The organism is Erwinia sp. 1181_3 (assembly GCF_052824965.1).
Window position 1 is genome coordinate 575,266 of the sequence record NZ_VTDE01000001.1, and the last position, 115,343, is coordinate 690,608.

Annotated in this window: 99 protein-coding genes, 1 riboswitch and 1 other annotated feature (2 of these 101 only partly in view); of the genes, 49 read left to right on the forward strand and 50 right to left on the reverse strand. The window is 53.0% G+C overall.

Going from position 1 to position 115,343, the window contains the following annotated elements; all coding sequences use genetic code 11:
• Positions 1-877 carry the 3' portion of an NADH:flavin oxidoreductase/NADH oxidase gene (locus tag FY046_RS02680; RefSeq protein ID WP_171149144.1) on the forward strand. 224 nt of this gene lie to the left of the window's left edge, so 877 of the gene's 1,101 nt are visible here — the last part of the coding sequence; its start codon lies off the left edge, out of view; its stop codon occupies positions 875-877.
• A gap of 64 nt (positions 878-941) precedes the next feature.
• Here FY046_RS02680 and FY046_RS02685 read toward each other — a convergent pair whose 3' ends face one another.
• The 5 genes from FY046_RS02685 to FY046_RS02705 form a co-directional block, all read right to left on the reverse strand.
• A complete protein-coding gene (locus FY046_RS02685; RefSeq protein ID WP_446185726.1) occupies positions 942-3,293 on the reverse strand; it encodes a TonB-dependent receptor domain-containing protein in 2,352 nt (783 codons plus the stop codon).
• Between the two features lie 272 nt (positions 3,294-3,565).
• Positions 3,566-4,093 carry a PadR family transcriptional regulator gene (locus FY046_RS02690; protein WP_446185727.1) on the reverse strand — a complete coding sequence of 176 codons (528 nt, stop codon included), beginning with the start codon at positions 4,091-4,093 and terminating at the stop codon, positions 3,566-3,568.
• Between the two features lies 1 nt (position 4,094).
• Positions 4,095-4,898, reverse strand: a complete 804-nt coding sequence (locus FY046_RS02695; RefSeq protein WP_171149142.1) for a siderophore-interacting protein — start codon at positions 4,896-4,898, stop codon at positions 4,095-4,097.
• Between the two features lie 112 nt (positions 4,899-5,010).
• Complete coding sequence (locus tag FY046_RS02700; RefSeq protein ID WP_133841573.1) at positions 5,011-6,441, reverse strand: EmmdR/YeeO family multidrug/toxin efflux MATE transporter; 1,431 nt, start codon at positions 6,439-6,441, stop codon at positions 5,011-5,013.
• Between the two features lie 135 nt (positions 6,442-6,576).
• Positions 6,577-7,473 carry a Kdo hydroxylase family protein gene (locus tag FY046_RS02705; protein ID WP_133841572.1) on the reverse strand — a complete coding sequence of 299 codons (897 nt, stop codon included), beginning with the start codon at positions 7,471-7,473 and terminating at the stop codon, positions 6,577-6,579.
• 175 nt (positions 7,474-7,648) lie between these two features.
• Here FY046_RS02705 and FY046_RS02710 point away from each other — a divergent pair, with 175 nt between their 5' ends.
• The gene (locus tag FY046_RS02710; RefSeq protein ID WP_446185728.1) at positions 7,649-8,722 is read left to right on the forward strand and encodes a LacI family DNA-binding transcriptional regulator; all 1,074 of its coding nucleotides are present in this window, start codon (positions 7,649-7,651) and stop codon (positions 8,720-8,722) included.
• Between the two features lie 56 nt (positions 8,723-8,778).
• Here the strand turns inward: FY046_RS02710 and FY046_RS02715 are convergent, their stop codons facing one another.
• From FY046_RS02715 to dacD, 4 genes are all read right to left on the reverse strand, one after another.
• Positions 8,779-9,096, reverse strand: coding sequence for a DUF496 family protein (locus tag FY046_RS02715; protein ID WP_133841570.1), 318 nt, complete (start codon positions 9,094-9,096; stop codon positions 8,779-8,781).
• 161 nt (positions 9,097-9,257) lie between these two features.
• Positions 9,258-10,316 carry an FUSC family protein gene (locus FY046_RS02720; protein WP_159336346.1) on the reverse strand — a complete coding sequence of 353 codons (1,059 nt, stop codon included), beginning with the start codon at positions 10,314-10,316 and terminating at the stop codon, positions 9,258-9,260.
• Between the two features lie 213 nt (positions 10,317-10,529).
• Positions 10,530-11,000: a DNA gyrase inhibitor SbmC gene (sbmC, locus tag FY046_RS02725; protein WP_133841568.1), complete on the reverse strand. Its 471-nt coding sequence runs from the start codon at positions 10,998-11,000 to the stop codon at positions 10,530-10,532.
• Between the two features lie 155 nt (positions 11,001-11,155).
• On the reverse strand, positions 11,156-12,301 hold the full coding sequence (gene dacD / locus FY046_RS02730) for a serine-type D-Ala-D-Ala carboxypeptidase DacD (RefSeq protein ID WP_159336695.1): 1,146 nt from the start codon (positions 12,299-12,301) through the stop codon (positions 11,156-11,158).
• Between the two features lie 315 nt (positions 12,302-12,616).
• Here dacD and sbcB point away from each other — a divergent pair, with 315 nt between their 5' ends.
• The gene (gene sbcB, locus FY046_RS02735) at positions 12,617-14,044 is read left to right on the forward strand and encodes an exodeoxyribonuclease I (RefSeq protein WP_171149155.1); all 1,428 of its coding nucleotides are present in this window, start codon (positions 12,617-12,619) and stop codon (positions 14,042-14,044) included.
• Positions 14,045-14,105: 61 nt separating this feature from the next.
• On the opposite strand, the gene FY046_RS02740 is transcribed toward sbcB, so the two are convergent.
• Positions 14,106-15,473, reverse strand: a complete 1,368-nt coding sequence (locus FY046_RS02740; RefSeq protein ID WP_133841564.1) for an APC family permease — start codon at positions 15,471-15,473, stop codon at positions 14,106-14,108.
• A gap of 470 nt (positions 15,474-15,943) precedes the next feature.
• Positions 15,944-17,359, reverse strand: coding sequence for a glutamine synthetase family protein (locus FY046_RS02745; RefSeq protein ID WP_167863655.1), 1,416 nt, complete (start codon positions 17,357-17,359; stop codon positions 15,944-15,946).
• Positions 17,360-17,580: 221 nt separating this feature from the next.
• Here FY046_RS02745 and puuD point away from each other — a divergent pair, with 221 nt between their 5' ends.
• From puuD to FY046_RS02760, 3 genes are read left to right on the forward strand one after another with little or no spacing between them, the layout of a single operon-like run.
• Positions 17,581-18,345: a gamma-glutamyl-gamma-aminobutyrate hydrolase gene (gene puuD / locus FY046_RS02750; protein WP_446185729.1), complete on the forward strand. Its 765-nt coding sequence runs from the start codon at positions 17,581-17,583 to the stop codon at positions 18,343-18,345.
• Positions 18,342-18,899: an HTH-type transcriptional regulator PuuR gene (gene puuR / locus FY046_RS02755; protein WP_133841560.1), complete on the forward strand. Its 558-nt coding sequence runs from the start codon at positions 18,342-18,344 to the stop codon at positions 18,897-18,899. Before puuD ends, puuR begins: the two co-directional genes overlap by 4 nt.
• 57 nt (positions 18,900-18,956) lie before the next feature.
• Positions 18,957-20,234 carry an NAD(P)/FAD-dependent oxidoreductase gene (locus FY046_RS02760; RefSeq protein WP_133841559.1) on the forward strand — a complete coding sequence of 426 codons (1,278 nt, stop codon included), beginning with the start codon at positions 18,957-18,959 and terminating at the stop codon, positions 20,232-20,234.
• A 65-nt stretch (positions 20,235-20,299) separates the two neighbouring features.
• Here FY046_RS02760 and FY046_RS02765 read toward each other — a convergent pair whose 3' ends face one another.
• Positions 20,300-21,127 (reverse strand): SDR family oxidoreductase, encoded by an 828-nt coding sequence (locus tag FY046_RS02765; RefSeq protein ID WP_133841558.1) that lies wholly within the window; start codon positions 21,125-21,127, stop codon positions 20,300-20,302.
• A gap of 190 nt (positions 21,128-21,317) precedes the next feature.
• Here FY046_RS02765 and hisL point away from each other — a divergent pair, with 190 nt between their 5' ends.
• The 9 genes from hisL (at position 21,318) to hisIE (ending at position 28,578) form a co-directional block, all read left to right on the forward strand.
• Positions 21,318-21,365 carry a his operon leader peptide gene (hisL, locus tag FY046_RS02770; protein ID WP_100396937.1) on the forward strand — a complete coding sequence of 16 codons (48 nt, stop codon included), beginning with the start codon at positions 21,318-21,320 and terminating at the stop codon, positions 21,363-21,365.
• Positions 21,341-21,463: a sequence feature (His leader region), on the forward strand. Its footprint overlaps the gene before it by 25 nt.
• Before the next feature lie 58 nt (positions 21,464-21,521).
• Positions 21,522-22,421, forward strand: a complete 900-nt coding sequence (gene hisG / locus FY046_RS02775) for an ATP phosphoribosyltransferase (RefSeq protein ID WP_133841557.1) — start codon at positions 21,522-21,524, stop codon at positions 22,419-22,421.
• Positions 22,422-22,425: 4 nt separating this feature from the next.
• Positions 22,426-23,733, forward strand: a complete 1,308-nt coding sequence (gene hisD, locus FY046_RS02780) for a histidinol dehydrogenase (RefSeq protein ID WP_133841556.1) — start codon at positions 22,426-22,428, stop codon at positions 23,731-23,733.
• Positions 23,730-24,821: a histidinol-phosphate transaminase gene (hisC, locus tag FY046_RS02785; protein ID WP_133841555.1), complete on the forward strand. Its 1,092-nt coding sequence runs from the start codon at positions 23,730-23,732 to the stop codon at positions 24,819-24,821. The genes hisD and hisC overlap by 4 nt, the downstream gene beginning before the upstream one ends.
• Positions 24,818-25,882: a bifunctional histidinol-phosphatase/imidazoleglycerol-phosphate dehydratase HisB gene (gene hisB, locus FY046_RS02790; protein ID WP_133841554.1), complete on the forward strand. Its 1,065-nt coding sequence runs from the start codon at positions 24,818-24,820 to the stop codon at positions 25,880-25,882. Before hisC ends, hisB begins: the two co-directional genes overlap by 4 nt.
• The gene (gene hisH / locus FY046_RS02795) at positions 25,882-26,472 is read left to right on the forward strand and encodes an imidazole glycerol phosphate synthase subunit HisH (RefSeq protein ID WP_133841553.1); all 591 of its coding nucleotides are present in this window, start codon (positions 25,882-25,884) and stop codon (positions 26,470-26,472) included. The genes hisB and hisH overlap by 1 nt, the downstream gene beginning before the upstream one ends.
• A 5-nt stretch (positions 26,473-26,477) precedes the next feature.
• Positions 26,478-27,215, forward strand: a complete 738-nt coding sequence (gene hisA / locus FY046_RS02800) for a 1-(5-phosphoribosyl)-5-[(5-phosphoribosylamino)methylideneamino]imidazole-4-carboxamide isomerase (RefSeq protein ID WP_159336341.1) — start codon at positions 26,478-26,480, stop codon at positions 27,213-27,215.
• Positions 27,197-27,973 (forward strand): imidazole glycerol phosphate synthase subunit HisF, encoded by a 777-nt coding sequence (gene hisF / locus FY046_RS02805; protein WP_133841551.1) that lies wholly within the window; start codon positions 27,197-27,199, stop codon positions 27,971-27,973. The genes hisA and hisF overlap by 19 nt, the downstream gene beginning before the upstream one ends.
• Positions 27,967-28,578 carry a bifunctional phosphoribosyl-AMP cyclohydrolase/phosphoribosyl-ATP diphosphatase HisIE gene (gene hisIE / locus FY046_RS02810; RefSeq protein ID WP_159336340.1) on the forward strand — a complete coding sequence of 204 codons (612 nt, stop codon included), beginning with the start codon at positions 27,967-27,969 and terminating at the stop codon, positions 28,576-28,578. Before hisF ends, hisIE begins: the two co-directional genes overlap by 7 nt.
• A gap of 41 nt (positions 28,579-28,619) precedes the next feature.
• Here hisIE and FY046_RS02815 read toward each other — a convergent pair whose 3' ends face one another.
• The 3 genes from FY046_RS02815 to FY046_RS02825 all read right to left on the reverse strand — a co-directional run bounded on the left by FY046_RS02815 (position 28,620) and on the right by FY046_RS02825 (position 32,456).
• On the reverse strand, positions 28,620-29,630 hold the full coding sequence (locus FY046_RS02815) for a Wzz/FepE/Etk N-terminal domain-containing protein (protein WP_446185730.1): 1,011 nt from the start codon (positions 29,628-29,630) through the stop codon (positions 28,620-28,622).
• 145 nt (positions 29,631-29,775) lie between these two features.
• Positions 29,776-31,182 (reverse strand): NADP-dependent phosphogluconate dehydrogenase, encoded by a 1,407-nt coding sequence (gene gndA, locus FY046_RS02820; protein WP_159336338.1) that lies wholly within the window; start codon positions 31,180-31,182, stop codon positions 29,776-29,778.
• Positions 31,183-31,367: 185 nt separating this feature from the next.
• The gene (locus FY046_RS02825; protein WP_133841547.1) at positions 31,368-32,456 is read right to left on the reverse strand and encodes an EpsG family protein; all 1,089 of its coding nucleotides are present in this window, start codon (positions 32,454-32,456) and stop codon (positions 31,368-31,370) included.
• A gap of 601 nt (positions 32,457-33,057) precedes the next feature.
• Here FY046_RS02825 and FY046_RS02830 point away from each other — a divergent pair.
• The gene (locus FY046_RS02830) at positions 33,058-34,290 is read left to right on the forward strand and encodes an oligosaccharide flippase family protein (protein WP_446185731.1); all 1,233 of its coding nucleotides are present in this window, start codon (positions 33,058-33,060) and stop codon (positions 34,288-34,290) included.
• A complete protein-coding gene (locus tag FY046_RS02835) occupies positions 34,290-35,273 on the forward strand; it encodes a glycosyltransferase family 2 protein (RefSeq protein WP_133841545.1) in 984 nt (327 codons plus the stop codon). The genes FY046_RS02830 and FY046_RS02835 overlap by 1 nt, the downstream gene beginning before the upstream one ends.
• Before the next feature lie 386 nt (positions 35,274-35,659).
• Here the strand turns inward: FY046_RS02835 and FY046_RS02840 are convergent, their stop codons facing one another.
• The 21 genes from FY046_RS02840 to wbaP all read right to left on the reverse strand — a co-directional run bounded on the left by FY046_RS02840 (position 35,660) and on the right by wbaP (position 60,414).
• A complete protein-coding gene (locus FY046_RS02840; RefSeq protein WP_227534783.1) occupies positions 35,660-36,451 on the reverse strand; it encodes a glycosyltransferase domain-containing protein in 792 nt (263 codons plus the stop codon).
• Entirely contained in the window at positions 36,448-37,269 is an 822-nt protein-coding gene (locus FY046_RS02845; protein ID WP_159336337.1) for a glycosyltransferase, read from the reverse strand. Before FY046_RS02845 ends, FY046_RS02840 begins: the two co-directional genes overlap by 4 nt.
• 162 nt (positions 37,270-37,431) lie before the next feature.
• On the reverse strand, positions 37,432-38,316 hold the full coding sequence (locus tag FY046_RS02850; RefSeq protein ID WP_446185732.1) for a glycosyltransferase family 2 protein: 885 nt from the start codon (positions 38,314-38,316) through the stop codon (positions 37,432-37,434).
• Positions 38,317-38,443: 127 nt separating this feature from the next.
• Positions 38,444-38,983 (reverse strand): dTDP-4-dehydrorhamnose 3,5-epimerase, encoded by a 540-nt coding sequence (gene rfbC, locus FY046_RS02855; RefSeq protein WP_133841541.1) that lies wholly within the window; start codon positions 38,981-38,983, stop codon positions 38,444-38,446.
• 4 nt (positions 38,984-38,987) lie between these two features.
• Positions 38,988-39,860, reverse strand: a complete 873-nt coding sequence (gene rfbA / locus FY046_RS02860) for a glucose-1-phosphate thymidylyltransferase RfbA (RefSeq protein WP_133841540.1) — start codon at positions 39,858-39,860, stop codon at positions 38,988-38,990.
• A gap of 33 nt (positions 39,861-39,893) precedes the next feature.
• A complete protein-coding gene (gene rfbD, locus FY046_RS02865) occupies positions 39,894-40,793 on the reverse strand; it encodes a dTDP-4-dehydrorhamnose reductase (RefSeq protein ID WP_446185733.1) in 900 nt (299 codons plus the stop codon).
• On the reverse strand, positions 40,790-41,881 hold the full coding sequence (gene rfbB / locus FY046_RS02870; RefSeq protein ID WP_212813032.1) for a dTDP-glucose 4,6-dehydratase: 1,092 nt from the start codon (positions 41,879-41,881) through the stop codon (positions 40,790-40,792). Before rfbB ends, rfbD begins: the two co-directional genes overlap by 4 nt.
• Positions 41,882-42,473: 592 nt before the next feature.
• The gene (gene galE / locus FY046_RS02875; protein ID WP_133841537.1) at positions 42,474-43,487 is read right to left on the reverse strand and encodes a UDP-glucose 4-epimerase GalE; all 1,014 of its coding nucleotides are present in this window, start codon (positions 43,485-43,487) and stop codon (positions 42,474-42,476) included.
• Positions 43,488-43,533: 46 nt separating this feature from the next.
• Positions 43,534-44,430, reverse strand: a complete 897-nt coding sequence (galF, locus tag FY046_RS02880; protein WP_133841536.1) for a UTP--glucose-1-phosphate uridylyltransferase GalF — start codon at positions 44,428-44,430, stop codon at positions 43,534-43,536.
• 148 nt (positions 44,431-44,578) lie between these two features.
• A complete protein-coding gene (locus tag FY046_RS02885; RefSeq protein ID WP_171149128.1) occupies positions 44,579-45,919 on the reverse strand; it encodes an oligosaccharide flippase family protein in 1,341 nt (446 codons plus the stop codon).
• Entirely contained in the window at positions 45,916-47,139 is a 1,224-nt protein-coding gene (locus tag FY046_RS02890) for a glycosyltransferase (RefSeq protein ID WP_446185734.1), read from the reverse strand. The genes FY046_RS02885 and FY046_RS02890 overlap by 4 nt, the downstream gene beginning before the upstream one ends.
• Positions 47,140-47,143: 4 nt before the next feature.
• Entirely contained in the window at positions 47,144-48,394 is a 1,251-nt protein-coding gene (gene wcaK, locus FY046_RS02895) for a colanic acid biosynthesis pyruvyl transferase WcaK (protein WP_133841533.1), read from the reverse strand.
• Between the two features lie 144 nt (positions 48,395-48,538).
• Positions 48,539-50,755 carry a phage tailspike protein gene (locus tag FY046_RS02900; RefSeq protein WP_339506712.1) on the reverse strand — a complete coding sequence of 739 codons (2,217 nt, stop codon included), beginning with the start codon at positions 50,753-50,755 and terminating at the stop codon, positions 48,539-48,541.
• An 89-nt stretch (positions 50,756-50,844) separates the two neighbouring features.
• A complete protein-coding gene (locus FY046_RS02905) occupies positions 50,845-51,879 on the reverse strand; it encodes a glycosyltransferase family 4 protein (RefSeq protein WP_133841531.1) in 1,035 nt (344 codons plus the stop codon).
• A gap of 18 nt (positions 51,880-51,897) precedes the next feature.
• On the reverse strand, positions 51,898-52,650 hold the full coding sequence (locus FY046_RS02910) for a glycosyltransferase family 2 protein (protein WP_259151500.1): 753 nt from the start codon (positions 52,648-52,650) through the stop codon (positions 51,898-51,900).
• 283 nt (positions 52,651-52,933) lie between these two features.
• Positions 52,934-54,058: an EpsG family protein gene (locus FY046_RS02915; RefSeq protein WP_133841529.1), complete on the reverse strand. Its 1,125-nt coding sequence runs from the start codon at positions 54,056-54,058 to the stop codon at positions 52,934-52,936.
• Between the two features lie 36 nt (positions 54,059-54,094).
• Positions 54,095-55,000 (reverse strand): glycosyltransferase family 2 protein, encoded by a 906-nt coding sequence (locus tag FY046_RS02920; RefSeq protein WP_446185735.1) that lies wholly within the window; start codon positions 54,998-55,000, stop codon positions 54,095-54,097.
• A gap of 89 nt (positions 55,001-55,089) precedes the next feature.
• Positions 55,090-57,270, reverse strand: coding sequence for a tyrosine-protein kinase Wzc (gene wzc, locus FY046_RS02925; RefSeq protein WP_133841527.1), 2,181 nt, complete (start codon positions 57,268-57,270; stop codon positions 55,090-55,092).
• A gap of 11 nt (positions 57,271-57,281) precedes the next feature.
• A complete protein-coding gene (locus FY046_RS02930) occupies positions 57,282-57,716 on the reverse strand; it encodes an arsenate reductase/protein-tyrosine-phosphatase family protein (RefSeq protein WP_133841526.1) in 435 nt (144 codons plus the stop codon).
• Between the two features lie 15 nt (positions 57,717-57,731).
• On the reverse strand, positions 57,732-58,865 hold the full coding sequence (locus FY046_RS02935; protein ID WP_133841525.1) for a polysaccharide export protein: 1,134 nt from the start codon (positions 58,863-58,865) through the stop codon (positions 57,732-57,734).
• Positions 58,866-58,980: 115 nt separating this feature from the next.
• The gene (wbaP, locus tag FY046_RS02940) at positions 58,981-60,414 is read right to left on the reverse strand and encodes an undecaprenyl-phosphate galactose phosphotransferase WbaP (protein WP_133841524.1); all 1,434 of its coding nucleotides are present in this window, start codon (positions 60,412-60,414) and stop codon (positions 58,981-58,983) included.
• A gap of 813 nt (positions 60,415-61,227) precedes the next feature.
• On the opposite strand from wbaP, the gene FY046_RS02945 reads away from it, so the two are divergent.
• Positions 61,228-62,793 (forward strand): TerC family protein, encoded by a 1,566-nt coding sequence (locus tag FY046_RS02945; protein ID WP_133841523.1) that lies wholly within the window; start codon positions 61,228-61,230, stop codon positions 62,791-62,793.
• Positions 62,794-62,841: 48 nt separating this feature from the next.
• Here the strand turns inward: FY046_RS02945 and asmA are convergent, their stop codons facing one another.
• From asmA to udk, 3 genes are all read right to left on the reverse strand, one after another.
• A complete protein-coding gene (gene asmA, locus FY046_RS02950) occupies positions 62,842-64,689 on the reverse strand; it encodes an outer membrane assembly protein AsmA (RefSeq protein WP_446185736.1) in 1,848 nt (615 codons plus the stop codon).
• Between the two features lie 229 nt (positions 64,690-64,918).
• Positions 64,919-65,500, reverse strand: a complete 582-nt coding sequence (gene dcd, locus FY046_RS02955; RefSeq protein WP_133841521.1) for a dCTP deaminase — start codon at positions 65,498-65,500, stop codon at positions 64,919-64,921.
• Between the two features lie 24 nt (positions 65,501-65,524).
• Positions 65,525-66,166 (reverse strand): uridine kinase, encoded by a 642-nt coding sequence (gene udk, locus FY046_RS02960; protein ID WP_339458102.1) that lies wholly within the window; start codon positions 66,164-66,166, stop codon positions 65,525-65,527.
• Positions 66,167-66,437: 271 nt separating this feature from the next.
• Between udk and FY046_RS02965 the strand changes: the two genes are divergently transcribed.
• Both FY046_RS02965 and FY046_RS02970 read left to right on the forward strand, forming a co-directional pair.
• Positions 66,438-67,067 (forward strand): phosphatase PAP2 family protein, encoded by a 630-nt coding sequence (locus FY046_RS02965; RefSeq protein WP_446185737.1) that lies wholly within the window; start codon positions 66,438-66,440, stop codon positions 67,065-67,067.
• A 159-nt stretch (positions 67,068-67,226) separates the two neighbouring features.
• Positions 67,227-70,565, forward strand: a complete 3,339-nt coding sequence (locus tag FY046_RS02970) for a diguanylate cyclase (protein WP_446185738.1) — start codon at positions 67,227-67,229, stop codon at positions 70,563-70,565.
• Positions 70,566-70,587: 22 nt separating this feature from the next.
• On the opposite strand, the gene FY046_RS02975 is transcribed toward FY046_RS02970, so the two are convergent.
• Entirely contained in the window at positions 70,588-72,003 is a 1,416-nt protein-coding gene (locus tag FY046_RS02975; protein ID WP_159336327.1) for a hypothetical protein, read from the reverse strand.
• Positions 72,004-72,191: 188 nt separating this feature from the next.
• Between FY046_RS02975 and yegD the strand changes: the two genes are divergently transcribed.
• Positions 72,192-73,544: a molecular chaperone gene (yegD, locus tag FY046_RS02980; protein ID WP_133841517.1), complete on the forward strand. Its 1,353-nt coding sequence runs from the start codon at positions 72,192-72,194 to the stop codon at positions 73,542-73,544.
• An 89-nt stretch (positions 73,545-73,633) separates the two neighbouring features.
• On the opposite strand, the gene FY046_RS02985 is transcribed toward yegD, so the two are convergent.
• The gene (locus FY046_RS02985) at positions 73,634-74,596 is read right to left on the reverse strand and encodes an aldo/keto reductase (protein ID WP_167863841.1); all 963 of its coding nucleotides are present in this window, start codon (positions 74,594-74,596) and stop codon (positions 73,634-73,636) included.
• Between the two features lie 255 nt (positions 74,597-74,851).
• On the opposite strand from FY046_RS02985, the gene FY046_RS02990 reads away from it, so the two are divergent.
• The 15 genes from FY046_RS02990 to FY046_RS03060 all read left to right on the forward strand — a co-directional run bounded on the left by FY046_RS02990 (position 74,852) and on the right by FY046_RS03060 (position 95,372).
• On the forward strand, positions 74,852-76,099 hold the full coding sequence (locus FY046_RS02990; protein ID WP_133841516.1) for an MdtA/MuxA family multidrug efflux RND transporter periplasmic adaptor subunit: 1,248 nt from the start codon (positions 74,852-74,854) through the stop codon (positions 76,097-76,099).
• Positions 76,099-79,215 (forward strand): MdtB/MuxB family multidrug efflux RND transporter permease subunit, encoded by a 3,117-nt coding sequence (locus tag FY046_RS02995; protein WP_133841515.1) that lies wholly within the window; start codon positions 76,099-76,101, stop codon positions 79,213-79,215. Before FY046_RS02990 ends, FY046_RS02995 begins: the two co-directional genes overlap by 1 nt.
• Positions 79,212-82,286 carry a multidrug efflux RND transporter permease subunit MdtC gene (gene mdtC / locus FY046_RS03000; RefSeq protein WP_133841514.1) on the forward strand — a complete coding sequence of 1,025 codons (3,075 nt, stop codon included), beginning with the start codon at positions 79,212-79,214 and terminating at the stop codon, positions 82,284-82,286. Before FY046_RS02995 ends, mdtC begins: the two co-directional genes overlap by 4 nt.
• A gap of 4 nt (positions 82,287-82,290) precedes the next feature.
• The gene (mdtD, locus tag FY046_RS03005) at positions 82,291-83,697 is read left to right on the forward strand and encodes a multidrug transporter subunit MdtD (RefSeq protein ID WP_133841513.1); all 1,407 of its coding nucleotides are present in this window, start codon (positions 82,291-82,293) and stop codon (positions 83,695-83,697) included.
• The gene (gene baeS / locus FY046_RS03010; protein WP_133841512.1) at positions 83,697-85,082 is read left to right on the forward strand and encodes an envelope stress sensor histidine kinase BaeS; all 1,386 of its coding nucleotides are present in this window, start codon (positions 83,697-83,699) and stop codon (positions 85,080-85,082) included. The genes mdtD and baeS overlap by 1 nt, the downstream gene beginning before the upstream one ends.
• Positions 85,083-85,098: 16 nt before the next feature.
• Positions 85,099-85,806: an envelope stress response regulator BaeR gene (gene baeR, locus FY046_RS03015; protein ID WP_159336325.1), complete on the forward strand. Its 708-nt coding sequence runs from the start codon at positions 85,099-85,101 to the stop codon at positions 85,804-85,806.
• Between the two features lie 190 nt (positions 85,807-85,996).
• Positions 85,997-87,379 (forward strand): prephenate-dependent tRNA uridine(34) hydroxylase TrhP, encoded by a 1,383-nt coding sequence (gene trhP / locus FY046_RS03020; RefSeq protein ID WP_159336324.1) that lies wholly within the window; start codon positions 85,997-85,999, stop codon positions 87,377-87,379.
• A gap of 274 nt (positions 87,380-87,653) precedes the next feature.
• Positions 87,654-88,553: a lipid kinase YegS gene (gene yegS / locus FY046_RS03025; protein ID WP_133841509.1), complete on the forward strand. Its 900-nt coding sequence runs from the start codon at positions 87,654-87,656 to the stop codon at positions 88,551-88,553.
• Between the two features lie 184 nt (positions 88,554-88,737).
• Positions 88,738-89,193, forward strand: a complete 456-nt coding sequence (locus tag FY046_RS03030; RefSeq protein WP_167863631.1) for a hypothetical protein — start codon at positions 88,738-88,740, stop codon at positions 89,191-89,193.
• Positions 89,162-89,335, forward strand: a complete 174-nt coding sequence (locus tag FY046_RS03035; protein ID WP_159336322.1) for a hypothetical protein — start codon at positions 89,162-89,164, stop codon at positions 89,333-89,335. Before FY046_RS03030 ends, FY046_RS03035 begins: the two co-directional genes overlap by 32 nt.
• A gap of 156 nt (positions 89,336-89,491) precedes the next feature.
• Positions 89,492-90,706 carry a D-mannonate dehydratase ManD gene (manD, locus tag FY046_RS03040; RefSeq protein WP_133841507.1) on the forward strand — a complete coding sequence of 405 codons (1,215 nt, stop codon included), beginning with the start codon at positions 89,492-89,494 and terminating at the stop codon, positions 90,704-90,706.
• 10 nt (positions 90,707-90,716) lie between these two features.
• On the forward strand, positions 90,717-91,727 hold the full coding sequence (locus FY046_RS03045) for a Zn-dependent oxidoreductase (protein ID WP_133841506.1): 1,011 nt from the start codon (positions 90,717-90,719) through the stop codon (positions 91,725-91,727).
• Positions 91,728-91,798: 71 nt separating this feature from the next.
• Complete coding sequence (locus FY046_RS03050) at positions 91,799-93,082, forward strand: MFS transporter (RefSeq protein ID WP_133841505.1); 1,284 nt, start codon at positions 91,799-91,801, stop codon at positions 93,080-93,082.
• A 47-nt stretch (positions 93,083-93,129) separates the two neighbouring features.
• Positions 93,130-94,593, forward strand: coding sequence for a mannitol dehydrogenase family protein (locus FY046_RS03055; RefSeq protein WP_446185739.1), 1,464 nt, complete (start codon positions 93,130-93,132; stop codon positions 94,591-94,593).
• A gap of 92 nt (positions 94,594-94,685) precedes the next feature.
• On the forward strand, positions 94,686-95,372 hold the full coding sequence (locus FY046_RS03060) for a GntR family transcriptional regulator (RefSeq protein ID WP_133841503.1): 687 nt from the start codon (positions 94,686-94,688) through the stop codon (positions 95,370-95,372).
• Between the two features lie 59 nt (positions 95,373-95,431).
• Here the strand turns inward: FY046_RS03060 and fbaB are convergent, their stop codons facing one another.
• The 5 genes from fbaB to FY046_RS03085 all read right to left on the reverse strand — a co-directional run bounded on the left by fbaB (position 95,432) and on the right by FY046_RS03085 (position 100,076).
• Entirely contained in the window at positions 95,432-96,484 is a 1,053-nt protein-coding gene (gene fbaB, locus FY046_RS03065) for a class I fructose-bisphosphate aldolase (RefSeq protein ID WP_133841502.1), read from the reverse strand.
• A gap of 152 nt (positions 96,485-96,636) precedes the next feature.
• Positions 96,637-97,437 (reverse strand): bifunctional hydroxymethylpyrimidine kinase/phosphomethylpyrimidine kinase, encoded by an 801-nt coding sequence (thiD, locus tag FY046_RS03070; protein WP_339506737.1) that lies wholly within the window; start codon positions 97,435-97,437, stop codon positions 96,637-96,639.
• A complete protein-coding gene (gene thiM, locus FY046_RS03075; protein WP_133841500.1) occupies positions 97,434-98,225 on the reverse strand; it encodes a hydroxyethylthiazole kinase in 792 nt (263 codons plus the stop codon). Before thiM ends, thiD begins: the two co-directional genes overlap by 4 nt.
• 34 nt (positions 98,226-98,259) lie before the next feature.
• Positions 98,260-98,356: riboswitch (TPP riboswitch) on the reverse strand.
• Positions 98,357-98,467: 111 nt separating this feature from the next.
• Complete coding sequence (locus FY046_RS03080) at positions 98,468-99,250, reverse strand: hypothetical protein (RefSeq protein WP_446185740.1); 783 nt, start codon at positions 99,248-99,250, stop codon at positions 98,468-98,470.
• A 277-nt stretch (positions 99,251-99,527) separates the two neighbouring features.
• Positions 99,528-100,076: a helix-turn-helix domain-containing protein gene (locus FY046_RS03085; RefSeq protein ID WP_133841498.1), complete on the reverse strand. Its 549-nt coding sequence runs from the start codon at positions 100,074-100,076 to the stop codon at positions 99,528-99,530.
• A gap of 103 nt (positions 100,077-100,179) precedes the next feature.
• Here FY046_RS03085 and FY046_RS03090 point away from each other — a divergent pair, with 103 nt between their 5' ends.
• Positions 100,180-100,842 carry an AzlC family ABC transporter permease gene (locus FY046_RS03090; RefSeq protein WP_133841497.1) on the forward strand — a complete coding sequence of 221 codons (663 nt, stop codon included), beginning with the start codon at positions 100,180-100,182 and terminating at the stop codon, positions 100,840-100,842.
• Entirely contained in the window at positions 100,842-101,165 is a 324-nt protein-coding gene (locus tag FY046_RS03095) for an AzlD domain-containing protein (RefSeq protein ID WP_133841496.1), read from the forward strand. The genes FY046_RS03090 and FY046_RS03095 overlap by 1 nt, the downstream gene beginning before the upstream one ends.
• A 19-nt stretch (positions 101,166-101,184) precedes the next feature.
• Here the strand turns inward: FY046_RS03095 and FY046_RS03100 are convergent, their stop codons facing one another.
• The gene (locus tag FY046_RS03100) at positions 101,185-102,126 is read right to left on the reverse strand and encodes a LysR family transcriptional regulator (protein WP_431021894.1); all 942 of its coding nucleotides are present in this window, start codon (positions 102,124-102,126) and stop codon (positions 101,185-101,187) included.
• A gap of 106 nt (positions 102,127-102,232) precedes the next feature.
• Between FY046_RS03100 and FY046_RS03105 the strand changes: the two genes are divergently transcribed.
• The 5 genes from FY046_RS03105 to FY046_RS03125 all read left to right on the forward strand — a co-directional run bounded on the left by FY046_RS03105 (position 102,233) and on the right by FY046_RS03125 (position 105,423).
• Positions 102,233-103,117, forward strand: a complete 885-nt coding sequence (locus FY046_RS03105; protein WP_197931259.1) for a pirin family protein — start codon at positions 102,233-102,235, stop codon at positions 103,115-103,117.
• Between the two features lie 114 nt (positions 103,118-103,231).
• The gene (gene wrbA / locus FY046_RS03110) at positions 103,232-103,828 is read left to right on the forward strand and encodes an NAD(P)H:quinone oxidoreductase (protein WP_133841494.1); all 597 of its coding nucleotides are present in this window, start codon (positions 103,232-103,234) and stop codon (positions 103,826-103,828) included.
• Between the two features lie 162 nt (positions 103,829-103,990).
• Complete coding sequence (locus FY046_RS03115; RefSeq protein WP_133841493.1) at positions 103,991-104,413, forward strand: GNAT family N-acetyltransferase; 423 nt, start codon at positions 103,991-103,993, stop codon at positions 104,411-104,413.
• Between the two features lie 111 nt (positions 104,414-104,524).
• A complete protein-coding gene (locus FY046_RS03120) occupies positions 104,525-105,142 on the forward strand; it encodes a trimeric intracellular cation channel family protein (RefSeq protein ID WP_133841492.1) in 618 nt (205 codons plus the stop codon).
• 32 nt (positions 105,143-105,174) lie between these two features.
• Positions 105,175-105,423, forward strand: a complete 249-nt coding sequence (locus FY046_RS03125) for a hypothetical protein (protein ID WP_446185741.1) — start codon at positions 105,175-105,177, stop codon at positions 105,421-105,423.
• A 43-nt stretch (positions 105,424-105,466) separates the two neighbouring features.
• Here the strand turns inward: FY046_RS03125 and apbC are convergent, their stop codons facing one another.
• Positions 105,467-106,579 (reverse strand): iron-sulfur cluster carrier protein ApbC, encoded by a 1,113-nt coding sequence (apbC, locus tag FY046_RS03130; RefSeq protein WP_446185742.1) that lies wholly within the window; start codon positions 106,577-106,579, stop codon positions 105,467-105,469.
• Between the two features lie 133 nt (positions 106,580-106,712).
• Here apbC and metG point away from each other — a divergent pair, with 133 nt between their 5' ends.
• The 6 genes from metG to sanA all read left to right on the forward strand — a co-directional run bounded on the left by metG (position 106,713) and on the right by sanA (position 113,654).
• Entirely contained in the window at positions 106,713-108,794 is a 2,082-nt protein-coding gene (gene metG, locus FY046_RS03135) for a methionine--tRNA ligase (protein WP_259151745.1), read from the forward strand.
• 71 nt (positions 108,795-108,865) lie between these two features.
• Positions 108,866-109,261, forward strand: coding sequence for a CidA/LrgA family protein (locus FY046_RS03140; RefSeq protein ID WP_133841488.1), 396 nt, complete (start codon positions 108,866-108,868; stop codon positions 109,259-109,261).
• Positions 109,254-109,946 (forward strand): CidB/LrgB family autolysis modulator, encoded by a 693-nt coding sequence (locus FY046_RS03145; RefSeq protein ID WP_133841487.1) that lies wholly within the window; start codon positions 109,254-109,256, stop codon positions 109,944-109,946. The genes FY046_RS03140 and FY046_RS03145 overlap by 8 nt, the downstream gene beginning before the upstream one ends.
• A gap of 126 nt (positions 109,947-110,072) precedes the next feature.
• Positions 110,073-110,963 (forward strand): cytidine deaminase, encoded by an 891-nt coding sequence (gene cdd / locus FY046_RS03150; RefSeq protein ID WP_133841486.1) that lies wholly within the window; start codon positions 110,073-110,075, stop codon positions 110,961-110,963.
• A gap of 126 nt (positions 110,964-111,089) precedes the next feature.
• Positions 111,090-112,787 carry an NAD-dependent malic enzyme gene (locus FY046_RS03155; protein ID WP_133841485.1) on the forward strand — a complete coding sequence of 566 codons (1,698 nt, stop codon included), beginning with the start codon at positions 111,090-111,092 and terminating at the stop codon, positions 112,785-112,787.
• 153 nt (positions 112,788-112,940) lie between these two features.
• Entirely contained in the window at positions 112,941-113,654 is a 714-nt protein-coding gene (gene sanA / locus FY046_RS03160) for an outer membrane permeability protein SanA (protein ID WP_133841484.1), read from the forward strand.
• Positions 113,655-113,782: 128 nt separating this feature from the next.
• Here sanA and mglC read toward each other — a convergent pair whose 3' ends face one another.
• Both mglC and mglA read right to left on the reverse strand, forming a co-directional pair.
• Positions 113,783-114,793, reverse strand: a complete 1,011-nt coding sequence (gene mglC, locus FY046_RS03165; protein WP_133841483.1) for a galactose/methyl galactoside ABC transporter permease MglC — start codon at positions 114,791-114,793, stop codon at positions 113,783-113,785.
• Positions 114,794-114,812: 19 nt separating this feature from the next.
• Positions 114,813-115,343 carry the end of a galactose/methyl galactoside ABC transporter ATP-binding protein MglA gene (gene mglA, locus FY046_RS03170; protein WP_133841482.1) on the reverse strand. It continues 990 nt past the right edge of the window, so 531 of the gene's 1,521 nt are visible here — the last part of the coding sequence; the start codon falls outside the window, past its right edge; it ends in the stop codon at positions 114,813-114,815.

Below are 115,343 nucleotides of genomic sequence, written 5' to 3' on the forward strand. Positions count from 1 at the left end.
TGATCAGCAGGCTGAAGGAATGGCAAAAATTGCCGCATCGATTAAAGCCGCCGGGGCCGTGCCGGGTATTCAGATCGGCCATGCCGGACGTAAAGCCAGCGCCAACCGTCCGTGGGAAGGTGATGATCATATCGCCGCCGGGGACAGTCGTGGCTGGGCAACCCTCGCTCCATCTGCGGTAGCCTTTGGGCACCATCTCCCACAGGTGCCGAAGGCCATGACGCTGGATGATATTACCCGGGTGAAAAGCGATTTTGTCGCGGCCGCACGTCGTGCACGGGATGCCGGTTTTGAATGGCTGGAGCTGCACTTCGCGCACGGCTATCTGGCCCAGAGCTTCTTCTCAGTCCACGCTAACCAGCGTAACGACCAGTACGGCGGAGACTTCGCCGGGCGCAGCCGCTTCCTGCTGGAAACCCTGGCCGCTGTTCGCGAAGTATGGCCAGAAAATCTGCCGCTGACGGCACGTTTTGGCGTGATCGAATATGACGGACGTGATGAGCAGACGCTGGCGGAATCGATTGAACTGACGCGACTGATGCGTGATGGCGGTCTGGATCTGCTGAATGTCAGCGTGGGCTTCACGATTGCTGAAACCGAGATCCCGTGGGGATCGGCCTTCCTGGCGCCGGTGGCCGAACGCGTGCGTCGTGAAGCCGCTTTACCGGTGGCATCGTCCTGGGGCATTGAAGCGCCGGACGTGGCTGAGCGGGTGATTGCCGAACAGCAGATGGATCTGGTGATGATTGGTCGTGCGCACCTCGCCAACCCGCATTATCCGTACTATCTGGCGAAGAAACTGAACGTTGAGCGCCCATCCTGGGTACTGCCTGCGCCTTACGCGCACTGGCTGGAACGCTATCGTTTAGGCGAGTAACCGCTCAATAAAAACGGCGCAGCCTGATGAGGCTGCGCCGTTTTTTTATGCCTCAATCGCTTTATCAGAAATCAACATTGACACCCAACTGGAAGGTACGGCCCGGCATGACGGCCAGCGCCTGCTCATACGCATCCTGTGTGCTGGTGCTTGTCAGCTGACGGCTGCTGAGGTAATCCCAGTATTTGCGGTCAGTCAGGTTATAGATGCCCCCGCTTAACTTCATGTTTTTCGCCACACGCCAGTACGCCGTCATATCCACCATGCCGTAACCCGGGATGCGGGTGTAGTCATCGCTGCCACTGGCCAGCGCGGTCCCGGTGTTGCTATAGCTTTCACGGCTGGTGGACTCGGCTTTTTTGCCTTTCACAAAGGTCGCGGTGACCGCCGCACCATAACGCTGTGCAGGATCATCCCAGGCCATACCCACTACCGCTTTCATCGGTGCCACGCTGTCGAGATCAACATAGCTGTCGCCGCTGTAGCTGGACTTCGATTTCCCTTCGCTGTAGCCCACAGCCAGAGTTGTACTCAGGCCATTGAGCGCGTTAAACCAGGTGCCGACGTTCACTTTGGTACTCATCTCACCGCCCCAGATATAGGCTTTATCACGGTTCTCAGCCTGATAAACGGTGTAAATATTTGACGGTACGTTGGTGAATTTTTCCGGATTACCCGATCGGGTGTAGCGGGTATTGGCGATAAAGTTCTTATAAGAGTTATAGAACATCGCCGCGCTGAAGTTGACGCCTTCAGTCACGTTGCCCTTCAGGCCCCACTCGACGTTGTTACTGGTTTCGGTTTCCAGATCGGTATTGCCGATCAGCGCATACTGCGCCGTACCGGCATAGGACGATCCGAGGTTCCACGAACCATAAAGCTGACTGGCGTTCGGGAACTGCGCGCCGCGCTTGTACTGCACGTAAGTCAGCAGTGACGGCGTTAACTCATACTGTAAGGTCAGCGAGGGCAGAACCTGGCTATCGCTGTTGGCTTTGCCGTACAGCGTTTCCAGCTCTGACTCCGTCAGCACCGTACTGCCCGTGGTCAGGCTACTGAGGTTCTGCGGCCTGGTGTTTTGATAAGCCAGACGCACCGCCGGGATCACGGCGAACTTGCTGCCCTCCACGTCGAAATTGATTTTGTCCTGGAGATATCCGCCGAGAATATAGGTACGGCTGTCGGCCTGCGGCTGCATGATCACGCTGTAGACACTGGGGGCCGGAGACTGACGGAACGGACGTTCGCTGTCAGTCATACGTGCATTCAGCCCGGCGCTGAGATCATGACGGCCCAGCGTTTTCGTGACGCGGGTATCCAGCCCCCATGTTTCAACGTTGTAGTCGGAATAGACAATGCTCTGGCTGCTGGTTGACGGTATCAGGCTGGTGTCATGCGCTTCCGTATGCTGATAATCCAGGCGCGTGGTCAGGCTGTCGACCCACCCATTATCCGGCGTGTACTCGTCACCCAGAGCAATCCCCCAGCGGCGCGTATCGCTCTGCTGTTGGGTGTCGCCAATGATGCTGTCGTTTGACCAGGTATCGTAATGGGTATGGTTGGTTTTATGATAGTCATCCAGCGTGGCGGTGAACTTGTGTTCATCGTTTGGCTGCCAGATCCCCGACATCATCACCGCCGTCGAATGCCAGTTTGCCGGGTAAGCATCGACTGTCCCGCTGTTATTGCGGGTTTCCTGCCCATCACGGCGGCTGATCACCACCACACCGCGCAGGGTACTGTCTCCTGCCGCAGCGGTGATGCCATTGTGCCAGCCACGGTTAGAGGAGTCGTAATCACTCTGGTAACCAAAGTAGCTCTCTTTATCCGGACGCAGATAATCATCCGCACTTTTATTACGGAAAGAAACCGTACCGCCAATACTGGTATTTGACTGCTCAACGGCAGAGGCACCTGCCTGAATATCAACACGGCCATACATATAAGGATCAATATAGTCGCGACCAATACCGAAGGTATTTAATCCGGCACGGCTGACGTAACTGCGACCTGTGGCATCTGGCAACGGACTACCGTCAACATCAAGACCGACACGGTTACTTTCCAGCCCGCGAATATTGAAACCGGTATAACCGCTGCGGTCAAAACCGCTTTTACCGGCGCTGGACCCTCCACTGACGCCGGTGGCGCTGATCAATGGCTGATAGCGCATCACCGAACCAAAATCGGTGGTCCCATTTCTCTGCATCTGCTCAACCGTAACGCTGGTTTTACTGCCCGCCTGCAATGGCACCCGTGGTGAAATGACGGTCATTTCACCCTGAGTATCCGTGCTATTGTCTGAAGGTGCCGTGGTGGTCTGTGCGAAACCACAGGCACAATGGATGGCCGTAGCCAGCACCGCACATTTCATCGCGGGCGCGGTGATCCCCTGGAATGTTGAATATGTGAGCATTAGATAACCCTTACTATGTTATTAGTATTTGCTCACGGGTTGCTTCAATAGAAAAAATGCAGGCCTTGTTCACCAGGCTCCGCTAATTGTTATTATTTTAAAAGCGAGAGATAGTAGGTTGGATAAAATATTTAATCAAGAAGTTATCGGGGTGAATAAGACGTTTATATTCTGCGTTAAATATTAACGCAGAATAGTGTTAAGACAGGAAATTAAATAAAGAAGTCTTTGCGCAATACTTTCACTCTCTACACAATTCACTCACAATTATTCTAACTACGTTCAATCTTTTTCGCTGCATCATCCAGCGCATCAATAATCGCGAACAGCGACTGCTGCGAGATCCCGTCCTGCGACAGGCGAACATTGAGCGCCGTTTTCATATTATGGATGGCACGTTCCACATCCGGCAGACTGCGGTTGTTCACCAGCACTGCCAGCGTGGACAGTCGCTGAATGATGCTGACCAGTACCGCAGCGTGCTGCTGCAACTGCTCGGTCCCTTTCTCTTCCAGACGATAGGCTTTACGTGTCGCCTGACCATCCACTACCGCGATGCACTCCATCTCCTCCAGCAGCTGGAGATTGGGGTAAATAATGCCCGGACTGGGGCTGTACTCCCCTTTCGACAGCTCCTCAACGGCTTTGATTAACTCATAACCATGCGCGGCGTTGTGGCTGAGGAAATGCAGCAGAAGCAGCCGGATATCGCTGGCATCGAGTATTTTTTCCCGACGTTTTCTGCGGTGGCCGGCACGTGCTGCGCCATCGGGATGCCACACGGGCGGCTCCGTTTTCACGTTACTTCTGATGCCAGTAAGCAACGGCGCGCACGAAGGTCGCGTCACAGCCACGCTGTTCGATAAAGTAATCACTCAGCTTTTTCACAAACTCCGCTTCGCCGGTCAGCCAGATAAAGTAATCCTCTGTCGGAAGCTGAATGCCGTTGAATGTCTCAATCAGTGCAGCCAGATTCTCTGTTTTCATGGCACCGCTGCCGACCCAGGTTGCATCCACGCCGTTCAGACCGTCCAGATAGGTCTGCCCGACGACCTCATCCACATAGGCGAACAGACTGAGCCGCTGACCGCGAAGGGTTTCCTTACGGCGTTTAAATGCTGGCAACCCGCTTTCATCGCAGACATACAGCTGGAAGGCATAGTCTTCCGGCACCACCAGAGAACCACGCGGCCCGCCAATCGCTAAGGCATCACCGGGCTGTGCCTGGGCGGCCCAGTCACTGGCCACGCCGCCGTCATGAATATAGAAATCGAGGGTCAGCGTTTTGGCTACGCCATCAAAGAACAGCGGTGTGTAGTCGCGGGAAACGGGCCGTGCGCCCTCTTTCCACACCACGCCGTCTTCGGTCACTTCCGGTAGATGTAGCGTACCGCTGCTGGCATCGGGGAAAAAAACTTTGATGTGGTCATCGAAGCCCGGAGAGATAAAGCCCGCGAGATCTTCACCGCTAAATTCGATACGCCAGAAACTGTCGGCCACGTTGGTTTTCGCGGTGACCGTCAGCTGGCGGAAACGCAGTTCATTACGTACGCGCTGTGGCGCACGGTTTGCTTTAGGAGAGTCAGTCAACGTGCTTGTCCTCATTAGGATATGAAATCAGGAATCATTCTCATTCGAGGTAAAATATATCTATGATATATCTTAAGCGCAACATAGACTGACCTCATAATGCGTAAAAAAAGAGGCAATTTGTGCGCTATTGTTGCTCTGGCTGTGGGCGATACTTCCACAACCAGCGGCCGCTGTTCATTCGATGGTAGAAGAACCCCCCACGGATCATCCAGTCCAGCACCATGCCCAGCCAGATCCCCACGACGCCGAAGCCCAGCACAATGCCCAGCAGGTATCCAGCCACGATACGTCCGCCCCACATGCTCAACAGAGACACCCACATGGTGTAACGCGCATCGCGTGCCCCTTTCAATCCCGCGGGCAGCACCCATGATGCCGCCCAGAACGGCATAAACGCCGCATTGAGCCAGACCAGCATTTTCACCACATGGATAACTTCCGGGTCCTGGGTGTAAAACTGTGCCAGCAGCCCGGCAAAAGGCACCGTCAGCAGCGCCAGCAGGCACAGACCAATACTCGACAGCCCGAAAATAAAGCGCAGCAGGCGCTCCGGCTGGCCCAGTTGACCGCGCCCCAGACGGGTACCGACAATGATGGTCGACGCGGAGCCAAGCGCATTACCTGGCAGGTTAATCAGTGACACAATGGAGAAGGCGATAAAGTTACCGGCGATGACATCGGTCCCCATTCCGGCGACAAAAATCTGGGTTAACAGCTTGCCGCCGTTAAACAGAACCGATTCAATGCTGGCCGGAACGCCAATGCCGAGCACTTCGCGCAGAATACTCATATTCAGACGGGTGAAATAGCTTCTTAGCGAAATTTTCAACGCCGGAACAAAACCTATCACCAGCACGTAAATCACCGCTGCCGCACCGATATAGCGCGAGATCGTCAGTCCCAGACCGGCCCCGACAAACCCCAGCCCATGCCAGGAGAAACAGCCGTAGATCAGTACACTACTGATGATGATATTGAGTATGTTCATCCCGCCGTTGATCAACATCGGGATTTTGGTGTTTCCGGCACCACGTAACGCCCCGCAGCCAATCAGGGCGATGGCTGCCGCCGGGTAACTCCAGGCGGTGACTTGCAGGTAGGAGAGCGCCAACGCTTTGACTTCCGGCTCTGCTTTACCCGCAATCAGATCGATGATCTGCGGGCCAACAAACTCGATCGCCAGCGCCAGCAGAACGGCAAAAATCGTCATGATGATCAGCGACTGACGCGCGGCGGCCACCGCTCGTTCCCGGTTCAGCTTACCGAGGCTGAACGCCACCACCACCGTTGTGCCGAGGTCGATAGCGGCGAAAAAGGAGATCACGACAATATTAAAACTATCGGCCAGCCCGACCCCGGCCATCGCCTCTTTGCCCAGCCAGCTGACCAGGAAAGTACTCAGCACCCCCATCAGCAAGACGCATAAATTCTCAAAAAAGATCGGCACCGCTAACGGGGTGATTTCACGCCAGAAGAGTACGCGGAAGGAACGTCTTTTAGGATACCAGTCCGTACGTTGTATCGCTTGCTGCAATGAAACACGAAGGTTTTGCAAGATTGTTCCCGCTTTTCTCTGGGAAAGAAATATACGCTAACCAGATGATGGTAAAAGACATGACATTATGCAAAGTCTTTTTATGTTTCAAATTGCAGAAACAAAGAGATACCTGCATGAGGCATCTCTTTAACGTTACAACAGCGGTTGCTGCAACAGTTTTTCCAGTACCGACAGCGGCGCATTTTGCGGATTTTTCATCCCGGAAATCGGCAGTAAAAAGGTCTGCTCCAGCATAAACTGGCCACTCATTGCCGCGTGGGGCGTCTGGTCAGCAAAACAGACCCAACTGCTGCCCGGCGGCAGCGTCAGCGCCACCTGTGGCCCCTGTTCCTGATAATGCCTGTCCGCTTTCATCGCATCATGCAGTCTGAGCATCATATGGTCGTATCCGGTGCGTCGGGATTTGGTCATGCCCAGGCGATGCTGTAGCCAGCTTCCCAGCGGGGAATACCCTTTCAAATGTGACATAAATCGCTGTGCCAGCACCGGAAAAGGTTCGCCAACACGCCACTCACGGCTTTCACCGTGCGGATTAATATTGGTGAAAATACGCAGAATACGCTCGCCCTGGATGGGACGTGAAGGGAACGCATCCACATGCAGGCGACTGTCATCCTTACGCCAGGAACTGGCATCACGCCAGGCGGTGACCGGATGCAGGCGCAGAGTATTTGACGGGGAGTGCACCGCGTGGCGGTACTCCGGTAGCAGCGCGTCGAGCAGTTGCAGGCAATGCTGATAATAGCGCGACAGTAACGCGGTCACCTCAGGAGCTTTATCCTGCTGCGCAATGCCCCGCACCTGACTTTTTTGCGGATTAAAGCTGATATTTTTACGTTTGGGGTCCACCAGCGCTGGCGTCAATAAAGCCAGCTCTTCCGGCAGCAGCGTAAAGGTCAGGTGAGGCATAAACAGGACATTGCCCTGCTCAAGTGACTCGAGAGCATTGCTATCGTGCTGTGGTTGATTCCAGCCGGTCAGCGGAAGTGTGTGGATCACCCGATCCCGGGATAACGTGTGTTCAGACATGTTATATCCTTATTGTCTGTCAAAAATGAGGTCAGTTCGGCGACCATTATATTCTGCGACATCAATTTTAATTAAACACGGGCTAAACCATAAGGCAGTGTGAAAGGAGGGTGCAGAGCGAAAGATGCGGCTGCGTTTTATTGCTACACTGCGCATTCAAAAACAGGAGTGAACTATGAGAGCCCGTTCCGTAACGCTGGAAGACGTCGCCAGTGCTGCCGGTGTGTCTTATCAGACCGTCTCCCGGGTGCTGAATCATTCGAGCCAGGTGGCAGAGCAGACCCGTATGCGGGTGGAAGCGGCGATGCAGGCGCTGAATTATGTGCCTAACCGGGTGGCGCAGCAGCTGGCGGGGAAAAATACCCGTACACTCGGCCTTGCCACCAGCGATCTCGCGCTGCTGGCACCGGCACAGATTGCCTCGGCGATCCAGCAGCGTACCAGCCAGCTGGGTTATCATCTGGTGATCGCGATGGCGGGCAGCGGCGGCGCGCAGCAGGCGGTCAGCGATCTGTTATCCCAGCGAGTCGATGCGCTGCTTATCAATGTGCCGCTTGAGGCGCAGGCCGCGCAACAGATTGAACGCATGGCAGCCTCCCTGCCCTGCCTGTTCTTAGATGTGGCGGAAGATGCCGATGTTGCCGCCTGCACCTTCAGCGCGCATACCGGTGCACGTCAGGGTGCAGAACATCTGCTGCAACTGGGGCACCGCCATATTGCCCTGCTTAACGGCCCGGCAGATTCGGTCGCGGCACGCGCACGCCGCGCGGTCTGGACTGAGGTATTGCAAGAGCATCAGCTGGCACCCTGCAACCAGTTAGAGGGCGACTGGAGTGCTCAATCAGGATTTAAGGCTGTGATGCAACTGGCCGGGCAGGAGATGCCCTCTGCCCTGTTGGTCGCTAACGATCAGATGGCACTGGGCGCAATGCAGGCACTGCATCAGATGGGCGTAGCCGTGCCCGCAGAGATGTCGGTGGTCGGTTATGATGATACGGCAGACAGTGCCTGGTATCAGCCACCGTTAACCACGGTGCGTCAGGATTTGCGTCAGTTGGGCGAACACAGCGTACAGTGGCTGACCCGCCAACTGGAGCAGCCCGGCAGTGAAACAGGATTACCCCCGTTTGCAACGTCCCTCGTGGTGCGAGCCAGCACTGCTGCCCCCCGTTACGCGCAGCGTACGCCTCATCCGGTGGCAGAGGAGTTACGCCGTCTGGCACAACAGTTGGATAATGACGTACCATAAAAAAAGCCGGGCATCTCTGCCCGGCTCACTCTATTCACTGATGTCACCACAGGCTATTACGCTTTTGGTTCGCCCAGTGATTTCAATTTTTTCGACAGATCGCGACGTTCTTTCGACAGGTCGGCATTTTTGATGATGTAGTCATCAACGCGATCTTCGTAGTCGCTACGCATGCTGGCGATAATTTCCTGAATGGCTTCGACGCTCATCCCTGGCTTGATGTACTCACCGAGGTTATCGAGCAACAGCACACGCTTCTGGTTATCACGGATTTTCTTTTCATTATCGTGAATTTCACGTTGCAGCTTGTTCTTACGACGGAACATACGCACGAACTCCAGTACGTCCTGAAATGATTGCTTTGCATTTTCCATGAAGACACCTTTCATTTGGGCCTGTGCAAACAGGCATCATTGTCGTGGCTATCAGCTTAACGGCGGGCCGCTGCCGATGGCAATTTTAAACTTACAGAACTGCGCTGTCCCCATCTTACCCTGAACCGAGTCAGCTCGCAGTAAGTTGTTGCTGAATCATTCTATTTTCGCAACGCGAGTCGGATAAGTTCGGTCAGTCTTTCCAACTGACTGGCCATTTCCAGACTGAGCCAGACATAACCGTGAATAGGCGTTTCCACCAGTTCGTCGCTGTCTGACTCGGCAATCAGCTGCCGCAGTTCCCGGGTGATTTCCGCCAGCTCTTCGCTGTTGGCGGCAATTTTCCCGGTATCCCCTTCGACAATCACCTTTGACAGTGCGCGCAGGGTATTTTCGGTCATTTGCTGGGTACGCCGCAGCGCCGGCGCGTTGAGCATAATCAGATGACTCTGACGGGAAGCCCACCAGGCATTGAGCTGGAGTTCCAGCGTGCAAACCAGATTACGGTTCAGCGTCTGGATACCTTCAAACACCGAACGCGGCGTACGTGTTTCCTTGCTGGAGGGTTCGATCAACGCACGCATTTTAATCACGTTAGTTAACAGACGCTGTAACGGGCGTGACAGACGCGGCTTCTCGACGAGGTTGGAGGAAAAGCCAGCGTGATACACCCGCGCGGTCTCCAGCAGCAAATCGGAAAGCTGAATGCGCCAGTGAGTATAGGCTTTCTGCGGATAGATACTGGTAAACAGTAGCGCCAGCAGCGAACCGAGGATCACATCGCCCCCACGCCACAGCGCGGTGGTCATATCGCCCGGAATGCCGCCACAGATCACGGCCAGAGTGATGCCGATCAGCAACGCCATATAAGGGTGCTTACCCAGCGTCAGAAAACCACTGATAAACATCACCGCCGCACACCACACCAGCATGACCGGCATAGAGATCAGTTCCAGTTTGAGCGCAATCAACCCGGAGATTGAACCAAAGATGGTACCGCCAATACGCTGAACCGCACGGGGGAAGACGTTGCCCCACGAGGAGATCGGCCCCATCACCACCACCAGCGTGATAAGCGGCCAGCTGCCTTCCGGGATCTCCATTATGCGCACCAGCAGGAACGTCAGGATAAATGCCAGAGCGATACGCACACCGTGGACGATGCGGTAATTACGGTACAGGCTGAACTCAAAGGCCGACAGCGGCTTGTCCGGTCGCAAAGGTAGCTCCGAAAGAAGAAAGAATCAGCGGGACATCATACCTGAAGCAGGCTCAGGTAACAGGCGAACGAGGGATGTTTTCCCCCGTTTTCTCGCTCATTTCACTGCATTAAGCAGCAGAAAACACTGAGATTACCGCACTGATACAACCCGTTAATCGGCCATTTTCTTCTTGCGGATGTCATTCACATTTCGACAACAAAACAGAGTGTGCTAAAGGCTGCGTTTAACCAGCGGAACGCAGATCAGGAACTCCCAAATACCGCTTTGCGATCCGTCATTCAGATAGTGATCAAAACAGGGCCCTTCTGCACGCTGATAGCCACTGTTCGGCAACCACTCGTCGTAAAAGGCCAGCCAGGGGGTTGAAAAATCGCCGTCGTTGACGGTGACTTTCGCCACGCCATAGGTGCCACCGGGAAGAGAACGCAGTTCAACCCCTTCACTGCCCAGCGGCAAAACGTAGCCATCAGGCACACTGATACCGGTATCAATACGCAACTGTTCGGGGGGGACGATCTCGGGGTTATCGTAATAGATCGCCAGCCAGTCTCCTGCCAACTGATGACGTTCCACCCATTCGCTCAAACGGGCAAAGCCTTGCGGCGCGGTGTCCTGCCAGGGACCGACCAGACGAAAGGCGGCTACATTTTTCGCCTCAAGATGCTTAATCTCGACCTGCATGGTTCTCTCCTCAATGAATTAACCACTGTATAAATAACCATTAAAATCGATTTTTACCAGGCATCTTTCGTTGAAGAGAAATGATTTGTGAGGCGCTGCACAGAGTGGAGGGATGGCCGGGTCATGTTTTTATGCCCGGCCCGCGCAGAGTGAGATTATAACTTCTGTTTGATGTAGTCGCTGATGCGGGTGATAAGCCCCGCCTGCTCAATCGGTTGCAACGCCACCAGCGGGTAGCTGGCCAGCGTTTTGTCCCCTTCGACCAGTTGGATAGTGCCCACCTGTTCATGCAGTTTAATCGGGGCTTCCAGGTCTTTGCGGTCAATCACATACCGGGCTTTCACTTTCTGCACTTGATCACGCGGCAGTGCCAGGAATACATCTTTCTCGCTGCCCAGAGAAACGCGGTGCGGGTTACCGTACCAGACGTTTTCATGGCCAATCTCTTTGCCGGCGTGGAACAGCTGGATGGTATCGAACTGGCTCTGGCCCCAGGTCAGCAGTTTACGCGCCTGCTCTTCCCGCCCTTTAGAACTTTTTCCGCCCATGATCACGGCAATCAGGCGGCGCTGCCCGTCAACACTGGAGGCGATAATATTGAAGCCCGCGCTTTCGGTATGACCGGTTTTCAGCCCATCAACATGCAGTGTTTTATCCCACAGCAGGCCGTTGCGGTTCTGCTGAGTAATGCCATTCCAGGTGAGCGATTTCTCACTGTACATCTGGTAGAAGTCCTGCTCACCGCTAATGATGGCGCGCGATAGCGTGGCCAGATCGCGTGCCGTGGTGAACTGCCCTGGTGCATCCAGTCCATGCACAGTTTCAAAGTGGGTATTGCTCAGCCCCAGTTTATCCACGTACTGATTCATCATGGTGACGAAATTCGCCTGACTGCCGGCCACATAGTCAGCCAGTGCAACACAGGCATCGTTACCGGAATCAATAATCACCCCCCGGCTGAGGTCGCGTACTGAGATTTTCTCCCCCGGTTTAATGAACATCAGTGACGATCCTTTAAATACCGGGTTACCGGCTCCCCAGGCATCGTTACCCACGGTCACCATGTCGTCACGGGTGATGCGCTTTTTATCAATGGCGCGATCCACCACATAGCCGGTCATCAGCTTGGTGAGGCTGGCCGGGTTGCGGCGTTCGTCCGGATTCCCGGAAGTGAGGATTTGTCCGGTGGTGGCATCCATCAGCACCCAGGAGGCGGCATCAATCGCCGGAGCGGTCATCGGGAATGCCAGTGCATCCCCGGCAGGCTGGCCTTCGGCACAGACGGCGGTACTCAGGGCCATAACCACACAGAAACTTGCAAGCTGATGCTTTTTCAACGCTCAATCCTCAACATAGACACAATAAAAAACTGCGCATGTTGTACGGGATCCGTGATGTCTTTGCGTGACTAAATTGCAAGAAAATATGAATAAATCAGGGAATTAAAAATATACTCTGTGAAAAGCCGATTTGCACAGCGGCAATGGACGCCCTGCCACTTCATGCCTGTCTGGATATGGTTTACTATGGGACATAAGCCAATGCGGGAAGGTTCACATCAAGGATCAGGCACTGCGTTTTTAGAAAGTTAACAAACAGAAGTGGACAGCGAAACAGTGAAAGACAAAGCCAACCAACCCACCTTCCTTTTCCACGATTACGAGACCTTCGGTAAAAGCCCCTCGCTGGACCGCCCTGCGCAGTTTGCGGGCATCCGTACCGATATGGATTTCAACATCCTGGGCGAGCCCGAGGTATTTTACTGTCAGCCTGCGGATGACTATCTGCCACAGCCGGAAGCCGTGATGATCACCGGCATCACGCCGCAAATTGCGCGTGCTCGCGGTGTCAGTGAAGCGGAATTTACCCGCCGTATTCATCAGTTGTTCAGCGAACCTAACACCTGTGTGGTGGGCTATAACAATGTGCGCTTTGACGATGAGGTCAGCCGCAATCTGTTCTATCGTAACTTTTACGATCCCTACGCCTGGAGCTGGCAGTACGGCAACAGCCGCTGGGACCTGCTGGATGTGATGCGTGCCTGCTATGCCTTGCGCCCGGAAGGCATCGAATGGCCTGAAAACGAGGACGGCTTCCCCAGCTTCCGCCTTGAACACCTGACCAAAGCCAACGGTGTTGCCCATGAAAACGCCCACGATGCGATGTCGGATGTTTATGCCACCATTGCGATGGCAAAACGGGTCAAGGAGAAGCAGCCACGCCTGTATGACTTCCTGTTCAGCCACCGTAATAAGCAAAAAATCAGCGCGCTGGTTGATATTCCGCAGATGAAACCCCTGGTGCATATTTCCGGCATGTTTGGCGCGGCTCGCGGTAACACCAGCTGGATTGCCCCGCTGGCCTGGCATCCCGATAATCGCAATGCCCTGATCACCTGCGATCTGGGCGGTGATATGACCCCCCTACTCACCCTGAGCGCCGATGAACTGCGTGAGCGGTTGTATACCCCGCGCAGTGAGCTGGGTGATGCCGCCCCGGTACCGCTGAAGCTGGTTCATATTAACAAGTGCCCGGTAGTTGCCCCGGCGAATACCCTTCGTCCGGAAGATGCGGAACGCATTGGGATTGACCGTCAGCGCTGCCTGGATAATCTCACCCTGCTGCGTCAACACCCTGAGGTACGCGAGAAAGTAGTAGCGCTGTATGCCGATGCCGAACCGTTCAAAGCCTCCAAAGATGTGGATGCCCAGATTTATAACGGCTTCTTTAGCGATGCCGACCGCAATGCGATGAATATTATTCGTCAGACCGTGCCGGAGAATCTTCCGGCGCTGGATTTAGCATTCAATGATGCACGCATTGAGAAGTTACTGTTCCGCTATCGCGCACGTAACTTCCCCGGCACGCTGGATGATGCCGAGCAGAAACGCTGGCTGCAGCATCGTCGCGAAGTGCTGCATCCTGAGCGGGTGCAGAATTATATTCAGGAACTGGAAATGTTGTTTAATCAGTACGAAGGGGAACAGGCGAAGCTGGATCAGCTGAAAGCGCTGTTTGAGTACGCGCGGGAGCTGGTGTCCTGATATGAAAAGGGCGGACCCAACAGCGGCCCGCCCTCACAGAGAATGATGCACCCACGAGGGTTTACATCAAATCTTCACTGCACTGTGGCACCGGATTACGGAAGCTGCGGGTGACAAAGGCCAGATACAGCAGACCAATCGCGGCCCAGACCAGGCCCAGCACCATGGAGCTCTCTTCCAGATTCACCCACAGTGCACCCACTGTCAGTGCACCCATCAGCGGCAGCACAAGGAACTTGAAGTTATCTTTCAAGGTCTTGTTACGCTTCTCACGGATCCAGAACTGAGAAATCACCGACAGGTTAACGAAGGTAAACGCCACCAGCGCACCAAAGTTAATCAGCGCCGTTGCCGTCACCAGATCGAAGGTGATTGAGGAGAGTGCGATCACCCCGACCAGCAGCACGTTCAGTGCTGGCGTACGCCATTTCGGATGGATATAACCGAAGAAACGTACCGGGAATACCCCATCACGGCCCATCACATACATCAGACGTGACACGCCCGCATGCGCCGCCATACCAGAAGCCAGTACCGTCACGCAGGAGAAGATCAGGATACCGAACTGGAAGGCTTTACCTGCCACATACAGCATAATTTCCGGCTGTGATGCGTCCGGATCTTTAAAGCGCGAGATATCCGGGAAATACAACTGCAGGAAATAGGACACCACAATAAAGATGACGCCGCCAATCAGTGCGGTGAGGAAGATCGCTTTCGGGATAACGCGCTCTGCATCTTTGGTCTCTTCCGACAGTGAACTGATACCGTCAAAGCCAAGGAAGGAGAAACAGAGTATCGTCGCGCCAGTGATCATCGGCACCACATTGGCATTTTCTGACCAGAACGGTTTGCTGCTGACCAGCGTGCCTGCGCCTTCACCGTGCGCCACACCCCAGACAACCATCGCCATGATCGCCACCATCACCACTACCTGCAGCACAACAATTACACTGTTAAAGTTGGCAACGGTTTTAATACCTTTGAGGTTGGAGAGGGTCATAAAGCCCACCAGCAAGATCACAAAGATCCACGATGGAATGCCAGGGACCAGTGCTTCCCAGTATATTTTCGCCAGCAGGATATTGATCATCGGCATAAACAGATAATCAAGTAGCGAAGACCAGCCGACCATAAAGCCGACGTGCGGGCTGATCGCTTTCTGCGCATAGGTATAGGCCGATCCCGCAGACGGGAAACGACGAACCAACTGGCCGTAGCTCAGTGCGGTAAACAGAATAGCAATCAGCGCAAAGGCGTACGCGGTCGCGACGTGGCCATCTGTCAGGCCAGAAACAATGCCAAACGTATCAAATAAAGTCATTGGCTGCATATAAGCCAGACCCATCATCACAACAGGCAGTAACGTCAGCGTTTTTTTCAGTTTTGCACGCGGCTGGGCGGCTGAATTGAGCGTATCAAACGACATGATTTAGCCTCCCCACAGCATCAACCGTTCTGGGTTGAACCACAGGGGAGCTATGCATCGTGCGATAGCTTTTCGAAAGAGGATACTGGGAAGAACAGGCAGGCGTGAAGGTATCACCTGCTGTGGCGCCGTAGTCATCGCGCTGACGGATCCCAGCAGACGCTGGAGTAAGATGGTGAAGCCCCATGTTTGTTTCCTCAATAAAACACGTCAAAGTGTATTTAAAAGCGAATATCTATCCGGTTCTGGACCGGCCTCTTTAAAATGCGAAAGTTGTGTTGCCTGCTGACCGACAGATAAAAAAATACCGCCGCCAGGAAATTAAGCGTCGGTTTACAGGTATCATTTTGCAGGGCGCACATTCTGCACCAAAGTAAGGCGCAATGACAAGCCCCTAAGAGTTTCAGTTACAATTTATTGAAACAAAGAGAGTAAGCCGGGCGTGACAGTCACACCCGGTACAGGGATTTTCAGGCATTTTTCAGCATCCAGTCAATCTCCGTGGTGGTGATCAACCGTTCAAACTGCATCAGTTCATGGTGCTTACACTGATGCCAGACAAAACCAAAACGCGTGCCCAATAATGCCTGTATCTGATGGCTTTGCTCAAAGGCATTCAGCGCATCGCTTTGGCGGATCGGCAGCGGGTTCCCTTCCGCTTCGTGTCCGTTACCTTTGACCGCAGGAGGTAAAGGTAATTGATTGTCCAGCCCATGTAATATGCCTGCCAGAATGGCCGCCATCACCAGATAAGGATTAGCGTCCGCCCCGGCGACACGATATTCCACGCGATGGTTTTGCTGATCGCCACAGGGGATGCGCAGGGCCACGGTGCGGTTGTTATGGCCCCACGATGCCTGAAGCGGAACGAACGCCTCCGGCAGAAAACGGCGATAAGCGTTCACATTTGGGGCCAGCAGCGCCATTGATGCAGGCATCAGGTCAATCATGCCCGCCAGCGCGCGCTTCAGCAGCGGCGAATCGCTGCCATCGTCATTGGCAAAAGCATTATGATCGGCCGCATCCAGCATGCTGATATGCACGTGCATGCCACTGCCCGCATAGGCCTCGTAAGGTTTTGCCATAAAGGTGGCATTCATCCCGTGCTGCTCGGCAACCTGGCGCACCAGGCGTTTTAGCTGTACAGCATGATCGCAGGCATTGAGCACATGGCGGGTGTGATGCAAGTTGATTTCAAACTGCCCCGGTGACGCTTCCGCCAGCGCACCGTCAGCCGGTATCCCTTGTAAATGCGCCAGGGAATCGATATCACCCAGTACCGCTGAGAAATGGTCAAGATTATCGACAGAATAGACCTGGCTCTGCATGCTGCGTTCGTCGCTGCCCGGCGCACACGGTGGCTGAATATCGCCTTCCGCATCACGCTGCTTGTCGACCAGATAGAACTCCAGCTCTACCGCTACCACCGGAAACAAACCTCGATTGCGCAGTCGCTGCCAGAGGTGATTGAGTACGTTTCGGGGTTCAACGTCAAAGGGAGTGCCATCTTGATTACACATAGTCAGCAGAACCTGTGCCAGATGGTGCGGGTCCGCCGCAGAGGGGGTTAAGGTGCCTTCAACCGGCATGCAAAGGTTATCGGGTTCGCCCAGCGCCTGGCCGAGTCCAGCCTCTTCAACGGTATTGCCCAGAATATCCATGGCGAAGACCGATGCCGGGAAGTAGCAACCCTTATCAAGTTTTGTCAGACTGGCGATGGGGATACGTTTACCGCGAAACACCCCATTTAAATCATTAAGAAGAATATCGGCATACTGCGTTTCAGGATGGCGTTCCAGATAAGCTTTCACTTCATTCTGGAACGCGCTGGTTCGTTTTTCTTCACTGTGCCGCGTGAAGTCTTCAACTTCGACAATATTGGTCATCGCATCACCTTTTCAGGTTGTTGAATACTGCTCAAAATAACAGCCACCCTCTTAACATAGCGCCAACACAAAAAGTGTGCAAATGTAACTATCCGCTTTATATTTGCGCTTATTGCGTTTGAATATTAAGCACCTGATTGCTAGATTGAAAATATATTGCACAGTTTTCGGCCATTTCTGGCTCGAATGGTTGATATATTGACCAGCATGAGGAGGGATTGATGGGCATTATTTTTGACAAGCCGTTGATTGGCGTGGTGATGTGCCAAACCGATATTGGCGGCCACCCGACGCAGATGGTGCATAACAAATACCTCGATGCCATCTTCTCTCAAGGCGGTATCCCGCTCGCCCTGCCCCACGGACTGATGGCCGCTCCTCAGCGGTTAGAGAATGCAATGGCCGTTCTGGATGGCATTCTGCTGACCGGCAGCCCCAGCAATATTGAACCCCACCACTACGGCGAGAGCGGCAAAGAAGTTCTCGCCGATCCCGGCCGCGATACGCTCTCCTTTGCCCTGATCCGCTATGCGCTGGACCACCAGATGCCGTTGCTGGCGATTTGTCGCGGCTTACAGGAGCTGGTGGTGGCCACCGGCGGTACGCTGCACCGTCGGTTACATCAGGTTGAGGGCCTTCAGGAGCATCGTGAGGACGAGGAACTGTCACTGGACCAGCAATATGCCCCGGCGCATGAAGTCTGGGTGGAACCGGGAGGCTTGCTGGCACCGCTGGTGAATCATTGTGAAAAATTTTGGGTCAACTCCCTGCACCAGCAGGGTATTCGTTCGCCGGGTGATGCCTTGCGCATTGAGGCGCGTGCCGGAGACGGGCTGATCGAGGCTGTCAGCCATCGCCAGCACCCGTTTGCCCTGGCGGTCCAGTGGCATCCTGAATGGCACAGCGACAGCTCGGCGCTTTCACGTCAGCTGTTTGAGGGCTTCCTCACCGCCTGCGTGGCATCAAAAAAGGACGCACAGCAATGAGTGAAACCACGCTGGCGCCCGGACGGCGTTTATCCGAAATCCGGCAACAGATGGGATTGTCCCAGCGTCGCGTGGCGGAGCTTTCCGGGCTGACGCACAGCGCCATCAGTACGATTGAACAGGATAAAGTCAGCCCGGCCGTCAGCACGCTGCAAAAACTTCTCAAGGTATACGGCCTGTCGCTGTCCGAGTTTTTTGCCGAAAAAGTGCAGGATGAACCGCCAAAGGTGGTGATCGATGCCCATGAGCTGATCGATATCGGCAGTCAGGGCGTATCGCTGCGTCTGATCCACAACGGCAATCCTCAGCGTACGCTGGCAATGCTGCTGGAAACCTACGAACCCGGTGCCACCACCGGCGAAAAAATCCGCCATCAGGGAGAAGAGACCGGCACGCTGCTGGAAGGCGAAATCATCCTGACGATCAGCGGCCAGCACTACGCACTTCACGCCGGGCAGAGCTATGTGATCGATACCGGCAAACCGCACAGCTTTACCAATTCATCCACGCGGCCCTGCCGTATTATCAGTGCACATACTCCGGCCACATTCTGACGGCCAGAGGCGATGCTGTTTCCGGTCGCCTCTGAGCCAGTGATTAAGGGAGAAGGTATGGAACATATCAACAGCTATTATGCCGCCACCACAAACCCACACGATCCCTGGCCAGTGCTGGAAGGGGATATCCAGTGCGATGTCTGCATCATTGGCGGGGGCTTTACCGGGCTGTCGTCTGCTCTGTTCCTTACCGAGGCGGGCTACGATGTCGTACTGCTGGAGGCGGCCCGGGTGGGCTTCGGTGCCAGCGGGCGCAATGGCGGCCAGGTGGTTAACTCTTACAGCCGTGATGTTGATGTTATTGAACAACGTTACGGCAAAGAGACGGCACGTCTGCTCGGCAGCATGATGTTTGAAGGAGCAACGATCATTCGCGATCGCATCGATCGCTATGCGATTCGCTGTGATTATCGTCCGGGCAGTATTTTCGCCGCGTTGAATAACCGCCAGATGCAGCATCTGACATCGCAACACCAGCTATGGCAGCGCTATGGCAATCACGACGTCGAACTGCTGGACCAGAGTGGCATCCGACGAGAAGTGGGCACTGAACGCTATGTCGGCGGGCTGCTGGATAAACGTGGCGGCCATATTCACCCGCTGAATCTGGCGTTGGGTGAGGCCGAGGCCATCCGCCGCCACGGCGGGCGTATTTATGAAAACTCTGCCGTGACCGCCGTACAATATGGCACCCCGCATCGGGTGCGTACCGGGCGCGGTGAGGTCAGCGCACGTTTTGTCATCTTTGCCGGTAATGCCTATCTCGCGCCGCATCTTGAACCGCGGCTGGCGAAAAAAAGCCTGCCCTGTGGTTCGCAAATTATTGCCACCGAACCCCTGTCCGCGGATCAGGCCCTGTCGCTGCTGCCCAACCATCGCTGCGTGGAGGACTGTAACTATCTGCTGGATTACTTCCGCCTGACAGCGGATAACCGCCTGTTGTACGGGGGCGGCGTGATCTACGGGGCGCGCGATCCAGGTGATATCGATGCTCTTATCCGCCCGAAACTACTGAAGACCTTCCCGCAGCTGGCTGGCGTGAAGTTTGACTATGCGTGGAGCGGTAATTTCCTGCTGACCCTGTCACGGATGCCACAGTTTGGGCGCCTGGAGAACGGCGTTTACTACATGCAGGGTGACAGCGGACACGGGGTGACCTGCACCCATCTGGCTGGAAAGTTAATTGCTGAGGCAATGCGCGGAGATGCCGAGCGCTTCGATGCGTTTGCCCGACTACCGCACCTGCCCTTCCCTGGCGGTCGTCGCCTTCGCGTGCCGTTAACCGCCATTGGTGCGGCGTGGTATGCATTACGAGACCGACTGGGCGTGTAACCGGGCCGGGCATCAGCACGGGGCGACCGGAAAAAGGGTCCCCCACTGCGACAACCCCTTGTTGATTATGACAATGGCATCCTGGCAGGATCGGGATAACGGTACTCGAACCCCAGCTCGCGACAGATTTTACTGCCATCGATCAGCTTGCCACTGTTTTTATCATGGTCCGCCAGGAAGGTTGGCGGCGTCAGCCCTAACTGCCGCGCAACCTGCGGGTAAAACTGATTACGCGCCGGGTGCTGCGGGGCACTGAGATTATAGATATGCCCGCCTTTCGGCGTCTGCAACAGCAGGCTAATCGCCGCAATCACATCGTCCAGGTGCACAAGGTTGACCCCCTGGTTACCATTGGCGATATCGGTTTTTCCGGCGAGAAAACGTCCGGGATGGCGATGTGGGCCAACCAGTCCGGCAAGACGTAAGATATCCACTGAGGTGTTCGGCAGATTATGCAGCCAGTTCTCCAGCGTCTGTAGCGTCTGTCCGGCCACGCTGACCGGGTCCAGCTCGCTGCTCTCTTTAGTGATACCGCTATGATCGCCGTAAACCGAGGTTGAACTGGTAAAGATAATCCGTGGCACGTTAAACGCCAGCGCACTGTCTACCAGTTGCTGTACAGACAGCAGATAATTTTCGCCCCCGGCCGCCGTCCGGCTGGCCGGTAGTGTCACCACCAGCGCATCCACGCTGAGTAACGCCTCAAGATCGTCTGCATCGCAGTTCAGTTCCGGTGTCAATTCAAGAAGATAACAGTCAATGCCGCTTCCTCGCGCAGCATTAACGCCATCAGGCGTGGTTTTGGTGCCGGTGACCTGCCAGCCCGCGCCCGCCAGCGACATGGCCAGTGGCATACCTAACCATCCCAGGCCGACAATTGCGACTCGTTTCATCCCTCAACTCCTGTTGTTAATGCCGATCGTGCAGACCGCTATCTTATCAGGCTACGCCAGCGCTCAGTCAGTGACAACCGACAGTTGATAAGAGAATTTTTCAACATTTACAAAAAAGTGTTGCGCCACGCGTCCATTCTCGTTAGGTTATTTGTCACGTAATGAATATCCATTCATCCAAGAGAATTTTATGACACGCGTTCAGTTCAATCACCATCATCACCATCACCCTGACTAGTCTTTCAGGCGATGTGTGCTGGAAGACGATCAGGATCTTCCAGTGGTGCAGAACGCAAACTCAGCCCCCGGAAGATCGCCTTCCGGGGGCTTTTTTTATGCCCTGAGATCAGAAGAACGCGGATACACCATACAGACAGGAAAAGGATAAGAACCCATGTTAGATAACACCCGTTTACGCATAGCTATGCAGAAATCTGGCCGTTTAAGCGATGAATCACGCGAATTGCTCGCGCGCTGCGGTATTAAAATCAACCTCCAGCAGCAGCGCCTGATCGCCTTCGCCGAAAACATGCCGATTGATATTCTGCGGGTGCGCGATGACGATATTCCGGGCCTGGTGATGGATGGCGTGGTCGATCTGGGGATTATCGGTGAGAACGTGCTGGAGGAAGAGCTGCTGACCCGCCGTGCTCAGGGCGAAGATCCCCGTTACTTCACGCTGCGCCGCCTCGACTTCGGTGGCTGTCGCCTGTCACTGGCGATGTCCGTTGATGACGAATATACCGGTCCACAGTGTTTACAAAACACCCGCATTGCCACCTCTTATCCGCACTTGCTGAAAAAGTACCTGGACAAGCAGGGCGTCAACTTCAAATCCTGCCTGCTGAACGGTTCCGTCGAAGTCGCCCCGCGCGCCGGCCTGGCCGATGCGATCTGCGACCTGGTCTCGACCGGCGCCACGCTGGAAGCCAACGGTCTGCGTGAAGTGGAAGTGATCTACCGCTCTAAAGCCTGCCTGATCCAGCGCGATGGCGAGATGCCTGCCGCCAAACAGGAGCTGATCGACAAACTGATGACCCGTATCCAGGGTGTGATTCAGGCGCGTGAATCCAAATACATCATGCTGCACGCACCGAGCGAACGCCTGGACGATATCATCGCCCTGCTACCGGGTGCTGAGCGCCCAACCCTGCTGCCGCTGGCCGGTGATAAGAGCCGCGTAGCGATGCACATGGTCAGCACTGAAACCCTGTTCTGGGAAACGATGGAAAAACTGAAAGCCCTGGGTGCCAGTTCCATTCTGGTACTGCCCATTGAGAAGATGATGGAGTAATTCGATGGCGACCCTGATGACCCCCATTGCCTGGCAGGATTGCAGTGCCGAACAGCAGCAGGCCCTGCTGCTTCGCCCGGCGCTTGGCGCCTCTGACAGCATCAGTGCCACCGTGCGCGGCATTCTCGACAAGGTTTCGAGTGAAGGTGACGATGCGTTGCGTTATTACAGCGCCACCTTCGATAAAACTCAGGTTGATGCACTGCGCGTCAGCGAACAGCAGATCACCGATGCCTGTGCGCGATTGGGTGATGAGATCAAGCAGGCGATGGCTGTTGCGGTCGCCAATATTGATACCTTCCATCAGGCACAGCAACTGCCGCCGGTGGATATCGAAACACAACCCGGCGTGCGCTGCCAGCAGGTCACGCGCCCGATAGCGTCAGTCGGCCTCTATATTCCGGGTGGCACGGCTCCGCTGTTCTCCACGGTACTGATGCTGGCTACCCCGGCGCGTATCGCAGGCTGTGGCCGAGTGGTGCTCTGCTCTCCACCACCGATTGCCGATGAAATCCTTTATGCTGCACGGCTGTGTGGCGTGCAGGAAGTGTTCCAGGTTGGCGGGGCGCAGGCGATTGCCGCCCTCGCCTTCGGGACAGAATCCGTGCCTAAGGTGGATAAAATTTTTGGTCCAGGCAATGCGTATGTCACCGAGGCCAAACGTCAGGTGAGCCAGCGCATGGACGGCGCGGCGATTGATATGCCTGCTGGCCCGTCTGAAGTGCTGGTGATTGCCGATGAAGGGGCCACGCCGGACTTCGTGGCCTCTGATCTGCTGTCACAGGCGGAACACGGCCCGGATTCGCAGGTGATCCTGCTGACGCCTTCGCAAACCATGGCCGTGGCGGTCGCCGAAGCCGTTGAACGCCAGCTCGCTGAACTGCCTCGTGCGGCCACGGCCGCAAAAGCCCTGGAAAGCAGTCGCCTGATTGTGATGCGCGATCTGCAACAGTGCGTTGAAGTCAGCAACCGTTACGGGCCTGAGCACCTGATCATTCAGACACGCCAGGCACGCGACCTGGTCGACAGCATCACCAGTGCCGGCTCCGTGTTTCTCGGTGACTGGTCACCGGAATCCGCCGGTGACTATGCCTCGGGAACCAACCACGTCCTGCCAACCTACGGTTATACCGCTACCTGCTCCAGCCTGGGGCTGGCGGATTTCCAGAAGCGTATGACCGTGCAGGAACTGACAAAGCAGGGCTTTATGGGGCTGGCGGCCACCATTGAAACTCTCGCCGCTGCCGAGCAACTGACTGCCCACAAAAATGCCGTGACCCTGCGCGTAGCCGCACTGAAGGAGAAGCCATGAGCAGCAAGATTGAAGATCTGGCCCGTGCTAATGTGCGTGCCCTGACGCCCTACCAGTCGGCACGCCGTCTGGGGGGCAACGGTGATGTCTGGCTGAACGCCAATGAATACCCGCTGGCGGTGCCGTTTGAGCTCAGCCAGCAGACCCTGAATCGCTACCCGGAATGTCAGCCTAAGTTAGTAATTGAGCGTTACGCGGCCTATGCGGGACTGACGCCGGAGCAGGTGCTGGTAAGCCGCGGTGCCGATGAAGGCATCGAACTGTTAATGCGCGCCTTCTGTGAACCGGGCAAAGATGCCGTGTTGTTCTGCCCGCCGACCTACGGTATGTACAGCGTCAGCGCTGAAACCATCGGTATTGAATACCGTACGGTAGAAGCACGCGAAGACTGGCAACTGAACTTGCCCGCCATTGCTGGCCAGTTAGACAATGTAAAGCTGGTGTATGTGTGCAGCCCGAACAACCCGACCGGAAATCTGATCAACCCGGACGATATTCGCCAGCTGCTGGAGATGACGCGTGGCAAAGCGCTGGTCGTCGCCGACGAAGCCTATATTGAGTTCTGCCCTTCAGCCTCACTCGCTGGCTGGCTGAAGGATTACCCGCACCTGGTGGTGCTGCGTACGCTGTCTAAAGCGTTTGCGCTGGCAGGGCTGCGCTGTGGTTTCACTCTCGCCAACGCCGATGTCATTGCGCTGCTGATGAAAGTGATCGCCCCTTACCCGCTCTCTACGCCTGTGGCGGATATTGCGGGTCAGGCACTGAGCGAGCAGGGCATTGCACTGATGCGCCAGCATGTGAGCGAGCTGGTCGCCACCCGGGAAAAGCTGATTGCCGATCTGCGTACGTTAGACTGCGTTGAGCAGGTGTTTGAGAGCGATACCAACTATATTCTGGCGCGCTTCTCCGCCTCAAGTCAGGTATTTAAGACCTTGTGGGATCAGGGCATTATTTTGCGCGATCAGAACAAACAGCCTGGTCTGGCGGGCTGTCTGCGCATCTCTATTGGCACCCGCGAAGAGTGTGAACGCGCAGTGGCCGCACTAACATTATTACCCGGTTCATCCGTATCTCAGGAGCAAGCATGAGTCAGAAAGTCCTTTTTATCGATCGCGATGGCACCCTCATTTCTGAGCCGCCAGAAGATTTTCAGGTAGACCGCATGGATAAACTGGCCTTCGAGCCTGACGTCATCCCTGCCCTGCTGTCGTTACAGAAAGCGGGCTATCAGCTGGTGATGATCACCAATCAGGATGGCCTGGGGACCAGCAGCTTCCCGCAGGACGATTTCGACGGTCCGCATAATCTGATGATGCAAATCCTCCGTTCGCAGGGCGTGAACTTTAGCGACATTCTGATTTGCCCACATAAGCCGGAAGATCACTGCGACTGCCGTAAGCCAAAAACAAAAATGGTGGAAGCCTGGCTGGCGGAAGGCGCACTGGATATCGCCAACAGCTATGTGATTGGTGACCGCGCAACTGACGTGCAGCTGGCGCAGAACATGGGCATCACCGGTCTGCTGTACAGCAAAGACCTGAACTGGAACGCGATTGAACAGCAGCTGACGAAGCGTGACCGTTATGCGCTGGTGCAACGCAACACCAAAGAGACGCAGATTAAAGTCGAAGTGTGGCTGGATCGCGAAGGCGACAGCAAAATTAATACCGGCGTGGGTTTCTTTGACCATATGCTCGATCAAATCTCTACCCACGGCGGCTTCCGCATGAACATCGACGTGAAAGGCGATCTCTATATTGACGATCACCACACCGTGGAAGATACCGGGCTGGCGCTGGGTGAAGCCCTGCTGAAAGCGCTGGGTGACAAACGTGGCATCGGTCGTTTCGGTTTCGTGCTGCCAATGGACGAATGCCTGGCACGCTGCGCACTGGATATCTCCGGTCGTCCGCACCTCGAATATAAAGCGGAGTTCAGCTATCAGCGCGTTGGCGATCTGAGCACCGAGATGGTGGAACACTTCTTCAGCTCACTCTCTTACACCATGGCCAGCACCCTGCACCTGCGCACCAAAGGCAAAAATGACCATCACCGCGTTGAAAGCTTGTTTAAAGCCTTCGGCCGCACGCTGCGTCAGGCGATCCGCGTGGAGGGAAATACCCTGCCAAGTTCGAAAGGAGTGCTCTGATGGATGTGGTGATCCTCGATACCGGCTGCGCCAACCTGTCCTCCGTTAAGTGGGCGGTACAGCGTCTTGGCTATGATCCGGTAGTCAGTAAAGAAGCGGATATCGTGCTGAACGCCGACAAACTGTTTCTGCCCGGCGTGGGCACCGCCCAGGCCGCGATGGATCAGCTGCGTGAACGCGAACTGATCGCGCTGATTAAAGCCTGTACCCAACCGGTACTGGGTATCTGCCTCGGTATGCAACTGCTGGGCAGCGGTAGCGACGAGAGCGGCGGCGTACCCACGCTGAATATCATCGACCAGCCTGTGCAGCGCATGAAAGATCACGGCCTGCCGCTGCCACATATGGGATGGAATCAGATCACCTCGCAAGCGGGTAACCACCTGTTTCGCGGTATTGAAGACGGTGCCTATTTCTACTTCGTGCACGGCTACGCCATGCCGGTCAATGAATACACCATTGCCCAGTGCAATTATGGCGAAGCCTTTACCGCCGCCGTGCAGAAAGATAATTTCTTTGGCGTGCAGTTCCACCCGGAGCGTTCCGGTGCCGCTGGCGCGCAGCTGCTGAAAAACTTCCTGGAGATGTAACCGGCATGATTATCCCGGCATTAGATTTAATTGATGGCAAGGTGGTGCGTCTGCATCAGGGCGATTACGGCCAGCAACGCGACTACGGCAGCGACCCGCTGCCGCGCTTACAGGATTATGAAGCACAGGGTGCGCAGGTGCTGCATCTGGTCGATCTGACCGGGGCAAAAGATCCGGCCGCACGTCAGATCCCCCTGCTGACCAAACTGCTGGCAGGCGTCACCGTTCCGGTCCAGGTGGGCGGTGGTATCCGCACTAAAGAGGATGTGGACGCACTGTTAAAGGCGGGTGCCACACGCGTAGTGGTGGGGTCTACGGCGGTGAAACAGCCGGAAGAAGTGCAGCAGTGGTTTAAACAATACGGCGCGGAAGCGATTGTGCTGGCGCTGGACGTACGCATTGATGCCAGTAACCGTAAAGAAGTGGCGATCAGCGGCTGGCAGGAAGCCAGCGGCATCACGCTGGAAGAAGTGATTGAGCAGTTTTTGCCCTTCGGCCTGAAACACGTGCTGTGCACGGATATTTCACGCGATGGCACACTCAGTGGCTCTAACGTTGAACTGTATCGCGAAGTGTCTGCCCGCTACCCGAGCATTGCTTTCCAGTCCTCCGGCGGCATCGGCTCTCTGGACGATATTGCCGCCCTGCGCGGCTGTGGCGCTCGGGGCGTGATCGTGGGTCGCGCTCTGCTGGAAGATAAATTCACCGCATCGGAGGCTATTTCATGCTGGCAAAACGGATAATCCCTTGCCTGGACGTACGTGACGGCCAGGTCGTGAAAGGCGTGCAGTTCCGCAACCACGAAATCATCGGCGATATCGTGCCGCTGGCGCAGCGCTATGCGCAGGAAGGGGCCGACGAACTGGTGTTTTATGATATCACCGCATCCAGTGATGGCCGTGTGGTGGATAAAAGCTGGATCTCACGCGTGGCAGAAGTGATTGATATTCCTTTCTGCGTGGCTGGGGGCATTAAGTCGGTTGAAGATGCCGCCCTGCTGCTCTCGTTCGGCGCGGATAAGATTTCGATTAATTCCCCGGCGCTTGCCGATCCTTCCCTTATCACCCGCCTGGCCGATCGCTTTGGCGTGCAGTGCATTGTGGTGGGCATCGATACCTGGTTTGACAGCGAAAGCGGCAAGTACCATGTGAATCAGTACACCGGCGATGAAAGCCGGACCAAAGTCACCACGTGGGAAACCCTCGACTGGGTGGAAGAAGTGCAGAAGCGTGGTGCGGGTGAGATTGTGCTGAACATGATGAACCAGGATGGCGTGCGCAATGGTTACGACCTGGTACAACTGCAAAAAGTACGCGCACGCTGTAAAGTACCGCTGATTGCTTCCGGCGGCGCGGGCACCATGGAGCATTTCCATGAAGCCTTCCGCGATGCTGACGTTGATGGCGCACTGGCAGCTTCAGTGTTCCATAAACAGATTATTAATATCGGTGAGCTGAAAAGCTACCTGATTGAAAAAGGTGTGGAGATTCGCGCGTGTTAACAGAACAACAACTGTCCCAGCTTGACTGGGTGAAAACCGACGGCATGATGCCCGCTATCGTCCAGCACGCGGTGTCTGGTGAAGTGCTGATGCATGGGTATATGAATCAGGAAGCACTGGCGAAGACGCTGGAGATTGGCAAAGTGACCTTCTGGTCACGCACCAAACAGCGCCTGTGGACGAAAGGCGAATCCTCGGAGCACTTTCTGAATGTGGTCAGCATCACGCCAGACTGCGATAACGATACGCTGCTGGTGCTGGTCCACCCGGTCGGCCCAACCTGCCATCGTGGCACCACAAGCTGTTTCTCGCCCGCAGCGACAGACTGGACTTTCCTCTATCAACTGGAGCAGGTCCTGGCCGAGCGTAAACACGCTGACCCAAAAAGTTCCTATACTGCAAGCCTGTACGCCAGCGGCACTAAGCGCATTGCACAGAAAGTCGGTGAGGAAGGCGTGGAAGTGGCACTGGCTGCCACCGTCAACGACCGTCATGAGCTGACCAATGAAGCCTCTGATTTGGTCTATCATCTGCTGGTTCTGCTACAGGACCAGGATCTGAACCTGTCAACGGTGATTGAGAACCTGCGTCAGCGTCATAAGTAAGCCCCTCTCATTATCAGGCCGGGTTATGCCCGGCCTGCACCCTATTCTGCTCTCATCCTCAAACGATAATCAGCGACCACATTACGCCCGATAACAATCGCTGAACCTGCAATCGCGCCCAAAATGGCGGCCAGCAACAGCACTAACGATTTTCTAGGATTGACAGGTGCCGCAGGTAAGTCGGGTTGAGTGATGTACGTGAAGGGTTGTAACTTTTCAGCGTCAGGCTTCAACTGTGAGAGTGCCAGGAGCTGAGTTTGTGTATCGAAATACTGTTTATCGAGCACGAGAGGCTTGTTGGCCTCATTAGCAATCATCGCACTTAGCGCATGGGTACCCAGCAGATATAACGTATCATCCGACAGGTTCTCCACCTGAGTCAGTTGAGAACTGGAAATATTCGAATCTTCCGCAATCTTCAACGCATAGCGAATAACCTCAATACGATGCGCATTACGCTGCTGCGCGATTTTTTTCTGCGCTTCCAGCGATGCGGTCAGTTCGCTTTGCTTTGCAATAAGGTTAGTTTTGATTTCAGCGAGATAATCATTCAACAGTGTGGTATTGACCTGCTGAATGTAGCTTGAAAGCTGCTCTTGCGCGTGATTGGCGGAATCGGCCGTTAGTGAGATGCTCAAGGGATAGCTGAGGGCTTTGTCTACGGCTTTAATATCGACTAAGTTTGATGCGGCAAGCGAAGCACTAAAGCGATTGAAAAGCGTTTGCTGGAGGATATCCGGAGAGAACTGTCCAGGTTTACTCTGAGTGTTGTTACCATTGTTATCAGCATCATTTAGTGCATAGACTTGATTTAAAATACCACTGTAATAGACCATCTGGCCGATATCAGGTTGCGTCAGGATGGCCATTGACGTCCATTTAGATTTAACTGAAGCAAGGTATATCCCCGCGCCAATCAGGCTAACAACTATCAGTGCAATGATGATCCATTTACCTTTCCATAACTGGAAAAAAATGTCCAACAGGTCCAGTTCATCATGCTTTACAGATTCAAATTGCTCAAAGTTTATTGTGTTTTTTTTGCTCATCATGACTCAACTTAAAAAATTGGTATCGTTTTTATGGTTATGCGAATAAAAGATAGTCGAGCAGTTGGCAGAGCGCCAGAAGGATAGTCTTAAAATCGGGGAGAAGAAGGAAAATAACCTCCCGTAAAACGGGAGGTTAGGCATTGACTTAGTCCAGCCATTCGGTGTGGAACACACCGTCTTTGTCAGTACGCTTGTAAGTATGCGCACCAAAATAGTCACGCTGCGCCTGAATCAGGTTCGCAGGCAGTACCGCTGAACGGTAGCTGTCGTAGTAGGCGATAGCCGCAGAGAAGGTTGGTGTTGGGATACCGTTCTGGACAGCCCACGCAACAACGTCACGCAGCGCCTGCTGGTATTCGTCAGCGATATTTTTGAAGTACGGAGCCAGCAGCAGGTTAGCAATGTCAGCATCAACAGCATAAGCATCGGTGATTTTCTGCAAGAACTGGGCACGGATAATGCAGCCCGCACGGAAAATCTTAGCGATTTCACCATAGTGCAGATCCCAGTTGTTTTCGGTAGAAGCCGCTTTCAGCTGAGAGAAGCCCTGCGCGTAAGAGACGATCTTACCCAGGTACAGCGCGCGACGTACTTTCTCAACGAATTCGGCTTTATCACCGCTCACGGTCTGAACTTTAGGACCGCTCAGTACTTTAGACGCTGCAACACGCTGCGTTTTCAGTGAAGAGAGGTAGCGTGCAAATACGGATTCAGTAATCAGTGACAGTGGCTCACCGAGGTCCAGTGAGCTCTGGCTGGTCCACTTACCAGTACCTTTGTTCGCGGCTTCATCAAGAATCACATCAACCAGGTAGTTACCTTCTTCATCTTTTTTAGTGAAGATATCTTTGGTGATGTCGATCAGGTAGCTGCTCAGTTCCCCTTCGTTCCACTCGCTGAAGGTCTTAGCCAGATCGTCGTTGCTCAGGTTCAGTGCGCCTTTCAGCAGTGAATAGGCTTCAGCAATCAGCTGCATGTCGCCGTATTCAATACCGTTGTGAACCATCTTCACATAGTGACCCGCACCGTCCGGCCCCATATAGGCCACACAGGCTTCACCTTCAGCGACAGCTGCAATCTCAGTCAGGATTGGCGCTACCAGCTCGTACGCTTCTTTCTGGCCGCCAGGCATGATGGATGGACCTTTAAGCGCGCCCTCTTCGCCACCGGAAACACCGGTACCGATAAAGTTGAAGCCCTGCTCAGACAGCTCGCGGTTACGGCGAATGGTGTCTTTATAGAAGGTGTTACCACCGTCGATCAGGATATCGCCTTTATCAAGGTGTGGCGTCAGGGAGGCGATGGTTTTGTCGGTGGCTTCACCGGCCTGCACCATCAAAAGGATACGACGAGGTTTTTCCAGAGAGTCAACAAACTCTTCGATGCTGTAGTGTGGAACCAGTTTCTTACCTGGGTTCTCAGCCACGACTTCATCGGTTTTTTCACGCGAGCGGTTGAAGATAGAAACTGTGTAGCCACGGCTCTCGATGTTGAGTGCCAGATTACGGCCCATCACAGCCATACCTACAACGCCGATCTGTTGCTTGGACATACCTACTCCTGTCTGGGTGGAAAACCCGCAGTTCTGTGACTGCGGTCAATGTTCCAGACATGTTAACTCAGGATTAAGGGGGGGTGGTAGTGATTGGTGCGATAGTTCTTAACAACGCAAATAAGCAGTCTAAAATTGTGGATAACATCCCCAATAACTTCATAGTTAAAGGCGCCTCAAACCTCTCATGAGTAATAAAATGATTCCGCCCAAAAAGGAACATAAGGAAGCATCAACTTACTATAATATATATTAACAAAGAACATCATTGCTGTTATCAGTGAAATAACAATCAACCCTATGTATTTTTTACGTGAGACATAAATAATGTAGGGAATTACAAATATCTCGGCCACACCCAAAATCTCTGAAAGACGCACTGCGAACACCGGTATATCGAAAAACATCACCCAACATATTGCCGAGAAAATATAAAACCTCAGCATTACGTTGAAAAATTTATCTGCATAACATTCTTTGGGACAAAAAAAGCATACGAGATAGATAACAATTAATCTGATTAACTGCATAACACTAAAAGCATTTACAGCATCGACTTCCCCCAGCCTTGTTTTTTCGTAATAAATGCTAAACTTCTCCTGAACATATCCTATTGGAATATATGAAAAAACACGTGCAAAACCAAAATTAACGACATACAGGGCATATAAAAAAACAATGAGACAGGTATAAAAAAACATTTCCTTCTTATGAACTCTCTCCTTAGAAACAAGAGGCACCATAAGAAAAATGAGAGCTGAGTAGTGGAACAAGAGCGAAAGGAAGATTATTATAAAAAAGTTTTTTTTGTTACCACCAAACCAGTTAGTGATGGCGATTAAAGCTAAAGAAACCGATACCCCAACTCTTATCTGAGTCATTTCATGCAAGAAATAGTAATTACTGAAATATATAAGAACAGATACCAGCGGGAAAACACTAAACTTTCTAATAGAATAGAACTTTAAACTCAACCCTAGCAATGCATAAATAATAAAAATCAACTGAGGGCCATCGGTCAACCACGATGAAATATAACTAAAAAAATAAAAGGTTGGTTCTATAAGTAAATCGACACCATCGATAATATGTTTATAAATATTCAAATAACTCTGATGATCCCTATCAATAACACCCCGGGCAGCACAGAAAAAAAGCAATAAAGTGGCTACAAAAAAGAACATCCATTTCTTAACATTGCTTGAAACTGATACATCAAGAGATAACCAAGAAAAAAAACATATTGTCAGATACCCGGTTAAATATATTGCCATGTTTTTCCTAAAAAATTTTCACAACATCTGTTAACACAACCGCATTTGACCGCATAAATAGCAGTTCAATACAGCAGGCCTTTGGAGGTTTACTGAATGCGAGTCAAACTTTCCTTACAACAATTAATAATTAACCTACAGTTATATCATAACTAACAATCATAATATCAGAACCGAAAAATAAAACTACAACAGTTTTATTGAATCGACATCAAACACCTGAATGATAAACCGATAAAAACACTACATTCCAAATCATAAAAGATGTGAAGCTTCATAAATCAACCTAAACATGTTACAATATAATTATAATTAATGAGGGTGTAATGTATGTTGATAAATAAAAATAAAAACAGTACAATTGCGCTAAGTTATTCATCGCGACAATCACATATCACTCACAGCCTCTTTATTTACTTGTTAAACACATGTCAATTATGATACATCGAAACCGCAGTCTAAATATTCATTCTATATCATTAGTAATCATCAGCTCTCCATCCCAAAAAGGATGCCGCGCAATGAAAATAGTTAATAAAAAAACACACTGTAGTTCTTTAATCTTTTGTGACTATATTTTACTGGCCACTGAGTAATTATTATGATTAAAAGAAAATTTTTTGGTAACTTCTTATCATTAGGTATCATGCAAGGTCTTAACTACTTACTGCCAATACTAATGATTCCTTTTCTTGTCTCTAAGATTGGCCTATCTAATGTTGGGGTCATCGCAACTATTTCAGCTGTATTTGCGTATGTACAATTAGTTATTGACTATGGTTTCTCGTTAACAGCAACCAGAAATATTTGTCACAACGGCTATGAGCATAATGATGCTTCTAAGATAACAAGTTCAGTTTTAATTATAAAGTTATTATTTTCATTACTATTCTCCCTTCCTATTTTGATAATTTATTATTTCAATGATTACGTTCAAAACAATTCACTTATTATACTTTTCACTTTTTTAATTATAATATCACAGTCGCTTTTTCCTTCATGGCATTTTCAAGCTGCGGAGAAAATGCATTTCATCACATTGTCTAATGCATTTCCAAAACTTTTAGCATTCACTCTTATTTTTCTGATTGTTAAGTCTCCTGAAGATACATGGAAAGTTCAGGCCCTGGCTTTCGTGGGAACATTTTTATCTCTATGCATTAGCATGTTTTTTTTAATAACAAAATTCAATTTTAAATTCAAAATATCTTTGCCAAATATAAAAAGAGAATTAAAGGATGGATTTGAAATATTCTGTGCAAGATTGGCTTCAGGTCTTTATAAAAATTTCAACGTTATTATTTTGGGTGTATTTACTACTACAGTCTATGTAGGTGCATACTCTATCGCTGAGAGAATAGTTCGCAGTGTACAAACAATACAGAACGTTGCAGGCGATGTTTTGTATCCGATTTTTTCGAAAAGAAAGCACACCTCAACTGACTTCTTCAAATACAATTTTTATAAATATTTACCTGCGATTGTTATATCATATAGCTTAGGGGCATCCGCTATTTTCTTTATGTCACCTTCTATATCAAAGTTGATGGCAAAAGAATCATGGGAAATTGTTAACGAATGTTTGAGAATAATGAGTTTGGTTTTTCTTTTTGGTGGATTAAACTACATTATCGCAATACTTGGATTAGCCTCATCAGGTTATTCAAAGGATTTCGCAAAATGTGTTGTAATGACAGGGGTTATAAATGTATTCATTGCGACACTAATGAGTATATGGCTAGGTTTTATCGGAGCTTCAGCTTCACTGGTGTTGAGTGAACTTATATTGCTAATACTGGTTTCATCCAGAGCAAAAAAAACAGGGGTTTTATAATGGATGAGTTGTATATTGCCACAGTCACTTATGCTAATAGAGGAGAATTAGTCGTAAAAACTATTGAAAGCGCGATTATGTCAGGCGCAAAAAAATTCATTATTGTAGATAATGGAAGTTCTTCTCAAAGTCTTACATTGATAAAGGAGATGCACTCTCGGCATGCTGAAATAGAATTATTTATGATTAACAATGAAGCTAACATGGGATCAGCATTTGCTTTTAACCAGGCAATGGACCTCTCATGCGATATAGCGGCAAGTGATTCGTGGGTGCTATTCTTAGACGATGATAATGTTTCTGTAAATGATTCAATTAAACGGTCATATAATATCGCCACATCAAATGAAAATAATTCTGTTTACTTTCTTTATAGGAAAGACAGACAACACTATGTTGATTACATCAGAACAAGAAAACCGGAAACGTTATTAGGAAAGAAAAATTCCTTCATGCAATTCACTATTTTAGGATATCTATCAAAGACTCTTAAAATATTCTCCAAAAATAAAGATCCACACTTTCATTTGAACCTTTCAGATATAGAGAGAGTAGAGACACCATGTGGACCTTATGGCGGCATGCTTATAAATGTAAGTGTTTTAAAAAAAGGAATCAGACCGAAGGTTGAAATGTTTTTATATTTTGACGATACAGAGTTTACAATGAGACTAGGTCGCTCAGGTTGCAGACTATGGATATTACCAACTTGTGAACTAATAGATATTGACCAGTCATGGACAGAAGTCAAACCAGCAAGGTTTTCACTACCTCTTTTTGAAGCTCCAGAATATAAAGTTAAAAATACATTCAGAAATAGAGTTTTTTTTGAGAGAAAATATAACAACAACTCTGACACTGTATATTTAATGAACATCTCCGGATTTATCTTTATATTGTTTATTAAAGCCATCTTATCCGGAAATATTAAAAAAATACCCATGATCGTAGAATCCATCATTGAGGGTTGGAAATTTAAATAGATACATTGCGAGGACCTATTATGAATCCTCGCGTAACATAAACACCCTCTATGTCACTGAAAATATTGATATTTAAAACATATTTTCTTGCATTGCGATTCAATTAAGAACAGCCTTAATAGGATAATTACCAACAGGGAAAATAAAGGGTTATATTATTAATTTCGTTAAAATTTAAATTTATCAAAGGTTTTAAACTAAACATTTATAACATATTATAGCGCAGCAATGTGGTCATTAAAATCACTGTGTGTTTAATTAATATTAAAGGGGTTGTAATATCAATAAATAATTAAATTATCATCCAGAACCCGATTAAAAATGTTGCTCGACGCATTAAATAATAATTAAAACATATGCATGTCTATTTTTAACAGATCCTTTGATTACTGAAAATGTTTCTTAATCTTGATCATAAAAATCAACACAGAACATAATGAACTGTAGAAAATATTTCTCTTTGCATTAATTAGTAAATATAATATTATTTTCTTCAATAAAGGTAACTTTTTCTCAGTATTATGGAATTTTATTTTAAAAAATTTACCGCTAAACTTTGGCCCCCATAAAAAGGCTTCACAAGGAATATTACTTTTCCAAAACAAGTAGCACAAACTTAACTGGTCCCTTGATGAAAATTTAGTTATCATCTCCAACCATTCTTCCATGATGGTTTTTATTTTTTCGCAGCCATGCTTTCTAAAAATTATATTATTTTCATAAAGGCCATACTTTTCAGGAAAACCTTCGTTCTTGTAGAACTGCATTTGTTTCTTTATCCGGTCAGGCTCTCCCTTTCCTAGCCTTAGACATGCTAAAGACTCTTCATAGATACATTCTCTTTCAGCATGCGGAGGTATCGATATCATTTTATTCTTTAATGCAAAATCAAAAGCGTTTGACAGGTTTTTACCTGCTATTTTTATATTCCCATCAATATAAAGACTTTCATCATAATCTGATAAAAATCTATGTGGCATAAACTTATAAATTCTATTCAATCTTGCATTATCTGTTACACCATTGAAATTATCTACGTATTTCACAATCCAATGACTGGACTTTAAGGATTTATTATTTGTGAAACAAATATAATCTATGCTCGAATCCACGTAATCAGGTTCGAGAAGATCATCGTAATCACCAAATATTGCGGTATAAACAACTCTTTTATTCATCGTAATTTTGAATACATCATTTTTTTAATTGGATGAGGCATTAGCGAGAAAAAACCTCTCGCTACGATTAGAGAATATATTTTTAATGACCTGTTTTTTAACAAGAGTGAATATTTAATCCTGAGTTTTACTTCGCTTAATGCTTTATTCAACCCTGAACGACGATGTAATGTATCAGAATTTATTCTGTAATTTATGAGGACTTTGTCTACATTTGAAAATTTGTAACCACGCACCAAAAGCAAAAACCACAATGCAAGATCCTCACTAAAGCAGGTATCTAGTGGGTAACGATTTCCATCTTGAAAAACACGTTTTCTGAACATAACCGTTGGATGTATGAATGGACATTTATAAAGACTATATTTTACCAATTCATCATGCGTGAGTGGCACTTTTTTAACATTTAATGCAAAACTGGCACCGAATTCATGGCAATATCCTCCGAGAACATCAACATCCGGATTTTGTTTTAAATATTCAACCTGTACCATCAAGCGTTCAGGAAGCGAAATATCATCACTATCCATGCGTGCAATATACTCAAATTTACCTTCTGCGATAACTATATCGACAAGATGATTTAATGAAACTGCAAGCCCTCTGTTTGTAGGTGATGATATGATGAACACTCTTTCATCGACAGCATAATAGTCAAGCAACTTACTCAATTCATTATCAATGACACCATCTATCATAATATATAAGCTTATCGATTCTAGCGTCTGATTGAGTATACTCTCTATTGCACTTTTGAGTTGAGATGATATATCATTTTTATAGACGCTCATCACGACAGCGACTGCTTCATTACTCATCATTAACCTTAAAAAAACGAAATTCAAAGGAATGCTTAGACATTTTTATAGGTTATTAATCACAAAACTGTAACCAGTTAATGTAATAATCACTATGATCACTTCGAAAAACAACAAGTACTTTTTATGTGAAAAGAAAAAACAACAATATTCTCTATACTATTATTTTGTTTTGTACTTTCCAGTGCGGTTTTTTAATCCATCCAAAATTCCCTGACTAATGAAAAATAACCTTTTTTTTCCTTCAGGGAGAAAGACTGGATAGAATATAAACTTAAAGGAAATTTTTGCTAAGCTACTCAATTTCCAATAAACAGGAACATAATCCCGCCGTATTAGGATGAAAGCATTTCGCACTGCATAGTAATGTCTGAAAGGAGATGGCATTCCAACACTGAGTATATTCAATATTTTGAATTTACCATCACCGAGGCGATGTCCCAGCAATGCTTCAGCATTACGAACCACAATAAATCCGGAACGTTGCAGGCGCCAGCAGTATTCATGATCAACTGCATCAATGAATAGCTCATTGGCCATACCACCTACTTTCTCGTAAGCTATTTTGGGAATTAAACTACCTGAACTTAATATACAACTCACTTTCATGAAATGGTTATGAAGTAAAGGGGTTCCTTTCATAACCTTTGCAACATTCACTTCATTTGTATATCGATCATAATCTTGAGCGCCAACCAAACCAACATTCAAGCCTGTATTTTTTAATTCAATATAGCAACTCAACAATCTCTCGACCATATCAGTATTCGCAAGACTATCCTGGTCCATCTGAAGAATAAAATCAGCATGATGACTATTAAATGCCAAATCCATTCCAATAGATTGTGCTGCGGCAATACCAATATTTTCACCAAAATTTTCGATAAAAATACAATCCGAATTCTCAAACAGATCTGTAGTAAGCGGCTCTAATGAGTTATTACAAATAATAACACCATCAGTCTGAGATAATAAATTATTCACGCTTTCAACAAGAAGTTCAACATCTGGATTATAAGTTACTAAAATAGTGATAATCTTATTCATTACTAAAATCCCGGTTACAACAATGTTCTACTTGTCATTAAATGAACATCAACTTAACTAATTCACTGTAACAGCATGACAATCATAAAGTCTAAGTTTACTTTCAATACTGGATGGTGTTTTATTTTTACATTAATATATCTTTGAACGCTGAAGCTTGTTGATCTTTCTCAGAAATGCAAGAGGCGTTAACTGGCCATCCAATATTTAAATCGGGATCATCCCATTTAATTGAACGTTCAGATTCTTTGTTATAAAGGTTGTTGGTTTTATATAGAATTTCCACACCTTCTGTAAGTGCAATAAAGCCATGGGCAAAACCTTCTGGTATCCAAAGCTGTTTTTTATTCTCTGCGGATAACTTAACACCCACCCATTGCCCATAAGTTGGAGAATCAGAACGTATATCTACCGCAACATCGAAAATATCACCAACAACACAGCGTACCAGCTTCCCCTGCGCATGCGGCGCAACCTGATAGTGCAAACCGCGAAGAACACCTTTAGAGGACTTCGAATGGTTGTCTTGTACAAATTCGACTTTGCGGCCTACTGCTTCTTCAAACACTTTCTGGCTGAAACTCTCAAAAAAGAAACCGCGCTCATCGCCGAAAACTTTAGGCTCAAAAATCAACACATCCGGAATATCTGTTTTAATCACTTTCATGACATCAGTAACCTTTCACCATCTTGAGCAGATACTGCCCGTATTCATTCTTGGCTAATGGGGCAGCCAGTTTCTTCACCTGCTCAGCGTCGATAAACCCTTTGCGATAGGCAATCTCTTCCGGACATGAGACTTTCAGTCCCTGACGCTGCTCGATGGTTTGAATAAAGTTACTCGCTTCAATCAGACTATGATGCGTACCAGTATCCAGCCACGCATAGCCACGCCCCATCATCGCCACCGACAGGTTCCCCTGATCCATATACAGGCGGTTAATGTCGGTAATTTCCAGCTCGCCGCGATGTGAAGGTTTCAGGCTTTTCGCCATTTCCACTACGCTATTGTCGTAGAAATAGAGCCCGGTGACCGCATAGTTACTCTTGGGCTCCAGCGGTTTCTCTTCCAGAGAGACCGCAATGCCGTCTTTATCAAACTCCACCACGCCATAACGCTCAGGATCATTAACATGGTAAGCAAATACCGTCGCGCCGGAGGTCTGGCTTACTGCCGCTTGCAGCTCTTTCGGCAGGTCGTGGCCGTAGAAGATATTGTCGCCTAACACCAGTGCACAGCTATCTTCACCAATGAACTCTTCACCCAGAATAAAGGCCTGTGCCAGGCCATCGGGGCTCTCCTGTACAATGTATTGCAGGTTAAGCCCCCACTGGCTGCCATCGCCCAGCAGCTGTTCAAAACGCGGCGTATCTTGCGGGGTACTGATAATCAGAATATCGCGAATGCCTGCCAGCATCAGCGTGCTGAGAGGGTAGTAGATCATGGGCTTATCGTAGATGGGCAGCAGTTGCTTGCTGACGGCCATAGTGACCGGATACAGGCGGGTTCCAGACCCCCCTGCCAAAATAATTCCTTTACGCATGAGATATCTCTAATTTATATCGGGTTAATGAGGTCAGAGCGCATTAAACGCGGCTAACTCAGCCATCATCCGCTGAACCCCGCGTTGCCAGTCGGGCAAGGTCAGACCAAACGTGTTTTGAAATTTACGTGTATCCAGCCGGGAGTTAAGCGGACGCTGCGCGGGCGTTGGATAGTGGCTGGTGTTCAACGGATGTACCGTCTTCAAGACTAACTCAACACCTGCGTCTTTTGCTTCGGCAAACACGACGTTAGCGTAATCATACCAGGTCGTAGTGCCCGCTGCGGCAAGGTGATATAACCCCGCCACCGACGGATCGCGCATCGCAGCAGTAATAGCATGAGCCGTACAATCCGCGATCAGATCAGCCCCGGTTGGTGCGCCATACTGATCGTTAATCACTGACAGTTCATCACGCTGCTTCGCCAGACGAAGCATCGTTTTGGCAAAATTATTACCTTTGGTGGCATACACCCAACTGGTGCGGAAAATCAGATGCCGGGAACAATACTGCTGAATGGCCAACTCACCGGCCAGTTTGCTGGCACCATACACATTAAGCGGCCCAGTGGAATCGTCTTCTTCCCAGGCCTGCGCACCTTGTCCCGGAAACACGTAGTCAGTCGAATAGTGAACCAGCCAGGCACTCAGCGATTCGGCCTCTTTAGCAATAGCTTCTACGGTCAATGCATTGACACGATGCGCCTGCTCAGGCTCACTCTCGGCTTTATCAACGGCAGTGTATGCCGCAGCATTCACAATCACATCAGGGCGGATGCTGCGGATCGTAGCGATAATTCCCTTGGTATCAGCAAAGTCACCGCAATATTCTGTTGATGATGTGGCCAGCGCGGTAACGTTCCCCAGTGGAGCCAGCGCACGCTGCAATTCCCAGCCGACCTGGCCATTTTTACCGAACAGCAGAATATTCATGGCTGACGTTCACTGTAGTTCTGTTCAATCCATGACTGATAGGCGCCGCTTTTGACGTTACTCACCCACTCGGTATTGTCCAGATACCACTGCACCGTCTTGCGGATCCCGCTATCAAATGTTTCCTGTGGTTGCCAGTTAAGTTCTTGACTGATTTTAGAGGCATCAATCGCATAGCGACGGTCGTGCCCCGGGCGGTCGGCAACATAGGTAATCTGCTCACGGTAGCGAGTGGCTTTCGGCACCATCTCATCCAACAGATCACAGATGGTTTCTACCACCTCTAAATTCTGCTTTTCGTTATGGCCGCCGATATTGTAGGTTTCACCTATCTTACCCTTTGTTACCACCGTATAAAGTGCGCGCGCATGGTCTTCCACATACAACCAGTCGCGGATCTGATCGCCACGTCCGTAAACCGGCAAAGGCTTACCTTCGAGTGCATTCAGGATCACTAAAGGGATCAGTTTTTCCGGGAAGTGATAAGGGCCGTAATTGTTTGAGCAGTTGGTAATTATCGTTGGCAAACCGTAGGTACGAAGCCAGGCACGGACTAAATGGTCACTGGAGGCTTTTGATGCCGAATACGGGCTGCTGGGTGCATAGGCGGTGGTTTCGGTAAATAATGGCAGCGCAGCTGAGTCATCATTCATCTCGTCCGGATGAGGTAAATCTCCGTAGACTTCGTCGGTGGAAATATGGTGGAAACGGAAAGCCGTTTTGCGCGTAGAATCCAGCCCGCTCCAGTAACTGCGCGCTGCCTCCAGCATGATATAAGTGCCGACAATGTTGGTTTCAATAAAATCAGCCGGGCCGCTGATGGAGCGGTCTACGTGGCTTTCAGCCGCCAGATGCATTACCACATCAGGTTGATGTTCATTGAAAATCGCACTAATGGCATCTTTGTCACAGATGTCGGCCTGTACAAAAGCATAACGCGCATCATTGCTGACACCAACTACGGACTCAGGATTGCCCGCATACGTGAGTTTATCAACGTTCACGACACTGTCTGTAGTCTGCGTAATAATATGGCGAACTACTGCTGAACCAATAAATCCGGCGCCGCCGGTCACTAGAATTTTCACGCCGTCGTTCTCTCTTTGGCTAATATCGATAATGCTAAGAATGCTCGCTGACGGTCATTTGTCCGTCAAACAGCGTGGCGAAGTCACAGTCAATTTTTGCCGTACTTTTATGGCGTATAACATCAACAGGTATACGGTGATGACCTGAATTGTTGATATCAGATGTGCATACTGTTTCACTTAGCCACGCTACCGCCACTGGCTGTAGCCACCAGATAGCTGTCTCTTACCTTGTTACACAAGCATAGTCTGACCTTGTCACTCGACGTGCTTTTCATAACCAGATTAGTCCTGGAAATAATCAGACATTAAGTGTCACAAAATCCAGCAACAATTTTTATACTAAGCACTGGACCATACAAGCCTAATCTTTACTTTTTTTGTGGGTTTAACGCTTTCGACATTAAATGAACAATTAAGCAACACTGATAGGTTATTTTCTAACTCATACTATTTTGTGATCTCACCCACACGCTCCGCCCTCAGTAACTATCGTTAAGATAGAGGGTTAAAATATACCATTGCCATCCCTCACAAACAAAAAAACTCCCAGATCAGGGAGTTTTATACATAAAAGGATTTCCCGTTTTATTCAACGATACCCATTAGGATTCTTCGACTGCCAGTTCCACGTATCACGCATCATCTCATCGATACCGCGTGACACACGCCAGTCCAGCTCTTTGTCCGCCAGCGAGGCATCCGCCCAGAACGCAGGAAGATCGCCATCACGGCGCGGTGAGATCTGGTAAGGCACAGGCTTACCTGCGGCTTTCTCAAAGGCTTTCACCATCTCCAGCACCGAGTACCCTACCCCGGCACCGAGGTTGTAAGCTTTGTAGCCATCAACCGCAGCAATATGGTCCAGCGCTTTAAGATGGCCTTCAGCCAGATCCATCACGTGAATGTAGTCGCGTTCGCCGGTGCCATCTTTCGTTGGGTAATCTCCGCCAAAGATGCCCAGTTTCTCCAGACGGCCAATGGCCACCTGAGCAATGTACGGCAGCAGGTTGTTCGGGATGCCGTTCGGGTCTTCGCCGATCTGGCCAGACTCATGCGCCCCCACCGGGTTGAAATAACGCAGCGCGATGGTTTTGAATTCCGGGTTCGCTTTGGCATAGTCGCGCAGGATCTGCTCAACCATCAGCTTTGAGGTGCCATACGGGCTGGTTGTGCCGCCAATTGGCGTGGTTTCCACATAAGGAACCGGCGCATCAGCACCGTAGACGGTAGCAGAAGAGCTGAAGATAAACTGATTCACACCCGCAGCACGCATCTCTTCCAACAGCACCAGCGTACCGGTAACGTTATTCTGGTAGTACTCCAGTGGTTTGCGGGTGGATTCGCCCACGGCTTTCAGGCCGGCAAAGTGAATCACGGCATCGATGCGGTTACTGGCAAAAATATCGCGCAGGCACGCACGGTCGAGGATATCCCCTTCGCAGAAGGTGGCCGTTTTACCCGTCAGCTTCTCTACGCGGTTAATCGATTCGCGCGAGGCATTGCTCAGGTTATCCAGTACGACAACATCATCACCACGTTGCAGCAGCGATAACACGGTATGGGAACCGATGTAGCCCGCCCCGCCCGTTACTAAAATTGCCATGTTGACTCCTTCAGACCACGCCCGGCGCGGCCATAATCAAATAAGATTACTTCGCCAGAATTTTTTGAATTTCTTCACGGAACTCGCGGCCCTGAGCGTGGTTACGCAGGCCCCAGGTCACAAACGCTTTCATATAGCCCAGTTTACGACCGCAGTCGAAGCTGTCGCCACTCAGCAGGTGTGCATCAACCGGCTGTTTTTTGTTCAGGTTGGCAATCGCATCGGTCAGTTGATAGCGGCCCCAGGCACCCGGCTCAAGGTTTTCCAGTTCTGGCCAGATGTCCGCAGACAATACATAGCGGCCAACGGCAGCCAGGTCAGAATTCAGGGTCTGTGGTTGCTCTGGTTTTTCCACGAATTCGACAATAGAACTGACTTTGCCTGGGAAGTCCAGTGGCTCCTCGGTAGTGATCACGGAGTATTCAGACAAATCCACGTCAGGCATATGATGGGCGAGTACCTGGCTACGGCCAGTCTCTTCAAAGCGTGCCACCATCGCGGCAAGGTTGTAACGCAGCGGATCGGCACTGGCGTTATCCAGCAATACGTCAGGCAGGACCACCACGAAGGCATCATCATGCAGCATCGGGCGGGCACACAACAGGGAGTTTGCCAGGCCCAGCGGCTGTGGCTGACGTACGTTCATGATCGTCACACCCGGCGGGCAGATAGACTGCACTTCACTCAGGAGCTGACGTTTCACACGCGCTTCAAGCAGGGCTTCAAGCTCATAGGACGTATCAAAGTGGTTTTCAACCGCATTCTTGGATGCATGAGTGACCAGGACAATTTCCTTGATACCCGCTGCCACGCACTCGTCGATGATGTACTGAATCATCGGCTTGTCGACAACAGGCAACATCTCTTTAGGAATGGCTTTTGTAGCAGGGAGCATATGCATACCGAGACCCGCAACCGGGATAACTGCTTTAAGCTTGGTCATAGTGTTTCCATATAAATGAAGTAAAAAACGTCCATTGATTATGCATTAAAGAGATGATTCACAAGTATAATCTTAATCTGAAAAATAAGCAGCCAGGGCCAGCAATAAAAAAGGCCACCATCACGGTGACCTTATATTTATTACCGGGTTACAGCCAGTGAGTGAACCATTCCGGCCTGATAAACAGATTGAAATAACTCACCAACGCCATGATCCCGACAAACACCACCGCCACCGACATCCACTGACGAGCATAGGGGATAAACGGAATGCCAATCACCGGTTTGATAAAGAACGGATGGGCAAAGGCAGAGATGAGAACCTGAGAAATCGACAGCGTCAGCGCCACATACCAGACGTTCGGCCAGATCCAGGTGGTTGCCAGTACCAGCACCACGATGATGCTTGCCACCACATTCCACCAGAACTCGACGTTGGTACGGCCGTTAGCCTGAGATATCGCGCCGGTCAGCCCGCCCATCGGACGCAGCATACCGAACAGCAGCATCAGTGGGATCAAATGCCCAACCGCCTCGTGTGCCGGGCCGTAAAGCACGCGCACCACCACCGGGGAGAGGATACCTATCGCCAGATACATCAGGCTGCTGAACAGCATGATCATGAAGGTGCCTTTCAGGAACAGCTTCTGCAACTGCGCAGGTTCATGCTGTTTCTCAGCAAAGCGTGGCAGTGCCAGGCGATTAATGACCGGCGTCACCAGTTTCAGCGGTTGCAGCACCAGCTCTTTCGCCAGTGAGTATACCCCGAGCATTTCAGCGCCCATCACTTTACCGACGATCAGGGAGTCGGCCTGAGTACGTAACTGGTTAATCGTCTGTGAGCCCAGCTGATACACACCGTACTTCATCGAGCTGAAGAACGTCGATTTATCAAACTCGAAGGTCGGCCGCCAGGACTTTTCACCAAACCAAATCATGCACAGAATACGCATCGCGGCATTGGCAAACAGGCCGAGGATCACCGCAGAGACATTGAGCGGCGAGTAGTAAAGCAGCCCCACCGTCAGTGCAAAGGCCAGAAACTTGGTGACCATTTCGATCTTCGCCAGCAGCACCATGCGTTTGGCTTTAACGAAATGGGCCTGATACTGCGACAGCGATCCCAGTACCAGGAAGTTAATGCTGGTTAGCATGATCAGCCCGGTGAGTTCCGGAATGTGGTAGAAATGCGCGATCGGCCAGGCAATGGCGATCAACAGCAATCCGGTCATCAGACTGAGTAAAACGTTCACCCAGTAGATGGTGCTCTGCTCCTTGCGGGTGATGTTCTGGCGATGGACGATGTAGCTGCTCATCCCCATATCCTGCAACACCATCGCCACGGCCAGAATGGCGTTAATAATCGCCAGAATACCCAGCTCGTGGGTCTCCAGCTTACGCGCCAGCACCCCAAGCTGTATCACCTGTAACACGGCGGCGAAACAGGTACCACCAAACAGCCATACGGCCTGATTTTTTAAACTACTCACGCTAATTGCTCCAGAATCTCTGCCAGTTCGCGGTAGGCGATATGCTGGTTAAATTCGGTTTCTACCTTGTGCCGTGCGGCCACCACCACCGGTGCGATATCGGCCTCACCCTGTGACAGTTTCAGCAGAATGGCGGCGAGGGCGCTCGCATCGCCTTCCGGTGCCAGCCAGCCGGACACATTGTGTTCAATCAGTTCAGGAATACCACTGTGCTCGCTGGACACCACCGGCAGCCCGACGGCCATCGCTTCCATCAACGCCACCGGTATCCCTTCCATGTCTCCATCCGCTGCGGTCAGCGACGGAAGCAGGAAGATATCGGCTTCATCGAGATAGCGTTTGATCTCTTCCTGCGGCTTAAAGCCGACCATTTTCACGCAGTCAGTCAGATCGGCCGCCGCAATGGTGGCACGCAGTTCCTCTTCGAGGTCACCGTTGCCGACAATGGTGTATTCAAACTGTCCGCCCTGCGCTTTAAGGATTTTGCAGGCATCAATTGCCACGCCCAGCCCTTTCTTCTCGGTAAGGCGCGCCACGGAAAGAATGCGCAGCGGCTGATGGAGAGAATCCCTGATTTTGAGATTAAATTTCTCCGGCTCGATGCCCATGCGCGTTACATGAATCTTCTCTGCCGGGCAGCCCATGCTAATCAGCTTGTTCTCCCACAGGTGGCTGATAGGCAGCAGCAGCTCGGTCTGGGTAAACAGGCGTGCATAGTCATCTTTATGCTCGTCGAGGATATGGCGGCGTGAAATATCGGCACCGTGGAAGACGGTCGCCTGCTTGCCCTGCAGAACATTCAGTTCACGCAGTTTATTGGCGAGCGCCCCGGCATAACCGAAGTGCACTAAAAACACATCGGCAACGAACGGGGTTTTGTTGGCGGCCACAATTGCCGGCAGCAGCAGCTTGCTGGATTGGGCGCCATAGCGCCCGATATTGAAGGATTTTAACGTGGCGGTATTGAGGATTTTTGGCAGCACAATTTGCAGACGCTGTTTCAATTTATCCGCATTACTGACCTTCTCTTCTGGCAGCAGATAGTGGGTCTTCTCTGCCAGATGATAACGGTCAAACGCACCGTGTCGATTCACCAGGTCGCCCGGAAAAACCGAAATGATCTCAACGTCGTAGCCGATATCAATAAAATGCGTCACCTGGTTCAGTACGAAGGTTTCCGAGGAAACCGGAAATCGCATCGTGAAAAATGTCAGTTTCATTGGTTCACCCTAAGCGTTTGACCACGTCGTCAGTGATACGGTTACCCAGGATCCGTTCCTGTTCCACAGCCGTATCAACCTGCTGCTTCACCGCCTCATAGTTATCCAGCACATTATTCACCCGCGTGATAATGCTGCCGTCCATCAGACTCTTCACATCGCTGGCCATGTCTGGCAGCCCAAGTTGGTTCATCACGCCCAGAGATTTGTGCTCGTAGTTAATCGCCACCGCTGGTGTCCCAAAGTTCATTGAGATAATTGCGGAGTGTAAACGGGTGCCAATCGTGAGATGGCACTGACCCAGCAGGATACCCAGCTCAAGGTCGTTAAATTCATCCATGATCACGTGGTACTTATCTTTCTGCTCAATATGATCGCTCAGTGTCATTGCCACCATACGGTCATCTTTGTTGTAGCTGTCGATGCCGGTACAGGTGGAGAAGGCGACCACCTGATAACCACGTGCAATCATCGCGTTGATCACACGTCCAAACGCCGCTTCGTACTGCTGCTGGGTCACCCCAAGGCGCTTATCGAAAGGTGCCAGTTCACGCACGGTAATGGCGATCGTTTTTTGCTGGTCAATGACCTGCTGCCAGTGCACCAAGTTATGACCCGGTTCTTCCACCTCACGTGCACGGACCAGGAAGGCGGTATCAGCACCTTTTACCACTTTCCCGGTGGTGATACCGCCCTGCTTCATCATCTCCAGGCTGACGCTTTCGCGCAGCACCAGACTATCGACGCGGTCGAACACGAAGTTCGCAATTTCATTGAAACGCGGCTTCTGGAACGGGCCCACGCTGTGGCCGATCATATGGATCGGTTTCTTCGCCAGCAGCGCACACAGTGAGTGCTCAAACTGCAACGGACCGTACAGATCCACAAAGAACGAACCGCCAACCTGGATAATCGCATCGTACTGCTTCAGGTTGTCGCTGAATTCCTGTAAATACTGCGGCACCGGAAACAGCTTGAACACGCCCTTATTCGCGATATGCGCCATCATAATTTTTGGCATCAGGCGGCGTTTGATCTTATCGACGATCTTGTTTTTGCCCTTTTTGGTCTGCAAAAAGAGCGCATCAGGCAGAATGTCTTGCTGGAGCAGGTAACCAGAACTGGTTGGATAACGGCTAATAATGTCGATATCAATATCGTTCCTTGCCAGGTTCAACGAATCAATAATCCCGCGTAAAATAGCGCCATCACCACGATTTCCACATGTATGATTGCCAACTAATAAAATCTTCATAACTACTCCAGAAAAATTTTTGTAATTTTTACAGGCTAACGCCCATCAATGCAGCTGAATCGTTTAAAACAGGCTGCCTGTCCTGCCCGAGGAAAAACAGCCTGATAACTCTGAAATTGCCTGGTCTTAACGGAAAACCGACACTTATTTCAGTGAAAAGTACGGGATGGCGACCTGGCGGCCATTCAGCACGATAGAAACAAAGCCTTCCGGGTGATCCGTATTGACCTGGTCGGCGGTGAGTGGACGGGAAGCCATCAGCAAATCACCCGCCTCATTCGCGCCGATTCCGGCCTTGCCGTTATGCAAGCTGAAACGCTGACTTGCGCGGCTGACATCCTTGCCCGAGGGGGCGTTGCCAAATGCCATTTTGCTGTCGAAACGTGCGCAGCGGCCGGTCTTAAAGCGATCTTTTGCGGTGGTTTTGATCAACACTCCGGCCGACGCCACCCAGCCATCGATTTTGACAAACACCCGCACATCGGTGTCGTGCGGTGTCACAATCATCACATCCAGCACCGGGCTGGCCCCTTCGGCATGCCAGGATGCTTCAAACTTGTGGGTTTTCCGTTGCAGGCTGACAATCGCCCTTCCGCCGGTGGTTTTGTCCCCCACCACTTTGTTGAGCGGCGCATTGCCGCTGCCGTTGCTGAAGGAGGACTGGCCGAAGATTTCAATCTCCCAGGCATCGCCGACATCCGGGGTATAGATATTGCCCAGCTCCACCCACTTCTGCTGGTCGCTGTTGTTTTCGATGCGAAAACGTGAGGTCAGGTAGTTGTATTTCATACTGCCATCAACCGCCACGCCGTAAGACTCCACGCGCGTGGAACCGCGTTCCCAGGCGCCCAGCCACTCGCCTTCCGCCAGCGAATTATCAATCCAGCTACCGGCCTGAAGATTGGTCTGACGCATATTGAGACGCGAGTTGTGCGCAATCAGCGGGTTTTTACAGGTTTCCAGGCTCAGCGCATCAATGATCCACTGCCCGTTCGAGATATCACCGGGGAATTCGGTGTGTTCAATCCAGCCGTTGTGGATCAGCGACTGACCGCAGCGTTGCAGGTTCAGCACCTTACCGTCGGTGCAGTATTGTGCATTAAAGTTAGACAGCTCGATGGCCGTGCTGTGATCCCACTTACCCTTAGGTGCATTGGACCAGACAGACTTGATCACGTCGCCGCTACAGCGCAGCGCATACCACTGATCAATTTTGCAGTCGAGGGTATCCATCAGGCTAATCGCCGTGCCGCCAACGCGAACAAACCGCAGGCAGGCGCCACGGAAATACTGGCCGCCTTCGCATTGGTTATCGAAGAAGCCCTGCTTGTTCGGCTGGGTGTCGGTGCGACCGTTAAATTGCAGGTTGCTGACTTCCACCCAGCGGGTGTTGACCTTGAAAATGAAGTCAGAATCGCCGTTGGAGACGATGGTGGTGGCCGGGAAATAGCCAAAGTTCACCATCGCACCGGAGACGCGGAAGAAACGCGTCTGCTGCTGCGAGAAATCACAGGCGCTGACGAAGAAGGTGCCCGCCGGGAATTGCAGGCAGATCTGCTGGTTCGCATCCTGCGCCCACTGATACATCGCTTTGATCGCCGGAGCACTGTCCGTTTTACCATCGGCAATCGCACCGAAGTCAAACAAGGTCAGACGGTTGAAGTCCTCCACCACGCGGCGCCAGTGGTAATCCGCACCGGAGGAGATCGTTACCCCTCCGTCGTCTTTGGCGGCTTCCAGTGTGCCAACGAACTCACCGCCGCCCACTTCCAGCCCCTCATGCCAGCTTTTCAGCTTAATTTTTGCACCACTAAACAGCGGGCGCGTTTTACGCAGATCGTCAACCGAAGGAATTTCACCAATCAGCTGATACCCGGCAGGTTGCGCCAGACGCTGGCTAAAATTATTCGCGCCACGGGTTACATCCGGAATATTAAACAGCGTGTTTCCGGCATCATCGACCACCGCCATAGAGTGCGAAGGATCGGCAATCAGTGCTGCATTGTCAGCGATAAACTGCTCAAAGTTGCCCTTATTCAAGGCAACGGGCTGCTGTACCTGTGACAGTTTGCCCGAGGCATCGCGCAGATAGAGATTAATCAGATTTCCGGATTGGGTCGGGTCCGTACCCGCTTTACCGATAAACAGTTTACCGTTGAAATTCTTCCAGAACTGGTCTGGCATGGTGTAGACATTCTCTGGCGTCAGAATCGGCACATCGCCTTTCGGCAGCTCACCGGGTGTAATCCCTTTTAACGCCAGAGAAGGATCGCTTTTCGCCGCCGCCGCACTGGAAATAGAGCTGACAGAGAGTCCGGCAAGAATCGACGAGAACGCCGTGAGTAATTCTCTTCTTTTCATTGGTGTTATCCCATGGTCAATTTTTTGGAGCCTGCAAAGCAGGCAGGAAACGGATGTCCAGAGATACTCAATTGGAACCTGAAGCGCCCTTACACCAGGGACAGCCAGCTCTCTTTAATCACGCGGCCGTCAAATTTAAGGGCCGTGGTTTGGGTACTGGCGCTCATCGCATAGAACAGGTCATCGTCATGAGCGAGCTGGTTCATACTGGCAATGAAATGGGCTTTGTCGTTCATCGCCACCAGGAAACCATCCTGCTGATGATTAATAATTTCCTGCGGCCCGGTCGGGCAATCGTACGCGACAACAGGCAGTGACCAGGACTTGGCTTCCAGCAACACCAATGGCAGACCTTCATAGCGCGACGTCATCAGCGCCATATCGCTGTCGCGGTAGTAGTCGTTGATATTACTCACCCGGCCAACGAAATTAACGCTGTCGCTGATGTTCAGCTTTGCTGCCTGCGCGATCAGTTCATCTTTCAGCTCACCGTCACCGGCAATCACCAGCGTCCAGTCAGGATTGCTGGCAACAAAGCCCTGCCAGACATCCAGCAACAGGTCGAAACCTTTTTGATGATCCAGACGTCCGACCGCCAGCGCCTGATAGTGCCGCGTTGTGCGCTGAAGATTTTTGTACACCACAGGATTGGGGATGGTTTTGCTGGCGATATTCCAGCCGTTGAACACCTGATGATCTTTATCGGTCAGTACGATCACGCGGTCGTAATAACGCAGCATCAGGTACTTGAGGAGTTTGATCGGTTTACTGAAGGAGTTAATCGCCACATGTTCACAGGCATAGACGCGGGCGGTTTTCTTTTTGAGGGTCATCATGCTGTAGAGCGCAAACATCACGCTCAGGCGCCCCATGCTGATCAGAAACACCGCGTCAAACTGCTGCTGCTGAATCTGCTTCACGGCGGCCTTAAGCGGATTTTTTTCGCCAGCGAAGCTGACGATCTGCTGTACCTGGCTGAAAGGATAAAACGGTTCTCCCGACCCTTCCAGTGAATAGATGGTCACCTCATGCTGCTCACCGAAGCACTCTGACATGAAGTTACAGATATTCTCAGTTCCGGCATAGGAATACGCATCCTTGATGACCAGTACGATTCTTTTCATTATTTCAGCCACCTCAGATCAGCGATGTTTTAAGGTAAACAACACGCCATTAACCATGTACCAGACGTAGTAGTAATAAACCTTCAGCGGGTTATTTTTATAAATGTACTTGAGTAAATCGAGGTGCCATTTCGCTGCTTTATTTTTATTACGCGACAGGGAGTCCCCCATTTCATAATAGGTCACCAGATTTTTATCAATCACCCGCGCCTGCTTGTACTGCTCGAACAGCTCATAGAGGAAGAGAAAGTCTTCATGCCCTTTCTTCTTAAACAGCACCTGACGCGCCGGGCGACGATAGCAGACAGAAGAGAAGCAGATACGGAACTGCTTTTTAACGAAGTTATCCTTCAGCAACACAGGGTTACCGTAACGGACCTCGTAGGATTTCGTGCGTGACTGATAGTGATAATGACTGATCACCAGGTCATCACCGGCCGCCAGGCAGGCGGTTTGCAACATCAGCTTATTGCTGGCCCACTCATCGTCACTGTCGAGGAAGGCAATAAACGGCTCCGTCGCGGCTTTTAATCCCACGTTGCGTGTTTCTGCTGCACCGAGGTTGACGTCATTGCTGAGAAGAGTAATCCGCGGGTCAGTACAATGCTGCTGCACAAATTCCAGTGAGTCATCGGTGGATTTATCATTAATCAGATAGATCCGCCAGTCGGTATACGTTTGATCAATCACCGACTGCACCGCACGCAAAACGGTCGCGCGCGCATTGTACATCGGGATAATAATCCCTACCGTGCCGATTTGATTATTCATCTGATACCCTATTTTTATTACGGGTCAGGCATGCCTGACCCCTACGAAATATATCTGTCGAAGATTACGGACCAGGCAGGCCTGACCCCTACGAAATATATCTGTCGAAGATTACGGACCAGGCAGGCCTGCCCCCTACGAAATACATCTGTCGAAGATTACGGACCAGGCAGGCCTGCCCCCTACGAAATACATCTGTCGAAGATTACGGGTCAGGCATGCCTGACCCCTACGAAATATATCTGGGGAAACGTAGGGGCGAGGCACGCCTCGCCCGCTGGCGTTAAAAAAGACGGAATAACGGTGCAATGCTGTAACCATTGATGGACTGCACTGACAGAATGGTGTTGTACGCCAGATAATAAGAGGTCATGGCAAACAGCAGCCCAAAGTTAAGCAGCGTGTGACGGATACGCATCATCAAAAACGCCAGCAATAACGGTTCACAGTGCAGGAACAGGTTCCCGACTCGTCCACCGATAATGGAGAAGTCCGAGAAAATGATACGCACGGCGGCACCGGCCGAGTAAGCGATAAACAGAATGTAGGCAATACGGTCTTCTTCTTTAATCGGACGGTTAAAATAAACCACGGTAAAGAAGGCAATAAAGGCGATGTTTTTTAAGTTCGCCAGACCAAAGACCGGTGAGGCGGCATCAAATACCGTCCCGCTATAGCCCATCGCTCGGTCCCCGATCACCGGAACAATCCCCAGTGAGTCCAGGAACAGCTTTTTCCCGCCGATCAGCCCCAGCGGGATCGCCGCCAGTACCATCGCAATACCAAAGTATTTACGCTCACGCAGGAACAGGAACGGTAACACCATCAGTACCGCATAGCCGGTTGAGTGTGACTGGGTGCTGAACGCCAGAAAAACAAACGCCAGAAAATATTTACGCCCGGCGGCCGAACAGATGCAGGCCACCGCGAAGGCGCTGGAAAGCCCGAAACGAATCTGGTTCATATCCTTGTTGATGAACAGGTGCGCTGAGTAGAGGCACAGCGAACAGAGGATCAACGGTGAATACTTCTTAAAAATCCAGGCATTGGTTGATACGGCAATAAAACTGATGAACAGCAGGAAAAAGTAGCTTTCATGGGTGAACCACGACAATATCCATGCCAGTAACATAAACAGGTTTTCGTAACGGTAAATATCCGCCACGGTTTCATAACCACTGATACTCGACTGACGGGAAAAATCGTAGAAGAAACCCAGATACTGCCAGTCATCAATACCGGAGTTGGGGCCCCTGAAGCCCGCAAACATAATCAACGCCACCACCGCGATAAAGAAGAAGTAGGTGGTCACGCGCTTCATTTTTGGCTCATTCGCCTGGTTAATCGTCGCCAGTTCAAAGAAACATAAAATCAGAATGCTGTAACTGACTATCCAATATATTGCCATAGTGTTTCCCACCCAATTATTATTCTTCTGCTCACGTTACTTCCCTCCGAGTTTTGCCCGAAGTTTGTCTTTCACACGATTGAGGAAGTAAGTGCGGTTATCTTTATTGGTTAAGAAAAAGTAGCGGGCAAAGCTGAGGCTGGCCTGGAACGACTTACCGTCCATCTTATAACGCAGCGGCAGTTTGTACGCTTTATAGGTGTGAACATCACGCCGGGTGAGATACGGCTTCATGTTGTCGAGCCAGAAGAAGGAATACTTCACCGACTCGCCTTTATGTTTAGAACCAAATTTGGTGACCAGATGGTAGTTGGCTAGCGGCTGGTCAATCATCACAAACTCGTAGCCGAGTTTGTCAGCACGGATGCAGAAGTCGTAGTCCTGGTGACGGATATACTTCTGATCAAAGCGGATATCCTGCGCGTATTCACGTTTCAGCACAATGGTGCTGGTCTGGATAAAGCCATAGCAGCCAAACAGATACTCGGCCACGGTTTCATGGCGCCCCACCTGCTGCAATGGCAACACCTTCAGGAACTGCCCATCCTGAATAATATTGACCTGGCTGTAAATCACGAACTTCTGCTTGCCCTGCCCTTCCAACTGATGAATCAGCTTCAGGGTCTCAATCAGCTTGTCTTTGTGCCACTCATCATCCGCATCAAGGAAGCTGATGTAATCGCCCGTTGCCAGTTCGATACCTTTGTTACGCGCACCGGAGCCGTTCAGTTTTTCCTGCGACAGCACCAGATTAATCTTCAGCTGGCGGTAACGCTCTGACTGCACCAGTTCGGCCAGCTTATCGGCGTCAGCCGATTTATCATCAACGATGATCACTTCGAAATTCTGGTAACTCTGCGCCGCCACACAATCCAGCGTGGTTACAATAGATTCGGATGCATTATATGCAGGAATGACGATCGAAAAGAAAATATCCTTCATTACCAGGCACCTTTTAAACGGTTACAAACAAACACTCACCAGAAAAAAAGGAACCTTTACCCTTTCGGTATAAAGGTTCCTCAGGGATATTAGCTCTTTGCATCCTGCTTATAGCTGTAGTCGTAATAGTCATAGCCGTAACCATAGGCATTAGCTGACTTACGTACTACGGCGTTGAGGATCACCCCTTTAATATCGATACCGTTCTGGGCGAAACGTTTGTAGCTGATTTCCACTTCCTTAAGGGTGTTGGTTTCGAAACGCGCCACCATCAGGGAGGTTCCCGCCAGCTTGCCGATAATAGACGCATCGGTCACAGCCAGAATCGGTGGGGTATCAATTAACACCAGGTCATAGTGCTGACTGGCCCAGTCAAGCAGCTCATTCATGCGGCTGTGCATCAGTAGCTCAGACGGGTTAGGCGGCACCTGACCACGCGCAATAAAATCAAAACCGTAATCACCGCGCTGGATCAGATCCGGGGTAAAGGGTGTCTTACCGGACAGAATGTTCGACAGACCCGTTTTACTGTCAGCACCCAGCAAATCATGGGTGTAACCGCGACGCATATCGCCATCGATAAACAACACTTTCTGACCGGCTTTCGCCACCAGCGTTGCCAGGTTAGAACAGATAAAGGTTTTACCTATTCCCGGGCTGGCACCGGTAATCATCAGAATGTTGTTTTTCGCTTCCATCATGGCGAAGTGCAGGCTGGTGCGCAGGCTGCGGATTGCTTCGATGGAGAGATCCGTTGGATTGCCCAGTGCCAGCAGCGTGTTGTGCGGGTCTGTTTTACCTTTCAGGTTACGTTTCGCCAGTGCTTCGGCATCTTTCTTACGCTGCCATTCGGAAAGCGGTACGCTGGCATACACGCTCAGGCCCAGCTCTTCCAGCTGTTCAGGGTTATCAATGCCATGATGGAACAGGGCTTTCAGCAGCACCAGACCCACCGATACCACCAGGCCTGCCACCAGACTGGCCAGAATCAGTAACAGTTTTTTCGGTGCGACCGGCGTACCAGCGGTTTCCGCATGGTCGATGATGCGAACATCACCTACGGTGCTGGCCTTACTGATGCTCAGTTCCTGCTGACGATTCAGCAGTTGCATGTAGATTTCCTGCCCTGCCTGCACATCACGCGTTAAACGCACAATTTCCTGCTGAGTCTGCGGCATCTGGCTGATTTTGCCGTTCAGCTTTTTCTGCTCACCTTCCAGCGTGGCGCGTTTTTCCAGCAGGGCGCGGTAGGTCGGGTGATCTTTCTTGAACAACTGTGACACTTCCGCTTCACGGAAAGTCAGTTCGTTCAGCTGTGTCTGAATGCTGACAGAAGAGTCGAGCGCAGACTTCGCTTCCAGCGACACATCGACGGAGTCATTCTGGCGACGGAAGGTATTCAGCTTGTCTTCTGCGACATCCAGTTTGCTGCGAACATCAGGCAGCTGGTTCTTCAGGAAGGCCAGACTCTTCTCGGCTTCTTCAGATTTGCGCTCAACGTTCTGATACAGATAGTTATTAATCACCTGGTTCAGCACCTGGCTGATCAATACTGGATCTTCACCGGTATAGGTCAGGCCCAGCACGCCGGTGTCCTTGCCCATATCCGCAACGGTCAGGTTGTTGTAGATCAGTTTGATGGCCTGCAGGTCACTCAGTTTAGACACGGTGAAGCTGGTGCCTTCTTCTGCCTGAATGTCGCTGACCAGCATGGTGACATCGCCGTGCTGTTCAAACTGGCCGACTTTACCTTTAAACAGCTCATCGCCGTCTTTGCTGACGGTGTAGCTGTCCGGCCCATCGACTTCGACCGTTAGCTGGCGTTTATCCCAGATAGCCGGCACTTTCAAGCGAGAAATGGCTATCTGCTGCGGCTTATTGCCCATCATGCGTGACAGGCCTTTACCGATCACCGGGAAATAATCCTCCTGCACCAGCACATCAAGGCCGAGATCTGCCACCGTTTTCCCCAGCACCATACGTGAGGTAACAATTTGCACTTCAGTCGCTGACGCAGGTTGTGCATTGGGCATCATCTGCGACAGGTCATTCAACACGGTGTTGGCATTTTTCTGCTCAACCTGCACCATGGCATCCGCGCTGTAAATCGGCGTGGCGAACAGGCTGTAAAGCGTGCCCATCAACATAAATAACGCCGTAACCGCAACGATTATCCAGCGATGGTCAATGAACTGTCCCACAAGATGCGCCAGATCGAACCCGTTTGAATCGTCTTGAGGCGCTGACGGTGCCTTACTTTTTATTTTCATGGAAGTCCCAACTATCGGCTTAATGCGTTGACCCATTTCTGGGCAGCGTTTTCAAGGATTCCGTACACGGCCTCAAAGGCATCGCGGCTTTTCTTATACGGGTCGGCGATTTCCTGCTGATTGATCCAGTGTCCAAACAGCATGGTTTTGCCACGTACGGAAGGGTTGATGCGGCAGACCTGGTCGACATGTTTTTTTTCCATCACCAGGATCAAATCGTAATCCCGGCACATGCCCGACGTGAGTTGCTGTGCCACATGCCCTTGCAGTGACACACCATTTTCACCGGCCACGCTGCTGGCAGTGTCGTCAGCAGCGTGGCCGACCATGGCCCCCAATCCCGCGGATGCGATATTCTTCTCAGGTAGTGCGGATTTCAGCAGTCGTTCCCCGGTGGGGGAACGGCAGATATTTCCGATACAAACAACTAAGATTGAATTAATCATAATGTTTCCCGGCGGTTACCAGTTATGAAGCGTCTGCACGGTACGTGTCGCATCGTAAACACCGCTGATGGTCGGAACGAGCTGTGAAATCACGCGGTTCCAACGGGTGAGCGGCGTAGAAGTGACATAAACGATGTCATAAGGTTCTAACTGGAACTCGGTACCCATTACCATCGCGGCGGCATCTTTAGTATTGAGCTGATAGATGTTGGCGATTTTGCTGCGGTTAGGTCCTTTAGTTGGACGAATCACGAAGACACCCGTTGCATCAGCAGCGGCCTGATCCATGCCCTGAGCATTACCCAGCGCTTCCGACAGCGTCATGCCGCTGCGGTCCATTTTCAGTGTGGCCTGCTGTTTCACTTCACCCATAACGAACACTTTGAGGTCGTCATTACGCGGCACATAAAGAATGTCGCCAGGGTACAACAAATGGTTTTGCGACAGGTCACCGTTCTTCATCAGCGCCTGTAATGAAATAGGCTGCTCGCGGCCGTTGTGCGTCAGCACTACGTTTCGCCAGTCGGCGTTGGCGGTTAACCCGCCCGCGGCGTTGACGGCATCAAGAATGGTCAACGGCACGTTGGTGATCGGCTGCTGGCCAGACGTCGTCACTTCACCGGTCACATAGGTTTTCTGTGATTTAAATGAGGCAATGCTGACATCGACCTGCGGGCTTTCAATGTACTGGGACAGGCGGCGGGCGATCTCATCACGGATTTCCTGCACCGTGCGACCCGCTACACGCACTTTTCCGATATACGGATAGAAGATCGTGCCATCGGAATGGACCCAGTTACCGGTGTCGCTGGCGCTACGATACTGACCAGATGGGGTTGTCAGTTCCGGGTGATCCCAGACGGTCACCGTCAGAACATCACCGACCCCGATACGATACTCATAAGCCTGCAACTCGCGCTGCAGCGCTTCATTCGCCTGTGCCACAACCGGTTTTGGTCGCATGCGTTCAACCAGGCCCGGCGTCAGCGGGAAGACATTAACGTATTTGTCGATGTCAAAATCACTGTCCTGTTGCTTGACAACATCTTTACCCGTGGTGGAAAGGTGGCTGCCCGGCTCGATGGTACAGCCGGAAAGGAACGCTGCTGAGACCAGCAGGGGTATCAATTTAGTTTTGATTTTAATCATCTGGTTTATCGCTATCAGTAATTTGAATGTGAATGGCGAGACCGCCGCTGTGTAGCGTCTAAAAGTTGCTAATACTGCAAATCAGGTACTTATTTGTAAGGCCCCCTGCTTTGTTTTAATAAGCCCCATCCCGTTTCAGAACCACACCGACGGTTTTGAACAAGATGGCGATATCGTTCCACAGTGACCAGTTTTTCACGTACCAGGAGTCGAAGTAGACGCGCGTTTCGTAATCAACATCATTACGTCCGCTCACCTGCCACAATCCGGTCATGCCTGGTTTAGCCATATAGTAGTAATCCACATCACCCGCATAGCGTTCCAGTTCGGCTTCAATCACCGGACGTGGCCCCACCAGACTCATTTCACCGCGCACGACATTCCATAACTGCGGTAATTCATCAAGGCTGGTTTTACGGATAAAATGTCCAACGCGGGTAATGCGCGGGTCATTTTTCAGCTTAAAGTCTTTATCCCACTCTTCACGCGCTGCCGGGTCAGTGCGCAGCACCTCTTCGAGCACCTCTTTCGAATTCACCACCATGGAGCGGAACTTCAGACATTTAAATTTGCGGCCTTTGAAGCCAACGCGTTCATGACCATAAATAGGGGCACCACCGTCGCGGGAAACCATAAATATCAGCGCCGCTAATGCAGGCAACAGCATAGTGATAATCCCCAGCGCGCCAACGATATCGAAGGTGCGTTTCAGGAAGCGCGAGGTGCGCTTGGCGAGATTGTTGTTCACGCGCAGAATCATCACTTCATGGCTAAAGATGTATGCCATATCTGTGCCATAAAGTGGCACACCACGCAGTGAAGGGATGACGGATACTGAACGGCAGTTATGTTTGGCCAGATTCTTCAGCCACAGATCGCGTGACTGGCTCTGCTCATATTCCACTGCCACGATAAACTGCGTTTCGCTGTTCACCATTGCCCACAGCGTCTGCTCGTCTTTCACAACCGGGATACCGAAGAGTTCATGAGCGGGCTGGCTGCCATCGACATCAAAGAAAGCCACCACATCAAAGCCCATCACTTCTTCGCTTTGCAGCGCCTGATACGCTTCTTCGGCATTTTTACCACTGCCTAAAATAATCGACTGCTTTTTCCACAGATTGTTTCGATTAAGCACGCGTTTCACAACGGCACGTCCCACCGGGATCATCACCATCGCCAGCAACCAGGTTAATACCCAAATCCAACGGGACAATTCCCATTTAGATAATGCGCTGATTGAAAGTGCAATAATCGAAAATACTAAGACGGTTCTGAAGACTTCTTTTAACTCAAACCAGAAGGGTTTGCGGTAAGTGTAATGGCGTAATCTCACCCAGAACCATCCCACACAAACAACAGAAAGGAGAATATGTGTAACAATAGTCAATTTGAAATCGATGGCAGGTATATCCGACAGAATATCACCTGGAAAACTATTAATGAGCAGAATGGCCACAGCCAGTGCCGCATTAAAACAGATGAGATCTGAGAGAGCCAATGACAGTTTTATTAACAACCCTTTAAAGGTAAATTCAATATCGCGCATAGTTAACTCGTAATTTTTATCTTAGGAAGCCTGTGTTTTATTGGTCTCTGACCTGGTGAGATGAGTATTTAATCAACACATCAGTTATTACACAGGAAACTTATTTAGGGAGTCTGACAAAAAGGTCATCGTAGCTGGCATAGCGGCTAGAGATTTTGGCAAGAAAATCAACATGAACGTTTACTGTTCCGCGGCGCTTCCTGAACAGTCTCAAGACTCGTCAGGACACGCTACCGCCCCTGGCTTGTAGCTGCCAATGCGCTGTAATGTTGCCATTTCATGTTGTTCACCTGCCATTTTAAGCGTCAGGTTTTAGCGTTTTTATCGACGGAAATGCGTCATCATTCACATAAATCAACATTTAATCCGTCAGTACTGCGCTAAATACAACATCCACGCAGACATTCAGTAACACGTTGCTATACTAGTTATAACTGGCCTGTTTACAAGAGGCTCCCCTCGCCCGTACCTTCTTTTAGGAATAAGACTACGTTGCTGCTGCGTCAGTACCACTCATTGCCCTACTCCTCTCACAGTAAAATTAAGATTAATTCCCTGTCGAAAACTAAGAATAATCCTACTTCCGTGTATTCAGGTTATAAGTATTACTCTTTAATCAATCTGGCCCTATACGATTAATCCTGAAAAGAAACAGTTTAAGAATTTCGGTAACCGATGGTTATTAATCCGCCGATAAGGTTGATTTATGGTCCATCCCCGAAGCCATAAAGACAATACGCCCGGATTACAGGTTGAAATGGTGGCGATTCCGACTCATCATTGATGATCTCATATGCTGTTCAGGTGAAAACAATGTTCGAATGGATCGCCGACCCGTCAATCTGGGCCGGCCTGGTCACGCTAGTCCTGCTGGAACTGGTCCTGGGTATTGATAACCTGGTGTTTATAGCCATCCTGGCTGAAAAGCTTCCCCCCGCACTGCGCGACCGTGCTCGCGTCACCGGCCTGATGCTGGCTCTGCTGATGCGCCTTGGCCTGTTGGCTTCGATCTCCTGGCTGTCATCACTGACCGATGCCCTGTTTAGCGTCAACGGTCACGGTTTTAGTGCACGCGATCTGATCATGCTAGTCGGCGGCGTCTTCCTGCTGTTTAAAGCCACAATGGAGTTGAACGAGCGTCTGGAAGGTAAGGATGGAGAAGAAGGCCCGCAAAAACGTGGCGCACGCTTTTGGCCTGTGGTGGCACAGATTGTGGTGCTGGATGCGGTGTTCTCGCTGGATTCAGTGATCACCGCGGTAGGTATGGTTGACCACCTCGCTGTGATGATGGCAGCGGTGATTATTGCCATCTTCCTGATGCTGCTGGCCAGTAAGCCTCTAACCCGTTTCGTTAACGGCCACCCGACCATTATCATTCTCTGCCTCAGCTTCCTGCTGATGATCGGCTTCAGCCTGATAGCCGATGGTTTTGGCTACCATATTCCTAAAGGGTACCTGTACGCTGCCATCGGTTTCTCAGTGATTATTGAAGCCCTGAACCAGCTGGCACAGTTTAACCGCCGTCGTTTCCTCTCTGCAAAATCGCCGCTGCGTAAACGCACCGCAGAAGCGGTACTGAGGCTACTGCGCGGCCACCACGAGCAGGCTGAACTGGATGCGGAAACCTCATCACTGATTGCCGATAATGCCGGGCGCAAAGCCATCTTCAACAAGCAGGAGCGCATGATGATTGCTCGCGTGCTGGCCATGGGCCAGCGCAGCGTTCGCAGCATCATGACCTCACGTCATGATATTGAGCATATTGACCTGGCCGAGTCGCCGGAAAAAATCATGGCGCTGCTGGACAATAATCAGCACACACGACTGATCATTACCGAAAACAGCGATGAACCGCTCGGTGTGGTACACGTTATTGATCTGTTGAAGCAGGCCCTGCATGGCAATGACCTTGATCTGCGCGCGCTAATCCGCCAGCCATTGGTTTTCCCTGAGCAACTTGCCCTGCTGCCCGCGCTGGAACAATTCCGTACCGCCCGTACCCATTTTGCGTTTGTCGTCGACGAGTTTGGATCGGTTGAAGGCATTGTGACGCTGAGTGATGTGATGGAAACCATCGCCGGCAACCTGCCAAATGAAGGGGAGAAGATTGATCCGCGCTACGACATTCAACAGAATGCTGACGGCAGCTGGACGGCAAATGGCCATATGCCACTCGACGATCTGGCCATGCATCTGCCGCTGGTACTGGATGAGAAGCGCGAATACCTCACGCTGGCAGGATTACTGATGGAACATTTGCAGCGCATACCGCAGGAAGGGGAAGAGGTTCAGGTGGGAGATTATCTGTTCCGGACGTTACAGGTTGAGAGTCATCGGGTACAGAAGGTGCTGATTATCCCGCAGAATGAGGCCGGATAATGTCAGCCAATGTCGGGGTCGATCCTGTTCCCATCGACCCCGACAACATTACAAACCTTTCAGCAATCTATTCATATCGTCTTTGTTGTTGCTATCCGGGTTACGTTCAATCCACTGCTGCAGACGCTGACGGGCTTCGTCACGTAACTGGTCACGCAGAACCTGATCCACTCTTAGATTGTAGTTAATCGCCGACCACGGACCAAAGATGTGTAACGGCACTGGCGTTTGTTGCAGACGTTGCACCAGCGTACTGTCACCAACCCACCCTTGCGTCACCGTCACGCCAAAGCGAATATCCAGCGTTCTTTTCACCACATCAATGATGCCAGCGCCGGTATAGTTCAACTGATCGGAACGGGCATCCAGGCGACCAAAATTAAACACGCCATTATTGAGTGCCAGCCGCCCCTGGATTTGTTGCAGGTTGGGTTGGTTCTCCTCATTCTGGCCGCGTACTTTGGTGCTGTTATTCTCCACCGCTCGCTGGATCAATTGCTGGAAGTTAAGACCGGCAAACTGCGCGTCCCGAATACTCAGGTCCGCACTGCCCTGCCACTGTCGCTTAACAGCGTCGACAGTCAGCCCCTCACCGTGAAAGTCCCCTTTGAGCGAAAGTGCACCACTGACGTTGTTTGGCAATTCAAACCCTTTCAACAACGGCGTCAGTGCAAAATGCTTCAGGTCTGGCTGGAGTGCCACTTTGGTCTGTGCGCTACGCACATCAATCGTACCTGGCAGAGAGAAACTGCCTTCAGCGGCCTGGCCCCTGAAGGTGTTCACCGTCAGTAACCCCCCTTCACTGGCGGCGTCCAACTGCACATTGTTCATCTGCAGCCCGCGCCAGTTGAGTTTGTCGGCCACCAGGGAGAGCTGACCGTCCATCGCATTGAGAGGGGAATCGGCATTATCATACTCTGGTAACGCAGCAATCACCGGTGCAGGGCCGGTACGCTGTTCAGCCCCAGAGGCGCCCCCCGCAGAAACGGGGTTCAGGCCCAGTAAGGCATCCAGATCGAGACTGGCCGCGTGCAGACTGGCAACCACCTGGGGGCGCGTCCCCAGGGAACCTGACACCGTGCCAGTGAGCTGACTGTCATTGGCACTGAGGCTGATATCTTCAAGACTGAACTGACGGGTTGGTGACGTCCATTGGGCTTTCATCCGGGCGCTGCCTTTCACGCCGTCCTGAGGAAGATTAGCCCCTTTGAGTTGGTAATCGAACTGATTGATGACCGCGCCGATGTGTCGTGGATAATCGGTAATATCCAGATCGCTGTCCATGCTCACCTGCAACTCGCGCTGGTCACGGTTTATACGGCTGCTCAGCGTGATGTGCGCACGGCGAGGCTGCGTCTGATCCAGCGCCAGATTAAAATCACGCACGTTCAGTTGTTCACCATTAGCTTGCTGCCAAACCAGCAGGCTGTCAGCAATGCGCAGATGGGAAATATCGAACTTCCAGCCATGCGTTACGTCACTGACGGAAGCAGTGTTACCTTTATCGACGGGACCGATAGGTGCATCGGCAGGACGCTGGCTTTCGCTGTCCTGCGTCAGGCGCACAACGGCACCTTTCAGCATCACCTGCTTGACGGAAAGCTGATGGGAAAGTAGCGGCAACAGATCGACGTCAAGCCGCATATTTTGCGCACTGACAACGGGCTGTGCGGCACCCGGCGCGGTCAGGGTCACCGGCCCGGAAAGAATGCTGAGCTGCGGCCAGACGTGCCAGCGCAGATCGCCATTGAGCGCCAGTTGGTAGCCATTACGCTGCTCCACCTGGCGAATCATATAGGCGCGAAAATCATTAGGATTAACCAGCACGACCAGCGCGGTCATACCCGCCACCATCACCACCAGTAGAATGGCGAGGGTCGTTATAAATCTTTTCATGCCTCTCCTTAACCCTTCATCTTTCCGCTCACAGCGGTGTTGGCTGCCTTCCCTCACCCCAGTCACTGACTGATGTAAGCTCCTGGGGATTCGCTCAGTTGCCGCCTTGCTGCAAGCTGAAATCTAAAGGGTTTCATCACTCTTCTTTCCGCTCACAGCGGTATTGGCTGCCTTTCCTCACCCCTGTCACAGACTGATAGTGCAGGCTCAGCTTGAATGATGCCGGGTATCAGTCTTTATCAATACGGCTGGCATCCGCACCCTGCTGCCCTTTGTACTTGGCATCCTGGCGGCTGTTATAAGGACGCGCGGCCGGCCCCGACAGCGGCTCAAAGCTCAGTGCGCCAATCAGCATGCCAGGGCGCAGTGCTAATGGCAGTTTACCTGAATTATAGAACTCCAGCACAATCCGGCCCTGCCAGCCCGGATCAATACGGTGAGCGGTCACGTGAACCATCAGCCCAAGGCGCGCCAGCGAAGAGCGACCGTCCAGCCAGCCCACAAGGTCGTCGGGGATGGTCACCGACTCCAGCGTCACCGCCAGCGCCAGTTCACCCGGATGCAGATAGAAGGCATCACCTTCTGGCAGCACAATTTCATCGCTCATCACGCGTTCCAGCGCCGCGCTGACTTCGTCTTTCGGTCCGCTTAAATCAATAAAAGGAGCAGTATGACCGCGAAAAGTGCGGAACTGATTGCCCAGACGGACATCAACGGTGGCACCATTGATACGTTCAACCGGTGGGCGAGGATCAATGCCCAGTTTGCCATTATCGAGCCAGGCTTCTATATCGCGGTCACATAATCTCATGGAGCACTCCAACAGACGCTTCGATTACTCGAAGAACTGATTAATTTTCGCTTTAAGGATATCAATGGCAATACGGTTTTTGCCGCCACGCGGCACAATGATGTCAGCGTATTGTTTTGAAGGTTCGATAAATTGCAGGAACATCGGGCGCACCGTCTTCTGATACTGTGCCATCACCGAATCCATTGAGCGCCCACGTTCGTTCACATCGCGTTTCATACGACGCATCAAACAGATGTCCAGCGGGGTATCAACGAAAATAGAGAAGTTCATCTCCTGACGCAGTCGGGCATCCGTCAGTAGCAAAATCCCCTCAAGGATAATCACTTTTTTCGGCTTAAGGCAGAGGGTTTGCTGGGTGCGGGTATGTTCCACATAGCTGTATACGGGGAGCTCAATCTCCTGACCGGCTTTCAGCATTTGCAAATGCTGCAACAGGAGATTGTGGTCCATAGCGCTGGGGTGGTCGTAGTTCGTCTTGACCCGCTCCTCCATAGTGAGGTGGCTCTGGTCTTTGTAGTAGGCATCCTCGGGGATGACACCAATATTTTCATCACCCACGCGATCGCGCACTTCACGATACAACGTACTGGCAATAAGACTTTTTCCCGAGGCCGAAGCGCCTGCGATACCTACGATGACGCACTGATGCGACTTGTCAGTCATATATTAAAGACCTGATTCTGAGACAATATAAGGGTAAGCATAACCCGGCAGATTTCGAGCCCCTCATGGGGCCTGCTGTTGACGCAGGCAAATAACGTCAATAAACCTGCCTGCGGCTCGAAATATGAAGGGCATAGCGGGCGCAATTATAGGGAGTTACCCCTGCTGATGCCAGCAAAAAGCGCCTGCAACTTTTTCAGACTTTCCCGTTAGGCGACAATCAGTTTCATCGTTAAACTGATGGACAGAAAAACAGTAAAAAGGAAACCGTGTGTCCTGGCATATTGTCCATATTTTGACCTATTTTGGCGACAGCATGTTGCTGATCCCCACTGCTGCCATTATGGCGTTACTCCTTCACCATAAAAGCGATAATAAACGCACCGCCTGGTACTGGTTGCTGGCCTTCTGCACCGCAGGCGCGGTGGTCAGCCTGTCGAAAATCGCCTTCCTGGGGTTTGGTATTGGCAGCGCTCGTTTCAATTTCACCGGTTTCAGTGGCCACAGCGCAATGTCTGCCACCCTCTGGCCGGTGATGCTCTGGCTGTTGAGCGCGCGTCTGCCAACAATCTGGCGTACCGCAGCGATCGCTATCGGCTATCTGATCCCGCTGATGGTCGGCATCTCGCGACTGGTATTAAATTATCACTCTGTCAGTGAAGTGGTCAGCGGATTGATCCTCGGCTTTACACTGAGCAGCGCCTTCCTGATCGGCCAGCGCCACACCCGCCCGCGCGGATTCTCCCTGTGGCAACTGAGTATTGCCCTGCTGGTGCCGCTGCTGCTGATTGGTCATGGCCGCATCGCCACCACCCAGCAGTTCCTGCAACGCCTGTCCGTGCAGATCGCCGGTATCGATCATGCCTGGACCCGTGAAGAGTTGCTCAAATTGCGCCAGTAATGGCGCAAAACTTCTCCCTGACGCGATATTGCCCCCCTTCAATCGTTCGAATAAGACGATCTTTTGATTGTGCATTTGCCGCTGAATCGTCTATTCCTTATGCTAGCATGGCATTAGTGATTGAGATTACGCCTATATCGGCGCCGCGCTGGATATGTAATGACGACAGAAACGTTACAACAAGTAGCCCTCTCCCGCCCACGTTGGGTCAACGGGCTGCTATTGGGATTACTGAGTTTTGTCGTCACCTTTTTCTGCCTTGAGCTGATAAAAGTCAGCGGGCAAATTTCCCCGCTGTGGTTTTCCACCGCCCTGATGACCATCGTGGTGTTCCGCAATCCTTCGCGCGATCTGCCCGTCCTTCTGATGAGCTGCGTGCTGGGTGTCACCTGCGCTAACGCCCTGGTGCTGGGCATGTCGTTCTCAAATCTAAAATTCCCCCTGGTTAACCTGCTACAGGCATTGATGGGAGGAATACTGCTTCGCCATCTGCTTGACCGACGTGCGCCGCTCAACTCCCTGTACAGCTGGTGCAAGATGGTCGTTTCCATCGGCCTGTTTACGCCACTGGCAGGCGGGTTGTTAGCCACCTGGATACTGGATATCAACGGCCATGCCTCATTTCGTTTTTTTACCACGTGGACGATTTCCGAGGTGATCGGCATGCTGGCTCTGGGGCCGGTTTGTCTGCTGTGGCAGCCTGATTATGTTCGCCGTCACTTACGCCAGCATGTCTTGTTTGAAACGCTGCTGACTCTGGTCATCACGTTGTCCCTGTGCTGGGTAACGCTGAGCTATGCCCCCTGGCCGTTCACTTTTGTCATTGTGATCTTGTTCTACAGTGCGGTGCGGCTGCCCCGCTTTGAAGCCTTTGTTATCTATCTCGCGACCATTTCCATGATGTCGCTGATGCTGGCGCTTCACCTCATCCCAACGGACAAAACCAGTGCACAGCTGCTCTCCTCTATGCCATGGGTGCCTTTCCTGCTGGCGCTGATCCCCAGCCATATGATGACGCTGGTGATGCATTCGTTCCGCGAAGAGCGCAAACATATTTCTGAAAGCGAGACCCGTTTCCGTCACGCAATGGAATATTCAGCCATCGGTATGGCACTGGTCTCCATCCGCGGTCAGTGGATGCAGGCCAATAAAGCCCTGTGCCGACTGCTGGGGTATACGCCCGAGGAACTCTATGCGATGAACTTTCAGCAGTTGACGCATCCAGACGATCTTGATGCAGATCTGGTTCAGTTACGGACCCTGCTGGCAGGGGATATTGAAAGTTACAGCATGGAGAAGCGCTATTTCAGTAAGAACGGGCAAACCCTTTGGGCACTGCTGGCCGTCTCGCTGGTTCGTGATAATGAGCAGCAGCCGCTCTACTTTATTGCGCAAATTGAAGATATTACCGAGTTGAAGAAAACCGCGAAGGTCAATCAGCAGTTGATGGAACGCATCACCCTGGCGAATGAAGCTGGCGGTATCGGCGTGTGGGAGTGGGACCTGCAAAGCGGAACCATGAACTGGGATAAGCGCATGTTCCAGATTTACCAACTCCCCACCCATGCGCAGGCGACCTATCTGACCTGGGCAAACAGCCTGCACCCTGCCGACCGCGATGAGGCCATCACCACTTTCGACAACGCGATTAAGAATGCCACGCCCGTCGATATTGAATTTCGCATTGAGACCGACATCGGCATCCGCCATATCCGCGCGCAGTGCAGTATCGTGCTGGATGAAAAAGGCAACGTCGAACGTATGCTGGGCATCAATCAGGATATGACCCCGCTGCGCCAGTTAACCGATGCGCTCTATGAAGAGAAAGAACGCATGCATATTACTCTCGATGCTATCGGTGAAGCCGTGATCAGCACCGATGAAGAGATGCGCGTTATCTTTATGAACCCGGTGGCGGAAAAAATGAGCGGATGGCTGCAACATCAGGCATCGGGTCAACATATCAGCAATATTCTGCATATCACTCACGGCAGCCAGGGTCCCGAGCGTGAAAATCTGCTGCTGTGCGACTTACCCCAGCAAAAAATACCGGGCGATCTTGATGCCGAACTGGTGCTGCATAACCGTTCCGGCGAACAGTTCGCCATACATTACAGTCTGTCGCCACTGAAAACGCTGACCGGAGAAAATATCGGTAGCGTGATGGTCATTCAGGACGTCAGCGAATCACGTGCGATGCTTAAGCGTCTGAGCTACAGCGCCTCTCACGATATGCTGACCCGCCTTCCCAATCGCGTCAGTTTCGAACATCAGTTAAAACGTCTTATCCTCTCTTGCACAGAACAGCAGCAACATGTGCTGGTCTTTATTGACCTCGACCGTTTTAAAGCGGTCAACGATACCGCGGGCCATGCAGCGGGTGACGCATTGTTACGTGAAGTCTCTGGCGTGATGCAGCAGCATCTGCGCGCTAGCGATTTCCTGGCCCGCCTGGGGGGTGACGAATTCGGTGCATTATTGCCAGATTGCTCACTGGAACAGGCCAGTGAGGTAATCGACCGTATTGTTCACGCCGTGAACGATTATGGTTTCCTGTGGGAGGGCCGTTTGCATCATGTTGGTGCCAGCGCAGGTCTGACGCTTATCAGCCCGGAGAATGCCAGCGCCAGTGAACTGATGGCACAGGCCGATCTCGCCTGCTATCACGCCAAAAATAACGGACGCGGCCAGCTTTCCGTGTATGAAAGCCACCTGCTGAAGCGCCTGAAACCCGTAATGAGTCGCATTGAAAACGAACAAATCATCGCTCAGCAGCCGATGCGGCTGCACGTCTGGGCCGCCGCACCGCCTGGGAAAATTCATGCCACCAGCTTCTATCTGGCGGAGATGCAATTGTTTACACCGGAGGGACAAGAGATTGATGAGGCCAGCTTCCGCGCCGGGTTACAGGATGGTGATCTGTTTGTGGCTCTTGACCGTAAACTGATTAGAGAGTTTTTCCAGCATTATGCGCAGGGTGCGCTGAGCAAAGGGTTAACGCTGGCGCTACCGGTTTCAGGTTTTGGTTTACGTGATCCGCACTTTATCAACGAGACACTCGCACAGTTTGCACGCTACGACGTTCCGGCCAACCTTATCTGGTTCGCGATCAACGCCGATGTACTGAGCCAGCATGATGTCGTACTGCACCAGAATATTGCCCGTCTGCGCGCCACGGGAAGCCGTATTGTACTGCGCAATTTTGGCCGTAATCTTGATGCGTTTAACCAGCTACCGGCCGAGGAGATCGACTATCTGATCCTCGCCAGTGAGCTGGTCGCCAACGTTCACTGCAACCTGATGGACGAAATGATGGTGTCGATCATTCACGGCCACGCCCAGCGTCTGGGGATCAGCACCCTCGCCGGGCCAGTAGAACTGCCGGTGGCACTGAATACGCTGTCGAACATTGGGATTGATGTCGTCTGGGGTGAGGTGATTGCGCCACGCCAGCCGCTGTCGACACTGCTGCTCAACAGCTACTTCGCGATAAAATAACCCCCTCACCGCAATGCAGGTGTTATTGACCGCCAGGCTGACGCAGGCAGGACTCACTGACCCAGCGCCGGACCAGGCTGTCCTGCACCGAATCAGTTAACAGCTCTGCGCTGGCCGACATCAACGGGCCACAGGGCAATCCTGCCTTGCGCATAACGGCCAGCGTCTCGGGCCCATCTTCATAACGAAAAACCGCCAGCATCTGTTGAGGCGATAAGGTCACCCCCTGGGCGATCGCACTGGCCAGCACCTGCTGTAACACGCTGGGTGACTCTTCACGGAAACGCCAGTTGCCACGGGATTCATCAATCAACGTATTGGTCATTGCGCCCTTCCCGTCACGGGGAGAGGGTTCCTGGTAATGATCCCAGACGATTAATTTGCTGTTCAGCAGCGCGGTGCGGGTGGCTGGCGGGGCATATTTGATCATCCACGCCATCAGGTTCAGGTGACGCCCTTCCCCATCAGACAATGTTTGTTCCAGCTGTGTCGGCTGCTCACGCAGTGCGGCCATCAGCGTTTGCGTGTCCTCATTGAGCGCCAGCAGTGCCAGCCGCCAGAGCCCTTCCGGCGCGGGCAGATACTTCAGTAAGAAATTTGCGCTCTGACCGTTGCCGTTAAAAATCGCACGGGTCAGGTAAGAGGCGGCGCGCTTGTCACGCGGGTGAATCCAGTCCGGGCGTGCCGCCAGTAACAGCGCCATGCTGTCATAAAACTGCTGCTGTTCTGCCTCACCCGCTGGCGGGTCCTGGCGCAGATCGCGCAGCGGGTCGTAATCGAAGGATAATGACTGAATCTGCGCCGGGGTGAGCACCGACAGGAACAGCTTCAGCGCCACCGTATTATGGCTTTCGATGGCATTGCTTAACGCGCTATAGCCATTTTCACCTTTATCCAGCGGTGAGAGGCCACGACGGATAAAATAGCGCAGCGTCTGTTCAGGATACTCTTTTGCCGCAGCCCGATAGAACAGCTCGCGCGCACTCTCATCCGAAAGCCTGTCCAGCTGCGAACGAGCCCCCTGCTCCAGAAGTACCAAATTATGCTGCATCTGCTGTTCGTGGCGTTTCCAGGCCATCGTGCTTTGATTGGAGGGATTAAAATAGAAGGCGGCAGCCAGGACAATAAACAGCAGCCAGCTGGTCACCAGCGCAGGGATGGGCGGTGTGCCCCGGCGCTGCCAGCGTGCCAGAAATAGCGTCAGCCAGGTTATCAGCGTGACCAGCCACATGAGAATTTCGCTGGAGAACTCCACCACCTTCAGGCCACCCGGCCAGAGTATCAAGGCAATCATCAGGGATTGAGGCAACAACGCGCCCAGTAATACCCATCGTGACCGGGCTCGCTGTGATAACACCACGGTAAAGATGGCCGTAACGGCAAGCATCAGTGGTGCAAGCATCAATGCCAGTAATAATATCAGTACAGACCAGTCCATTTATTTCTCCCTGCCCCCCGGCCAAACGGCAAGGCGGTGATTCCATGTGAAGGGCGTGATTCTATACAAAGCAGGCAAATATACCCAAAATAATTCGAGTCCCCGCGTGCGGCCTCATCTTGTCGCTTGCACCGCCAACGCTCTCAAGCTAAAGTCGCCCCCTTTTTTCACACTCAGCGGAGGAAACGATGTTTATCGGTTTCGACTACGGTACGGCAAACTGCTCTATTGCCATCATGGAAAACGGCGCACCTAAGCTGCTGCCGTTAGAGCAGAGCTCGCCTTATTTACCCTCAATGCTGTGTGCGCCAACCCGTGATGCGGTCAGCGAATGGCTGTTCCGTCATCACCAGGTACCGACCCCGCAGGCAGAAAACCAGGCGCTGTTACGTCGCGCGCTGGCTTTTAACCGCGAAGAAGATATTGAGGTTCTGCCTGCCAGCGTCAAATTTGGCCTTGCCTCACTGGCACAGTATATGGATGACCCGGAAGACGTGTGGTTTGTGAAATCACCCAAATCTTTCCTCGGAGCCAGTGGACTAAAACCACAGCAGGTCGCCTTCTTTGAAGACCTGGTGTGCGCCACCATGCTGCATATCCGTCAAACAGCAGAAAGCACCCTGAATGACAGCGTCACCCAGGCGGTGATTGGCCGTCCGGTTAACTTCCAGGGACTGGGCGGCGATGAGGCCAACCAACAGGCTGAAGGCATCCTGGCGCGCGCGGCCAGCCGTGCCGGCTTCCAGGATGTGATCTTCCAGTTTGAACCAGTCGCCGCGGGTCTGGACTTTGAAGCCACGCTGACAAAAGAAACGCGTGTGCTGGTCGTGGATATCGGCGGGGGAACCACCGACTGCTCTATGCTGCTGATGGGGCCGCAGTGGCACGATAAAGCCGATCGTGGCGACAGCCTGCTGGGCCACAGTGGCTGCCGCGTCGGCGGGAACGATCTGGATATCATGCTGGCCTTTAAAGAACTGATGCCACTGCTCGGTCTGGGTGGCGAAACCGTGAAAGGTACCGGACTTCCGGCCCTGCCGTGGTGGAATGCCGTTGCCATCAACGACGTTCCTGCACAGAGCGACTTCTATGCCACAGCATCGCGTAAGCAGTTGCAGGATCTGATCCGTGACGCGGCCGAACCAGAAAAAGTGCAGCGCCTGCTGAAAGTGTGGCAACAACGTCTGAGCTATCGTCTGGTGCGGGCAGCGGAAGAGAGCAAAATTGCGCTGTCAGATCGTGATGAGGTGATGACGGCCATGCACTTTATTGATAATGGGCTGGAAACCGAAATCAGTGTGGCGGGCCTTCAGGCGGCGATCAGTCAGCCGCTGGAACGTATCCAGGAGCAGGTGACGCTGGCGCTGAACACCAGTGGCACACGTCCTGACGTGATTTATCTGACGGGTGGCAGCGCCCGCTCGCCAGTACTGCGTGCGGCACTGCAACAGCAATTACCGGATATTCCGCTGGCAAGCGGAGATGACTTCGGTTCCGTAACGGCGGGCCTGGCGCGCTGGGCGCAGGTGATGTTCCGGTAACGAAGCAACCGGGCGAGGCATGCCTCGCCCCTACGCGGTCGTGCTGTAGGGGTCGGGCATGCCCGACCCGTGTTCACTGTTGGCAATAATTAATAACTACTCACTTCCGACAGCAGACGCAGATCGTCGTCCTTAAGCCTCAATACCGCCGCTTTCGCCAGCTCATCAACCTGTGCCAGTGAGGTGGCGCTAACAATCGGCGCGGTGATCGACGGACGGGCAATCTGCCACGCCAGCGCAACCTGCGCAGGCGAAGCATGATGTGCTTCTGCCACCTGCACCAGCGCATCCACAATCTTCAGACCCCGATCGTTCAGATACTTCTCGACCACACCCTGACCGCGCGCGCTTTTGGCGGCATCCGCTTTACTGCGGTATTTACCGCTGAGGAAGCCGCTGGCCAGAGAATAGTAGTTAATCACCCCCAGACCGTGCTCTTTGGCGACCGGCTCAAGACCGCTCTCATAACCCTGACGATCGTAGAGATTGTACTCGGGTTGCAGGGTTTCATAACGCGCCAGCCCATTTTCAGCACTGATTTTCAGCGCCTCGTTCAGGCGGTCATCAGAATAATTAGAGGCACCGATGGCACGGACCTTACCTTCTTTAATCAACGCGTCAAATGTCGCCAGCGTCTCCTGCAATGGCGTATCCGCATCGTCGCGATGCGCCTGATACAGGTCGATATAATCCGTTTGCAGACGCGCCAGCGAGGCGTCTACCGCCTGACGAATATAGTTCGGTGCCAGGCCGGTTTTCCCGTCACCCAGATCCATCCCCACTTTGGTCGCCAGCACGATCTTATCGCGCTTACCGCTTTTTTTCAGCCAGTTACCGATAATGACTTCCGATTCGCCACCTTTGTTACCCGGTGCCCAGCGAGAATACACATCAGCGGTATCAATAAAATACAGCCCTTTCTCCACCAGTGCGTCGAGCAGAGAAAACGAGGTCTTTTCGTCAATGGTCCAGCCAAACACATTGCCGCCAAACGTCAGCACCGGAACCTGAATGCCGGAACGGCCCAGCTGGCGATGTTCTAAAGTACTCATCATGATTCTCCTGATTGGATGTCAATAAAGCAGTCCCTAAGTCTAACAAAGAACCTGGAGCACGCTTGGTTCAATAATGGTAATGAATTTGCGAGAAGTGATTAAAATCATTTCATGCTCACGCGACAGCGTATCGCTAACCCGTTATTCTTAATTCCTTCATTTTTCAGCGGTTGAAGTTCGCTATTCTTTTAAGATTCGGGGCACCTTTTTGTCCCGCCTGGGTATTCACCAGATTTACTGAGAGCAAAAAACATGAAAACACCGCGTCGTTTCCCTGTCATCCCCCTGGTTATCGCTGTTGCGCTGATCGCAGGCGGCGGCTATTGGTGGTACAGCCACAGTAGCGCTTCCCAGGCACAGCCTGCCGAAGGCGCAGAGCAATCCCGTGGCAAAGGTCATCGCGGCGGTGGGCGGAACGGGGGTGCAATGGGTGCGGCGATGGCCCCGGTGCAGGCCGCCGACGCCATACGTCAGAGCGTGCCTCAATACCTTACCGGGCTGGGGACCGTAACGGCGGCAAACACCGTTACGCTGCGCAGCCGCGTCGACGGCGACCTTATCGCCCTCCATTTTAACGAAGGCCAGGAAGTGAAAGCCGGGCAACTGCTGGCGGAGATCGACCCGCGTCCCTATCAGGTGGCGCTGATCCAGGCCGAAGGGCAGCTGGCAAAAAGCAACGCCACGCTGGCCAATGCAAAGCGCGACCTGGCACGCTATGAAAAGCTGGCGAAAACCAGCCTGGTCTCACAGCAGGAGCTGGATACCCAGCGTTCGCTGGTCAGTGAAACCCAGGGCACCATCAAAGCCGATGAAGGCAGCGTGGCCAGCGCCCGGCTCAACCTCACCTACAGCCGCGTGACGTCACCGATCGACGGACGCGTGGGCCTGAAGCAGGTCGATATTGGCAACTATGTCAGCAGCGGCGACACCACTGGCATTGTGGTGATCACGCAAACGCATCCCATCGACCTGATTTTCAGCCTGCCGGAAAATGATATTTCCGCCATCCTCAGTGCGCAAAAACAGGGTGCAGTGCCGGTAGAAGCCTGGGATCGCAGCAATAAAACGCTGCTGACCACCGGGGCGCTGCTGAGCCTGGATAACCAGATCGATACCACTACCGGCACCGTCAAGCTGAAAGCGCGTTTCGAGAATCAGGACGACCGCCTGTTCCCCAATCAGTTTGTTAACGCCCGTCTGAAGGTCAGCACCTTGCAGGATGCGATTGTCATCCCGGCAGCCGCATTACAAATGGGTAATGAGGGCAGCTTTGTCTGGGTGGTCAACAGCGACAACAAAGTGAGTAAGAAAATCGTCACCATTGAATTCCAGGACAGCGAAAAAGTGGTGATCAAGGCCGGGCTGGAAGCCGGTGAAAAAGTGGTGACAGACGGTATCGATCGTCTGACAGACGGGGCAACGGTGGAAGTGGTCGCCCCGCAGGCCACACCGCTGACATCCGGTAAAACCGCCCAACCGGCGAAGGGAGCCAGCGACTGATGCAGGTTATGCCCCCAACGCCAGGCGGTGGTCCATCCCGCCAGTTTATTCTGCGCCCGGTCGCCACCACGCTGCTGATGATCGCTATTTTGCTGGCGGGGATTATCGGCTATCGCGCCCTGCCGGTTTCGGCGCTGCCAGAGGTCGACTATCCGACAATTCAGGTGGTCACGCTGTATCCCGGTGCCAGCCCGGACGTGGTGACCTCAGCCATTACCGCACCGCTGGAACGCCAGTTTGGCCAGATGTCCGGTCTGAAACAGATGGCGTCACAAAGTTCCGGCGGGGCTTCGGTTGTCACCCTTCAGTTCCAACTGACGCTGCCGCTGGATGTGGCCGAGCAGGAAGTGCAGGCCGCGGTCAACGCCGCCACCAACCTGCTGCCCTCCGACCTGCCTAACCCGCCGGTTTACAGCAAGGTCAATCCGGCCGATCCTCCGATCATGACCCTTGCCGTCACCACCACCAGCCTGCCAATGACCCAGGTTGCCGACATGGTGGAAACCCGTGTGGCACAGAAGATATCGCAGGTTTCCGGTGTGGGGCTGGTGACGATCGCCGGCGGTCAGCGTCCGGCCGTCCGGGTGAAACTGAACGCCCAGGCGCTGGCGGCGATGAATATCACCAGTGAGACGGTGCGTACCGCCATCAGCAATGCCAACGTCAACTCAGCGAAAGGCAGCCTGGATGGCCCGGAACGCTCGATTACGCTCTCGGCCAACGACCAGATCAAAACCGCCGAAGGCTATCGCCAGCTGATTGTCAGTTTCCAGAATGGGGCGCCGGTGCGGCTCGGGGATGTGGCCACCGTAGAGCAAGGAGCCGAAAATAGCTGGCTCGGGGCATGGGCTAACCGCCAGCCCGCCATTGTGCTGAATATCCAGCGTCAGCCGGGGGCCAATATCATCGCCACCGCCGACAATATTCGTCAAATGCTGCCCGCCCTCACCGCCTCACTGCCCAAGTCCGTAGACGTGAAGCTGCTGACCGACCGAACCACCAATATCCGTGCCTCGGTCCACGACGTGCAGTTTGAACTGCTGCTGGCTCTGGCGCTGGTGGTGATGATTATTTATCTGTTCCTGCGCAACGTCGCGGCGACCATTATTCCCGCCGTGGCGGTGCCACTCTCTCTGGTGGGCACCTTTGCGGTGATGTATTTCTTCGGTTTTTCGGTCAACAACCTGACGCTGATGGCGCTGACGATCGCCACCGGCTTCGTGGTCGATGATGCCATCGTGGTGATCGAAAACATTTCACGCTATATCGAGAAAGGCGAAAAACCGCTGACGGCTGCGCTGAAAGGGGCAGGTGAAATTGGCTTTACCATTATTTCCCTGACCTTCTCGCTGATTGCGGTGCTGATCCCGCTGCTGTTTATGGGGGATATCGTTGGCCGCCTGTTCCGCGAATTTGCCATTACCCTGGCGGTAGCGATCCTCATCTCGGCCATTGTGTCGCTCACGCTGACGCCGATGATGTGCGCACGCATGTTAAGCGTTGAGTCTTTGCGCAAACAGAACCGTTTTTCGCGTGCCAGTGAAGCCCTGTTCGAACGGATTATTGCCCGCTATGGCCGCCTGTTGCAGAAGGTACTGAAACATCAGTGGCTGACACTCGGTGTCGCCTTCGGCACCATGGCGCTGACCGTGCTGCTGTGGATGGTGATCCCCAAAGGCTTCTTCCCGCTGCAGGATAACGGCATTATTCAGGGAACCCTTCAGGCTCCGCAGTCGGTCTCCTACAGCAATATGGCGCAGCGCCAGCAGGAAGTGGCTTCGGTGATCATGAAGGACCCGGCGGTACAAAGCCTGACGTCCTTCGTGGGGGTGGACGGCACCAACGCCGCACTCAACAGCGGCAGGTTGCAAATCAACCTGAAACCGCTGGATGAACGTGACGATCGTATCCCGGTGGTGATGGCCCGTCTGCAACAGCAGATCGCGAAAATCCCTGGCATTAACCTCTGGCTGCAACCGGTGCAAGACCTGACCATTGATACCCAGGCCAGCCGCACGCAGTATCAGTTTACCCTGCAGGCCGGATCGCTGGACTCACTGAGCCTTTGGGTACCGAAGTTACAGGCCAGGCTGGCCACACTGCCTGAACTCAAAGAGGTGAGCAGTGACTGGCAGGACCAGGGGCTGGAAGCGTATATCCGCGTTGACCGTGACAGCGCCAGTCGCCTGGGGATCTCCCTGGCCGATGTGGATAACGCGCTGTATAACGCCTTTGGTCAGCGACTGATATCGACCATTTATACCCAGGCTAATCAGTACCGCGTGGTGCTGGAGCATGACACGGCGGCCACGCCAGGCCTGGCAGCGCTGCAATCCATTCGCCTGAACAGTACCGATGGCGGCAGCGTGCCACTCAGCGCGATTGCCAGCGTAGAGCAGCGTCATGGTGCGTTGAGCATCAATCACCTCGACCAGTTCCCGTCCACCACCTTCTCGTTTAACGTCAGCGATGGCTATTCGCTGGAGCAGGCGGTGAATGCCATTACCCAGGCGGAAAAAGATCTCTCGATGCCGTCAGAAATCATGACGCAGTTTCAGGGCAGCACCCTCGCCTTCCAGGCCGCGCTCTCCAGTACCGTATGGCTGATTGTGGCGGCGGTTGTCGCAATGTATATCGTGCTTGGCGTGCTGTATGAGAGCCTGATCCACCCGGTAACCATTCTTTCCACCCTGCCAACGGCGGGAGTCGGTGCGCTGCTGGCACTGTTGCTGAGCGGTAGCGAGCTGGATGTGATTGCCATCATTGGCATTATTTTGCTGATTGGCATCGTCAAGAAGAACGCCATCATGATGATCGATTTCGCACTGGCGGCAGAACGTGAACAGGGTATGACGCCGTATGAGGCCATTTACCAGGCCTGTCTGCTGCGTTTCCGTCCGATCCTGATGACCACCCTGGCCGCCCTGTTTGGTGCGCTGCCGCTGATGCTGAGTACTGGTGTCGGTGCGGAACTGCGTCGTCCGTTGGGAACCGCGATGGTCGGTGGGCTGATTGTCAGCCAGGTACTGACGCTGTTTACCACGCCGGTGATCTACCTGCTGTTTGATCGTCTGTCGCGCGCGACCCGCCGCCTGGCACGCCGGGAGGCAGAGTGAAATTTTTCGCCCTGTTTATTCATCGTCCGATCGCCACCAGCCTGCTGACCGTGGCGATCCTGCTGGCCGGGATCCTCGGTTTCCGTCTGCTACCGGTCTCCCCGCTGCCACAGGTGGATTTCCCGGTGATCATGGTCAGCGCATCGCTGCCTGGCGCCTCGCCGGAAACCATGGCGTCCTCCGTTGCCACGCCGCTGGAACGCGCGCTGGGCCGGGTGGCCGGCATCACTGAAATGACCTCCACCAGTTCGCTTGGCAGCACGCGGATTATCCTGGTATTTGATTTCGAACGCGATATCAACGGCGCGGCGCGCGATGTACAGGGGGCAATCAACGCCGCGCAGAGCCTGCTGCCGACCGGGATGCCCAGCCGACCGACCTACCGCAAAGCGAACCCGTCTGACGCGCCGATTATGATCATGACGCTCACCTCAGACAGTTGGTCTCCGGGTCAGTTATATGACTACGCCTCGACACAGCTGGCGCAAAAGCTGTCGCAAATCGACGGGGTGGGAGATGTCACCATCGGCGGCAGTTCACTGCCTGCGGTGCGTGTTGCACTCAATCCACAAGCTCTGTTCCATCAGGGCGTGTCGCTCGACGCGGTACGCACGGCCATTGCCAGCGCCAACGTGCGTAAACCTCAGGGTGCCGTTGAAGATCATCACCAACGCTGGTGGCTGAAAACCAACGATGAATTGCAAACCGCCGCCGAATACCAGCCGTTAGTGGTGCATTACAACAATGGGGCGGCGGTACGTTTGCAGGACGTTGCCACGGTGACTGACTCGGTCGAGGATGTGCGCAACGCCGGGATGTCAAACGCCCGCCCGGCGATCCTGGTGCTAATCCGTAAAGCGCCGGAAGCCAATATCATTGATACCGTCGATCGGATCCGGGGAAAAATCCCTGAGCTGAGCCAGATTATTCCCGCCTCGATTCAGCTGGAAGTGGCGCAGGACCGTTCTCCGACCATTCGTGCTTCACTGCACGAGGTGGAACAGTCGCTGGCGATCTCTGTCGGCCTGGTGATCCTGGTGGTGTTTGCCTTCCTGCGCTCCGGCCGCGCCACGCTGATCCCGGCAGTGGCCGTACCGGTGTCGCTGATCGGCACCTTTGCCGCGATGTATCTCTGTGGCTTCAGTCTGAACAACCTGTCGCTAATGGCGCTGACGGTGGCGACCGGTTTTGTCGTCGACGATGCCATTGTGGTGCTGGAGAATATCTCACGCCATGTTGAGGCTGGCATGAAGCCGCTGCAGGCATCATTGCAGGGGGTACGCGAGGTCGGATTCACCGTGGTGTCGATGAGTATCTCGCTGGTGGCGGTGTTTATTCCGCTGCTGATGCTCGGCGGCATTATTGGTCGCTTTTTCAGAGAGTTTGCCGTCACACTCTCGGTGGCCATCGCCATCTCGCTGGTGATATCCATTACCCTGACGCCGATGATGTGTGCGTGGCTGCTACGTAATAAACCCCAACATGAGCAGCCGCGCATTCGCGGTTTTGGCCGCGTGCTGCTGGCGGTACAACAGGGCTATGGCCGCACCCTGCACCGGGTGATGGACCATGCGCGCTGGACGCTGCTGGTATTTCTCGCCACCATCGGGCTGACCCTCTATCTGTACGTTTCCATCCCGAAAACCTTTATGCCGGAGCAGGACACCGGGCGGCTGATGGGCTTTATTCAGGCCGACCAGAGCATCTCGTTCCAGTCGATGCGCGGCAAGCTGGAAGACTTTATGCGTATCGTCCACGCCGATCCGGCCGTCGAAAGTGTGGTGGGCTTTACCGGAGGTTCTCGCACCAATAGCGGCTCGATGTTTATCTCACTAAAGCCGCTCAGTGAGCGCAGCGAAAACGCCCAACAGGTGATCGCCCGACTGCGCGGCAAGCTGGCAAAAGAACCGGGCGCCAACCTGTTTCTGATGGCGGTGCAGGATATTCGCGTCGGCGGGCGCGAGTCCAACGCCGGATATCAGTACACGCTGCTCTCAGACAGCCTGGATGATTTACGTGAGTGGGAGCCTAAAATCCGCCGCGCCTTTGCTGCCCTGCCCGAGCTGGCCGATGTGAACTCCGATCAGGAAGACAAAGGCGCTGAGATGGCACTGACTTACGATCGCGCCAGCATGGCCCGGCTCGGCATTGATGTCGCCGATGTCAATAACCTGCTCAATAACGCCTTTGGTCAGCGGCAGATCTCCACCATTTATCAACCGCTGAATCAGTACAAAGTGGTGATGGAGGTCGATCCGCGCTACACCCAGGATATCAGCGCCCTTAACCAGATGTATGTGATTAACAGCGAGGGGAAATCCATCCCGCTCTCCTGGTTTGCAAAATGGCAGCCGGCGAACTCACCGCTGTCGGTGAATCATCAGGGATTGTCTGCCGCCTCCACTGTCTCGTTTAACCTGCCCGAAGGAGTATCGCTGTCGCAGGCCTCAGAGGCCATTGACCGCAGCGTCACCTCGCTGGGCGTGCCATCCAGCGTGCGCGGCAGTTTTTCCGGCACGGCGGCGGTGTTTGAGCAAACCCAAAGCAGCCAGCTGTGGCTGATTGTGGCGGCGATTGCCACCGTGTATATCGTGCTGGGGATCCTGTATGAGAGCTACGTTCATCCCCTGACTATCCTCTCCACTCTGCCGTCAGCGGGGGTCGGCGCCCTGCTGGCACTGGAGCTGTTTAGTGCTCCGTTCAGCCTGATCGCGCTGATCGGCATCCTGTTGCTGATCGGCATCGTGAAGAAAAACGCCATTATGATGGTCGACTTCGCGCTGGACGCCCAGCGCAACGGCGGAATGACGGCGCGTGACGCAATATTCCAGGCCAGCCTGCTGCGCTTCCGCCCGATTATGATGACCACCCTGGCCGCGCTGTTTGGTGCGCTGCCGCTGGTGCTGACCAGCGGTGACGGTGCCGAGCTGCGCCAGCCGCTGGGGATCACCATCGTCGGCGGGCTGGTGATGAGCCAGCTACTGACGTTGTACACAACGCCGGTGGTCTATCTGTATATGGACAAACTGCGGCGTAAACCGCGCTTTGATGCCGTCACCGGGGAAAGCTGATGCCATGAACGCACCTCCTGCCTCCGTACGCTGGCAATTGTGGATAGTGGCCTTCGGCTTCTTTATGCAGACGCTGGATACCACCATCGTCAATACGGCGCTGCCCTCGATGGCGGCCAGCCTGCATCAAAGCCCGCTGAATATGCATTCGGTGATTGTCTCCTACGTGCTGACGGTGGCGGTGATGCTGCCGATCAGCGGCTGGCTGGCAGACCGCTTCGGGGTGCGAAATGTGTTCTTCAGCGCCATTGTGCTGTTCAGTGCGGGCTCGCTCTGCTGTGCGCTCTCCACCACGCTGGACCAGCTGATTCTCTCACGCGTGTTACAGGGCATCGGAGGGGCAATGATGGTACCGGTGGGCCGCTTAACGGTGATGAAGCTGGTGCCGCGTGCCGACTATATGGCCGCAATGACCTTCGTCACCCTGCCGGGACAAATTGGCCCGCTGCTCGGCCCGGCGTTGGGCGGTGTGCTGGTCGAATACGCCAGCTGGCACTGGATTTTCCTGATCAACATCCCGGTGGGGATTATCGGGGCGATTGCCACGCTGACATTGATGTCAAACTTTACCCTGCAAACCCGACGCTTCGATTTTACCGGCTATCTGCTGCTGGCAGCCGGTATGGCCACGCTCACGCTGGCGCTGGACGGCCAGCGCGGCTCCGGTCTCTCCCCCCTGCTGCTGTGTCTGCTGATCCTCTGCGGCGTCTTCAGCCTGCTGTTTTATCTGCTGCATGCCCGTCACAACGATGGCGCACTGTTCAGCCTGAAACTGTTCGACAATCGCATCTATTCTATTGGCCTGATTGGCAGCCTGACCGGACGTATCGGCAGTGGCATGCTGCCGTTTATGACGCCCATTTTTCTGCAAATCGGCATGGGTTACAGTCCGCTGCACGCCGGATTAATGATGATCCCGATGGTGCTGGGCAATATGGGAATGAAGCGCATTGTGGTGCAGATCGTTAACCGCTTTGGCTACCGCCATGTGTTGATGGGGTCGACACTGGCACTGGCGCTGGTGGTGCTCTTGTTCCCTGCCGTGGCGCTGATGGGCTGGCATGCCCTGCTGCCCGTGGTGCTGTTTTTACAAGGGATGGTCAACGCCATTCGCTTCTCTGCCATGAATACACTGACGCTGAAAGAGCTGCCTGACGAGCTTGCCAGCAGCGGTAACAGCCTGCTGTCGATGGTGATGCAGCTGTCGATGAGTATCGGCGTGACCGTGGCCGGGCTGCTGTTGGGCACCTTCGGCCACGAGGCCGCGAGCGGCAGCCCGCAAATCGCAGAGACGTTTATCTATACCTGGCTGTGTATGGCACTGATCATTGCCCTGCCGGTCTTTGTTTTCTGGCGTGTCCCCAAAGAGACGTCCCCTAATACGCTTCCGGCGCGCAGGAGAAAGCCTTAATGCTGGCAAAATTACGTATCGGCATCACTGCCAAGCTTTTCGCGGCAATCTTCTCCACCTGCATGCTGGTGTTGATCACCATGCACTGGGGCGTTCGTCTGAGCTTCGAACACGGTTTTATCGACTATATCAAACGTGGCAATGAGCAGCGGCTCACGCTGCTCAGCGATGCGCTGGCAGACCAGTATGAGCAGCATGGCAACTGGGATTTCCTGCGTAATAACAACAAGCTGGTGTTCAATATTCTGCGCTCGCTGGAGCAGAACCCGGATGCCAACAATCAGCTTCCGCCTCACGGCTGGCGTACACAGTTCTGGATTATCGACCAGCAGTATCATGTGATGATTGGCCCACGCGCACCGGTACCGCAGGAAGGCTCCCGCCGCAGTATTACCACCAGCAATGGTAAAGTGGTCGGCTGGGTGATTGGCTCCCCCTCTGAACGCCTGACGCGCAGCGCCGACATTAATTTCGATCGGCAGCAGAATCGTACCAGTTGGATGATCGTCGGCCTGACGATGCTGCTGGCCGCAGCCGTTACCTGGCTGCTGTCACGGGGGCTGCTGGCGCCGGTAAAACGTCTGGTGGAAGGCACCCATCACCTCGCGACAGGGAATTTTACCAGCCGGGTGCAGGCCTCCAGCCGCGATGAGCTGGGCAGGCTGGCGCAGGACTTTAACCGCCTCGCCAACACGCTGGAGAAAAACGAAAAAATGCGCCGTGCGTTTATGGCCGATATCTCCCACGAGCTGCGCACGCCGCTGGCGATCCTGCGCGGTGAACTGGAAGCGATTCAGGACGGGGTGCGGAAACTGACCCCGGAATCGATTGTGTCCTTACAGGGCGAGGTCGCCACGCTGACCAAGCTGGTGGACGATGTTCATCAGTTATCACTGTCAGATGAAGGGGCTCTGGCCTATCGTAAAAGCCAGACCGATCTCGTCCCGCTGCTCGAACTGGTCTCCGGCAATTTCCGCCATCGTTTTGAACAGCATCCGCTGAATCTGACGCTGACGTTACCCGACCAGGCACCTCAGTTTGGCGACCCGGATCGTCTGATGCAACTGTTCACCAACCTGATGGAAAACAGCCTGCGCTATACCGATCCCGGCGGCAGTCTTCATATCACGCTGCAACAACGTGCCAATGCCAATGTGCTGCACTTCGATGACAGCGCCCCCGGTATCAGCGATGAACAGCGGACGCAGATTTTTGAGCGTTTCTTCCGTGCTGAAGGTTCACGTAACCGGGCCAGCGGGGGCTCAGGATTGGGGCTGGCTATCTGCCATAATATTGTCGAAGCGCATGACGGCACCATTGTTGCGGAGCACTCCGATGCCGGTGGCGTGCGAATTACGGTACACTTGCCGTATAAGACTCACTGACCATGGCGACCATACTATGACGCTCGACACGCCCGCTCCGCTGATTTTAATCGTTGAAGACGAACCCAAACTCGGCCAACTGATGATCGATTACCTGCAGGCCGCTAACTTTCGTACCCATCATCTGCTGCGCGGTGATGAAGTGCTGGGATGGGTAAAACAGCATTCACCGGACCTGGTACTGCTGGATCTGATGCTGCCGGGGCTGGACGGTTTATCGGTGTGCCGCGAACTGCGCGGTTTCTCCGACCTGCCCGTGGTGATGGTGACGGCAAAGATTGAAGAGATTGACCGCCTGCTCGGTCTGGAAATTGGCGCCGATGACTACATCTGTAAGCCTTTCAGCCCGCGTGAAGTGGTGGCGCGTGTCAAAACCATTCTTAAACGCTGTCAGCGCACCCCGGAAGAAGCCCGTCAGGTGTCGCTGCTGAAGGTGGATGAAAACCGTTTCCAGGCAAGCTGGGACGATAAACCCCTCGATCTGACGCCCGCGGAGTTCCGTCTGTTGAAAACCCTGGCTCAGGAGCCGGGCAAAGTGTTCTCACGCGAGCAGTTGCTGAATCATCTCTATGACGACTATCGCGTGGTCACTGACCGTACTATCGACAGCCATATTAAGAACCTGCGCCGCAAACTGGAATTGCTGGATGCCGACCAGCCATTTATCCGTGCAGTCTATGGTATGGGATATCGCTGGGAAGCAGATATCTGTCGTTTGATGTAGATCAATTTCCCCAAACAATCACCGCCTTACAATCCCCGCCAGACAACATACCGGGCGAGGCATGCCTCGCCCCTGCGTTGATCTCCGGGTTTGACCGTCTCGCTCCTCCCCAGGGGCCAGGCATGCCTGACCCGCGCCGCACCTAAATATCATCATCGCAATATCTGACCTGACATCAGACTGAGACATTATGAAAAAACCGGAACTGCTTTCTCCGGCCGGGACACTGAAAAATATGCGTTACGCTTTTGCGTATGGCGCAGATGCCGTGTATGCCGGTCAGCCTCGTTACAGCCTGCGCGTGCGCAATAACGAATTCAACCATGAGAATCTGGCCACGGGCATTAATGAAGCCCATGCGCTTGGCAAAAAATTCTACGTGGTGGTGAATATTGCCCCGCATAACGCCAAGCTGAAAACCTTTATTCGTGACCTGAAACCGGTGATTGATATGCAGCCAGATGCGTTGATCATGTCCGATCCCGGGCTGATCATGCTGGTGCGCGAAGCGTTTCCACAGATGGATATTCATCTGTCAGTGCAGGCGAACGCCGTCAACTGGGCGACGGTGAAATTCTGGCAACAGATGGGGCTGACAAGGGTGATTCTGTCACGCGAGCTGTCTCTGGAAGAGATCGGTGAGATTCGTCAGCAGGTGCCAGAGATGGAGCTGGAAATTTTCGTCCACGGCGCACTCTGCATGGCCTACTCCGGCCGCTGCCTGCTTTCCGGCTACATCAACAAACGCGACCCGAATCAGGGCACCTGCACCAATGCCTGCCGTTGGGAATATAACGTCCAGGAAGGCAAAGAGGATGCGATTGGCAATATCGTGCATCGCCAGGCGCCGATTGCCGTACAGAATGTCGAGCCCACGCTGGGCGCCGGGCAGCCAACGGATAAAGTGTTTATGATCGAAGAGGCCATGCGCCCGGGTGAGTATATGACCGCCTTCGAAGATGAACACGGCACTTACATTATGAATTCGAAAGATCTGCGCGCCGTGGCGCACGTTGAGCGTCTGACGCAGATGGGCATCCACTCGCTGAAAATCGAAGGACGCACCAAATCCTTTTATTACTGCGCACGCACCGCTCAGGTATATCGGCGCGCTATTGACGATGCTGCCGCCGGGAAGCCCTTTGACCCTGCCCTGCTGGAAACCCTGGAAGGGCTGGCACATCGCGGTTATACCGAAGGCTTCCTGCGCCGCCATACGCATGACAGCTATCAGAGCTATGATGCTGGCTACTCGGTCTCAGACCGTCAGCAGTTTGTCGGTGAATTTACAGGTGAGCGCCGTGGCGCCCTGGCGCAAGTGGATGTGAAGAACAAATTTAGCGTGGGCGACAGTCTGGAACTGATGTCCCCGGCGGGAAATATCAACTTCACCCTGACGCAGATGGAAAATGGCAAAGCACAGCCGATTGATGTGGCACCGGGCAACGGCCATCTGGTGTGGCTGCCGCTGCCGGAGGAAATGGATCTTCAGTATGCCCTGCTGATGCGTAATCTCGCAGGCACCACCACCCGCAATCCTCATGCGGTGGAAACTGCGAAAGAAGTTACATGATGTTACTGATCTTAGAATGCGATCACATTACCGCATGGCAATCATCGTTATGATGCTCCCGCTCCTAACGAACAAATCCAAATAGCATGTTATCTGGACCCTGGTGTCCAGAACCACCTTATTCGGCCCACACGGCTCCCCCGTGCGGGCCATTTCTTTTTTCAGCCCCCGCGTTTTTTTCAGAAAACTCCGCGCTTTTTCGACCTGAGGTAACCCTCTGTGGCAGGGTATGCTATATGTTGATGCAAACCGCAAATGCCTTCAGGGATTAAAAATGGAAAAACATTCACTTACGCTGGCAATCTTAAATGGTAAAAGCGCAGGCAATGAAGCGCTGCGTGAGGCCATAGCGACACTGCGCAATGAGGGATTCCCGCTGGAAGTGCGGGTGACCTGGGAGCACGGTGACGGCGAGCGCTACGTGCGCGAAGCGGTAGCATTGCAGGCTGAAACCGTCATTGCCGCTGGCGGCGATGGCACCATTAACGAAGTGGCGACTGCGCTCGCCGGATTATCGCCTGAGCGCCGTCCGGTGCTGGGCCTGGTGCCGCTGGGCACCGCCAATGACTTTGCCACCAGCGCAGGTATCCCGCTGGAGATGGAAAACGCACTGCGTCTGGCGATTCTCGGGAAAGCCACGGCCATTGACCTCGCGCGGGTGAATGATGATCACTACTTCATCAATATGGCCACTGGCGGGTTCGGAACGCGGATTACCACCGAAACCCCGGAAAAACTGAAATCTGCCCTGGGGGGCGTGTCCTACTTTATTCATGGGCTGATGCGCATGGATACCCTGAAAGCCGACAGTTGTACGCTGGAAGGCCCGGATTTTCACTGGCAGGGCGATGCGCTGGTGATTGGTATTGGGAATGGTCGTCAGGCGGGTGGCGGTCAGCGTCTGTGCCCAACGGCGCTGATTAACGATGGCAAACTGGAGTTGAGTATCGCCACCTCGCAGGAGCTGTTGCCCACGCTGGTGCATAAGTTAACCAGTAACGAAGAAAATCCTAATCTGATCACCGCCTCACTGCCATGGCTGACCATTCGTGCGCCGAATGAGATGACCTTTAATCTCGATGGCGAACCCCTGAGCGGGACAGAATTTCGCATTGAGGTGATGCCGGATGCACTGGAATGCCGCCTACCACCCTCCTGTGAATTACTGATGTAATATTCTCTGCGCAATGTTCTGCTCACCCTGTCGTTATTAACGTCAGGGTGAATTTTTGCGGCGCAGCTCCAGAATAATGAATAAGCAGACCTGATTAGAGGAAACCATTAAACGTTATCGTTATTATCCCCTGTAATAACAGATGTCTTTATTTTTGTTGCGGATAAATAAGGAGATGACGGAAATGGAATTCAGGCCATTCTATCTTTACACCAACAGAGTTACCTACTTTAATGATTTTACATCAAAAGATGTAGAATATGAGTTGGTTATTCAGCAGATTACTCAACAAAGTGATTCAGGTATCCACTTACAAGCAGGCTTTACCTTGAGCCACAATGGCGCTTATGAAGTTTCTTTTGATACTCGTGATAATCGCGTAAAAAACTCAACATGCTTTCATCCTCCGCGTGGAAATATTTCGTCTATACATGTTATCCGCCATGTCGAAAGAGCACTTATTGAACACTATATTCAGTACCATGCTGGTATGTATCTCTTTCTTGCTGTTAATGACAAGCTATGCAAAATATATCAGCGTATCGTCAAAAAGCATTTTGTATCAGGAAATACACTTGAGTCAGGTTTTCAACCCAACAGGAGGGGATATGTCATACGAACGCCGCGATGCTATCTATGAACAAGAACAGCAAATCGCTCTACAAAAAGCAGTGGATAAACTGGGTCAGAGAATGCGCGAAGTCGGAGAGGCGGTAGATGCGATAAAAGCTGTTGAGAGAAAACAGGCCACCACTCAGGCTGAATCGTCGCCTGTGCGTTAATACCACACTCACTAAAAGCGCCCCTGGGCGCTTTTTCCCCCCTCCTGCTCCACCGACGAAATGTGATCCCTCTCGCGAATCCCACACGCATAACTTGTATGGTAGTACGTTATAAGCGTATTTTTTCACCATTGTTGACGTACAAGGCGGTTCAGAATGAAAATTGTTAACGCAGAAGTGTTTGTCACCTGCCCGGGCAGAAACTTTGTCACCGTAAAAATCACCACCGACCAGGGACTGACCGGTATTGGTGATGCCACGCTGAACGGCCGCGAGCTGCCGGTGGCGTCTTACCTGAAAGATCACGTTTGCCCGCAGCTGATTGGCCGCGATGCCCATCAGATCGAAGATATCTGGCAGTTCTTCTACAAGGGTGCCTACTGGCGTCGTGGCCCGGTTACCATGTCGGCCATCTCCGCCGTAGACCAGGCGCTATGGGACATTAAAGGCAAAGCGGCCAATATGCCGGTCTATCAACTGCTGGGTGGCGCTTCGCGCACGGGCGTGATGGTCTACTGTCACACCACCGGGCACAGCATTGACGAAGTGATGGACGACTATGCGAAGCATAAAGAGCTGGGCTTCAAAGCCATTCGCGCTCAGTGCGGCGTACCGGGAATGAAAACCACCTACGGAATGGCTAAAGGCAAAGGTGAAGCTTACGAACCCGCGACCAAAGGCGCACGCCCGGAAGAGCAGCTGTGGTCAACCGAGAAGTACCTCGATTTCACCCCGAAACTGTTTGAGGCCATTCGCGATAAATTCGGCTTTGATGAGCACCTGCTGCACGACATGCACCACCGCCTGACCCCTATCGAAGCGGCCCGCTTCGGCAAAAGCATCGAAGACTATCGCCTGTTCTGGATGGAAGACCCAACACCGGCTGAAAATCAGGAAAGCTTCCGCCTGATCCGTCAGCACACCGTAACGCCGATTGCCGTGGGCGAAGTGTTCAACAGTATCTGGGACTGCAAACAGCTGATCGAAGAGCAGCTTATCGATTATATCCGCACCACCATCACCCACGCAGGTGGCATTACCGGTATGCGCCGCATCGCAGATTTCGCCTCGCTGTATCAGGTACGAACCGGATCGCACGGGCCGTCCGATCTGTCACCGATTTGCATGGCGGCAGCGCTGCACTTTGACCTGTGGGTGCCGAACTTCGGCGTGCAGGAATACATGGGCTACTCCGAGCAAATGCTGGAAGTCTTCCCGAACAGCTGGCGCTTCGATAACGGTTATATGCATCCGGGCGATAAACCAGGACTGGGTATTGAGTTCGACGAAAAACTGGCCGCGAAATACCCCTATGAACCCGCCTATCTGCCTGTGGCCCGTCTGGAAGACGGCACCTTGTGGAACTGGTAAGGAGCACAACATGAAAAGCGTGGTGATTGAACGTCCGGGCGAGTTGCAGTTGCAGGATCGACCCCTGCCGGAACCGGCTGCCGGTGAAGTACGGGTTAAAGTGAAGTACGCCAGTATCTGCGGGTCGGATGTGCATATCTGGCACGGCCACAACCCGTTCGCTCGCTATCCGCGTGTGATCGGTCATGAGTTTTTCGGTCTGATTGATGCCACTGGCAGCGGTGTGGACAGTGCGCGCGTCGGTGAGCGCGTGGCGGTCGATCCGGTTGTCAGCTGTGGCCACTGCTATCCCTGCTCAATCGGTCGACCGAATGTCTGTAGCGAATTGCAGGTCATCGGCGTGCATCGCGATGGCGGTTTCAGTGAGTATGCGATTGCGCCAGCGGCGAATGCTTATGTGCTGCCGGAGGCGATACCGGACACGCTGGCCAGCCTGGTCGAGCCGTTTACCATTGCGGCCAATATCAGCGCGTTCCTCAAGCCGGTTCCCGATGATGTGGCACTGATTTACGGCGCCGGGCCAATGGGGCTGACCGCGATTCAGGTGCTGAAAGGCGTCTACAAGGTCAAGACGGTGATTGTTGCTGACCGTCTGGAAGAGCGCCTGACGATGGCACGGGAAAATGGTGCGGACCAGGCACTGAACAACAGCACCACGCCGCTGGCAGAACAGCTTAACGGCGTACAGCCCACGCTGATTATTGATGCGGCCTGCCATCCGACAATTCTGTCCGAAGCCGCCGCACTGGCCTCTCCGGCCGGGCGCATTGGCCTGCTGGGCTTCTCTGGCGACCCCTGCACCCTGACGCAGCAAAGCCTGACCAGCAAAGAGCTGTCGTTGTTTACATCACGGCTGAACAGTCACCGCTTCCCCCAGGTTATCGCGTGGATGGAGCAGGGGCTGATTCAGCCAGAAAAACTGGTGACCCATACCTTGCCCCTGAGCCAGATTGAACAGGCCATGACACTGTTCGAGAAGGACCCGCGCAGCTGCTGCAAGGTGATCATCAGCATGCATTAACCCTAAAGCCGGGGTGACGCCCGGCCATCACCTCTACCCTACAATGACAAATAGAACGCGGAGTTATTACCATGTTTAAGAACCTGCGCTGGACCATCGTATTACTGCTGTTCCTTGTTTACATGATTAACTACCTTGACCGGGTGGCGCTGTCCCTGACCGTGCCAATGATTGAAAAAGATCTGATGCTGAATGCGGAAGAGTTTGGCCTGATTTTCGGCAGCTTCTTCTTCGGCTATGCCATCTTCAACTTTGTCGGTGGCCTCGCGACCGATAAGTTCGGCCCGACGATCACCCTCGGCGTTGCCGTCGGGATGTGGTCACTGTTCTGCGGCTTTACCGCACTGGCCACCGGTTTCTGGTCAATGTTAATCCTGCGCGTGCTGTTCGGCATGGCAGAGGGGCCGATCTGTGCCTCGGCGAATAAAGCGATTAACGGCTGGTTCCCGAAAAAACAGGCCGCCACGGCGATGGGCTTGCTAAGCGCCGGTTCGCCCCTTGGCGGCGCAGTCGCCGGGCCGATCATCGGCTACCTGGCCCTTGCCTTCGGCTGGCGTCCGGCCTTCGCCATTATCTGCTCGATTGGCATCATCTGGATGGTCGTGTGGTTCTTTATTGCCGCTGACAATCCACTGAAAAGCAAATTAATCAGCGAACGTGAACGTGCACTGATTGCGCAGATGAAAGACGAGCAGCTCAGTCCTGAAGAGGAACTGTCACAGTCACAGCACGGCTTAGGCTACTATCTGCGTCAGCCGATTATTCTGGTCACGGCATTCGCTTTCTTCTGCTACAACTACATCTTGTTCTTTTTCCTCAGCTGGTTCCCGGCCTATCTGGTCCAGGCGCACGGGCTGGATATTAAAGCGATGAGCATTACCACCATGATCCCATGGATCGTCGGCTTCGTCGGTCTGGCGCTCGGGGGGATTATTTCGGACAAAATTTTCAAAGTGACCGGCAAGCTGCTGCTTTCACGCAAAATCGTGCTGGTGGTCTCGTTAATGGCTGCTGCAATTTGTGTCGGCTTTGCAGGTACGGTAAAAGAAGTCACATCGGCCGTCGGTCTGATGTCTGTCTCTATCTTCTTCCTCTACATCACCGGGGCAATTTACTGGGCGATTATTCAGGATGTGGTGCATAAAAGCCGCGTCGGCAGTATCAGCGGATTTATTCACCTGATCGGCAGCCTTTCCGGGATTGTCGGGCCGATTGTCACCGGCTATATCGTGCAGCATACCGGCAAGTTCGACAGCGCCTTTGTGCTGGCGGGCGTGGTGGCCGCGCTGGGCGCGTTCCTGGTGCTGTTTGTGATTAAACCACCGAAGAAACTGGATACTCCGGTGTCCATTTGATTAGCGCGGGTGGGCTTGCACCACCCGTTTATCTGTAAGGATGCGTTATGTTGTCTCTTGATACCCTCCCGCCCGATGTAGAACGCCCCCAGTACGACCGTCACGCGCTACGGACCCGCATGGTCCATATTGGCTTTGGTGCTTTCCATCGTGCTCACCAGGCCGTCTGTAGCGATCGGCTCGCCGCTGAACAGGGCAGCGACTGGGGATATTGCGAAATCAATCTTAACAGCGGCGAACTGATTACCGCCCTGCGCCAGCAGCAACTCTGCTACACCGTGGCCGAAATGGCCGATGACCAGCTCAATCTGCGCGTAGTAGGCGTGGTGACTGCCGCCCTGCACGGCCAGTCCGACGGTATTGAGGCGGTGCTGGACGCGCTGAGCCAGCCCGACGTCGCGATTGTCTCCATGACGGTCACGGAAAAAGGCTACTGCCACTATCCCGCCAGTGGTGAGTTAAATCTTGACCATCCGGCGATCCGTCATGATCTCGAACATCCCGATGTGCCACAGTCGCTGCCGGGCATTATTCTCGCGGCCATTCGTCGACGTCGTGAACGAGGGCTGGCACCTTTCAGCGTGATGTCCTGCGATAATATGCCGGAAAACGGCCATGTCACCCGCAACGTAATCACCGCGCTGGCACGCCAGCAGGCGCCGGAACTGGCCGACTGGATCGCAAAAACGCTGACCTTCCCTTCCACCATGGTAGACCGTATTGTTCCGGCGATGACCGATGAAACCCACCGCGCCTTGCGTGAAAAACTGGGCTGTGAGGATCCGGTGGCGGTGGCCTGTGAGCCGTTCTTCCAGTGGGTTATCGAAGATAACTTTGTCAGCGGCCGCCCGGCGTGGGAACTGGCCGGAGCGGAACTGGTGGCTGACGTGCTGCCCTTTGAAGAGATGAAGCTGCGTATGCTGAATGGCAGCCACTCGTTCCTTGCCTACCTGGGTAACCTCGCCGGGTATCAGCACATCAGCGACTGTATGACAGATGTTCATTTCAAACAGGCGGCGCGCCAGCTGATGCTCGAACAGCAGGCTCCGACGCTACGCACAACGGACGTTGATCTGACGGCCTACGCCGACTCGCTGATTGCACGTTACAGCAACCGTGCTATCAGGCACCGCACCGCGCAGATCGCCAATGATGGCAGCCAGAAACTGCCCCAGCGCTGGCTGGACAGCATCCGCTGGCACCTCGCGCATGACAGCAATTTCGATTTACTGGCACTTGGCGTGGCAGGATGGATCCGCTATGTCAGCGGTTACGATGAGCAGGGTCAGCCGATGGTGATCAACGATCCCCTTAGTGCCGAGCTGGCAAAAAGGGTCGCGGAAAGTGCCGAAGGAGAACCCCGCGTGGCCGCCTTGCTGGGTCTGAAACATGTCTTTGGTGAGGATTTGTCCGGTAACCCGCAGTTTGTCCACCAGGTTAACCATTTTTACCGTCTGCTGTTGAGCCAGGGAGCGAAACAAACGGTGCATCAACTGGTTGCCCGCGTTTAACTCTGGCGCTGATGCGCCTGCCTGATTAGACTGAAGGCTTTCACGCCATAGGCGGGCAGGCTGTTGACCCGCCGCTAAAGGGACGTTGCCGAATGTCGACAGTTTATACCATCACCGCCAGTGAGCCGGTCAACCAGCAGATTTATCGATTCCTGCGTCAGGATATCGTCACCTGTGCGATCCATCCCGGCTCACTGCTGTCGGAAAAAGAGGTGTCCACGCGCTTTAACGTATCGCGTCAGCCGGTTCGTGAAGCCTTTATCAAACTGGCAGAAGCGGGCCTGGTGCAGGTCCTTCCGCAGCGCGGCACCTTCGTGCGTAAAATCTCCGCACAGCGCGTTGCCGATGGTCGCTTTATACGTGAAGCTGTTGAAGTTGCAGTGGTACGCCGTGCAGCTGCAGAAGCCACACCTGTCGGGCTGGCGGCGCTGGAGCATAATCTGCAATTACAAAAGCTGGCCGCCGATCGCCACGACAGCCAATCGTTTCTCTTGCTGGACGATGAGTTTCACCGATTGATCGCGCAAAGTATTGCCTGTGAACTGGCGTGGGAGACGGTGGAAAATATTAAAGCCACCATGGACCGCGTGCGTTTTCTGACGTTAAGTAAAGTGTCACCGCCAGAGAGCCTGATCGAGCAGCACCACCAGATTTACCTGGCCTTGTGTGCGAAAGATGCCGATGCCGCTGAACAGGCGCTGCGCCGCCATTTGCAGGAGATGATTTTCTCTATTACCCCGATTGCCGAGCAGAACAGCGAGTGGTTTGAGCCATTCTGAAACCGGCGGGACAAGGCACGGTTGATACAGGGTCAGGCATGCCTGACCCCTACGATAAATCAGGCGATGGTGACGTTTTTCGCGAGGTAGACATCCTGCACTGAATTAATCAGCGCCACGCCGTCCTTCATCGATTTCTTAAAGGCCTTGCGCCCTAAAATCAGCCCCATGCCGCCTGCACGTTTATTGATCACCGCCGTACGTACGGATTCAGCAATATCCGTATCCCCTGCTGCCGCACCGCCGGAGTTGATCATCCCGGCGCGCCCCATATAGCAGTTCGCCAGTTGATAACGTACCAGGTCGATAGGGTTATCTGTAGTCAGTGTGCTGTAGACGCGCTCATCGGTATGGCCGAATTTCACTGCTTTATAACCGCCGTTATTCTCCGCCATTTTCTGTTTCACAATATCCGCGCCAATGGTGGCCGCCAGATGGTTTGCCTGGCCTGTCAAATCAGCGCTGGCATGGTAATCCACCCCGTCTTTTTTGAAATCATTATTGCGCAGATACGCCCACAGTACGGTGACCATCCCCAGTTCATGGGCGCGTTCAAAGGCTGCAGAGATCTCTTCAATCTGACGCCGTGACTGCTCTGAACCGAAATAGATGGTGGCCCCGACGGCGACAGCACCGAGGTTAAACGCCTGCTCAACGCTGGCATACAGCGTCTGGTCATACTGGGTGGGATAGCTCAGCGTCTCGTTATGGTTGAGCTTAACCATAAACGGGATGCGGTGTGCGTAACGCCGTGAGACAGAAGCCAGTACGCCATACGTGGAAGCCACACAGTTACAGCCCGCTTCAATCGCCAGCTCCACAATATTTTTCGGATCGAAGTAGAGCGGGTTCGCAGCAAAAGAGGCGCCCGCCGAATGCTCGACGCCCTGGTCTACGGGGAGGATAGAGAGGTAACCTGTCCCGGCTAAACGTCCGGTGTTGTACAGTGTTTGCATATTGCGTAAAACTGCCGGGGGACGATTGTTATCGACCATCACCCGATCCACATAATCCGCCCCTGGAAGATAGAGGTTGTCCGCTGGAATAGTCATGCAGCGATGTTGCAAAAGAGAATCCGCTTCTTTGCCCAATAACTGTACGATGTCCGTCATGATAACTCCTGTTAAAATGTGTGAGGGCCATTTTGATGGCCCGCGGGTCAGTTTTCCTGACCCCAACAGGGTGGACCCAAAACTGTTATTAAGGCAAATTGCTGACTCCATTTTTCAGAACGATCCGCACAAAAAAACGCGGACCATCGTGGTCACCACCACTGATGAAAATGATGCACCGGGCCATGCCCGTGGCCGACCTCCAGCGAGTCTGCCTGCTCAAGCGCCCCCTGCAACCAGTATTTAGCCGCTTGTACGGTGGCAACCCAATCATCGTGTCGCGGACGGAGTGCCGCCAGCGCCGCCGACAGCGAACAGCCCGTACCGTGCGTATTGCGCGTCATAATGCGAGGCGCGGTAAACCGCTGTTCAAGTTGGTGGGTAAACAGCCAGTCCGGGCTTTCCGATTCGCTAAGATGGCCGCCCTTCATCAGTACCGCCTGACAGCCCAGCGCCAGCAGCGCCCTGCCCTGTTCACGCATCTCGGCCTCATCGCGTGCCGGATCGCAGGCCAGCAGCGCGGCGGCTTCTGGCAGATTGGGCGTAATCAGGGAGACCTGCGGTAACAGACGCTCGCGTAAGGTGGCAACCGCCTCAGCAGAGAGCAGCGGATCGCCGCTTTTTGCCAGCATCACCGTATCCAGTACCACCCAGGGCACCGGGGTCTCTTTCAGCCGTTCGGCAACCACCTCAACGATGGCGCTTTCTGCCAGCATACCGATTTTTATCGTGTCGATACGCACATCCGACAGGACCGAATCCAGCTGCGCGCCCACGAATGCCGGGTCAATGCGATAGACCGACTGCACGCCCGTGGTGTTCTGCGCCACCAGCGCGGTGATCACGCTGGTGCCATAGGCGCCCAGTGCAGAGAAAGCTTTCAGATCGGCCTGGATCCCGGCGCCACCGCTCGGGTCAGTTCCGGCAATGGTCATGGCGTTAATCCGTTTCATACCAGTGCCTCCGGGTTCAGTTGATACAGTGCATCGAGGAACGCGGGGATAAAGCTGCCCGGCCCCTGCGCCGCTGCCGCTGCTCGCTCTCCCGCCAACGCCACCACGTGGCAGGCGCTGGCGACATGCACCAGACGATCGCCGGGCAGCGCGGTAAATCCGGCGACCACGGCGGACAACGCACAGCCGGTGCCGACCACGCGCGTCATCAGTGGGGAACCGCCGCTGACGCTGAGGGTGCGCACACCGTCGGTGACAAAATCCACTTCTCCGGTAACCGCCACCACCGCCCCCGTTTCCGTCGCCAACGCAACGGCTGCCTGTAATGCCGCCGTTGACGCATGCTGAGTGTCTACGCCCCGTCCGCTGACCGCCTGTTTTGCCAGTGCCATAATTTCCGAAGCATTGCCGCGGATCGCAGCGGGCTTGAGTAACAGGAGTTGGTGACAGAAAGTGGTACGGAAATCCAGCGCCCCTACCGCCACCGGATCTAATGTCCAGTGTCGTCCGGCAGCGCTGGCCGCATGGATCGCTGCCCGCATCGCTTCACTGCGGGAATGGGTCAGCGTACCAACGTTTACCAGCAGGGCATCAGCAATGGCGCTGAACTGCGCGGCTTCGTCCTGATCGATCACCATCGCCGGGGAAGCCCTCAGCGCCAGCAGCACGTTGGCGGTAAAGGTTTGCACCACATCATTGGTCATACAGTGAATCAGGGGAGATTGCTGTTGAAACAGCGTCAGGGAATGGGCCACATCGGCGTGGCTCAGGCGTTCAGGTTGGATCATATATGCTCCCAACCGGCGATCAAGAAGGCGATGCCGGTCGGGCATCTGACTTCCCTACGCTGGCATTATCCAGATCAGGTGGTACGGGTATTTCTCAGCCTTCACGAAGAAGGGCACCCCGAGTCATTTAAATAGTAAAATCAATGCGTTGTAATTACCATTGCGATAATCACCCTTCAGAATCATGCCAGTTAGATGGTAGAGAAACAAGCTTTTACGTCTCCCGCCGCCCGGGCTGGAGGTTATTCAGGCTTGTCACTCACCGCCACAGCCTCGCTGTCCGCTTTCGGCAATGTTGACAAAATCTCCGCAAGGTCTGCCTGAGCATTCTCTCCGGCGATCATTTTTTTACTAAAGCTACATTTCCTGTCAACACCAGCAGAGTGGATATGCAGTTTGAAGACATTTTTATTTTCTTTGATTAACGTGACATCGGTTAGCGGGATCAGACAGGTTTCAGCATACAGCGCCGGGGTCAGGATCAATTTATCGCCTGACACCCCAATCATCACGCGTTGCTTTAAACGCATCGCATTTGAGATAAAAATGATCCCGGTACAGACTAATAATCCGCCAACGCTCACACCATCGGCCAGAATAAACAATCCGATAGCAAGGGAAATCCCGCCCTGCACATAGAACATCGATGTTTTAAAAATCAAAGCCCGTGAAGGTGTGTTTTTTTCATTGGGTGAAAATACTTCCAGGCCCTTGTTGCAATGCTTTTCATAGCTAAACATATAACCGGCGAGGAAAACCATACTTAATGGCAGGATAATAAGCGAGCCAATGATAGCCAGCGCCAGTCCCCACTTTGGGCTTTTGAATAACAGGGGCAAACTGATGATCTGCAATAAAATAGAAACTAAAAATGGGATGGAGAAGTACTGTAAAAAAGCAATCACATTGCGTGCAAAAATAGTTAACTCATCATCTCCCACCTGGGTAGTGAGATACCCTACCGCGCCGAGATAGCAGATATTCAGCGCGAGACCTGCCCAGACCAGTTTACTGATGCCTTTCATTCTTAACTCCATTTTATAATTTATTTCGGCCAGAACATTCTGAACGTCAGCCTGACCGATTTTGATTTAAATCCCAGATTGCTTTATTAAAAGCAAATACACATTTTATGTAGAAATGATAATACACCTTCACTTTTTCAGGCCGCATTCTAGCTAACGATAAGAATAGTCTCAACAAAAAATCGGTTCGATAGAATCATAACTCCCCGTCAACCGCTATTCAGCGACACGGTATAAAAACCCGATTACGGGACGGTTTTCCGTCCCCATCCTCCCTTTATCCCTGCTCTGCCACCAGCAGTGCCAGGGTGTCGGGTTCCAGCGCTTTAAAGATATGCTCACGATCGGCGGGATAGCAGATGTAATCGCCTGGCGCTAGCTCTTCCGGGGCATCCTTAAGCCCGACCAGCGCCCGCCCCTGGGTGACGATAATGTGCTCAACCGATCCAACAGGATGCGGCTGTGACAGACGGTCAGCACCCGGCTGGGTCATTAACAGATAGATATCGCGCCGCGCACCCGGTGGGCAGCTGGCCAGCAAAATGGCCTGATAGTTCGCTTCTCCGGCCACCACTTTCGCCCCTTCGCCACGCCGGATGATCTGGGTTTTGTTGCCTTCAGGTTCCAGCAGTTTGGCAAAGGGAATATTCAGTGCCACACACAGCGCCCACAGCGTCTCCAGGCTGGGGTTACCGTTGCCCGCCTCCAGCTGCGACAGCGTCGACTTTGCAATTCCCGCCCTTCGGGCCACTTCGGCGAGTGAAAGCCCGGCCTGTGTGCGTTCCCGAATCAAACTTTCCGCAATTACCGCTATGGGCTGTGTCATCTTTCGCCTTATCGTTCGCCAAAATGAACGAAACGTTCGTGTTGATCTTAGAAGCACCTGCGTTCATTATAATGACAACTTCGTTCGTTATGGAAAACAAATTATGTTCAGTCGGCATTTTTCATCACTCAGCCCGGACACGCGTAAAGCGATTTATCTGATCTGCCTGGCGGTCGGCGTTGTGGGCATCTCCTACGGTTCGCTGGCCACCGCTTATGGATTCCCGCTATGGGTTCCGCTGTTCTCCAGCCTGTTTGTGCTGGCCGGTGCCTCAGAGTTTATGTTTATTGCCATCGTCGCTGGCGGGGGCAATCCGCTGGCCGCTGCGCTGGCCGGGCTGCTGGTCAATGCGCGCCACTTCCCCTTTGGCATTGCCGTACGTGACCTGGTAGGTTCGCGTCTCTCTGCCGTGCTCGGTTGCCATATTATGAATGACGAAAGCGTGGTGTTTGGCCTGTCGCAGCCCACGCACGCGCAGCGTAAAGCCGCCTTCTGGCTGTGTGGCCTCGGCGTCGCCGTGGTCTGGCCGTTGGGGGCCATGCTGGGCAGTGTGATTGGCACACTGCTGCCTGATACCCAGGTGATTGGGCTGGATGCGGTGTTTCCGGCCATTTTACTGGCGCTGGTGATCCCCGCCCTGAAATCCCGCACCACGCTGATCCGCGCCGCCTGCGGGGCGGTAATCTCACTGCTGGCCGTGCCCTTTACGCCTATCGGGCTGCCGGTATTGCTCTCAATGGCCGGACTGCTGGCGAGGAGGAAATAATGGCGGACAACGCACTGATTATCTGCGGGATCGTGATTCTGGCCGTGGGAACCTGGCTGATGCGCTTTGCCGGTGCCACGCTGGGTAACCGCATGACCCTGTCTGAAAACGCGCGTAAGTTGCTGTCTGATGCGGCCACTACGCTGCTGTTTGCGGTGGCGCTGGGCAGCACATTTTATGCAGGTGACCACTTTGCCGGGACGGCACGTGTCGCCGGGGTGGCGGTGGCCGTGCTGCTGGCCTGGCGCAAAGTGCCGCTGATTGGGGTGATCCTGGCGGCAGCGGCAGTCACCGCCCTGCTGCGCCTCGCCGGTGTTCAATAGCCTTCGCAGCCGCATCACATCATGAACGGCTGTGCTTATCAGCGATGGTTTTCTTGAGCAGCGCCACCGTGTGATCGACAAAGGTCGACACCGCCAGCGGGATGTAATGACGGCTGGGATAGACAATCGACAAATCGTTATTCAGCTGGCCATAATCAGGCAACACGGCGATCAGCTGTTGACGGCTCAGGCTGTCGTACAACAGGGATTCTGGTAAAAAACAGATGCCCAGCCCGCTGAGAGCCGCTTTAAGCTGGGCCTGCGCGGTATTGGCCGAGAAACGGCCAGTCACCTCAACCTGCACCGCACCTTGCGGCCCCACCAGATGCCAGATAGCCGGTGAAGAGGATGCAGACTGGCCGATGCAGGCATGATGCTGCAGCGCGTCGATACTGTCAGGCACACCAAAGGTATCCAGATAATGCTGGCTGGCGGCCATCAGACGGCGGCCAGTACTGATTTTTCGGGCAACCAGACTGGAATCCTTTAAGCGTCCACCACGAAACGCGACATCAATGCCCTCGCCGATCATATCCGCATGTGTATCACTGAGAATAAAATCCAGCTGCAGCTGCGGATATAACGCCAGAAAATCGGCCACCCACTCCATTAAAAACAGATCGAAGAAGTCAGCAGGCGCGGCGACTTTTATCCGTCCCATCGGCACCTGATTCTCACTGACCAGCTGCGTACTGATGGCGTTTAACTCACTGATTTTTTGTGCACTGTGGTCATACAGCTGCTCACCGGCACCGGTCAGGGTCAGTTTGCGGGTGGAACGATGAAATAACCGCACCGCCAGACTCGCTTCCAGCAGCTTAATCCGTCGACTCAGTGTATTCGGTGGCACTCCCAGCCGTCGCGCAGCAGCGGCGAAACTTCCCGTTTCAACGATATGGATAAAGATCGCGACGTCGTTCAGATCGAGCATCTTATTACGTCCAAAAATGGATGAGTCCAATGATATTACGCCCTCTAATCAAGCAGTGTTCGAATGGTTAAGATACAACACTATCATGTACTCCAGCGGAATAACCTTGCGTTCACCGCTTACCAGAGGAAGTCAAATGTCACCGTTAGCGCCCGAGGAACACCCCGTTTCCCGCCACATCGAACACCGGACACGCGGCAGAGGAACGGGGCCCATTATCCGTCTGATGAGCCCGTCAGACTATGGCACGATCGTCAGACCTTTCGTTTTCCTCGATCGCTTCACCGGCGATCGCACGATGATTGATCGTATGCCGCTTCATCCGCACTCTGGTATTGCCACTGTCACCGTAATCACGGAAGGCAATCTGCGCTTTGACGATCCGGATTCGGGTAAAGGCATGATTGGCTATGGGGGAGTGGAATGGATGCGCGCAGGCGGCGGCGTCTGGCACGGCAAAGAAATGTCGGCAGGTGATTCTGAGTATGTTGAGGGATTTCAGCTCTGGCTGGCGTTGCCACCTGAACTGGAAAATGGCCCCGTTGACAGTCAGTATCTTGAAGCGCAGTCGATGCCGCAAACCGGCCCGGCATACGTCATTCTGGGTGAATATCAGGGCGTAAAAAGCCCGGTTCGCTCGCATGAGGGCATCAATTATCTGCTGGTGACCCTGCCCGCACACTCATCCTGGCAGTATATTCCGCCGGAAAATCACTCCAGCCTGTGGCTCAGTATCAGTCGCGGCACGCTGGTTTCACCTGAAAAGATCGCTACAGGTGAAATGGTCATCTTCGCAGCCGGTTCTCAACCCGTCACCCTTCACGCCGGAGACGCCGAAACGCGCTTCGTGATCGGTTCCGCTGTTGCTCATCCGTGGTCCCTCTCACTGGGGAATTATTCTGTGCACACCAGTGATGCGGCATTACGCGCAGGCGAAGCTAGAATTAACGACATCGGTCGTCGCCTGCGTGAGGAAATGGAGGGCCAACCTCAGCCCACCTCCATGCCTATTTTTAAATAATGTGGCTTATCAACGCCTTCACCAGGGGTGATATCAGTGTCTGTATTACGTCGTTTTATTTCACGTTTATTAGCACCAAAAGAAAATGCCATCCATCCCAATAAGGAAAGTAAAATGTCAAAGATTTTAGTTCTTTACCATTCAATGTATGGGCATATTGAAACCATGGCGCAGCACGTTGCGGAAGGGGCAGCCAGCGTGCCGGGCACCGAGGTCATCGTCAAACGCGTGCCGGAGACCATGGATAGCGAGGCGTTCAAAGCGTACGGCGGTAAAGCCGATCAGACCGCCGAGATTGCCAGCCCGACAGAACTGGCTGACTATGATGCGATTATTTTTGGCACGCCCACCCGCTTTGGCAACATGTCAGCGCAGATGCGTAATTTCCTCGATCAGACCGGCGGCCTGTGGGCCAAGGGGGCTCTGGTAGGCAAAGTGGCCAGTGTGTTTACCTCTACCGGCACCGGCGGTGGGCAGGAAATGACCATTACCTCGACCTGGACCACCCTCGCGCATCACGGGATGATTATTGTCCCCATCGGATACAGCACCCCCGAACTGTTTGATATTTCAGAAGTGCGTGGCGGCACACCCTATGGCGCGTCCACACTGGCGGGTGGCGATGGGTCGCGACAACCCAGCGAACGTGAACTGGCTATAGCAAAACACCAGGGGCAACACGTGGCGGCGATCGCGGCAAAATTGAAGTAAAAAACGCACTGTCCCCTGCAAAGAGATGAGCCCATCATCTCTTTTTTTTGCGCCCTTCTCTCATGCGTTCCTCCTGCCTGATGCCTTTCGCTGCTACCGACGCGCTTTTACGCTACACTCTGCGCCGTTGCCACCCGGCGTTTATGTTGCAGGAGTTTTTCCATGAATATCCGTCCTTTCACCGAAGCGGATCGGCCATTCCTACGCACACTGTTTCTTGCCTCGCGTAAAACCAACTGGACCTGGCTGGATGACAGTCAATGGCAGTTAGAGGATTTCGATCGGGTGACGCGGGGCGAGCGGGTGCTGGTGGCCGAAGAAGACGGCCACCGCATCGGATTTGCCGCCGTACTGGATAACGATAATTTTCTGCACAGCCTGTTTATCGACCCGGCCTGGCAGGGCAGCGGCGCGGGCAGTGCATTATTGCAGGCCGTGCAAAAAAGCTTTACCTCCACTGGCGCGCTCAAATGTCTGGCGGAAAACCTGCAGGCTCAGCTGTTTTATAAAAAGCACGGCTGGCGGGTGGTGGCCGAAGGGGAAAGCGATCAGGGCGAGTACCTGCTGATGCACTACGTGCTGTAACCCCCCCTACCGCACCCTCTGCTCACGACGACAGCGCAGAGGCAGGGTTATCTGTCACTCTCTTTACAGGCGTTGGAAAATCATTTTTCACGCTCATCAGGGATGTGTGACATGTTGAATGTTTTTCATCTGCTTGATTTAGCTGGCACGCTGGCCTTTGCGTTAAGTGGCGCGACCGCCGGAGTACGCGAGGATTTTGATCTCTTCGGGGTGTTTGTACTGACGGCGACCACCGCGATTGGCGGTGGCGTGATCAGAGATATCTGTATTGCCAGCCTTCCCCCCGCCGGGCTGGTCAGTTCAGCCTATCTGGTGGTAATCATGACAGCCGTCATCTGCGTTGCCTTTTTTCAAAAACTCATCCTCTCTTTTGAAAAAGCCACCCTGTTCTTTGATGCGCTGGGTTTGGGTTTCTTTGCTGCCTTCGGTGCCAATAAAACCTGGGAGCACAGCCACAATATTGAGCTTTCCCTGATACTGGGCTGCATCAGCGCCGTCGGTGGCGGCTGCCTGCGCGACGTGTTAACTGGAAAAACTCCGGCGATTTTCAGCCAGGATATTTATGCCAGCGCGGCGCTCATTGGCGCCGCGATTGAGCTGACCGGCTCAGCCGGGCTGATCCCGCAGATCTACAGCGCCTGGTTCGCGATTATTAGCTGTACGTTGCTCCGTCTGATTTCACTAAAATACAAAATCGGCTTGCCGTCGATTAAACACAACGGATTATAATGACGTTTTAGCACTGAAAATGGCCGTAGCAGATGACAAGCAGACCCCCTCATGAACAGGCAGGCGTAAGTGTACGTGCATACGACATGCTGCAATATCTGAAGCGTATCGCGCGCGGTGACCGTTCGTTTACTATTCAGGACACCCTGCTTAACCATCGTTGCAATGTCACACCGGACAATGATTTCACGTTGATTACTCAGCTTTTCGACTGTGGGAAAATTGATTTCGATTATTCAATGGTGGATGGATTTCAGCAGCGGCACGTCAGACTGGTGTAACGGATTCATCACGGGCCGACCGGAAAAAGGCCGGCCCGTCTCACTACACCGCGCGGAACGCGATATCTTCCGGGATAACCTCACCCTGCCAGTAAAGTTGCGCGGCCACCTGTGTCGCCAGCTGACGGTACAGTGCGGTGAAATCGCTGTCGGGACGACGCACAACGGTGGGCTCGCCATTATCCAGGTCTTCGCGCAAGCTGATATGCAGCGGAAGCTGGCTCAGCAGACGAGTGTGATACTGTTCCGCCAGCTTTTCGGCCCCCCCCGTACCAAAGATCGCTTCATGATGACCACACTGGCTGCAAATATGCATACTCATGTTTTCCACTACGCCCAGCACCGGGACATTCACTTTTTCAAACATCACAATGCCTTTGCGCGCATCGATCAGCGCAATATCCTGCGGCGTGGTCACGACCACGGCACCGGTCACCGGCACGTTCTGTGCGAGGGTTAACTGAATGTCCCCTGTGCCAGGCGGCATATCCAGCACCAGATAATCCAGTTCCGGCCATAACGTTTCGTTAAGCAACTGCATCAGCGCTTTGCTGGCCATCGGACCACGCCATACCATGGCGTTATCCTCGGTCACCAGATAACCAATTGAGTTGGTGGCCAGGCCATGGGCCATAATCGGTGCCATATGTGTGCCGTCCGGTGAGGTTGGCCGCTGATCTTCAACACCGAGCATATCCGGGATCGACGGTCCGTAAATATCGGCATCCAGCAGTCCGACTTTCGCTCCCTCTGCGGCCAGCGCCAGCGCGAGGTTGACCGCCGTGGTCGATTTGCCGACGCCCCCTTTACCAGAGCTGATGGCAATAATGTTTTTCACGCCATTGACGCCAGGGCGATTTTTTACCCGTTGCAACGTCGCTACATTCAGCGTTAAGCGCCAGGAAATCGCGACCGCTCCGGTCAGACGCAGCAGATCGGGACTGACCGTCGCTTTCAGGCTTTCAAACGGCCCCTCCCAGACAAACGGCATATTCAGTTCAATATGCAGAGTGTTATCCAGCAGCGCACAGTGGCGCAGCGCCTTCAGTACGGTGAGATTACGGTTCAACGTGGGGTGTTCAAACGTGGTCAGCACGCCCATCACTATCGCGCGTAGCGCTTCGGGGGAATGATGCCCCTGGGATTGTGAAGTCATCTGTGTTCCTTGATATTGCTGGTTGTTCTGCCTGCATTTATGTCATTAAGCATATCAGATCTGGCCCGAACTGACGTAACCAGCCGGAAAAAACCGCAGGGAGTTGAACCCCTTGTTTACGCAGGGTCAGGCAATCGGTTACCATCTAAACCCCTTTTTCAACAGGTATGAGCTAAGTCTTAATATGACTCAAGTCGCGAAAAAAATTTTGGTAACGTGCGCACTGCCGTACGCAAATGGTTCCATTCATCTCGGCCACATGCTCGAGCATATCCAGGCAGATATTTGGGTCCGTTACCAGCGAATGCGCGGCAATCAGGTTTACTTCATCTGTGCCGATGACGCACATGGCACGCCAATTATGCTGAAAGCTCAGCAGATGGGCATCGCGCCGGAGCAGATGATTGCCGAGATGAGTCAGGAACATCAGACCGACTTTGCCGGTTTTGATATCAGCTACGACAACTACCACTCTACGCACAGCGAAGAGAACCGTGAGCTGTCTGCACTGATCTATACCCGACTGAAAGAGAACGGTTTTATTAAGAACCGCACCATTTCTCAGCTTTACGATCCGGAAAAAGGCATGTTCCTGCCCGATCGTTTTGTGAAAGGCACCTGCCCGAAATGTAAGGCACCGGATCAGTATGGCGACAACTGCGAAGTCTGTTCCGCCACCTATAGCCCGACTGAGCTGATTGATCCGAAATCCGTCGTCTCTGGCGCAACACCTGTGATGCGTGATTCTGAGCATTTCTTCTTCGACCTGCCGGAATTCAGCGCCATGTTACAGGCCTGGACCCGTTCCGGTGCGTTGCAGGAGCAGGTGGCGAACAAAATGCAGGAGTGGTTCGACTCCGGCTTGCAGCAGTGGGATATCTCCCGCGATGCGCCGTACTTCGGCTTCGAAATTCCGGATGCCCCAGGCAAATACTTCTACGTCTGGCTGGATGCACCTATCGGTTACATGGGTTCCTTCAAAAACCTGTGCGATAAGCGCGGTGATATCGACTTCGATGCGTTCTGGCAAAAAGATTCGGATGCCGATCTCTACCACTTTATCGGTAAAGATATCGTCTACTTCCACAGCCTGTTCTGGCCAGCCATGCTGGAAGGCAGCAACTTCCGTAAACCGACCAACCTGTTTGTGCATGGCTATGTCACGGTTAACGGCGCGAAAATGTCTAAATCACGCGGCACCTTTATTAAAGCCAGCACCTGGCTGCAACATCTGGATGCCGACAGCCTGCGTTACTACTACGCAGCGAAGCTTTCATCACGCATCGACGATATCGACCTCAATCTGGAAGATTTCGTGCAGCGTGTGAATGCCGATATCGTCAACAAGGTGGTTAACCTGGCATCACGTAATGCCGGCTTTATCGCCAAACGTTTTGACGGGCAGCTTTCTGCTGAACTGGCAGATCCGGCGCTGTACAAAACCTTCACGGATGCGTCAGCCAGCATTGGTGAAGCCTGGGCCAGCCGTGAATTCAGCCGTGCTGTGCGCGAAATTATGGCGCTGGCCGACGTGGCTAACCGCTATGTTGACGAGCAGGCTCCGTGGGTGGTGGCGAAGCAGGAAGGACGTGATGCCGACCTGCAGGCGATCTGCTCCATGGGCATCAACCTGTTCCGCGTGCTGATGACCTGGCTGAAGCCTGTGCTGCCATCGCTGACCGCCCGCACCGAAGCGTTCCTGAATCAGGAGCTGAGCTGGGATGGTATTCAGCAACCTCTTCTGAGCCACAGCATTGCGCCATTTAAAGCTCTTTATGGCCGCATTGAGATGGACAAAGTGAACGGTTTGATTGAAGCATCAAAAGAAGATGCCGCCGCAGCGAAGGCACCTGTGACCGGTCCGCTGGCGGAGGATCCGATTCAGGACACCATCAGCTTCGATGATTTTGCCAAAGTCGATATGCGTATTGCGCTGATCGAAAACGCGGAATTTGTTGAAGGCTCCGATAAGCTGCTGCGTCTGTCACTGGATGTGGGTGGAGAGAAGCGCAACGTGTTCTCCGGCATCCGAGCGGCCTACCCGGACCCGGCGGTACTGGTTGGCCGTCTGACGGTGATGGTGGCAAACCTCGCGCCGCGCAAAATGCGTTTCGGCATCTCAGAAGGTATGGTGATGGCGGCGGGTCCTGGCGGGAAAGATATCTTCCTGCTCAGCCCGGATAGCGGCGCTCAGCCAGGCCAACAAGTTAAGTAAATTCGTAGGGGGTCAGGCATGCCTGACCCAGGCGGGGCATGCCCCGCCCCTATGCACTCTGGGATCTGACCATGCGCAGCGCTCTCCTGGTTTTATGGCAATATCTTCGCGCTTTCATCATTATCTACCTCTGCCTCTATGCCGGTCGCGGCCTTTCGGCCCTGCTGCCTGTTGTCATTCCCGGCAGTATTCTCGGTATGCTGGTGCTGTTTTCGCTGCTGGCTTCGCAACTGCTTCCGATCCACTGGGTAAAACCCGGCTGCCATCTGCTGATCCGTTATATGGCCCTGTTGTTCGTCCCCATCAGCGTTGGCGTCATGAACGATATGGATATTCTGACCGCTCAGTTCGGCCCGATTGTGATCTCCTGCGTGGTGAGTACGCTGATTGTGCTGGTCACCATTGGGTTGATGTCACAGCGCCTTAATGACCGCCATCAGCGACGCACGGGAGCAAGCGATGAGTGATATCTGGTGGTCGCTGCCGCTGACCGTGCTGGTCTTTCTTGCCGCACGCAAGCTGGCGGCAAAAGTCAAAATGTCGATCGTTAACCCGCTGCTGATTGCGATGGCGGTGATTATTCCGCTGCTGCTGCTGCTGCAACTGCCCTACACGCGCTATTTCCAGGGCAGCGCCCTACTCAATGACCTGCTGCAACCGGCCGTGGTGGCGCTGGCGCTGCCGCTGTATGAGCAGATGCATCAAATCCGTTCGCGCTGGAAGTCGATTATCAGCGTCTGCTTTGTCGGAAGCATCACGGCAATGGTGTCCGGTACGGCGATTGCGCTGTGGTTAGGCGCGACGCCACAGATTGCCGCCACGCTGTTACCCAAATCGGTCACCACGCCGATTGCGATGGCCATCTCCGGCACGCTGGGTGGCATCCCGGCTATTAGTGCTATCTGCGTGCTGCTGGCGGGCGTGCTGGGGGCTGTCTTCGGCCATATGCTGCTCAACCTGCTGCGGGTGCGCAGTAAATCCTCACGCGGTCTGGCTATCGGAAATGCTTCGCACGCGCTGGGGACAGCACGGGCTGCCGAGATCGATTACCAGGAGGGGGCGTTCAGCTCACTGGCACTGGTGCTGTGCGGCATTATCACTTCGCTTCTGGCACCGTTTATTTTTCCGCTATTAATGATGCTGTGGGGCTAAAACTTGCGATAAGTCTCGCATTTTGTTGATCAATTTCATTTATTACATTGATAGAGAGACTTAGATCACATATAACTGGCTGCCGGCCCGCTAACATGGGCTGCATTCAGCGAAAGAGGCCCCACTATGCACCCACGTTACCAGCAGGCATTTGCCACGCTTCCTACCCTGTTACAAAGCGCACTTCAGCCGATCCTGGCCGCGGATGACTTCGCCGGATTTATCACGGCCAGCCAGGCGGGTGAACTGAAGAAGCACTGCGGATTTAACGACAGTGAACTGGCCTTTGCCCTGCTGCCGCTGGCGGCCGCCTGCGCGGTAGCCACCTTGTCTGATTTTAAAGTGGGTGCCATTGCACGTGGTAAAAGCGGCACGCTGTTCTTTGGTGCCAATATGGAGTTTGCCGGTACCACGATGCAGCAGACCGTTCATGCCGAGCAGAGTGCGGTGACGCATGCCTGGCTGCGGGGAGAAAGTGCACTGGCGTGCATCACCGTCAACTACACGCCATGCGGCCACTGCCGACAGTTTATGAATGAGCTGAACAGCGGCAGCGGGCTGACGATTGAACTGCCTGGCCGTGCTGCGGCCACGCTGGGGGACTATCTGCCGGATTCCTTTGGCCCGCACGACCTGGCCATCACCACCCTGCTGATGGACGATATTGACCACGGCTTTATTGCGGCGGGCGATGCACTGACGCAAGCCGCCATTAACGCCGCCAGCCACAGTCATGCGCCTTACAGCAAAGCCTGGAGCGGTGTCGCCTTACAAACCGTCAGCGGCGCGATCTTTGCCGGGCGTTATGCAGAAAACGCGGCGTTTAATCCCAGCCTGCCTCCGTTGCAGGGCGCACTGAATTTACTCAGCCTTAGCGGACATAGCCTGAGCGATATTCACCAGGCCGTTCTGGCCGAAGCCCCGGATGCCGCATTAAGCCAACAGAGCGCCACAGCAGCCACGCTGGCCGCGCTGGGTTGCATGCGTTTGACTACGGTTGTGCTGAAAAAATCGTAAAAGAGTCTTTATAATTCGAGAAAGATCGCAGCTTTTGTTATTGCATGTTAACAAAAGCTGTACTTTCAGATGAATTATTTTAGGATTGGCGCCACAACATCCCGATCCTAATAGAGTATGAATTGCATGGAACTCGAATACGAAAGTAAACGACCGCTATACATCCCTTATGCTGGCCCTATCTTGCTGGAATTCCCCCTTCTGAACAAAGGCAGTGCGTTCTCAATTGAAGAGCGTAATGACTTCAACCTGAATGGCCTGCTGCCAGAAACAGTGGAAAGCATTGAGGAGCAGGCAGAGCGCGCATGGCGTCAGTTCCAGGACTTTAAGAACAATAACGATAAACACGTCTATCTGCGCAATATCCAGGACACCAACGAAACGTTGTTCTACCGCCTGCTCGATAATCATCTGGAAGAGATGATGCCGATCATTTACACCCCAACGGTGGGCGCTGCCTGCGAGCACTTCTCTGAGATTTATCGTCGTGCACGCGGTTTGTTCATCTCTTACCCGAACCGTGCCAACATTGAAGATATGCTGCAAAACGCCACCAAGCAGAATGTGAAGGTGATTGTGGTCACCGACGGTGAGCGTATCCTCGGCCTGGGTGACCAGGGCATTGGCGGGATGGGTATTCCTATCGGTAAACTCTCCCTCTACACCGCCTGTGGCGGGATCAGCCCGGCCTATACCCTCCCGGTGGTGCTGGATGTGGGGACCAACAACCAGCAGTTGCTGAATGACCCGCTGTATATGGGCTGGCGTCATCCGCGTATTACGGGTGAAGAGTACGAAAGCTTCGTGAATGACTTTATTCATGCCGTGAAAAGCCGCTGGCCTAACGTGCTGTTGCAGTTCGAAGATTTCGCACAGAAAAATGCGATGCCGCTGCTTGAGCGCTATCGTGATGAAGTCTGCTGCTTCAATGATGATATTCAGGGCACCGCGGCAGTGACGCTGGGGACGCTGATTGCCGCCAGCCGTGCAGCAGGCAGCAAGCTATGTGAACAGAAAGTGGTGTTCCTGGGGGCGGGCTCAGCCGGTTGTGGTATTGCCGAGCAGATCATCGCGCAGATGAAGTCTGAAGGCCTCAGCGATGAAGAGGCCCGTGGGCGCGTCTTTATGGTCGATCGTTTCGGTTTGTTGACCGATAAGCTGCCCAACCTGCTTAACTTCCAGAGCAAACTGGTGCAGAAAAGCGAAAACCTGACCGCCTGGGACAGCAGCAGCGACTCGCTGTCACTGCTCGATGTGGTGCGTAACGCGCAGCCAAACATTATGATCGGCGTGTCCGGCCAGCCAGGCCTGTTCAGCGAAGAGATTGTGCGCGAAATGCACAAACACTGTGCGCGTCCCATCATCATGCCGCTGTCTAACCCGACCTCTCGTGTAGAAGCAACACCGCAGGATATTATGGCGTGGACCGACGGTAATGCTTTAGTGGCGACGGGCAGTCCGTTCTCCCCGGTCACCTGGAAGGATAAGATCTACCCAATTGCCCAGTGTAATAACTCGTATATCTTCCCGGGGATTGGCCTTGGCGTGATTGCGTCGGGTGCAACGCGCGTCACGGACGGCATGCTGATGGCGGCAAGCCGGGCGCTGGCAGAGTGTTCTCCGCTGGCCAACGAGGGTTCTGGCCCGGTCCTGCCTGAAGTGAAAGATATTCAGGGCGTGTCAAAACTGATCGCCATGGCAGTGGGAAAAGCCGCACAGCTATCAGGCGTGGCAGTGGTGACCTCCGAAGATGTGCTGTCGAAGGCTATCGCGGCCAACTTCTGGCTGCCGCAGTACCGTAATTATCGCCGTACCTCAATCTGATACAGCGATTTCCCTTCCGGGCGGGTCTTACTCTCCGCCTGGGAGGGGTTATTGCGCGAAAAAGCCCCATCCGACACGGTGTGACTTGCTTCACCTCTCCGCCTCAAGTAGCCTTGAATCCATATTCCACCGCCAACCTGAGCGCCATTCCGCATGTTGAAACGCCTGATTTATGGTCTGATTATCATCATTGCCCTGGTGGTACTGACCGCGCTTGGCCTCGATCGCTGGATGAGCTGGAAAACCGCACCTTATATCTATGACGATCTGAAAGCGCTGCCACACCGTCAGGTTGGCGTGGTTCTGGGTACCGCCAAATATTACCGGACCGGGGTCATCAACCAGTATTATCTGTACCGCATGCAGGGGGCGATTAACGCCTACAACAGCGGTAAGGTCAGTTATCTGCTGCTGAGTGGCGACAATGCCCAGCAAAGCTATAACGAACCGATGACCATGCGCCGCGACCTGATTGCCGCAGGCGTGGCACCCTCCGATATCGTGCTGGATTATGCTGGTTTCCGCACCCTCGATTCGATTGTGCGCACCCGGAAAGTGTTCGATACCAACGATTTTATTATTATCACTCAGCGTTTCCACTGTGAGCGTGCGCTGTTTATCGCCCTGCATATGGGGATTCAGGCCCAGTGTTATGCCGTTCCCTCGCCCAAAAATATGTGGAGCGTGAGAACGCGTGAAGTCGGTGCACGTTTGGGTGCGCTGGCCGATCTGTATCTGATGAAGCGTGAGCCGCGCTTCCTCGGGCCGCTGGTGCCCATCCCGGCGCGGCATGAAGTACCGGAAGACGCCCAGAGTTATCCAGCGGTGACCCCGGAGCAGTTACTGGAGATACAGAAGAAGAAATAACAAAAGGGCTGACCAGAAAAGGTCAGCCCTTCAGGCGAGGCGTGCCTCGCCTCTACGTATCGTCGAGTGAGCGCTTATCGTAGGGGACGGGCATGCCCGTCCCGAAACCCGTCGAGCTCGCATCGCCGCTATTTCTTACGTGCGTACTTCAGGGAGTCCAGCGCAACGGCGAAGATAATAATGCCGCCCTTGATGATGTACTGCCAGTAAGGGTTAACCCCGATATAGGTCAGACCGTAGTTGATCACCGTAAAGATAATCACCCCGGTCACAACACCCGCAACCGTACCCACGCCCCCTGCAAATGACACCCCACCGACCACACAGGCAGCGATCGCATCCAGCTCATACATAAAGCCGAGGTTGTTAGTAGCAGAACCGATACGCCCCGCTTCCAGCATCCCGCCAAAGGCATAGAACACACCGGACAGTGCATAGACCAGAATCAGGTTGAAGGGAACGTTAACACCAGAGACGCGTGCCGCTTCCGGGTTACCACCGATGGCGAAAATGTTTTTACCGAAGCGGGTTTTGTTCCACAGGATCCACACCACAAAGATGGCGATAATCGCGTAGAAGGTAATGTATGACAGTTTGAAATCACCGAAACGCAGGAATCCCTGAGCAAAGGTAGAGAATTTCTCGTCAAAGCCCGCGACCGGAGATGCCCCAACGAAGTCGTAATACAGTGAGTTAACACCGTAAACAATAATCATGGTGCCCAGCGTGGTGATAAATGGCGTCACCTTCAGGTAAGCAATGATCAGACCATTAATCAGACCAATTACGGCGCCAATCGCACAGACAATCCCGATAACAACAGCAATCGGCAGGGTTTCCAGATGCGGGAACACCTTATTGGCGTTATCCATTGCCTGTAACAGCGTTGCGGCCACAACCGCAGCCAGACCCACCTGACGTCCTGCTGACAGGTCGGTCCCCTGGGTAACAATCAGACCCGCCACACCCAGCGCGATAATCACACGCACCGAAGACTGGGTCAGGATATTACTCAGGTTCATTAAACTTAAGAACGTTGGATCCTGGATAATAATGATGGCCAGTAATACCAGCAGCACCACATAAATCCCACCTTCTTTCAGCCAGGTGAGCAAACTTTTCTTATTCACTGCTTTCATAGTAACAGCCCTTACATCATTAAAGGTGCAACGATGCCAAACGCAATATTTCGTTTTGCGTGGTAGTCTTCGTTTCGACAATGCCTGCGGCCAGGCCATTACTCATTACCAGAATACGATCGGTAACGCCCAACAACTCTGGCATTTCGGAAGAGATGATAATAATCCCCTTTCCTTTTTTCGCCAGTTCAGAAATCAGCTGATAGATTTCGAATTTCGCCCCAACGTCAATACCACGTGTGGGTTCATCGAGCATCAGTATTTCTGGTTGCGTTAATAACCAACGACCAATAATCACCTTCTGCTGGTTACCACCGGACAATGAACCAATCGAGGTATGATGCCCGGGCGTTTTCACCCGCATAGAGTCAATCACCCATTGGGTATCACTCTTCATTCGGGTGTTATCCAGCAAACCAATACTGTTTTTATATTTACCGATATTTGAAATCAGTGAATTAAAACCAATATCAAGGTAAGCGTAAATCCCGGTAGAACGACGTTCTTCAGTCACCAAAGCAAAACCATGATTAATGGCTTCATTGGCGCT

What these genes read in the sequence shown, in the direction of transcription:
- FY046_RS02850 (WP_446185732.1), bottom strand. Translation starts at nt 38,316, where the DNA reads ATGAATAAGATTATCACTATTTTAGTAACTTATAATCCAGATGTTGAA.
- hisB (WP_133841554.1), top strand. Translation starts at nt 24,818, where the DNA reads ATGAGTCAGAAAGTCCTTTTTATCGATCGCGATGGCACCCTCATTTCT.
- rfbA (WP_133841540.1), bottom strand. Translation starts at nt 39,860, where the DNA reads ATGCGTAAAGGAATTATTTTGGCAGGGGGGTCTGGAACCCGCCTGTAT.
- wzc (WP_133841527.1), bottom strand. Translation starts at nt 57,270, where the DNA reads ATGAAAATAAAAAGTAAGGCACCGTCAGCGCCTCAAGACGATTCAAAC.
- FY046_RS03035 (WP_159336322.1), top strand. Translation starts at nt 89,162, where the DNA reads ATGTCATACGAACGCCGCGATGCTATCTATGAACAAGAACAGCAAATC.
- FY046_RS02710 (WP_446185728.1), top strand. Translation starts at nt 7,649, where the DNA reads ATGAGAGCCCGTTCCGTAACGCTGGAAGACGTCGCCAGTGCTGCCGGT.
- FY046_RS02935 (WP_133841525.1), bottom strand. Translation starts at nt 58,865, where the DNA reads ATGATTAAAATCAAAACTAAATTGATACCCCTGCTGGTCTCAGCAGCG.
- fbaB (WP_133841502.1), bottom strand. Translation starts at nt 96,484, where the DNA reads ATGACGGACATCGTACAGTTATTGGGCAAAGAAGCGGATTCTCTTTTG.
- galF (WP_133841536.1), bottom strand. Translation starts at nt 44,430, where the DNA reads ATGACCAAGCTTAAAGCAGTTATCCCGGTTGCGGGTCTCGGTATGCAT.
- FY046_RS03045 (WP_133841506.1), top strand. Translation starts at nt 90,717, where the DNA reads ATGAAAAGCGTGGTGATTGAACGTCCGGGCGAGTTGCAGTTGCAGGAT.
- baeR (WP_159336325.1), top strand. Translation starts at nt 85,099, where the DNA reads ATGACGCTCGACACGCCCGCTCCGCTGATTTTAATCGTTGAAGACGAA.
- FY046_RS02905 (WP_133841531.1), bottom strand. Translation starts at nt 51,879, where the DNA reads ATGAAAAGAATCGTACTGGTCATCAAGGATGCGTATTCCTATGCCGGA.
- thiM (WP_133841500.1), bottom strand. Translation starts at nt 98,225, where the DNA reads ATGATCCAACCTGAACGCCTGAGCCACGCCGATGTGGCCCATTCCCTG.
- galE (WP_133841537.1), bottom strand. Translation starts at nt 43,487, where the DNA reads ATGGCAATTTTAGTAACGGGCGGGGCGGGCTACATCGGTTCCCATACC.
- FY046_RS02745 (WP_167863655.1), bottom strand. Translation starts at nt 17,359, where the DNA reads ATGACCAATATTGTCGAAGTTGAAGACTTCACGCGGCACAGTGAAGAA.
- FY046_RS02740 (WP_133841564.1), bottom strand. Translation starts at nt 15,473, where the DNA reads ATGTCGTTTGATACGCTCAATTCAGCCGCCCAGCCGCGTGCAAAACTG.
- apbC (WP_446185742.1), bottom strand. Translation starts at nt 106,579, where the DNA reads ATGACTTCACAATCCCAGGGGCATCATTCCCCCGAAGCGCTACGCGCG.
- puuR (WP_133841560.1), top strand. Translation starts at nt 18,342, where the DNA reads ATGAGTGAAACCACGCTGGCGCCCGGACGGCGTTTATCCGAAATCCGG.
- FY046_RS03090 (WP_133841497.1), top strand. Translation starts at nt 100,180, where the DNA reads ATGTTCAGTCGGCATTTTTCATCACTCAGCCCGGACACGCGTAAAGCG.
- FY046_RS02910 (WP_259151500.1), bottom strand. Translation starts at nt 52,650, where the DNA reads ATGAATAATCAAATCGGCACGGTAGGGATTATTATCCCGATGTACAAT.
- wbaP (WP_133841524.1), bottom strand. Translation starts at nt 60,414, where the DNA reads ATGCGCGATATTGAATTTACCTTTAAAGGGTTGTTAATAAAACTGTCA.
- puuD (WP_446185729.1), top strand. Translation starts at nt 17,581, where the DNA reads ATGGGCATTATTTTTGACAAGCCGTTGATTGGCGTGGTGATGTGCCAA.
- manD (WP_133841507.1), top strand. Translation starts at nt 89,492, where the DNA reads ATGAAAATTGTTAACGCAGAAGTGTTTGTCACCTGCCCGGGCAGAAAC.
- gndA (WP_159336338.1), bottom strand. Translation starts at nt 31,182, where the DNA reads ATGTCCAAGCAACAGATCGGCGTTGTAGGTATGGCTGTGATGGGCCGT.
- FY046_RS03050 (WP_133841505.1), top strand. Translation starts at nt 91,799, where the DNA reads ATGTTTAAGAACCTGCGCTGGACCATCGTATTACTGCTGTTCCTTGTT.
- FY046_RS02915 (WP_133841529.1), bottom strand. Translation starts at nt 54,058, where the DNA reads ATGGCAATATATTGGATAGTCAGTTACAGCATTCTGATTTTATGTTTC.
- FY046_RS03145 (WP_133841487.1), top strand. Translation starts at nt 109,254, where the DNA reads ATGAGTGATATCTGGTGGTCGCTGCCGCTGACCGTGCTGGTCTTTCTT.
- FY046_RS02900 (WP_339506712.1), bottom strand. Translation starts at nt 50,755, where the DNA reads ATGAAAAGAAGAGAATTACTCACGGCGTTCTCGTCGATTCTTGCCGGA.
- baeS (WP_133841512.1), top strand. Translation starts at nt 83,697, where the DNA reads ATGCTGGCAAAATTACGTATCGGCATCACTGCCAAGCTTTTCGCGGCA.
- sbmC (WP_133841568.1), bottom strand. Translation starts at nt 11,000, where the DNA reads ATGCAGGTCGAGATTAAGCATCTTGAGGCGAAAAATGTAGCCGCCTTT.
- hisH (WP_133841553.1), top strand. Translation starts at nt 25,882, where the DNA reads ATGGATGTGGTGATCCTCGATACCGGCTGCGCCAACCTGTCCTCCGTT.
- FY046_RS02985 (WP_167863841.1), bottom strand. Translation starts at nt 74,596, where the DNA reads ATGAGTACTTTAGAACATCGCCAGCTGGGCCGTTCCGGCATTCAGGTT.
- FY046_RS02920 (WP_446185735.1), bottom strand. Translation starts at nt 55,000, where the DNA reads ATGAAGGATATTTTCTTTTCGATCGTCATTCCTGCATATAATGCATCC.
- FY046_RS02890 (WP_446185734.1), bottom strand. Translation starts at nt 47,139, where the DNA reads ATGAAACTGACATTTTTCACGATGCGATTTCCGGTTTCCTCGGAAACC.
- FY046_RS02825 (WP_133841547.1), bottom strand. Translation starts at nt 32,456, where the DNA reads ATGGCAATATATTTAACCGGGTATCTGACAATATGTTTTTTTTCTTGG.
- wrbA (WP_133841494.1), top strand. Translation starts at nt 103,232, where the DNA reads ATGTCAAAGATTTTAGTTCTTTACCATTCAATGTATGGGCATATTGAA.
- dcd (WP_133841521.1), bottom strand. Translation starts at nt 65,500, where the DNA reads ATGAGATTATGTGACCGCGATATAGAAGCCTGGCTCGATAATGGCAAA.
- FY046_RS02815 (WP_446185730.1), bottom strand. Translation starts at nt 29,630, where the DNA reads ATGATGAGCAAAAAAAACACAATAAACTTTGAGCAATTTGAATCTGTA.
- FY046_RS03060 (WP_133841503.1), top strand. Translation starts at nt 94,686, where the DNA reads ATGTCGACAGTTTATACCATCACCGCCAGTGAGCCGGTCAACCAGCAG.
- FY046_RS02945 (WP_133841523.1), top strand. Translation starts at nt 61,228, where the DNA reads ATGTTCGAATGGATCGCCGACCCGTCAATCTGGGCCGGCCTGGTCACG.
- FY046_RS02970 (WP_446185738.1), top strand. Translation starts at nt 67,227, where the DNA reads ATGACGACAGAAACGTTACAACAAGTAGCCCTCTCCCGCCCACGTTGG.
- FY046_RS03080 (WP_446185740.1), bottom strand. Translation starts at nt 99,250, where the DNA reads ATGAAAGGCATCAGTAAACTGGTCTGGGCAGGTCTCGCGCTGAATATC.
- hisA (WP_159336341.1), top strand. Translation starts at nt 26,478, where the DNA reads ATGATTATCCCGGCATTAGATTTAATTGATGGCAAGGTGGTGCGTCTG.
- FY046_RS03105 (WP_197931259.1), top strand. Translation starts at nt 102,233, where the DNA reads ATGTCACCGTTAGCGCCCGAGGAACACCCCGTTTCCCGCCACATCGAA.
- FY046_RS02930 (WP_133841526.1), bottom strand. Translation starts at nt 57,716, where the DNA reads ATGATTAATTCAATCTTAGTTGTTTGTATCGGAAATATCTGCCGTTCC.
- rfbC (WP_133841541.1), bottom strand. Translation starts at nt 38,983, where the DNA reads ATGAAAGTGATTAAAACAGATATTCCGGATGTGTTGATTTTTGAGCCT.
- FY046_RS03115 (WP_133841493.1), top strand. Translation starts at nt 103,991, where the DNA reads ATGAATATCCGTCCTTTCACCGAAGCGGATCGGCCATTCCTACGCACA.
- FY046_RS02990 (WP_133841516.1), top strand. Translation starts at nt 74,852, where the DNA reads ATGAAAACACCGCGTCGTTTCCCTGTCATCCCCCTGGTTATCGCTGTT.
- FY046_RS02975 (WP_159336327.1), bottom strand. Translation starts at nt 72,003, where the DNA reads ATGGACTGGTCTGTACTGATATTATTACTGGCATTGATGCTTGCACCA.
- trhP (WP_159336324.1), top strand. Translation starts at nt 85,997, where the DNA reads ATGAAAAAACCGGAACTGCTTTCTCCGGCCGGGACACTGAAAAATATG.
- FY046_RS03140 (WP_133841488.1), top strand. Translation starts at nt 108,866, where the DNA reads ATGCGCAGCGCTCTCCTGGTTTTATGGCAATATCTTCGCGCTTTCATC.
- udk (WP_339458102.1), bottom strand. Translation starts at nt 66,166, where the DNA reads ATGACTGACAAGTCGCATCAGTGCGTCATCGTAGGTATCGCAGGCGCT.
- FY046_RS03085 (WP_133841498.1), bottom strand. Translation starts at nt 100,076, where the DNA reads ATGACACAGCCCATAGCGGTAATTGCGGAAAGTTTGATTCGGGAACGC.
- mdtD (WP_133841513.1), top strand. Translation starts at nt 82,291, where the DNA reads ATGAACGCACCTCCTGCCTCCGTACGCTGGCAATTGTGGATAGTGGCC.
- hisG (WP_133841557.1), top strand. Translation starts at nt 21,522, where the DNA reads ATGTTAGATAACACCCGTTTACGCATAGCTATGCAGAAATCTGGCCGT.
- yegS (WP_133841509.1), top strand. Translation starts at nt 87,654, where the DNA reads ATGGAAAAACATTCACTTACGCTGGCAATCTTAAATGGTAAAAGCGCA.
- FY046_RS03030 (WP_167863631.1), top strand. Translation starts at nt 88,738, where the DNA reads ATGGAATTCAGGCCATTCTATCTTTACACCAACAGAGTTACCTACTTT.
- FY046_RS02760 (WP_133841559.1), top strand. Translation starts at nt 18,957, where the DNA reads ATGGAACATATCAACAGCTATTATGCCGCCACCACAAACCCACACGAT.
- FY046_RS02830 (WP_446185731.1), top strand. Translation starts at nt 33,058, where the DNA reads ATGATTAAAAGAAAATTTTTTGGTAACTTCTTATCATTAGGTATCATG.
- FY046_RS02995 (WP_133841515.1), top strand. Translation starts at nt 76,099, where the DNA reads ATGCAGGTTATGCCCCCAACGCCAGGCGGTGGTCCATCCCGCCAGTTT.
- FY046_RS02695 (WP_171149142.1), bottom strand. Translation starts at nt 4,898, where the DNA reads ATGAGGACAAGCACGTTGACTGACTCTCCTAAAGCAAACCGTGCGCCA.
- rfbD (WP_446185733.1), bottom strand. Translation starts at nt 40,793, where the DNA reads ATGAATATTCTGCTGTTCGGTAAAAATGGCCAGGTCGGCTGGGAATTG.
- yegD (WP_133841517.1), top strand. Translation starts at nt 72,192, where the DNA reads ATGTTTATCGGTTTCGACTACGGTACGGCAAACTGCTCTATTGCCATC.
- cdd (WP_133841486.1), top strand. Translation starts at nt 110,073, where the DNA reads ATGCACCCACGTTACCAGCAGGCATTTGCCACGCTTCCTACCCTGTTA.
- hisF (WP_133841551.1), top strand. Translation starts at nt 27,197, where the DNA reads ATGCTGGCAAAACGGATAATCCCTTGCCTGGACGTACGTGACGGCCAG.
- wcaK (WP_133841533.1), bottom strand. Translation starts at nt 48,394, where the DNA reads ATGAAGATTTTATTAGTTGGCAATCATACATGTGGAAATCGTGGTGAT.
- mglC (WP_133841483.1), bottom strand. Translation starts at nt 114,793, where the DNA reads ATGAAAGCAGTGAATAAGAAAAGTTTGCTCACCTGGCTGAAAGAAGGT.
- FY046_RS02715 (WP_133841570.1), bottom strand. Translation starts at nt 9,096, where the DNA reads ATGGAAAATGCAAAGCAATCATTTCAGGACGTACTGGAGTTCGTGCGT.
- FY046_RS02765 (WP_133841558.1), bottom strand. Translation starts at nt 21,127, where the DNA reads ATGAAACGAGTCGCAATTGTCGGCCTGGGATGGTTAGGTATGCCACTG.
- FY046_RS03055 (WP_446185739.1), top strand. Translation starts at nt 93,130, where the DNA reads ATGTTGTCTCTTGATACCCTCCCGCCCGATGTAGAACGCCCCCAGTAC.
- FY046_RS03125 (WP_446185741.1), top strand. Translation starts at nt 105,175, where the DNA reads ATGACAAGCAGACCCCCTCATGAACAGGCAGGCGTAAGTGTACGTGCA.
- dacD (WP_159336695.1), bottom strand. Translation starts at nt 12,301, where the DNA reads ATGGCCCTGAGTACCGCCGTCTGTGCCGAAGGCCAGCCTGCCGGGGAT.
- hisD (WP_133841556.1), top strand. Translation starts at nt 22,426, where the DNA reads ATGGCGACCCTGATGACCCCCATTGCCTGGCAGGATTGCAGTGCCGAA.
- sanA (WP_133841484.1), top strand. Translation starts at nt 112,941, where the DNA reads ATGTTGAAACGCCTGATTTATGGTCTGATTATCATCATTGCCCTGGTG.
- FY046_RS03120 (WP_133841492.1), top strand. Translation starts at nt 104,525, where the DNA reads ATGTTGAATGTTTTTCATCTGCTTGATTTAGCTGGCACGCTGGCCTTT.
- FY046_RS02835 (WP_133841545.1), top strand. Translation starts at nt 34,290, where the DNA reads ATGGATGAGTTGTATATTGCCACAGTCACTTATGCTAATAGAGGAGAA.
- FY046_RS02705 (WP_133841572.1), bottom strand. Translation starts at nt 7,473, where the DNA reads ATGTCTGAACACACGTTATCCCGGGATCGGGTGATCCACACACTTCCG.
- thiD (WP_339506737.1), bottom strand. Translation starts at nt 97,437, where the DNA reads ATGAAACGGATTAACGCCATGACCATTGCCGGAACTGACCCGAGCGGT.
- asmA (WP_446185736.1), bottom strand. Translation starts at nt 64,689, where the DNA reads ATGAAAAGATTTATAACGACCCTCGCCATTCTACTGGTGGTGATGGTG.
- FY046_RS03155 (WP_133841485.1), top strand. Translation starts at nt 111,090, where the DNA reads ATGGAACTCGAATACGAAAGTAAACGACCGCTATACATCCCTTATGCT.
- FY046_RS02685 (WP_446185726.1), bottom strand. Translation starts at nt 3,293, where the DNA reads ATGCTCACATATTCAACATTCCAGGGGATCACCGCGCCCGCGATGAAA.
- FY046_RS02840 (WP_227534783.1), bottom strand. Translation starts at nt 36,451, where the DNA reads ATGAATAAAAGAGTTGTTTATACCGCAATATTTGGTGATTACGATGAT.
- hisC (WP_133841555.1), top strand. Translation starts at nt 23,730, where the DNA reads ATGAGCAGCAAGATTGAAGATCTGGCCCGTGCTAATGTGCGTGCCCTG.
- FY046_RS02845 (WP_159336337.1), bottom strand. Translation starts at nt 37,269, where the DNA reads ATGAGTAATGAAGCAGTCGCTGTCGTGATGAGCGTCTATAAAAATGAT.
- FY046_RS03095 (WP_133841496.1), top strand. Translation starts at nt 100,842, where the DNA reads ATGGCGGACAACGCACTGATTATCTGCGGGATCGTGATTCTGGCCGTG.